91 protein-coding genes, 5 tRNA genes and 1 pseudogene (1 of these 97 running past the window's edge) are annotated in these 115,343 nt (G+C 71.8%); 49 read left to right on the top strand and 48 right to left on the bottom strand.

Annotation, left to right across the window (positions count from 1 at the left end):
* Positions 1-335, bottom strand: the 5' portion of a protein-coding gene (locus tag ACETWP_RS10345; RefSeq protein ID WP_373972160.1) for an NUDIX hydrolase family protein. 205 nt of this gene lie to the left of the window's left edge; the window shows 335 of its 540 coding nt (coding positions 1-335); its start codon is at positions 333-335; the stop codon falls past the left edge of the window.
* A gap of 199 nt (positions 336-534) precedes the next feature.
* Here ACETWP_RS10345 and ACETWP_RS10340 point away from each other — a divergent pair, with 199 nt between their 5' ends.
* Positions 535-2,178 carry an MDR family MFS transporter gene (locus ACETWP_RS10340; RefSeq protein ID WP_373972159.1) on the top strand — a complete coding sequence of 548 codons (1,644 nt, stop codon included), beginning with the start codon at positions 535-537 and terminating at the stop codon, positions 2,176-2,178.
* A gap of 100 nt (positions 2,179-2,278) precedes the next feature.
* On the opposite strand, the gene ACETWP_RS10335 is transcribed toward ACETWP_RS10340, so the two are convergent.
* Entirely contained in the window at positions 2,279-3,394 is a 1,116-nt protein-coding gene (locus tag ACETWP_RS10335; protein WP_373972158.1) for an NADH:flavin oxidoreductase/NADH oxidase, read from the bottom strand.
* Positions 3,395-3,423: 29 nt separating this feature from the next.
* The gene (locus ACETWP_RS10330; RefSeq protein WP_373972157.1) at positions 3,424-4,116 is read right to left on the bottom strand and encodes a VOC family protein; all 693 of its coding nucleotides are present in this window, start codon (positions 4,114-4,116) and stop codon (positions 3,424-3,426) included.
* 119 nt (positions 4,117-4,235) lie between these two features.
* On the opposite strand from ACETWP_RS10330, the gene ACETWP_RS10325 reads away from it, so the two are divergent.
* The gene (locus ACETWP_RS10325) at positions 4,236-4,892 is read left to right on the top strand and encodes a YdeI/OmpD-associated family protein (protein ID WP_373972156.1); all 657 of its coding nucleotides are present in this window, start codon (positions 4,236-4,238) and stop codon (positions 4,890-4,892) included.
* A gap of 37 nt (positions 4,893-4,929) precedes the next feature.
* On the opposite strand, the gene ACETWP_RS10320 is transcribed toward ACETWP_RS10325, so the two are convergent.
* From ACETWP_RS10320 to ACETWP_RS10305, 4 genes are all read right to left on the bottom strand, one after another.
* The gene (locus ACETWP_RS10320; protein WP_373972155.1) at positions 4,930-5,685 is read right to left on the bottom strand and encodes a glutamine amidotransferase; all 756 of its coding nucleotides are present in this window, start codon (positions 5,683-5,685) and stop codon (positions 4,930-4,932) included.
* Between the two features lie 73 nt (positions 5,686-5,758).
* Positions 5,759-6,859, bottom strand: a complete 1,101-nt coding sequence (locus tag ACETWP_RS10315; RefSeq protein ID WP_373972154.1) for an ABC transporter ATP-binding protein — start codon at positions 6,857-6,859, stop codon at positions 5,759-5,761.
* Complete coding sequence (locus tag ACETWP_RS10310; RefSeq protein WP_373972153.1) at positions 6,856-8,325, bottom strand: ABC transporter permease; 1,470 nt, start codon at positions 8,323-8,325, stop codon at positions 6,856-6,858. The genes ACETWP_RS10315 and ACETWP_RS10310 overlap by 4 nt, the downstream gene beginning before the upstream one ends.
* A 146-nt stretch (positions 8,326-8,471) precedes the next feature.
* Positions 8,472-9,536, bottom strand: a complete 1,065-nt coding sequence (locus ACETWP_RS10305) for an extracellular solute-binding protein (protein ID WP_373972152.1) — start codon at positions 9,534-9,536, stop codon at positions 8,472-8,474.
* Positions 9,537-9,803: 267 nt separating this feature from the next.
* On the opposite strand from ACETWP_RS10305, the gene ACETWP_RS10300 reads away from it, so the two are divergent.
* Positions 9,804-10,583 (top strand): 3-hydroxyacyl-CoA dehydrogenase, encoded by a 780-nt coding sequence (locus tag ACETWP_RS10300; RefSeq protein WP_373972151.1) that lies wholly within the window; start codon positions 9,804-9,806, stop codon positions 10,581-10,583.
* A 7-nt stretch (positions 10,584-10,590) separates the two neighbouring features.
* Complete coding sequence (locus ACETWP_RS10295; RefSeq protein ID WP_373972150.1) at positions 10,591-11,769, top strand: acyl-CoA dehydrogenase family protein; 1,179 nt, start codon at positions 10,591-10,593, stop codon at positions 11,767-11,769.
* A 65-nt stretch (positions 11,770-11,834) separates the two neighbouring features.
* Here ACETWP_RS10295 and ACETWP_RS10290 read toward each other — a convergent pair whose 3' ends face one another.
* Positions 11,835-14,096: a cell wall-binding repeat-containing protein gene (locus tag ACETWP_RS10290; RefSeq protein WP_373972149.1), complete on the bottom strand. Its 2,262-nt coding sequence runs from the start codon at positions 14,094-14,096 to the stop codon at positions 11,835-11,837.
* Between the two features lie 230 nt (positions 14,097-14,326).
* Between ACETWP_RS10290 and ACETWP_RS10285 the strand changes: the two genes are divergently transcribed.
* Complete coding sequence (locus ACETWP_RS10285) at positions 14,327-14,632, top strand: hypothetical protein (RefSeq protein ID WP_373972148.1); 306 nt, start codon at positions 14,327-14,329, stop codon at positions 14,630-14,632.
* 80 nt (positions 14,633-14,712) lie between these two features.
* Here the strand turns inward: ACETWP_RS10285 and ACETWP_RS10280 are convergent, their stop codons facing one another.
* From ACETWP_RS10280 to rlmH, 9 genes are all read right to left on the bottom strand, one after another.
* Positions 14,713-16,560 (bottom strand): TspO-related membrane protein, encoded by a 1,848-nt coding sequence (locus ACETWP_RS10280; protein ID WP_373972147.1) that lies wholly within the window; start codon positions 16,558-16,560, stop codon positions 14,713-14,715.
* Positions 16,553-17,164 carry a DedA family protein gene (locus ACETWP_RS10275; protein ID WP_373972146.1) on the bottom strand — a complete coding sequence of 204 codons (612 nt, stop codon included), beginning with the start codon at positions 17,162-17,164 and terminating at the stop codon, positions 16,553-16,555. The genes ACETWP_RS10280 and ACETWP_RS10275 overlap by 8 nt, the downstream gene beginning before the upstream one ends.
* Complete coding sequence (locus ACETWP_RS10270) at positions 17,161-18,123, bottom strand: pseudouridine synthase (RefSeq protein WP_373972145.1); 963 nt, start codon at positions 18,121-18,123, stop codon at positions 17,161-17,163. Before ACETWP_RS10270 ends, ACETWP_RS10275 begins: the two co-directional genes overlap by 4 nt.
* A gap of 147 nt (positions 18,124-18,270) precedes the next feature.
* The gene (locus tag ACETWP_RS10265) at positions 18,271-18,480 is read right to left on the bottom strand and encodes a dodecin (protein WP_373972144.1); all 210 of its coding nucleotides are present in this window, start codon (positions 18,478-18,480) and stop codon (positions 18,271-18,273) included.
* A gap of 102 nt (positions 18,481-18,582) precedes the next feature.
* Positions 18,583-19,752, bottom strand: coding sequence for a glucose-1-phosphate adenylyltransferase family protein (locus ACETWP_RS10260; protein ID WP_373972143.1), 1,170 nt, complete (start codon positions 19,750-19,752; stop codon positions 18,583-18,585).
* Between the two features lie 40 nt (positions 19,753-19,792).
* On the bottom strand, positions 19,793-20,605 hold the full coding sequence (locus tag ACETWP_RS10255) for an Fpg/Nei family DNA glycosylase (protein WP_373972142.1): 813 nt from the start codon (positions 20,603-20,605) through the stop codon (positions 19,793-19,795).
* Positions 20,606-20,714: 109 nt separating this feature from the next.
* Positions 20,715-25,856 carry an Lhr family helicase gene (locus ACETWP_RS10250; RefSeq protein ID WP_373972141.1) on the bottom strand — a complete coding sequence of 1,714 codons (5,142 nt, stop codon included), beginning with the start codon at positions 25,854-25,856 and terminating at the stop codon, positions 20,715-20,717.
* 71 nt (positions 25,857-25,927) lie between these two features.
* A complete protein-coding gene (locus tag ACETWP_RS10245) occupies positions 25,928-26,737 on the bottom strand; it encodes a DUF4232 domain-containing protein (RefSeq protein WP_373972140.1) in 810 nt (269 codons plus the stop codon).
* Between the two features lie 65 nt (positions 26,738-26,802).
* Positions 26,803-27,261 carry a 23S rRNA (pseudouridine(1915)-N(3))-methyltransferase RlmH gene (rlmH, locus tag ACETWP_RS10240; protein ID WP_373972139.1) on the bottom strand — a complete coding sequence of 153 codons (459 nt, stop codon included), beginning with the start codon at positions 27,259-27,261 and terminating at the stop codon, positions 26,803-26,805.
* Between the two features lie 18 nt (positions 27,262-27,279).
* On the opposite strand from rlmH, the gene ACETWP_RS10235 reads away from it, so the two are divergent.
* The 6 genes and pseudogenes from ACETWP_RS10235 to ACETWP_RS10210 all read left to right on the top strand — a co-directional run bounded on the left by ACETWP_RS10235 (position 27,280) and on the right by ACETWP_RS10210 (position 32,955).
* Positions 27,280-28,056, top strand: coding sequence for a phosphatase PAP2 family protein (locus ACETWP_RS10235; protein ID WP_373972138.1), 777 nt, complete (start codon positions 27,280-27,282; stop codon positions 28,054-28,056).
* Complete coding sequence (locus ACETWP_RS10230; protein ID WP_373972137.1) at positions 28,049-28,477, top strand: GNAT family N-acetyltransferase; 429 nt, start codon at positions 28,049-28,051, stop codon at positions 28,475-28,477. Before ACETWP_RS10235 ends, ACETWP_RS10230 begins: the two co-directional genes overlap by 8 nt.
* Positions 28,478-28,571: 94 nt before the next feature.
* Positions 28,572-29,543 carry an IS481 family transposase gene (locus ACETWP_RS10225; RefSeq protein WP_373972136.1) on the top strand — a complete coding sequence of 324 codons (972 nt, stop codon included), beginning with the start codon at positions 28,572-28,574 and terminating at the stop codon, positions 29,541-29,543.
* Positions 29,544-30,167: 624 nt separating this feature from the next.
* Positions 30,168-32,471 (top strand): AAA family ATPase, encoded by a 2,304-nt coding sequence (locus ACETWP_RS10220; protein ID WP_373972135.1) that lies wholly within the window; start codon positions 30,168-30,170, stop codon positions 32,469-32,471.
* A 51-nt stretch (positions 32,472-32,522) separates the two neighbouring features.
* Positions 32,523-32,663 (top strand): annotated as a pseudogene (locus ACETWP_RS10215) (ATP-binding protein); the annotation flags it as partial.
* Positions 32,664-32,709: 46 nt separating this feature from the next.
* A complete protein-coding gene (locus tag ACETWP_RS10210) occupies positions 32,710-32,955 on the top strand; it encodes an ATP-binding protein (protein ID WP_373972133.1) in 246 nt (81 codons plus the stop codon).
* Between the two features lie 676 nt (positions 32,956-33,631).
* On the opposite strand, the gene ACETWP_RS10205 is transcribed toward ACETWP_RS10210, so the two are convergent.
* The 5 genes from ACETWP_RS10205 to ACETWP_RS10185 form a co-directional block, all read right to left on the bottom strand.
* Entirely contained in the window at positions 33,632-34,309 is a 678-nt protein-coding gene (locus ACETWP_RS10205) for a hypothetical protein (protein ID WP_373972132.1), read from the bottom strand.
* Between the two features lie 558 nt (positions 34,310-34,867).
* A complete protein-coding gene (locus ACETWP_RS10200; protein WP_373972131.1) occupies positions 34,868-35,842 on the bottom strand; it encodes a hypothetical protein in 975 nt (324 codons plus the stop codon).
* Between the two features lie 668 nt (positions 35,843-36,510).
* Positions 36,511-36,600: transfer RNA gene (locus ACETWP_RS10195), tRNA-Ser, on the bottom strand.
* A 120-nt stretch (positions 36,601-36,720) separates the two neighbouring features.
* Positions 36,721-38,208 (bottom strand): FAD-binding oxidoreductase, encoded by a 1,488-nt coding sequence (locus ACETWP_RS10190; protein WP_373972130.1) that lies wholly within the window; start codon positions 38,206-38,208, stop codon positions 36,721-36,723.
* Positions 38,209-38,480: 272 nt separating this feature from the next.
* Positions 38,481-38,963 carry a nucleoside deaminase gene (locus ACETWP_RS10185; RefSeq protein ID WP_373972129.1) on the bottom strand — a complete coding sequence of 161 codons (483 nt, stop codon included), beginning with the start codon at positions 38,961-38,963 and terminating at the stop codon, positions 38,481-38,483.
* Between the two features lie 46 nt (positions 38,964-39,009).
* On the opposite strand from ACETWP_RS10185, the gene upp reads away from it, so the two are divergent.
* Positions 39,010-39,648 carry a uracil phosphoribosyltransferase gene (gene upp, locus ACETWP_RS10180; RefSeq protein WP_373972128.1) on the top strand — a complete coding sequence of 213 codons (639 nt, stop codon included), beginning with the start codon at positions 39,010-39,012 and terminating at the stop codon, positions 39,646-39,648.
* Between the two features lie 24 nt (positions 39,649-39,672).
* On the opposite strand, the gene ACETWP_RS10175 is transcribed toward upp, so the two are convergent.
* Together ACETWP_RS10175 and ACETWP_RS10170 are read right to left on the bottom strand one after the other, a co-directional pair.
* Positions 39,673-41,394, bottom strand: a complete 1,722-nt coding sequence (locus ACETWP_RS10175; RefSeq protein ID WP_373972127.1) for a sensor histidine kinase — start codon at positions 41,392-41,394, stop codon at positions 39,673-39,675.
* The gene (locus tag ACETWP_RS10170) at positions 41,391-42,131 is read right to left on the bottom strand and encodes a response regulator transcription factor (RefSeq protein ID WP_373972126.1); all 741 of its coding nucleotides are present in this window, start codon (positions 42,129-42,131) and stop codon (positions 41,391-41,393) included. The genes ACETWP_RS10175 and ACETWP_RS10170 overlap by 4 nt, the downstream gene beginning before the upstream one ends.
* A gap of 603 nt (positions 42,132-42,734) precedes the next feature.
* Between ACETWP_RS10170 and ACETWP_RS10165 the strand changes: the two genes are divergently transcribed.
* Positions 42,735-43,550 carry a winged helix-turn-helix domain-containing protein gene (locus tag ACETWP_RS10165; protein ID WP_373972125.1) on the top strand — a complete coding sequence of 272 codons (816 nt, stop codon included), beginning with the start codon at positions 42,735-42,737 and terminating at the stop codon, positions 43,548-43,550.
* Positions 43,551-43,640: 90 nt separating this feature from the next.
* Entirely contained in the window at positions 43,641-44,174 is a 534-nt protein-coding gene (locus ACETWP_RS10160; protein WP_373972124.1) for a SixA phosphatase family protein, read from the top strand.
* A 25-nt stretch (positions 44,175-44,199) separates the two neighbouring features.
* On the opposite strand, the gene ACETWP_RS10155 is transcribed toward ACETWP_RS10160, so the two are convergent.
* Positions 44,200-45,363 carry an ROK family transcriptional regulator gene (locus tag ACETWP_RS10155; protein ID WP_373972123.1) on the bottom strand — a complete coding sequence of 388 codons (1,164 nt, stop codon included), beginning with the start codon at positions 45,361-45,363 and terminating at the stop codon, positions 44,200-44,202.
* 163 nt (positions 45,364-45,526) lie between these two features.
* Here ACETWP_RS10155 and ACETWP_RS10150 point away from each other — a divergent pair, with 163 nt between their 5' ends.
* From ACETWP_RS10150 to ACETWP_RS10120, 7 genes are read left to right on the top strand one after another with little or no spacing between them, the layout of a single operon-like run.
* Positions 45,527-47,035 (top strand): sugar ABC transporter ATP-binding protein, encoded by a 1,509-nt coding sequence (locus ACETWP_RS10150; RefSeq protein ID WP_373972122.1) that lies wholly within the window; start codon positions 45,527-45,529, stop codon positions 47,033-47,035.
* Positions 47,032-48,108, top strand: a complete 1,077-nt coding sequence (locus ACETWP_RS10145; RefSeq protein WP_373972121.1) for an ABC transporter permease — start codon at positions 47,032-47,034, stop codon at positions 48,106-48,108. Before ACETWP_RS10150 ends, ACETWP_RS10145 begins: the two co-directional genes overlap by 4 nt.
* A complete protein-coding gene (locus tag ACETWP_RS10140) occupies positions 48,105-49,202 on the top strand; it encodes an ABC transporter permease (RefSeq protein ID WP_373972120.1) in 1,098 nt (365 codons plus the stop codon). The genes ACETWP_RS10145 and ACETWP_RS10140 overlap by 4 nt, the downstream gene beginning before the upstream one ends.
* On the top strand, positions 49,202-50,431 hold the full coding sequence (locus ACETWP_RS10135) for a substrate-binding domain-containing protein (protein WP_373972246.1): 1,230 nt from the start codon (positions 49,202-49,204) through the stop codon (positions 50,429-50,431). Before ACETWP_RS10140 ends, ACETWP_RS10135 begins: the two co-directional genes overlap by 1 nt.
* A gap of 24 nt (positions 50,432-50,455) precedes the next feature.
* Complete coding sequence (locus tag ACETWP_RS10130) at positions 50,456-51,325, top strand: sugar phosphate isomerase/epimerase family protein (protein ID WP_373972119.1); 870 nt, start codon at positions 50,456-50,458, stop codon at positions 51,323-51,325.
* The gene (locus ACETWP_RS10125) at positions 51,322-52,485 is read left to right on the top strand and encodes a Gfo/Idh/MocA family protein (protein ID WP_373972118.1); all 1,164 of its coding nucleotides are present in this window, start codon (positions 51,322-51,324) and stop codon (positions 52,483-52,485) included. Before ACETWP_RS10130 ends, ACETWP_RS10125 begins: the two co-directional genes overlap by 4 nt.
* A 10-nt stretch (positions 52,486-52,495) precedes the next feature.
* Complete coding sequence (locus ACETWP_RS10120; protein WP_373972117.1) at positions 52,496-53,494, top strand: sugar phosphate isomerase/epimerase family protein; 999 nt, start codon at positions 52,496-52,498, stop codon at positions 53,492-53,494.
* A gap of 58 nt (positions 53,495-53,552) precedes the next feature.
* Here the strand turns inward: ACETWP_RS10120 and ACETWP_RS10115 are convergent.
* A tRNA-Arg gene (locus ACETWP_RS10115) sits at positions 53,553-53,629 on the bottom strand.
* Between the two features lie 309 nt (positions 53,630-53,938).
* Here ACETWP_RS10115 and ACETWP_RS10110 point away from each other — a divergent pair.
* From ACETWP_RS10110 to ACETWP_RS10095, 4 genes are all read left to right on the top strand, one after another.
* The gene (locus ACETWP_RS10110) at positions 53,939-55,783 is read left to right on the top strand and encodes a phosphoenolpyruvate carboxykinase (GTP) (protein WP_373972116.1); all 1,845 of its coding nucleotides are present in this window, start codon (positions 53,939-53,941) and stop codon (positions 55,781-55,783) included.
* Positions 55,784-55,867: 84 nt separating this feature from the next.
* Entirely contained in the window at positions 55,868-57,175 is a 1,308-nt protein-coding gene (locus ACETWP_RS10105; RefSeq protein WP_373972115.1) for a hemolysin family protein, read from the top strand.
* A 29-nt stretch (positions 57,176-57,204) separates the two neighbouring features.
* Complete coding sequence (locus tag ACETWP_RS10100; protein ID WP_373972114.1) at positions 57,205-57,732, top strand: PadR family transcriptional regulator; 528 nt, start codon at positions 57,205-57,207, stop codon at positions 57,730-57,732.
* Positions 57,729-58,562, top strand: coding sequence for an alpha/beta fold hydrolase (locus tag ACETWP_RS10095; RefSeq protein ID WP_373972113.1), 834 nt, complete (start codon positions 57,729-57,731; stop codon positions 58,560-58,562). The genes ACETWP_RS10100 and ACETWP_RS10095 overlap by 4 nt, the downstream gene beginning before the upstream one ends.
* Here the strand turns inward: ACETWP_RS10095 and ACETWP_RS10090 are convergent.
* The 4 genes from ACETWP_RS10090 to ACETWP_RS10075 all read right to left on the bottom strand — a co-directional run bounded on the left by ACETWP_RS10090 (position 58,559) and on the right by ACETWP_RS10075 (position 62,291).
* Positions 58,559-59,740: a globin domain-containing protein gene (locus tag ACETWP_RS10090; RefSeq protein ID WP_373972112.1), complete on the bottom strand. Its 1,182-nt coding sequence runs from the start codon at positions 59,738-59,740 to the stop codon at positions 58,559-58,561. The genes ACETWP_RS10095 and ACETWP_RS10090 overlap by 4 nt on opposite strands.
* A gap of 164 nt (positions 59,741-59,904) precedes the next feature.
* Positions 59,905-60,357 carry an RrF2 family transcriptional regulator gene (locus tag ACETWP_RS10085; protein WP_373972111.1) on the bottom strand — a complete coding sequence of 151 codons (453 nt, stop codon included), beginning with the start codon at positions 60,355-60,357 and terminating at the stop codon, positions 59,905-59,907.
* Positions 60,358-60,393: 36 nt separating this feature from the next.
* Positions 60,394-60,879, bottom strand: coding sequence for a hypothetical protein (locus ACETWP_RS10080; protein ID WP_373972110.1), 486 nt, complete (start codon positions 60,877-60,879; stop codon positions 60,394-60,396).
* Complete coding sequence (locus ACETWP_RS10075; RefSeq protein WP_373972109.1) at positions 60,876-62,291, bottom strand: phosphomannomutase/phosphoglucomutase; 1,416 nt, start codon at positions 62,289-62,291, stop codon at positions 60,876-60,878. The genes ACETWP_RS10080 and ACETWP_RS10075 overlap by 4 nt, the downstream gene beginning before the upstream one ends.
* Positions 62,292-62,385: 94 nt before the next feature.
* Between ACETWP_RS10075 and ACETWP_RS10070 the strand changes: the two genes are divergently transcribed.
* Both ACETWP_RS10070 and ACETWP_RS10065 read left to right on the top strand, forming a co-directional pair.
* A complete protein-coding gene (locus ACETWP_RS10070; protein ID WP_373972108.1) occupies positions 62,386-64,518 on the top strand; it encodes a RecQ family ATP-dependent DNA helicase in 2,133 nt (710 codons plus the stop codon).
* A gap of 50 nt (positions 64,519-64,568) precedes the next feature.
* Entirely contained in the window at positions 64,569-65,744 is a 1,176-nt protein-coding gene (locus ACETWP_RS10065) for a hypothetical protein (protein ID WP_373972107.1), read from the top strand.
* 11 nt (positions 65,745-65,755) lie between these two features.
* On the opposite strand, the gene ACETWP_RS10060 is transcribed toward ACETWP_RS10065, so the two are convergent.
* The 3 genes from ACETWP_RS10060 to ACETWP_RS10050 form a co-directional block, all read right to left on the bottom strand.
* Positions 65,756-66,193: a cell wall-binding repeat-containing protein gene (locus tag ACETWP_RS10060; RefSeq protein ID WP_373972106.1), complete on the bottom strand. Its 438-nt coding sequence runs from the start codon at positions 66,191-66,193 to the stop codon at positions 65,756-65,758.
* Positions 66,194-66,399: 206 nt separating this feature from the next.
* Positions 66,400-66,488, bottom strand: a tRNA-Ser gene (locus tag ACETWP_RS10055).
* A 59-nt stretch (positions 66,489-66,547) separates the two neighbouring features.
* On the bottom strand, positions 66,548-68,668 hold the full coding sequence (locus ACETWP_RS10050) for a prolyl oligopeptidase family serine peptidase (RefSeq protein WP_373972105.1): 2,121 nt from the start codon (positions 68,666-68,668) through the stop codon (positions 66,548-66,550).
* A gap of 34 nt (positions 68,669-68,702) precedes the next feature.
* Here ACETWP_RS10050 and ACETWP_RS10045 point away from each other — a divergent pair, with 34 nt between their 5' ends.
* A complete protein-coding gene (locus tag ACETWP_RS10045; protein WP_373972104.1) occupies positions 68,703-70,685 on the top strand; it encodes an FAD/NAD(P)-binding protein in 1,983 nt (660 codons plus the stop codon).
* An 18-nt stretch (positions 70,686-70,703) separates the two neighbouring features.
* Here ACETWP_RS10045 and ACETWP_RS10040 read toward each other — a convergent pair whose 3' ends face one another.
* The 6 genes from ACETWP_RS10040 to ACETWP_RS10015 form a co-directional block, all read right to left on the bottom strand.
* Positions 70,704-71,738 carry a permease prefix domain 1-containing protein gene (locus ACETWP_RS10040; RefSeq protein WP_373972103.1) on the bottom strand — a complete coding sequence of 345 codons (1,035 nt, stop codon included), beginning with the start codon at positions 71,736-71,738 and terminating at the stop codon, positions 70,704-70,706.
* 8 nt (positions 71,739-71,746) lie between these two features.
* A complete protein-coding gene (locus ACETWP_RS10035) occupies positions 71,747-72,133 on the bottom strand; it encodes a PadR family transcriptional regulator (RefSeq protein ID WP_373972102.1) in 387 nt (128 codons plus the stop codon).
* A gap of 136 nt (positions 72,134-72,269) precedes the next feature.
* A complete protein-coding gene (locus ACETWP_RS10030; RefSeq protein WP_373972101.1) occupies positions 72,270-74,819 on the bottom strand; it encodes an ExeM/NucH family extracellular endonuclease in 2,550 nt (849 codons plus the stop codon).
* A 46-nt stretch (positions 74,820-74,865) separates the two neighbouring features.
* Positions 74,866-77,028: a bifunctional metallophosphatase/5'-nucleotidase gene (locus tag ACETWP_RS10025; protein ID WP_373972100.1), complete on the bottom strand. Its 2,163-nt coding sequence runs from the start codon at positions 77,026-77,028 to the stop codon at positions 74,866-74,868.
* Between the two features lie 415 nt (positions 77,029-77,443).
* Positions 77,444-78,421 (bottom strand): SDR family oxidoreductase, encoded by a 978-nt coding sequence (locus tag ACETWP_RS10020; RefSeq protein ID WP_373972099.1) that lies wholly within the window; start codon positions 78,419-78,421, stop codon positions 77,444-77,446.
* Between the two features lie 226 nt (positions 78,422-78,647).
* Positions 78,648-78,735 (bottom strand) — tRNA-Ser (locus ACETWP_RS10015).
* A gap of 130 nt (positions 78,736-78,865) precedes the next feature.
* Here ACETWP_RS10015 and ACETWP_RS10010 point away from each other — a divergent pair.
* From ACETWP_RS10010 to ACETWP_RS09980, 7 genes are all read left to right on the top strand, one after another.
* Positions 78,866-79,843: an NAD(P)H-quinone oxidoreductase gene (locus ACETWP_RS10010; RefSeq protein WP_373972098.1), complete on the top strand. Its 978-nt coding sequence runs from the start codon at positions 78,866-78,868 to the stop codon at positions 79,841-79,843.
* 111 nt (positions 79,844-79,954) lie between these two features.
* Positions 79,955-82,198 (top strand): carbon starvation CstA family protein, encoded by a 2,244-nt coding sequence (locus ACETWP_RS10005; RefSeq protein WP_373972097.1) that lies wholly within the window; start codon positions 79,955-79,957, stop codon positions 82,196-82,198.
* A gap of 2 nt (positions 82,199-82,200) precedes the next feature.
* Complete coding sequence (locus tag ACETWP_RS10000; RefSeq protein ID WP_373972096.1) at positions 82,201-82,437, top strand: YbdD/YjiX family protein; 237 nt, start codon at positions 82,201-82,203, stop codon at positions 82,435-82,437.
* A gap of 154 nt (positions 82,438-82,591) precedes the next feature.
* The gene (locus tag ACETWP_RS09995; RefSeq protein WP_373972095.1) at positions 82,592-83,332 is read left to right on the top strand and encodes a bacterial proteasome activator family protein; all 741 of its coding nucleotides are present in this window, start codon (positions 82,592-82,594) and stop codon (positions 83,330-83,332) included.
* Positions 83,333-83,334: 2 nt separating this feature from the next.
* Positions 83,335-83,805: a hypothetical protein gene (locus tag ACETWP_RS09990; RefSeq protein ID WP_373972094.1), complete on the top strand. Its 471-nt coding sequence runs from the start codon at positions 83,335-83,337 to the stop codon at positions 83,803-83,805.
* A gap of 95 nt (positions 83,806-83,900) precedes the next feature.
* Complete coding sequence (locus ACETWP_RS09985) at positions 83,901-84,746, top strand: aldo/keto reductase (RefSeq protein WP_373972093.1); 846 nt, start codon at positions 83,901-83,903, stop codon at positions 84,744-84,746.
* Between the two features lie 222 nt (positions 84,747-84,968).
* Positions 84,969-85,328, top strand: coding sequence for a hypothetical protein (locus ACETWP_RS09980; RefSeq protein ID WP_373972092.1), 360 nt, complete (start codon positions 84,969-84,971; stop codon positions 85,326-85,328).
* Between the two features lie 110 nt (positions 85,329-85,438).
* On the opposite strand, the gene ACETWP_RS09975 is transcribed toward ACETWP_RS09980, so the two are convergent.
* The 5 genes from ACETWP_RS09975 to tmk all read right to left on the bottom strand — a co-directional run bounded on the left by ACETWP_RS09975 (position 85,439) and on the right by tmk (position 91,051).
* A complete protein-coding gene (locus ACETWP_RS09975; protein ID WP_373972091.1) occupies positions 85,439-86,926 on the bottom strand; it encodes an SH3 domain-containing protein in 1,488 nt (495 codons plus the stop codon).
* 557 nt (positions 86,927-87,483) lie between these two features.
* Positions 87,484-87,559, bottom strand: a tRNA-Thr gene (locus ACETWP_RS09970).
* An 84-nt stretch (positions 87,560-87,643) separates the two neighbouring features.
* Positions 87,644-89,212, bottom strand: coding sequence for an alpha/beta hydrolase (locus tag ACETWP_RS09965; RefSeq protein WP_373972090.1), 1,569 nt, complete (start codon positions 89,210-89,212; stop codon positions 87,644-87,646).
* Between the two features lie 49 nt (positions 89,213-89,261).
* On the bottom strand, positions 89,262-90,410 hold the full coding sequence (locus ACETWP_RS09960) for a DNA polymerase III subunit delta' (protein WP_373972089.1): 1,149 nt from the start codon (positions 90,408-90,410) through the stop codon (positions 89,262-89,264).
* Positions 90,407-91,051 carry a dTMP kinase gene (gene tmk, locus ACETWP_RS09955; protein WP_373972088.1) on the bottom strand — a complete coding sequence of 215 codons (645 nt, stop codon included), beginning with the start codon at positions 91,049-91,051 and terminating at the stop codon, positions 90,407-90,409. Before tmk ends, ACETWP_RS09960 begins: the two co-directional genes overlap by 4 nt.
* An 82-nt stretch (positions 91,052-91,133) precedes the next feature.
* Here tmk and ACETWP_RS09950 point away from each other — a divergent pair, with 82 nt between their 5' ends.
* A complete protein-coding gene (locus ACETWP_RS09950) occupies positions 91,134-92,306 on the top strand; it encodes a trans-sulfuration enzyme family protein (RefSeq protein WP_373972087.1) in 1,173 nt (390 codons plus the stop codon).
* 106 nt (positions 92,307-92,412) lie between these two features.
* Positions 92,413-92,715, top strand: coding sequence for a DUF2516 family protein (locus ACETWP_RS09945; protein ID WP_373972245.1), 303 nt, complete (start codon positions 92,413-92,415; stop codon positions 92,713-92,715).
* 62 nt (positions 92,716-92,777) lie between these two features.
* On the opposite strand, the gene ACETWP_RS09940 is transcribed toward ACETWP_RS09945, so the two are convergent.
* Complete coding sequence (locus ACETWP_RS09940; protein WP_373972086.1) at positions 92,778-93,617, bottom strand: class I SAM-dependent methyltransferase; 840 nt, start codon at positions 93,615-93,617, stop codon at positions 92,778-92,780.
* Positions 93,618-93,692: 75 nt separating this feature from the next.
* Here ACETWP_RS09940 and ACETWP_RS09935 point away from each other — a divergent pair, with 75 nt between their 5' ends.
* Positions 93,693-94,439: a phosphoglyceromutase gene (locus tag ACETWP_RS09935; protein ID WP_373972085.1), complete on the top strand. Its 747-nt coding sequence runs from the start codon at positions 93,693-93,695 to the stop codon at positions 94,437-94,439.
* A gap of 167 nt (positions 94,440-94,606) precedes the next feature.
* Here ACETWP_RS09935 and phoU read toward each other — a convergent pair whose 3' ends face one another.
* Complete coding sequence (gene phoU / locus ACETWP_RS09930) at positions 94,607-95,266, bottom strand: phosphate signaling complex protein PhoU (RefSeq protein WP_373972084.1); 660 nt, start codon at positions 95,264-95,266, stop codon at positions 94,607-94,609.
* Positions 95,267-95,445: 179 nt separating this feature from the next.
* Here phoU and ACETWP_RS09925 point away from each other — a divergent pair, with 179 nt between their 5' ends.
* Together ACETWP_RS09925 and ACETWP_RS09920 are read left to right on the top strand one after the other, a co-directional pair.
* On the top strand, positions 95,446-96,648 hold the full coding sequence (locus ACETWP_RS09925) for a sensor histidine kinase (RefSeq protein ID WP_373972083.1): 1,203 nt from the start codon (positions 95,446-95,448) through the stop codon (positions 96,646-96,648).
* Positions 96,645-97,325 (top strand): response regulator, encoded by a 681-nt coding sequence (locus ACETWP_RS09920; protein WP_373972082.1) that lies wholly within the window; start codon positions 96,645-96,647, stop codon positions 97,323-97,325. The genes ACETWP_RS09925 and ACETWP_RS09920 overlap by 4 nt, the downstream gene beginning before the upstream one ends.
* An 82-nt stretch (positions 97,326-97,407) precedes the next feature.
* Here the strand turns inward: ACETWP_RS09920 and ACETWP_RS09915 are convergent, their stop codons facing one another.
* Positions 97,408-97,941 (bottom strand): hypothetical protein, encoded by a 534-nt coding sequence (locus tag ACETWP_RS09915; RefSeq protein ID WP_373972081.1) that lies wholly within the window; start codon positions 97,939-97,941, stop codon positions 97,408-97,410.
* 246 nt (positions 97,942-98,187) lie between these two features.
* Between ACETWP_RS09915 and ACETWP_RS09910 the strand changes: the two genes are divergently transcribed.
* The 6 genes from ACETWP_RS09910 (at position 98,188) to glgX (ending at position 104,848) form a co-directional block, all read left to right on the top strand.
* Positions 98,188-98,670 carry a CarD family transcriptional regulator gene (locus tag ACETWP_RS09910; RefSeq protein ID WP_149956482.1) on the top strand — a complete coding sequence of 161 codons (483 nt, stop codon included), beginning with the start codon at positions 98,188-98,190 and terminating at the stop codon, positions 98,668-98,670.
* A gap of 97 nt (positions 98,671-98,767) precedes the next feature.
* On the top strand, positions 98,768-99,577 hold the full coding sequence (gene ispD / locus ACETWP_RS09905) for a 2-C-methyl-D-erythritol 4-phosphate cytidylyltransferase (protein ID WP_373972080.1): 810 nt from the start codon (positions 98,768-98,770) through the stop codon (positions 99,575-99,577).
* Complete coding sequence (gene ispF, locus ACETWP_RS09900; RefSeq protein ID WP_373972079.1) at positions 99,574-100,092, top strand: 2-C-methyl-D-erythritol 2,4-cyclodiphosphate synthase; 519 nt, start codon at positions 99,574-99,576, stop codon at positions 100,090-100,092. Before ispD ends, ispF begins: the two co-directional genes overlap by 4 nt.
* A gap of 58 nt (positions 100,093-100,150) precedes the next feature.
* Entirely contained in the window at positions 100,151-101,611 is a 1,461-nt protein-coding gene (cysS, locus tag ACETWP_RS09895; RefSeq protein WP_373972078.1) for a cysteine--tRNA ligase, read from the top strand.
* Positions 101,612-101,747: 136 nt separating this feature from the next.
* Entirely contained in the window at positions 101,748-102,737 is a 990-nt protein-coding gene (rlmB, locus tag ACETWP_RS09890; RefSeq protein ID WP_373972077.1) for a 23S rRNA (guanosine(2251)-2'-O)-methyltransferase RlmB, read from the top strand.
* A gap of 41 nt (positions 102,738-102,778) precedes the next feature.
* Complete coding sequence (gene glgX / locus ACETWP_RS09885; RefSeq protein ID WP_373972076.1) at positions 102,779-104,848, top strand: glycogen debranching protein GlgX; 2,070 nt, start codon at positions 102,779-102,781, stop codon at positions 104,846-104,848.
* Positions 104,849-104,942: 94 nt separating this feature from the next.
* On the opposite strand, the gene glgP is transcribed toward glgX, so the two are convergent.
* Positions 104,943-107,546 (bottom strand): alpha-glucan family phosphorylase, encoded by a 2,604-nt coding sequence (gene glgP, locus ACETWP_RS09880; protein ID WP_373972075.1) that lies wholly within the window; start codon positions 107,544-107,546, stop codon positions 104,943-104,945.
* Between the two features lie 111 nt (positions 107,547-107,657).
* On the opposite strand from glgP, the gene ACETWP_RS09875 reads away from it, so the two are divergent.
* The 3 genes from ACETWP_RS09875 to glgB form a co-directional block, all read left to right on the top strand.
* Positions 107,658-109,712, top strand: a complete 2,055-nt coding sequence (locus ACETWP_RS09875) for an alpha-1,4-glucan--maltose-1-phosphate maltosyltransferase (protein WP_373972074.1) — start codon at positions 107,658-107,660, stop codon at positions 109,710-109,712.
* On the top strand, positions 109,706-111,472 hold the full coding sequence (gene treS, locus ACETWP_RS09870; protein WP_373972073.1) for a maltose alpha-D-glucosyltransferase: 1,767 nt from the start codon (positions 109,706-109,708) through the stop codon (positions 111,470-111,472). The genes ACETWP_RS09875 and treS overlap by 7 nt, the downstream gene beginning before the upstream one ends.
* Positions 111,469-115,343 (top strand): 1,4-alpha-glucan branching protein GlgB (gene glgB, locus ACETWP_RS09865; protein WP_373972072.1); only part of this gene is annotated, 3,875 nt, incomplete at its 3' end. The genes treS and glgB, both read left to right, overlap by 4 nt.

Raw genomic sequence — 115,343 nt, 5'->3', positions numbered from 1 at the left:
GTCTCCGACGGCGACGGGAAGTACTCCGCGACCGTGAACGGCACCGGGCTGGCCGGAAGCTGCGGCATGGCCAGGGGGCCGAGATCCTTCTCCATGTGCCGGACCAGGGCGGCCCGGATCGTCTCGCGGTACATCACGCGGCCCGAGACGAAGGTCCGGGTGAACTGCGCGGTGGAGTCGGCCGTGTAGAGCAGGCCCACCTCGTTGACGTAGCCCAGCGGGTCCAGACGCACCGGGATCGCCTCCACGTACAGGATGGGAAGGCGCTGGCGGGCCTCGTAGAGGTCCTCGTCGGAAAGCCAGCCGGGGTAGGGATCGGGGGTGCGCACGTTCATACGTCATGTCTATCCCATCGGCGGCCCAAGGGCACGCCCACATACCGGCCGCCCCGGGATTGCCCCGACGGCGAACGGCCGCGGCCACCCCCGGCCACCCCCGGTCACCTGCGGACACCGGCGGACACCGGCGGACACCGGCGGGCCGCCGCGGGCGGGGCCGCGCGGAATAGTCGCGGGCCTCCCGTGGTTGGCACCCATGGCGGCGGTGAACCGGCCCGCGCGCCAGACCCGCACGCCGCCCGCCACCGCGGGCTCCGGATCGGCGCACGGGCAGAGGAACGACGAGGACATCCAGGTGCAGCCACCTTCGCAGACCGACGGGCCCACGCGCCCGACCACCCGCGCGCCCGCCAGCGGCGCGCCCGCCACGAACGCCCCCGACCGGCTGGATCCGGCGGCGCGCGCCACCATCGGCGTCCTGCTGGTCGCCTCGTTCGTGGTGATCCTCAACGAGACCATCATGAATGTCGCCCTGCCCCGGCTCATGGACACCTTCGGCGTGTCCGCGGACGCCGTCCAGTGGCTGGCGACCGCCTTTATGCTCACCATGGCCGTGGTCATCCCGACCACGGGCTACCTCCTGCGGCGCTTCTCCACGCGCACCGTGTTCCTGCTCGCCATGGGCCTGTTCTCCGCGGGCACGCTTCTGGCCGGGCTCGCACCCGGGTTCGGCGTCCTGCTCGCGGCCCGCGTGGTCCAGGCGAGCGGCACGGCCATCATGCTGCCGCTGCTGATGACCACCATCCTCAACCTCGTGCCGCCGGCCCGCCGGGGCACCATGATGGGCAACGTCAGCATCGTGATCTCCGTGGCGCCCGCCATCGGCCCGACGATCTCCGGACTGATCCTGCAGTTCCTTTCGTGGCGCTTCATGTTCCTGCTGGTCCTGCCGATCGCCCTCGCGGCCCTGCTGATCGGCGCCCCGCGGCTCGGCCGCAACGCGGAGGCCGGCGCGACGCCGCTCTCCGTCCCCTCCCTGCTGCTGGCGGTCCCGGGGTTCGGCGGCCTGGTCTACGGCCTGAGCAAGATCGGCGGCGGGCACGGCGCCGCCGAGGCCTCTGGGCCCGACGCCGGTGCCGTCCTGGCGCTCGTGGTCGCCGCGGCCTGCCTGGCCGCTTTCGCGGCGCTGCAGCTGCGGCTGCAGCGCACGGACCGCGCCCTGCTGGACCTGCGCCCGTTCACATACCGCCCGTTCACCGTCAGTCTGGCCATGATGGTGCTGGCGATGGTCGCGCTCTTCGGCGTCATCATCCTGCTGCCGATGTACCTGCAGAACGTGCGCGGCCTCGACACCCTCGGCACCGGTCTGATGCTCCTGCCCGGCGGGGTCCTGATGGGGGTGCTGGCGCCCTTCGTGGGACGCCTGTACGACAGGTTCGGCCCCCGGCCGCTCGTGGTCCCGGGCTCGGTGCTCCTGTCGGTGGTGCTGTTCGCCTACACGCGGCTGGGTCCCGACACCCCGATCGGGCTGCTCGTCGCCCTGCACCTGCTCATGTCGCTGAGCTTCGCGTTCATCTTCACGCCGGCCTTCACGACCGCGCTGAACCCTTTGCCGCACCACCTGCACTCGCACGGCTCGGCGGTGCTGAGCACGCTGCAGCAGCTCGGCGGCGCGGCGGGCACCGCGCTGCTGGTGGGCATCATGGCCGCGGGAACGGCGACCGCGGCGGCCGCCGGGGCCGACGCGGTCTCCGCCGACGTCGCCGGCTTCCGGCAGGGCTTCACCGCCGCGGCGGTCGCGAGCCTCGGTGTCGTGCTGTGCAGCCTGTTCCTGCGCAAGGCCCCGCGCGATGCGGCGCCCGAGGGGGCCGCGCGGCCGGTCGGCCCCGAGGTCGACTAGGCCGTCGGGGCTGCCTGGGCCGCCGGGCGGCCCCTCCCGAACGCCGGATGCCGGCCCGGCGGTCGCCGGGCCGGCATCCGCGGGCGTCACGGGGCGCCGTCTACCAGTCGGCGCGCCAGTACTGGGGCGCCCGCGGATTGTGGTCCCGGTCCACGCCGAGGGCCTTCGCGGCGATCGCGGCCCAGTGCGGCTCGACCAGCGCGGCGCGGGCGATGCTGACGCCGTCGGCCTGGCCCGTCACCAGCACCTGCTCGGCCTGCTGCGGCTCGGTGATCATCCCGACGGCCGTGACGAACGCGCCCGTCCCGGCCAGCGCCTCCTTGACGGCCGCCGCCAGCGGCACCTGGTAGCCCGGACCGCTGGGGCCGCGGAACGGGCCCAGCCCGCCGCTGGAGAGGTCGAAGACGGTGACCCCGAGCCCGCGCGCCTCGCGGGCGAAGCGCACGGTGTCCGCGAGGCGCCAGCCGCCCTCGACCCAGTCCTCGCCGGAGAGGCGCAGCGCCAGCGGCTTGTGCGCGGGCCAGGCGTCGCGCACGGCGGCGAGAACCTCGCGCGCGTAGCGCGTGCGGTTCTCGTAGCCGCCGCCGTATTCGTCGGTGCGCCCGTTGGCCAGCGGCGACAGGAACTGGTGGATGAGGTAGCCGTGGGCGCCGTGGATCTGGACGACGTCGAATCCCGCCGCATCCGCGCGCCGCGCCGCGTCGGCCCACGCGGCCACGGACTCCGCGATCTCCCCGCGCGTCATCTCCCGCGGGGACGCGAGCTTGTGGAGGTCGGTGGCCGACGGGCCCACGGTCTGCCAGCCGCCCTCCGCGACCGGAATCGAGCCGCGGGCGCCGCTGGCCGCGGCCTCCGGGAGCCAGGGGTGGGTCGAGGCCTTGCCTCCGGCATGGGCCAGCTGGATGCCCGCCGCCGCGCCCTGGCCGTGGATGAAGTCCACGATCGGCGCCCAGGCGGCCGCCTGCCCGTCGTTCCAGATCCCCGTGTCCTGGTCCGAGATCCGGCCCTCGGGCACGATCGACGTGGCCTCCGTGAAGACCAGGCCGAAACCGCCGGCGGCGCGCGCGCCGAGATGCACCAGATGCCAGTCGTGCGGGACGCCATCCTTGGCGGTGACCGAATACTGGCACATGGGCGCCAGGGCGGTGCGGTTCCGCACGGTCAGGCCGGAGCCGTCGGGGGTGGTCAGGGTCGCGGTTTCGAAGAGTCTGCTCACGTCCGGTGCCAACAGGGCGCCCGCCCGGGCTATTCCCCGTCCGCAGCCCCCACGCCGATCAGGACGTCGGCGCCGCCGTCCGGGTCGGAGACCGCGAGGGCGCGGCCCGACGCCCCGTCCGCCGGGCGCGCGGCCAACCCCGCGGACCGCATTCGGTCCAGGAGCGCCGCGGCGTCGCCGTCGTGGTGGAAGGACAGGTCCAGGCGCGTCGTCTGCGCCGCGCGCACCGCCACCCGGCCGCCGTTCTTGGCCTCCAGCAGCGTCCACCCCTCTCCCACGGCCCGGATCCTCGCGCCCATGTTCCGGAGCGTCAGCACCGCGCCGGCGACGTCGGGCGTGTTCCAGACCGGCATCACGTGCACGGCCGCATCCGCGCCGGCCGGCAGGTCCCGCTCCTTCTGCGCGTCGGCCATGATCTCCAGTCCGTCCGGGCCGCGGAGGACGGCCGTGGGACCGTACCCGGCGTCGCTGAGCACGACCTCGGTTCCCGCCTCGCGGGTGCGCCGCGCGAACTCGTCGAGGTCCCCGACCTCGAACGCGAGCCGCGTGGTGCCCGGCGCCGCGCCCGCGGCGGCGGCCCGGTGCAGGGCGACCCGGCCGTGCGGGGCGTCGAATTCGACCCAGTCCCCGAAGTCGAGGGCGCGCAGGAGGCCCAGCCCGCCGAGCAGGCCGGCCCAGGCGTCGGGGTGGTCGGTGGCGTGGATCGGGCGCAGTCGCAGCATGCCCCGATGCTAACAAGGGCCCCGGGGTCGGCCAAGGAAGTCCCCACACCGAACGGGCGGGCGGAACCCCGCCCGCTCCCGCTCTGGACCGGCGGCCCGCTCTCTGGTGGGCTGGGGCCATGGCCACCGAATTGCCCGAGCTCCTGGTTCCCGATGCCGCGTCCTGGCGCGCGTGGCTCGACGAGCACCACGCCGACAGCCCGGGCGTGCGCCTGGTCCTGCGCAAGAAGGGCGGCGACGTCGCGGCGCCGGACTACGGGGAGGCGGTCGACGAGGCCCTGTGTTTCGGCTGGATCGACGGACAGCTCGGCACCCGCGACGCCGGAAGCTACCGGCTGCGCTTCACGCCGCGCCGGGCCGCCAGCGCGTGGTCCGCGCGCAACGTCGAGCGCGTGGCCCGCCTGACGGAGGCCGGCCGGATGCGCGCCGCCGGCCTGGCCGCCGTCGATGCCGCGCGGGCCGACGGCCGGTGGGGTGCCGCCTACGCCGGTGCCGCGTCAGCCGAGCCGCCGCCGGCCTTCCTCGCCGCGCTCGAGGCCAGCCCGCCCGCGAAGGAGGCCTACGCGCGGCTCAACGCGGCCAACCGCTACGCCGTCTACTACCGGCTGCAGTCCGTGAGGCGCGAGGAGACCCGGGAGCGGAAGATCGTCGAGTTCGTCGCGATGCTGGCGCGCGGCGAGGCCCCGTACGCGCAGCCGGGATTCTCGGAGGCGCCGAAGCGCGGGTCACGGCGCGGCCCCGCGGCCGGAGGGGAGCCGGCGGGGTCCGGCGCATAGCCCCGCGCGTAGCCTCACGCAGTGCCGGCGCGGCCGGTCAGCCGCCGTAGCGCGCCACGAAGTTGCGCAGCACGAGTCCCGGCCACGGGACCTCGGCCGTGTGCGCCAGCCGCGTGAGCTCCTCGGCCTCCTCGGGAGGGAAGTAGCCCGCGTCCTTGTAGATGGCGATGCGCAGCGCCAGGCCGGCGCCGTCCAGCTCCGGGTGGAATTGGGTGGCGTAGAGGTTGCTCCCGAAACGGAACATCTGCACGGGGCAGGCGGCCGATCCCGCGAGCAGGACGGCGTGGCCGGGCAGCGTGGAAACCGCCTCCTTGTGCCCCACGAACGCGGTGAAGCGCCGCGGGAGCCCCTCGGTGAGCGGGTCCCCGATGCCGGCGGCCGTCAGCTCGACCTCGGTCGTACCCACCGGTTCGCCGTACGTCCGGTCCACCACGGCCCCCTGGTGCGTCCCCAGCGTCCCGACGCCGTAGCAGGCGCCCAGGAAGGGGAAGTCGCGCTCCACCACTGAGTCCAGCAGCCGCGACAGCGTGGCCTCCACCCGGCGCTGGGTCGCGGACTTCAGCCCGTCCGGGTCCGAGGAATTGAACGGGCTGCCGCCGACCATGATGCCCGCGTACTCCGCCAGGCCCGGGGCGTCGCCGGAGACGGCGTCCGGCAGGGGTTCGTGCCCGAGCCGCACTACGGCGAGCCGTCCCGGTTCGAGGCCGGACAGCTCGAGGAAGCCGCGCACCTCGTCGGCCGCGGCGTCGTCGTCCTCCCGCGTGGAGATCAGGAGGAAGGGCTTGGTGGTCATGGAGGATTCCCGTCGTTTCCACGATCATACGAAGGCCGGGTGCCCGCGGCGCAATCGGCGGCCCGCGTGCCCGTCAGGCCGGGTAGGCCACGCCCTCGCCGACGATGCGCAGGAAGACCTGCGCGCCGACCCGGGCCAGCCCGGCGTTCCAGTGGCGGATCGTGATGGACTGCGGGGCGCCGTCGTCGCCGGGCCGTCGGTCCAGGAGGATCCGCACGGTCACGTCGGGGCCGAAGAAGTCGGTCTCCGTGATGGTCCCGTGGATCCCGCCGCTGCCGGCGATCCGGACCTGCTCGGGGCGGAGCATGAGCTTCACGGCGCCCTGCGCCGGGGGCAGCCGGACGGGGATCTCGCCGAGCGCGCACGTGGCGAGCGAACCCTGCAGCACCGCGTCGAGGACCACCGCCTCGCCGAGGAACCGCGCCGTCTCCAGGTCCGCGGGCCGGGTGTACACCACGAAGGGCGCGCCGACCTGGGCCAGTGCGCCGTGGCGCATGATCGCCACCTGGTCGGCGAAGGACAGCGCCTCCGACTGGTCGTGGGTGACCAGGATCGTGGTCACGCCCTGGCTGGCCAACGTCTCGGCGACGGCCTTGCGCGTGGACAGGCGCAGGCCGGCGTCGAGCGCGGAGAACGGCTCGTCGAGGAGCATCAGCTCGGGGTCGCGGGCCAGTGCGCGTGCCAGCGCAACCCGCTGCTGCTGCCCGCCGGAGAGCTGGTCGGGCCGCCGCCGCGCGTGCTCGGCGGTCAGGGCGACCATCTCCAGCAGTTCCACGACCCGCCGGTCGGCCGCCGCGCCGCGGTAGCGGGTCCGGTCCAGCCCGAACGCCACGTTTCCGCCCACACTGAGGTGGGGGAACAGGGCGCCGTCCTGCGCGACGAAGCCGATGTTGCGCTTGTGCGCGGGCACCAGGCGCCGGCCGTCGGCGACGACCCGGCCGTTGAGCCGCACGGTGCCCTCGTCCGGCGCGTCGAAGCCGGCGATGATCCGCAGCAGCGTCGTCTTGCCGGAGCCGGACGGCCCGACGATCGCCGTCGTCGTGCCGCGCAGGACGCCGAGGTCGACGTCCCTCAGCGCGCGCACCTTGCCGAAGCTCTTGCCGACCCCCGAGACGGTGAGGTGCTCGTGGTCGTTCACGGCCGGCTGGGCGGCGGCCGCCAGGGCCTGCGTCATGGCTTCTCCTTGAAGACGCGCGCCACCAGGACCCATGCGGGGGCGATGGCGAGCAGGACGAGCAGCGCGGCGTAGGGCGCCGCGGCCGCGTACGAGTAGACGGAGGTGTGGGTCCAGAGCCGCGTGGCGAGCGTCTCCAGCCCGGTGGGCCGCAGGAGCAGCGTGGCGGGGAGCTCCTTGATGGCCGTGAGCATCACCATGAGCGCCCCGGAGGCGATGCCGGGCAGGGCCAGGGGGAGGGTGACGCGGAAGAAGACCGTCAGCGGCCCGGCGCCGAGGGACTCCGCGGCCTCCTCGGTCTGCGGCGGTGTCAGAGACGCGGCCCCGACGACGGGGCCGAGGGCCAGGGGCAGGAAGAGCGTGCAGTAGGCCAGCGTGAGCAGCCATTGCGTCTGGTACAGCGAGTAGAGCGCGTTGATGCCCAGGAAGACGACGGCCAGGCCGACGACGATGCCCGGCAGCGAGTGGGCGACGTAGACCGAGCGCTCCATCAGGCGCGACAGGCGGGATCCGGACTTCGCGATCGCCAGGCCCAGCGGAACGGCCAGCGCGGTCGTCAGCAGGGCCCCGCCGCCGGCCGCGGACAGCGAGCCCCAGAACGCCTCGGCCACCTCCAGCCCGGAACCGGGCCGGGAGGCGCCGCGCACGCTCCACAGGAGCATGGCGCCCAGGGGGCCGCCGACGGCGACGAGGACGAGCAGCCACGCGGCGGCCGCGGCGACGGCCCCGGAGCGGCCGAGGACGATCAGCGGGTGGGGTCGCCGGGCGCCGGCGCCGATGCGGGCGTAGCGGGTGCCCGTCCGCCGGAACCGCCCCTCGACGGCCAGCACCAGCACGGTGATGACCAGGAGGACCGAGGACAGGGAGACGGCGCCGAGGCGGTCGAAGCCCATGTTGAACGAGGTGAAGATGGCCCGCGTGAAGGTGTCCACGCGCAGGATGGAGACGCCCCCGAAGTCGGCCAGCACGTAGAGCGCGCAGAGCAGGCCGCCGGCCGCCATCGCCGGCATCACCAGGCGCAGCGTCACGCGCAGGAACGTGGCGGCGGGGGAGAGGCCCAGCGAGCGGGCGGCCTCCTCCTGCGCGGTGTCGACGGAAAGCAGGGAGGCGCTCACGGGGAGGTAGACGTAGGGGTAGGTGACGAGCGTGAGCACGAAGACCGCCGCCCAGAAGCCCTCGAACGTGGAGGCGGGGTTGATCAGGTCCGACAGCGACGCCCAGCCGAACGCGGCGACGTAGCTGGGCACCGCGAGCGGCAGCGCCGCGGCGACCGCCAGCGCCCTGCGCCCCGGGACGTTGGTCCGCGTGGCGAGCACCGCGAGTCCGACGCCGATCACCAGGCACAGCGTCGTGACGACGGCGACCAGCAGCAGCGACGTGGCGGTGAGGCGGGCGACGCGCTCGGTGAGGAGCTCCTCGAGCAGGGCCTCCGCCCCGTACTCGGCGGTGCGCACCACCAGGTACACGACGGGGATCAGGGCGACCGCCGTGGCCAGGGCGGCGCCGGCAGTCAGGACCGGGTGCCGGGCGATCCATCCCCGGCGCCATCCGCGCCGAAGGGCGGCCGCACCCTCCCGGTGCCGCCGCCCCTCGGTTGCAACTGGTTGTCCGCTCAGGCGAGGCCGGCTTCCGTGATCATCTGGATGGTGGTCTCGAGGTCGTCGAGATCGTTCAGGTCGACGTCCGGGACCTGCAGCTCGGCGAGTCCGGGGAGGCCGGCCGGCCCCGCCACGTCCTCGAGCATGGGGTACTCGTGAGTCTCTTCGGCGAAGTAGGTCTGGCCCTCGGTCGAGAGGAAGTACTCCAACAGCCGAGCGGCGTCGTCGTCGGCGGCGTGCTTGACCAGGCCGGCGCCGGAGATGTTCACGAGCGCGCCGATGTTGCCGTCGGGGAAGAGGTAGTTGGAGGCCGCGAGCTCCTCGGCCTCCACGCCCTTCTCCTTGGCGAGCTGGTACAGGTAGTAGTGGTTGACCAGACCCAGCGGGATCTTGCCGTCGTTGACGTCGGCGACGATCGCGCTGTTGCCGTCGCGGATGGCCGGCTCGTTGTTGGCGAGGTCCTCGAGGTACTTCTTCGCGGCGTCGTCGCCCTCGAGCTCGCGCATGGCGGTGATGAAGGACTGGAACGAGGCGTTGGACGGCGCGACGCCGACCTTGCCCGCGTACTCCGGGGCGTTGAGCTCCTGGACGGTGGCCGGCAGCTCGTCCTCGGGGACCATGTCCTTGTTGTGGATCAGCACGCGGGCGCGCGCGGTCACACCGGCCCACTCGCCGTCGGCATCGCGGTACTGCTCGGGCAGCGGCTCGAGGACGGACTCGGGCAGCTCCTCGAAGAGGTCCGCCTCCGCCACCGCGCCCAGGGCCCCGGCGTCCTGTGCCAGGAAGATGTCGGCCGGCGACTTCTCGCCCTCCTCGAGCAGCTGCGCCGCCATCGCCGCGGTGTTGCCGTAGCGCACGTCGACCTCGATGCCGGTCTCCTCCACGAACCGGTCGATCAGCGGCTGCACCAGCTCCTCGTTGCGGCCGCTGTAGAGCGTGATCTTGTTGTCGGACTGCGCCGAGGCCGATCCGTCGGCCGGGGTGCCGCCGCCCGACGGGGCCGAGCCGCCGCAGGCCGCCAGGCCGAGGACCGCTGCCGCGGCGAGGGACGCGATCGATGCGCGCTGGGTGAGTCTCATGGGGGTGCCTCTCGATGGGTGGCCCTCCGGGCCGGGGTCCGCGGGTAAGTGGGTCCGCCGGTAAGTGCGGCCTAAGTTCCCATCGATTGTGCACGAAACTTATGCGGTCCTACAAGAATTACGTCATACTCGTGTTCTCAAATCGACACTGACGCCGCCCGCAGGGGCCGTGCCGGGGGTGGAGTTCGCGGCCCCGGGCGACGTACAGTGTGAACAGTTAGCGGCTATTAACCGAAACCCCGCCGCGCGGGACACACTGGAGGATCGATGGAGATCGCCGAGGGCGTTGCCCTGATCACGGGAGGCGCGTCCGGCCTGGGTGCCGCGACCGCCCGCAGGCTGTACGACGCCGGGGCGCGCGTTGTGCTCCTGGACCTGCCGGCGTCGGACGGCGCCCGCGCCGCCGAGGAGCTGGGGGAGCGCGCCCGCTTCGCGCCCGCGGACGTGACGGACGAGTCCCAGGTGCGCGCCGCCGTCGAGCTGGCGTCCTCGCTGGGCCCGCTGCGCGTCCTGGTCAACTGCGCCGGCGTGGCGACTCCGGGCAAGGTCCTGGGGCGCGACGGGGTGCTGCCCCTGGAGTCCTTCGAACGCGTCGTGCGCATCAACCTCGTCGGCACGTTCAACGTCCTGCGGCTCGCCGCCGAGGCGATGGCGGCCACCGAGTCCGTGGTCGACCCGCGGACCGGCACCGGCGAGCGCGGCGTGATCGTCAACACCGCCTCGGTCGCCGCGTTCGACGGCCAGATCGGCCAGCCGGCCTACGCCGCCTCCAAGGGCGCCGTCGCGGCGATGACCCTGCCGATCGCGAGGGAGCTGGCGCGGAGCCTCATCCGCGTCGTCACGATCGCCCCCGGGATCTTCGAGACCCCGATGATGGCGGGGCTGCCGCCCGAGGCGCAGGAGTCCCTGGGTGCGCAGGTGCCGCACCCGTCGCGGCTCGGGCAGCCGGCCGAGTACGCCTCGCTGGTGGCCCACATCCTCGAGAACCAGATGCTCAACGGCGAGACCATTCGGCTCGACGGCGCCATCCGCATGGCGCCGAAGTAGGCGCGGCGTGACCGGAGACGGCACGGCCCCGGGGCTTCCGGCGGCCGACTTCCTGGCCGTGGAGTCCCTCCTGTCCTCCCGCGAGCGGCTCAAGCTGGCGGAGGTGCGCGAGTTCCTCGAGCGCGAGGTCCTGCCGCACGCGGCCGGGTGGTGGAACCGCGAGGAGTTCCCGCACCGGCTCCTCGGCCCCTTGGGCGAGCTGGGGATCAGCACGCCCACGCGGCACGGATACTCGCACCTGTTCCACGGCCTCGCGATCGCCGAGCTCGCCCGCGCCGACGCGTCGCTGGCCACGTTCTTCATGATCCACCACGACCTCTTCGTCGAGTCGCTGCACGACTTCGGGACGGACCGCCAGCGGGCGCTGTACCTGGAGGACGCCGCGGCGCTGCGCACCACCGGTGCGTTCGCCCTGACGGAACCGGAGCACGGCTCCGACGTGGCCCGCGGCATGGAGACGACGGCGCGGCGCGACGGCGGCGAGTGGGTGCTCAACGGCCGCAAGCGCTGGATCGGCAACGGGACGTTCTGCGACCACCTGCTGCTGTGGGCCCGGGACGCCGAGACCTCCGCGGTGCGCGGCTTCATCCTGGACACGACGCTGCCCGGGTTCACGGCCACGAGAATCGAGAACAAGATCGCGCTGCGCACGGTCCAGAACGCGGACATCGAGCTGCGCGACGTCAGGGTCTCCGAGCTCGACCGCTTCCCGGGCATCGACTCGTTCGCCGACACCAACCGGCTCCTGCGCTCGAGCCGGATCATGGTGGGGTGGGTCGGGGTGGGCCAGCAGCTCGCCGCGTTCGATGTGGCCCGCGCCCACGCCCTCGAGCGGAAGCAGTTCGGGCGGCCGCTCGCGTCCTTCCAGCTGGTGCAGCAGCAGCTGGCCCAGATGCTCGGCAACGCGACGGCGTCGCTGGCGCTGATGGCGCAGCTCGCGTCGCTGCAGGACGGGGGGCGCGAGGACATGCCCCAGGCCGCGCTGGCCAAGGCGTTCACGAGCGCCCGCATGCGCGAGACCGTGGCCATGGGGCGGGCCATGCTCGGTGGGAACGGGATCCTCACCGACCGGCGGATGGCGAAGATCTTCGCCGACGCCGAGGCGATCTACACCTACGAGGGGACCTACGAGATCAACTCGCTGATCGTCGGCCGGGCGGTCACCGGGATCTCCGCGTTCTCCTAGGCCTCGCGTTCCCGCGCCGGCGGTCCGCGGGGCGCGGAGCTACGGGCAGACCGCGTGGCGCGGAGCTACGGGCAGACCGCGGGCCGCCCGCCGGCGGCGTAGACGCCGGTCGAGGCGATCACGTCGGAGGAGCCCAGCAGCACGTTGGTCCAGCCGTCCAGACGCCCCAGGGCGGACGCGACCGGCGTCGGCATGCACTCCCGGCGGGTGAGCAGCAGCGGGGCGCCGTTGTAGGCGGCGGCCACGGCTCCGGTGAGCCCGTCCGGGAAGTTGCGGCCCGTGGCGAAGAGCTGGCGCTGGGAACCGTCCGGCCAGTAGGCGTCGGCGACCGCCGCGGACGTGCCGTAGCGGTCGCCGCCGGCCCGGCGGGAGACGCTCACGCCGGGGACGGCGGCGCGGATCTGCGCGACGACGGCGTCGGACACCACGGCGTCCGAGCCGGCCACCACCACGTAGCGGGGAGCCAGCCGCTTCAGCGCCGCGAGGGTCTCCCGCGGCACGGCGTCGTGGCGCGTCAGCAGGAGCGGCTGCCGCTTGCCCGCCGCGACCGCGGCCAGCGACAGCGCGTCCGGGTAGTCGGCCCCGGTGGCGATGAACGCCGAACCCGCCGCGTCCCATGATCCGGCGATCGCCGCGCTGGTTTCGTAGCGGTTCTTGCCCTGCAGGCGCGTGACCGGCGCCAGCGCCGCGAGTGCGGATTCGACGCCGGCGCCCAGGGCCCGGCGGCTGCCGAGGACGTAGATCCTCCGGGGCGCCAGGCGGGCGATCTCCGCGAGGACCTCCGGCGAGACGCCGTCGCGCCGGGTCAGGAGGAGCGGCCCCTCGGCCGCGACGGCGAGCGAGGAGCCGGAGAGGGCGTCGGGGAAGTCCTCCCCGGACGCGACGACGACGGCCGGGGCGGAGGAGCCGAACGTCGCCCGGGAGAGGGCGATGGCCGTGGCGTAGCGGTCGTCGCCGGCCCGGCGGACCGGCGCGAGCCGGGTGATCCAGTCCCCCGACAGGTTGGTGAATGCCCCCAGGTAGCTGGTGGTGAGGCGGTGCGCCGTGGACCGCTGGTTGGCGGCGAAGTCGCGCAGCGACTGCAGGTCCCCGTTCCACACGTTGCCGTCGACCTGCTGCGCGTCGCCGATGAAGTCGGCATAGGACGTGTACTGCCACACGTTGAACGTGGTCCACCCCTCCGGCAGCTCGCGCGGGTTCCTGGGGACGTTGGTGGCGGTCGGGTAGAGGGCGACGTGCAGCGCCCAGCCCTTGAAGGCGGACGAGTCGCCGGTGCATTCGTCCCACCACGCTTGCGCCGTGTAGATCATCGGGAGGCGCCCGGTGCGCTCCTTGACGGCGGCTCCGAAGTCCTTGATCCAGGCGACCGTCTGCGCGGGGGTCAGGCCGAAGCACATGTCGCCCTTGCCCTCCGGGTAGGTGGTGGCGGTGTAGGGGTTCCACTCGATGTCCAGCAGTGGCGGAAGGGTGTCGCCGTCGTTGGTCCAGCCGCCGCCGTTGTCCATGAACTCGATCGCCTGCGTGCGTCCCGAGGAGTGGGCCGGCATCGCGAAGTGGTAGGCGCCGCGCAACATGCCGCGGTCGCCGGCCCCGCCGTATTGCCGGGAGAACTCCGGGTTCCTATACAGGCCCGCGTAGGAGGTCGGCCACGACTGGGTCGCCTTGACGTACGCGAAGCGCACGCCCTCGTCCCACGCGTGGTTCCAGTCCACCACCCCCTGGTGGCTGGCCACGTCGACGCCGAGGACGCCGGGAGGGGTCCATGCACGGAGGGCCTCCTGCGGGTGGGCCGCCGGCAGCGCCGCCGCGCGCAGTGACGCCGTCCGGGCCGTCGCGCGCGGCGCCGGGGCGGCCGGGTCTGCGGTTTGTCCGGCGGCGGCCGAGGCCGCCGCCGCGAGCTCCTCCAGCTCGGCGACGGTGGGGGCCTGCGGGTCGCCGGTCTCTTCGATGCGCTTGAGGCCCTGGCCCATTTCCGCGTCCCCGGTGCCGCGCCCGAGGGCCTCGAAGGCCAGTTCCGCGAGCTCGATGCGCTCCCGGGGCGCGATGTCGCCCGGAGCGTCGAGCTCGGAGCGCAGCGCGTCGGCGGTGTCGGCGGCCAGCGACGCGTCGGACTCCGTGTGCGGGGAGGGTGGGGTCGTCCTCGTGGCGTCCCCGGTGGCGGGTGCGGTTCCCTGGGGTTCACCCGTGGCCGGTGCCGCGGGCTGCGGCGTGGCCGCCGCGGGAGGTGCCGCGGGAACCGTCAGGCCGATCGCGAGGGCGGCGGCGAGGAACAGGCTGGCGATCCCGCGGGCTGACCGGGTGCGGGGTGACTCGAGGCGTGATGGCATGCGGCGTCCTGAGGTCGCGGGCGAGGGTGACCGTGGAGGGCTGGGGCTCCAGTGATTGAAGTGTCTGATGCGGTGAATGTGACAGGAGTCTACCCGGCATATGCCGCTCGTCACCGTGACGCGCGGCGGTCGGACCACGGGCGCCAAGTTTTCGCCGCGCTCGCGGCCGGGACGTACGCTGGTCGCGACGGTGCCCGGCGCCGGACACCCCACCCCGATCGGAGTACGACGTGCCTTCCTTCCGCGCCCAACTGAACATCGTCGGGCTGCGCCCGGGGAATCCTCCGGAGGCCGTGATGGACGCGGCCGTCGCATCGGTCGAAGGGCACCACCACGTGGAGGCGCACCAGCTCGACATTGTGGGAGGGGTTCCGCGCATCACGCTGCGGTTCACGGTCGAGGAAGAGGAACACGACGCCGGGTTGCGGCGGGCTCGCCGCACCGCCGTCCTGATGCGCGAGAGGGTGGAGACCGTCGCCGTGACGGAGCGGCTCGTGGTCCTGCGACGGGACCGCGGACGGTGGGCGCCGCTCTAGGGACCGGTGGGTGGAACCCGGCGGCTAGAACCCGGTGTTGAGAACCCGGTGTCTAGAAGCCCATGGTGAGAATCCGGCGGCTAGAATTCGGTGCGCTGGCCGCGGGCCGCGCGGCGCTCGGCATGGCCGATCTGATAGCGGCGGTTTTCGGTGGCGAGGATGACGATGAACGCGCACACTCCCGCCAAGATGGCGACGAGCGCGGAGTCGTTGGGCCCGAGCAGGCGGGCCGTCATGGTCCAGAACAGCCCCCACCCGAATCCGAGCGCCACGATGATCCGGCCCCGTTCGGACATGGAGAAGCTGACGGCCGCCCACGTGGCCGCCACGACGCTCAACGCCGCCCACCAGGAGGCCGGAAGCACGACGTCGATGGAGCGGGACGTCAGCCATACGCCGACGCTCATGGGCAGCAGCGCGAGCATCCAGCCCAGGAACAACCCGATCGGCGCGTCCGTGAGGACGCGTTCCGTCGTGCTGCGGGCCGTCCGCCGGTTCAACTGGTGCAGGCAATACACCAGCACGGCCGTCAGGGCTGCGGCGATCCACAGGGCGGTTCCGGCGAGTCCGTTGCGTGCCGCGAGCAGCCACAGGGCCCCGAGCAGCGACGCTCCGGCGGTCGGATAGCCGAGCGACCGCTGGCGTCGCGAGGACCGCTGCGACGGGTGCCAGGAGTACACGGCCGACACCGCCAGCCCGATCAGGATGATGCCCCAGACCGCGAACGAGTCGACATCCATCGAGAGCAGCGAGAAGTCGGGATGGAAGGGGGAACCCGGCGTGGAGTGCGCCGTCTCCCCGCCGAAGACGCCGAGGCAGAGGAATCCGAGCAGCAGGGCGACGCCCGCGGCCACCGCCTGCGCGGTCCGGCGGTACAGATCCGCCTGGACCTCGGGCGGGTTCGGCTCCGTCGACGGCAGGTTGTAGGGGGGGACATAGATCGGTTCCGGTTCCGTGTCCTCGATCCAGACGGGGCCACGCGGCGGCAGGCCGCGCTCGGGTCCGTTGTGGATGCGCCCCTCGGGGTGTTCGCGGGCGGCCGCAATCGCCTCGCGTGCGTTCTCGATGAGGCCGGCGAGATCCGCCTCGGTGTCCGCGGACTCACTCGCGGTCAGGCCGGCCAACGTCGCAGACGATCCTCCGGCCGCCGGTCCCGGGTGCGCGGGCCGCCGTTCGCCGGGTCCGCCGTCGGAGCGTTCCCGCGCGGCGCGCTCGAGCTCGGCGCGTTCGAGTTCGGCGCGCTCGAGCTCGGCGCGCTGGAGCTCGGCGCGTTCGCGTTCGGCGCGTTCGAGTTCGGCCTGGTGCCGCCGCGCTTCTCGGGCGCGGGCCTCGCGGTGCCGGATCTCGCGGCGCTCGGCGCGGGCCGCGGAGCGCTCCGCGGCCAGCGACCGCTGCCGGGACCAGGCCAGCGCAAGGGTCTTGGCCAGGGCGTCCCAGTCGGGCGGCTCGAGGTGGTCGAGCCAGTCGCTCAGGGCCTTGCGCGAGGTCGTTCCGTCGTCGTTGACGCGGGTCTGGTGGCCGGCCATGTGGCGCGGGGTTTCGTATCCCGGTCGGCCGGGCAGCGGCGCACGCGGCGGCTGGGGCGGCAGGCCGGTCCGCGCGGCGATGCGGCCGGTTGGCTCGGCGATGCGCCCGGCCGACGGGGACGGACGTCCTGCGGGCTGGTTCGCGGGGCCGCCGGACTCCGCGGCCGGAGTGTGGTCGCCGGCTTTTCCGGCGCCCGGGGCGCGGGCGGGGGGCGGCGGGCGTCGGACGGCGGTGCGGGCGCGCGTTCCGCCGCCGGGAGCGGCGGGAGCGTCGGCGGCGTCGGGTGACGCGTCGGCGGCGTCGGGTGACGCGTTGGCGGGTGCGGATTCACGCGGCTGGCTGGCCCGGAGCCGCTCGAGCGCCGAGGACGCGGGAGAGGAGCCTTCGCGCGTCTCAGCCATTGCCCCGTATCCCTTTCCCTCGCGTGCGGAGGGCCAAGCCCGCCGCCAGAACCACACCCACAAGAGTACCCAATGCCATCCCCATCAACGCGGAAGCCCACGTGGGAAGGCCGGTCGCGCTCCCGGTCAGGTAGCCGAGCGAGACCATCCACAGGGCCCAGAGCACGGCACCCAGCCCCGCCAACCCGAGGAACGGACCCAGTGGGACCCCGGCGAGACCCGCCGCGGCAACGGAGGCCGTCCTCCCGCCGGAGAGGAACCTCACACCCACGAGTCCGGCGTAGGTGCCGTCCCGTCCCATCCGGTTCATCAGCGTCACGATGCCGCGGTGGGCCCGCCGACCCCACGCGAAGCGATCGAACCAGCTCGTCAGGCCGTGGCGGAAGACGAGGTAGAGCCCGACGTCGCCGATCCAGCATCCGGCCGCGGCGGCCAGCACAACCCCCGCGGGACTCAGCAGCCCGTCCGCGGCAAGCGGCCCCGCGCCCAGGACCAGGAGCTCGGACGGCAGCGGAGGGAACGGGGCGTCGAGGGCAACCAGCAGGATCGTCAGCGGGTAGTACCAGAGGCCCAGGTCGCCGGAGAGTGCGGCGTCGAGGTTCACTCCGGCCGTTCCAGCAGCTGCCGGGCGGAGCGGAACTGCACCTCACGCCCCGTCAGGGGGTCCGTGAACGCGATCGAGCGGGCGACGAGTTGCAGGGGGCGCGCATGGTCGTCCGGCGCCTTGTCCAGCAGGACGGGATAGAAGGGGTCGTTGAGGATGCCGAGTCCCAGCGCGGCCATGTGGACGCGCAGCTGGTGTGTCTTTCCGGTGTGCGGGCGCAGGCGGAACAGTCCGACGTCGGCGCCCGCGTGGGTGCCGCGGCTCCGGCCCGTGCGGATCAGGTCCACGCGGCTCTCGGCGTTCGGCTCGCCGTCCTCCACGGTCGAGAGCAGCGTTCCCTTCACCTTGGCCATCCGGTTCCGGTAGACCAGCGGAAACTCGTGCCCGGAGAGACCCGGCCCGTGCGGTCCGGTGCCTGCGCCGGGCGGCAGCGCGCTGACGCACTCGTATTCCTTCCGGATTTGGCGGCGCTCGAACAGGACCTGGTAGGCGCCCCGGGTGTCCGGGTTGGTCGAGAAGAGGATGACGCCCGCGGTGGCCCGGTCCAGCCGGTGCATCGGGATCAGGTCGGGGATGCCGAGGCGGTTGCGGAGCCGGACCAGCGCGGATTCCTGCACGAAGCGCCCGCCGGGCGTGGTCGGGAGGAAGTGCGGCTTGTCGACCACCAGGAGGTCGCCGTCGCGGTGGAGGATCGTCTCCGTGAAGGGGATGGGCTCCTCCGCGGGCAGGTTGCGGTAGTACCAGAGGAAGTCGTGCGCACCCAGCGGGGTCGCCTCGTCGAGAGCGACGCCGCCGACCCCCACGACTTCGCCGCCTCGGAAGCGCCCGACGATCCCGTCGGGATCCACGTGGCCGAACCGGTGCAGGACGTAGTCCATCACGGTCGCCCACTCGCCCTCCCGCGGCAGGCGCAGCCGGGTCGCGTTGACGCCGTCGCGCACGGGCAGGGGGGATCGCATGGCCATCGTCCCAGTTTCGCACGGCCGCGGCCGCGCGCCGTCGCGGCCGATGCCCGGGGCGGTCGCGGCCGATGCCCGGGGCGGTCGCGGCCGATGCCCGGGGCGGTCGCGGCGCGATGCCCTGGGCGGTCGCGGCGCGAGCGTGCGTCAGCTCTCCAGCCGGAACCCGAGCTTGATGCCCACCTGCCAGTCGGCGACCTTGCCGTCGGCGATGTGCCCGCGGACCTGGGTCACCTCGAACCAGTCGAGGTGACGCAGCGTCTTGTTCGCCTGCGCCACCGCGTTGTTCACGGCGTCCTCGATCCCCTCGGGGGAGCTGCCGACGATTTCCGAGACGCTGTAGACGTGGTTGGCCATGGTGTTCCTCCAGGTTCCGCGGCCCGGACCGGGATGCCCGGGCCCTGCGGCCAACCTACCGCCGCCCCCTTCGCGCGTCCATGCCCGCCGGGACGGCGCCGTTCAGGACGGCTCGACGACGGTGATGTTCCCGGGACCGGGCTTGGTGCGCCCGACGCGCGCACCGGCGTCGAACCGGGCGCCCACGTCGGCGACGACGGACTCCAGCCGCGCGCCGGCGGGGACGGTGGTGTCGCCGAGCAGCACGCTGCGCGAGACGACCGCCCCGGCCTCGACGACGACGTTCGGGCCGAGAACGCTGTGCTCGACTCTCCCGCCGACGTCGCAGCCCGGGGAGAGCAGGGAGGCGGCCACCGTCGCGGAGGCGCGCACGTGGGCCGGCGGGAGGAACGGGCTGTTGGTCAGCACCGGCCAGCCCGGGCGGGCGAGCTCCACGCCCCGGCCCTCGAGGAGCTCCATGTGGGCGCGGTAGAAGCTGTCCACTGTGCCGACGTCCCGCCAGTAGCCCTCGAGACGGTGTTCGACGGCGGTGCCGCGCTCGACAAAGGAGGGCACCAGGGACTCGCCGTAGTCCCCGAGCTCGGCGCCCGCGGCGTCCGCCTCGCCGTCGCCCTCCCGCTCGCGTTCGGCGAGCCGCTCCAGCGCCTCGATGAGCGGGCCCGCCGAATAGACGAAGATCTCCGTCGCCACCAGGTTCCCGCGGGGGGACGCGGGCTTGTAGTCGAAGCCCGTGACGCGCCCCGCCTCGGTCTGGACGACGGAGTAGCGGGAGGGATCCTCCTCGACCTCCGTCGTGACGATCGTCAGTTCCGCGCCGCTGTCGCGGTGCGTGTCGATCGCGTCCCGCAGGTCGAAGGTGCACAGGTGGTCGGCGCTCAGCACCACCACGATGCCCGCGCCCGACTCGCGGATCAGCGGTGCCTGCTGGTAGAGGGCGTGGGCGTTGCCCTCGGCGAAGCCGTCGCGTGCGCCGCCCTCGGCGGGCGGCAGGATCCGGAGCCCGTGCCGGGTCCCGTCGAGGTCCCAGGGCCGGCCCCCGGCCAGGTGCTGGTTGAGCGTGAACGGGCGGAACTGCTCCACCACCCAGACGTCGCGGATGCCGCTGTGGGCGATGTTGCTCAGCTGGAAGTCGATCAGGCGGTAGACGCCCCCGAACGGGGTCGCCGGCTTCGAGCGCCCGTCCGTGAGCGGTGCGAGGCGGCTGCCCCGGCCGCCCGCCAGCAGGACGGCGAGGACGTCCGGACGGCCCGTGGTGTGTCGCGCTGGTCGCATGGTGTCTCCCGGACTGGTTCGTCGGGGAGGCTCGCTCCCGCTAGGGCGTGTCGTGCAGGGGCTGGCACTTCGGGCAGAAATACAGGTCGCGCTCGTTGACCTCCGCGGTTCCCGGGCCCGGGGCCGCGTCCCCGATCTTCTCATGCACCACGGGCTCCCCGCAGCGCTGGCAGGGCCGGCCGCCGCGCCCGTACACCCAGTAGGGGTCGCGGTGCGTCGCCGGCGTCGTGGTCCGGCGCGTGCGGTCCTTGTTGGCGTGCAGCAGCTGGTGGGCGAGCTCGACGATCCGCCCCATGTCCTGGACCTCGCCCGCCGGCGTGCGCGGATTCGTGCGGGAGATGAACAGCAGTTCGGAGCGGTAGATGTTCCCGAGGCCGGCGATCAGCCGCTGGTCCAGCAACGAAAGGCCGATCGGCCGCTCCGGGTTCGCGCGGAGCCGCCGTTCGGCCTCGGCCGGGTCCCAGTAGTGTCCGAGGGGATCCGGCCCCAGGTGGCCCACGGCGTCCGGCTCGTCCGAGGTCCGGATCACGCGCAGGAAGCCGAGCTCGAAGCCGACCGCCTGGAAATCGGGGTTCTTCAGGATGCAGCGCGCCTTGAATCCGGGGGAGCGCCAGCGCTCGCCCGGGGCGTAGACGTCCCAGTGGCCTTCCATCATCAGATGGGAGTGGATGCTCAGGTCCCCCGCGCGAATCAGTAGGTGCTTGCCGCGCGAGACCACCGACGTCACCTTGGCCCCCGCCAGGTTCAGTGTGGCGTAGCGCGGGACCCGGAAGTCCGTGGCGTTCAGCACCCGTCCCGTGAGCGCGGCGTCCAGCATTCTCGCCGCGCGGTAAACAGTGTCTCCCTCAGGCAAAACCAGTCACATCCTTTATCCCCAAGCCGGTGTGTGTGGCTAGTTTGTCACGCGATTCGCCTTTTTGGGGCGATTGTCACGGATTAGTTACGCAACCCGTCGGCTGGGCTCAATTGCGGAACCGCACGCCGTTGGGCGCCGAGTAGAAACCGGCCTCGAGGAGGGCCGCGGACACCACCGTGTCCGGGATCGGCCTCCCGTTGACGCGCTCCATCGACATCTTTTCCACACGGGCCGTGCGCAGGGTCCCCACGAGCGAACGCGCGGCCGCGGCGAGGGCGTCCGGCTCCTCGGTGAAGGCCAGGAGGGTCTTGCCGCCGCGCTCCACGTACAGCGCCAGCGCGCCGTCGACCAGGACGACGACGGCGCCGGCCTTCCGGCCCGGCCGGTGGCCGGTCGCCGCGGGGGCGTCCGGCGCGGACTCGAGGACCGGCCACGGGAGGGCGGCGCCGTAGGGGTTGGCCGGGTCGGTGGCGGACAGCGCGACGGCCGCCGGGATGCGCGCGGGCGGCCCCCCGGCGGGACCCGCGGCCAAGCCGGCATGGGCCGAGCCGGCGTGGACGGCGTCGAGCTCGGTGTCCCGGGTGTGGCCGCGCAGCCGGTCCACGGTCGCCGGGACGGAGAACTGGGCCGCCCCGAGGTGCTCGATGAAGTAGCCGCGGCGCGTCCGGCCGGCCTCCTCGAGCCGGGTCAGCACGCGGTAGAGCAGACCGAAGCCGCCGGGCACCTCCTCGGCGACGACGGAACCCCGCGTGAGCACCCCGTAGCGGTCCAGCAGGTACTCGGCCCGGGCATGCGCCCGGACGGTGGGGTCCGGGTCCGGCGTCGGCAGCAGGGACCAGCGGCCGGCCGCGCTGGGCAACGAAGGGGTGGCGACGGCGGAGGACCCGGGCCGAAGCCCCGCCCCGGGGGCGCCGGCGTCCGCGTCGTACGCCGCGGCGCCGCCGGCGCGCAGACCGGCGTCGTGCAGGCCCGGTCCGCGCATCCCGCGGAGCCGGCCGATCCGCGCCGCCCGCGCGCGGGGCGTCCCCGCCCGCTGCTTGTGGGCCGTCCGCCCCGCGCCCAACAGCCCGCGGACGGGCGCGAACGTGTCGTTCCCGACGCGCCCGGCCCAGACCAGTTCCCACAGCGCCTCGAGGATCTCCGCGTCGCCGCGGCGAGGGCGCGCGACCCCGGGGCCGGCGTCCCGACCCGGCCCGGCGGCCGGCCCGCGCAGGGACTCGGACAGCTGGCGGAAGAAGTACGCGCCGCCCGTGCCGAGCACGCCGAGGAGTTCCTCGTGGAGCCCGCCGGGCTCGAAGTCGGGGCTCGGGTCCAGCGTCAGGGCGGCGTGCTCGGCCAGGTGCAGGCTGATCCAGCCGTCGTTCCCCGCGAGGGCGCCCGCGCCCTCCCACAGGACCTCCCCGGTGGCCATCAGCTCGTCCAGCATCGCCGGCCGGTAGTCCCGCACCCGCGCGGGCAACACGAACGCCTCCCACGCGCTCGCCGGCACGGGGACGCCCGAAAGCTGGTCGATCACCGTCGCGACCCCGTCGATCCCGCGGAGGTTCTCGCCCACGAACTGCCACGACGGCAGGAAGCGCCCGTAGGTGGGGCCGTCGACCGGTTCCACCTCCGCGCGCAGCGCCGCCAGCGAGCGGCGGCGGATGCGGCGCAGGACCTCCGCGTCGCACCACTCGCTCGGGGCCGGCTGTCCGGCGCCCTCGGGGGCGGAGGCCGTCGGCCGGAACTCGCCCTCCACGACCCGGCCCTCGGTGCCGAGCCGCTTCAGCACGGACAGCACGACGGCGGAGCCGAGGCCCAGGCGCGCGGCGGCCTCGGCCGCGGTGAACGGCCCGTGGGTGCGCGCGTAGCGGCCCACCAGGTCGCCGAGCGGGTCGGCCACCGGCTCGATGAACGCCAGGGGAACCCCCATGGGCAGCGGCACCCCCAGGGCGTCGCGCAGCCGCGCGGCGTCCTCGACCGCGGCGAACACCTCGCGGCCGGCGAGGTTGACCCGCAGCGCGCGGTGGGCGCGGACGAGTTCGGCGGCGTGGCGGCCGGCGCCGGTCCGGGCGATGGCTTCTTCCCCCGCGGCGGACTCGTCGCGCCCGGCAACCTCACCGGCAACCTCTCTGGGCGCCGCGGCGTCCGGCGTCCGCGTGCTCTCCGGCGTCGCCTCCGCTGCCGCCGAGTCCTGTGCCGGGGCCGTCTGGGTTTCCGCCGCGGAATCCTCGGGGAGCAGCCGGGCGGCGATCTCCTCCACGGTGAGCGGCCCCAGCAGCCGCAGCAGGTCCGCGGTGCCCTCGAGGCCCTTCAGCCGCCGGTCCTCCGCGAGGCGCTGGAGCTCGGCTTCGGTGCGCGCGATGACCTGCGGGTCGAGGAGCTCGCGGAGCTCGGCGCGCCCGAGGAGGTCGTTCAGCAGCCCGGAGTCCAGCGAGAGCGCGGCGGCCCGGCGCTCGGCCAGCGGCGAATCCCCCTCGTAGAGGAACTGGGCGACGTAGCCGAAGAGCAGGGACTGGGCGAACGGCGAGGGCTGGCGCGTCGTCGTCTCCACGATGCGCAGGTCGCGCCGGCCGATCGACGCGGCCAGCGAGCGCAGTGCGGGGAGGTCGTAGACGTCCTGCAGGCACTCGCGGACCGTCTCCAGGATGATCGGGAACGTCGGGTACTTCCGGGCCACGTCCAGCAGCTGGGCCGAGCGCTGCCGCTGCTGCCACAGCGGGGTGCGCTTCGCCGGATTCTGGCGTGGCAGCAGCAGTGCACGCGCGGCGCACTCGCGGAAGCGCGAGGCGAAGAGGGCGGAGCCGCCCACCTCGGCCGTGACGATCGCGTCCAGCTCCTCCTCGTCGAACAGGAAGAGCTCCGCCCCGGGCGGCTCGTCGTCCATCATCGGCACGCGCAACACGATCCCGTCGTCCGCCGCCATCGCCGAACCGTCGAGCCCGTAGCGCTGGTGCAGCCGCGCGCCGACCGCGAGGGCCCAGGGGGCGTGCACCGGCAGGCCGAACGGGGAGTGCAGCACCACGCGCCAGTCGCCCAGTTCGTCCTTGAACCTCTCGACGACGAGCGTGCGGTCGCTCGGGACCGTGGTGGTGGCCTCCTGCTGCTCGTGGAGGTACGCCAGCAGGTTCCCGGCCGCCCACTCGTCCAGGCCGACGGCGCGCAGCCGGGCCGCGGCGTCGTCCGGCGCCGCGGCGGACAGCTCGCGCTGGAACGCGCCCAGCGCCCGGCCGAGCTCGACGGGCCGGCCGAGGGAGTCGCCGGTCCAGAAGGGGAGCTTGCCGGGTTGGCCGAACGCGGGGGAGACCAGGACGCGGTCGTGCGTGATCTCCTCGATCTTCCAGCTGGTGGCCCCGAGCGCGAAGACGTCCCCGACGCGCGACTCGTAGACCATCTCCTCGTCGAGCTCGCCGACGCGCCGGCCGCCCTTCGCCGCGTCCTCCGAACCCACGAGGAACACGCCGAAGAGGCCGCGGTCCGGGATGGTGCCACCGCTGGTGACGGCCAGCCGCTGGGCGCCCGGGCGACCCACGATCGTGCCGGCGTCCCGGTCCCAGACGATGCGCGGGCGCAGCTCGGCGAACTCGTCGGACGGGTATTTCCCCGCGAGCAGGTCCAGGGTGGCCTCGAACGCGGACCGCGGCAGCGACGCGAACGGCGCGGATCGCCGCACGACGTCGAACCACTCCTCGACGTCCACCTCGCCGAGGGCCGCGGCGGCCACGGTCTGCTGCGCCAGGATGTCCAGCGGATTCGCCGGCACGGACAGCGGCTCGATGCCCCCAACGCGCATCCGCTCCACGGTGACGGTGGTGTTCACCAGGTCGCCACGGTGCTTCGGGAAGAACACGCCCTGGGAGACCTCGCCGACCTGGTGGCCCGCGCGGCCCACGCGCTGCAGGCCCGAGGCGACCGAATGGGGCGACTCCACCTGGACCACGAGGTCCACGAGGCCCATGTCGATGCCCAGCTCCAGCGACGACGTCGCCACGACGCAGCGCAGCCGCCCGGACTTCAGGTCGTCCTCGATCCCGGCGCGCTGGTCCTTCGACACGGACCCGTGGTGCGCGCGGGCGAGCAGCGGCTCGGCGCCCGCGGCCGAGCCGGCCTGCGCCATCATCTCCGCCGGCGTCCGGCGCGGCTCCCGCGGACCCGGCCCGGCGTCCGCGGCCGCCCCCGCGGTCGCCGGGCCGTTCGTCTCGGCGGCCGCCGCGGCCGCCAGGTGGCGCTGCTCGTGGATCTCGTTCAGGCGCGCGGTCAGGCGCTCGGAGAGGCGGCGGGAGTTGGCGAAGACAATCGTCGACCGGTTGGCCTCGATCAGGTCGACGATCTTCTCCTCGACGTGCGGCCAGATGCTGGCCTTGGGCTGGAGCCCCGTCACCGGGTCGAGGTTCCCCGCGTCGGCCGCCGCCGGCAGGTCCGTCATGTCCTCGACGGGCACGGTGACGGTGAGGTCCCACCGCTTCGTCGACGGCGGCGCGATCACCCGCACCGGCCGCGATCCGCCGAGGAAGCGCGCGACCTCCTCCCGCGGTTCGACGGTCGCCGAGAGGCCGATCCGCTGCGCCGGGCGCTGGAGCAGGGCGTCGAGGCGCTCCAGCGAGACGGCCAGGTGCGCCCCCCGCTTGGTCCCGGCGACGGCGTGCACCTCGTCGAGGATCACCGTGTCCACGGACGTGAGCGTCTCCCGGGCGCGCGAGGTCAGCATGAGGAAGAGCGATTCGGGCGTCGTGATGAGGATGTCCGGCGGGCTGGTCAGCAGCTTGCGCCGGTCCGACGCCGGGGTGTCGCCCGAACGGACGCCGACGGTGATGTCCGGCGCGGGCAGCCCCCTCCGCTTCGCCGTCTGCGTGATCCCGATCAGTGGGGCACGGAGGTTGCGTTCGACGTCGACGCCCAGCGCCTTCAGCGGCGAGATGTAGAGCACGCGGGTCTTGCGCTTCGGCGGACGCCCGGAAGCGCGGCTGCCGTTGGCCCGGGCCTTTGCCGCAGCGGGCGCCGAAGCCGAAGCCGCTTCGGCCGGTGCCCCGGACGGCGACGCGGGCCGGTCGCGGGCGTCGCGGATGAACGTGTCGAGGGCCCACAGGAAGGCGGAGAGCGTCTTGCCGGAGCCCGTCGGCGCCACGACGAGTGCGCTGGCCCCGGACGAGACCGCGTCCCAGGCGCCGAGCTGGGCGTCCGTCGGCGCGGCGAAGGCACCCGTGAACCACTCGCGGGTGGGCGGGGTGAAACGGTCCAGCACCGCGGCGGCGGCCAACTGTTTTGCCATCGGAACCAGCCTACGCCGGGCCGCCGACAGGTTGCGTCCGGGCGCCGCCGCCTGTCCGCGGGACGGTGGTGTCAGGAGTCGTAGGGGCCGGTCTGGAGCAGTTCGATCGCCGTCGAAGCGCACGCCGTGGCGGGGCGGTCGAGGTAGGCGGTCGCCCCGCCGTCGGCGAGCGCGACGGCGAGGAGCGGCACGTCGGTGGCCCGGCAGTCCGGCCCGTACTTGCCGGCCTGCTGCTCGCGCAGGGCGACGGTGGTCATCTGGCCCGACCCGAGGATGGTTGCCGGACCGGGCTCGCCGAAGTGTCCCGCGGGCGCCCCGACGATCTTCCCCGGGGCCGACTGGTAGGTGATGACCGGGAAGCCGGAGATTGTGCAGTCGGCGCCGGGGTTGGCGACGGTCAGCTGCCGGCTCACGCCGCCGGCGTCCGCCGAGCCGCCCGTGTCCACGACCGCGATCTCCAGGTCCGGCGCGCTGCAGGGCGCCGGTTCGCCCGCGGCCGGGACCGAGGCGGGCGGCACCGAGGCGGCCGGGGACGAAGGGGCAGGGGCCGAGAGGGACGGGGACGACGGCGTGCCGGCCGTTGCGGACGCGCGCCCCGAGGGCGCGGGGGAGACCGGGCCTGCCGACGTCGAACCCTGCGATCCCGCCCCGGTGGGCGGGGCCGCCGCGCTCGCCGGCGCGCCGGACACGGGGGCCGCCCCGTCCGGTGCCGCGCCCGCGCCGGGGGTGCCGGACGGCGTCGCACCGGAAGAGGACGAACCAGCCGGTGTCGAATCGGCGGCCGCCGGGTCGCCCGACCACCACGGGCCGCCACAACCCGTCAGGGCCAGCGCGGGCAGCAGCAGGGCGGTGGCCACGGCGGGACGGGTGCGGCGGTTCATGGGTGCTCCTCGGTCTGGAACGGGCTTTCTGCGCCCACCGTACGCCAGCGCGCGGCCCAACCCGGTCATTCGTGGTGGTAGGGGCGTCCCGCGGCGATTTCCTGGGCGCGGTACAGCTGCTCCGCCACGATCAGGCGGACGAGTTGGTGCGGGAAGACCAGCCGGGACAGGCTCCAGACGAAGTCGGCCCGCGCGTGGACGGACGCGTCCACGCCGTAGGCTCCGCCGATCACCAGGCTCACGCCGCGGGAGGTGTCCAGCGGGGCGCGCAGGGTGCGGGCGAGCGTGGGGGAGTCGATGTTGCTGCCCCGCTCGTCCAGGAGGACCAGATACTCCTGCGCGGGGACCTTGGACAGGATCCGCGCCGACTCCTCGGAGCGCGCCGCGTCGCCCTCGCGGGAGGAGTGGGGCAGCAGCTGCCACGACAGGTCGAAGGGCTTCTTCATGCGCTTCCCGTAGCGTCCGATCCCCTCGGCCACCCACGCCTCGTGCTTCTTTCCGATTGCCAGGATCCGCAGCGCCATGGGACTAGTCTTTCAGGAATGCGCAACTTTCCGGGGAAGGAAACCGTCCAACCGGCCGTCCAGCAGGTCGCCCGCCGGATGGGGCCCTACGCGGCCATGTGGATCGTCCTGGCGGCCGGGGGCCTGCTGGTCGTGGGGCTGGCCGCGCTCGCCGCCGAGATCTACGAGTCCGTCGTCGAGACGGACGGCATGGCCGGGGTCGACGGTCCACTGCTGGCGTGGGCCGTGGAGCAGCGCACGCCCGAACTCTCCGCGGGGGTCACCGCCTTCACCGATGTCGGCGGGACGATCGGGATGCCGGTCCTGGCCGTGCTGGTGATCGCGGTCCTGTCGCGGATCAGCAGGTCGTGGCGCCCGCTGATCCTCATCGGCGTCGCCGCGCTCGGGTCCCTCGCCATGACCGTCGTCGGCAAGAACGTCATCGGCCGCTCCCGCCCCGACCTGGCCGACGCGGTCCCGCCGTACGAGTCCTCGCCGTCGTTCCCCAGCGGCCACACCCTGAACGCGACCGCGATCGTCGCCGTGATCGCCTACCTGTGCTGCCTGGAGATCGACGCCCTGCTGGGGCGGATCGCCGTGATCGCGGCCTGCTCGCTGTTCGTGGTGCTGATGGGGCTGAGCCGCGTCTTCCTGGGGCACCACTGGTTCACCGACGTCGCCGCGGCCTGGGCGCTCGGACTCGCGTGGGCGGCGCTGGTCGTCCTGGCGCACCGGGTGTTCCACACGGTGCGGCGGGTGCGCCGGGATCAGCGCGCCGCGGTGGCCGGCGCGGAGGGGCCGGGCCGGGATGCCTAGCGCACCACCCGGCGCGCGGCGCGGCCCGGTCGAGTACAGCTTCGACGCCGCCGCGCTCGCCCCGGACGCGCTGGACGGCGGCTTCTTCGCGGGATGGCCGTCGCCGCCGTCGCCCGTCAAGCACCTAGCCGTGCTGCGCGGCAGCCACCGGGCCCTCGTCGCGCTCGACGCCGGACGGGTCGTGGGATTCGTGACCGCCATCTCCGACGGCGTGGCGACGGCGTTCCTCCCATGGCTGGAGGTGCTTCCGGACTACCGGGGCCGCGGGATCGGCCGGGAGCTGGTCGAGCGGATGACCGCCGAACTGGACGGGCTCTACTCGATCGACCTGGTCTGCGACGGAGACGTCGTGCCGTTCTACGAGCGCCTGGGCTGGTTCCGGGCCGACGCCATGCTCCGGCGGAACCCCTCCGCGCTCTAGCTGTACTGACCCGGATCGTTGTTGACTCAGGAGAGACCTCCGGGGTCGAGTTGGAGCTGTCTAGTTCTTCAGCTCGAACACACGGAGGTCTCTCATGTCCCACGGTAACGCCCGGTTGACTCCAGCGGGCAGGTTGACCCTGGTGCGGCGCATCGAATCCGGACGAGCGGTCGCGCACGTCGCGGCGGAGATGGGCATCTCGCGCACGACGGCTTGGCGGTGGTGGCGGCGGTTCCTCGAGTCCGGTGCGCCCGGGTTGCTGGACCGTCCCAGCGTGGCCCATTCTCATCCGCGGCGCACGGCACCGTGTGTGGAGGCCCGCGTGCGGATCACGCGGGAACTCACCCGCCGGGGACCGGTGTTCATCGCGCGGCGCCTGGGAATGCACGCCTCGACGGTCGGACGGATCCTGGCCCGCCACCGGGCGCCGCTGCTGCGCGAACTGGACCCGGTCACCGGACAGGTCATCCGGGCTGGCCGGCGGAGCGCGAACCGCTATGAACACGGGCATCCGGGGTCCCTGATCCACGTGGACGTGAAGAAGCTCGGACGGATCCCCGACGGAGGCGGCTGGCGCGCCCACGGGCGCAGCGAGAAGGTCCGCGGACGCGGGATCGGCTACGACTACGTCCACGCCGCGATAGATGACCACTCCCGGCTGGCCTACGCGGAAATCCACCCCGACGAGCGGGGAGAGACCTGCGCCGGGTTCCTGGAACGGGCGATCGCGTTCTACGCCTCCCTCGGCGTCCGCGTTGAACGGCTCATCACCGACAACGCGTTCGCCTACCGCCACTCCGGCGCGTTCCGCTCCGTTGCCGCCGCCCACGGCGTGAAGCAGCGGTTCATCCGCCCGCACTGCCCCTGGACGAACGGGAAAGTCGAGCGCCTCAACCACACCCTCGCCATCGAGTGGGCCTACGCCCGTCCCTATGCCTCCAACGAAGACCGCGCCAAGGCCTTGCCCGTCTGGCTCGAGTACTACAACCTAGACAGGGCCCACCTCGGCATCGGAGGCAAAACCCCTATCGACCGAATCAACAACGGTCGAGGTCAATACATCTAGCCGGCGTCGGGGCCACACGGAAAAGGCGCCCGCCTCGCTGGTGTTCCAACGAAACGGACGCCCTGTCCACTGGCGGTGACGGTGGGATTTGAACCCATTGCGAAGGGCAAGGAGGGTTGGGGGACCCTATCTAAAGCGCCGTAAATTCAGCGATTATGGTCACTTTACTCACAGGTATACACGGATGCTCACAGGTACTCCTGCACCAAAATGCACCATGGGCAGTCGTTCGCGGGCGGGAAAAAAGGCGGACCGGGAGGAGTCCTGAAAGGCAACTTCCGGCTGATTCGTTTCTTGCCGAGTAGGAAGTGGTTCTGACCAGATTTTGGGCGCTCCCGACGCTCCCACAGGATTCGTAGTCTGGTCCAACACGACATTCTGGGTAGGGTCGTGCGGCCCCCACGGCGAGTAGTCAGAATTTAACGTTTCCGATACGCGGCATTGCCGGGTCAAAGATACAAGGGCACCTAGAATAATCAGGCACTCTCGCTAGAACGCTTTTAGCGCGAAGCAGGCCGGGTATGGCAGCCGGTCGCTATCGCGCTGACTCGACTTCGGCGAGGAAACGGCCCCGGCGGGAAGTGCATGTCGACGACGACCTGGCTGGAAATATGATGGGGGAAAATGAGCCTGACCGAAATTAGGGTTACTGCGGAGTACTGCTTTGGCAGCAACCCGATGGTGCTCGCCAGCCTTGCAAAGGTCAATTTCATGCACGCGCCCAACGGCTCAGGCAAGACGACGATCTCGAACGCGCTGTCCCGGCAGCCGCGCGATCAAGACGCACGTTTGCACTGGCCGGTTGCGGCAACTGCGACGTCCATTCGCGTGTTCAACGAGGCGTACCGGTCGACGGTGCTAAACGAGCACGTAAACGGTATCTTCACAATTGGTTCAGAATCGGGTGACGTGAATTCCAGAATCACCCTTTTGGATCAGGAGCGTGTCGTTCGTCGCACCGAACGAAATGGGTGGATTAAGGACATCGGATCTGACGATGCTCTCCTCGACCCGAGTGGATTGCTGGGCGAGATTGAGACCGAGCGTCTTGCCGCCAGCCATGCCGTCTTCGAGAGACACAAGGACGTGCCAGAGGCAGTCCGGGAGACCGTCTTCAAGGGCTTCAGGCGAAGCAGGGAGAAGTTCTTCAAGGAGGCCCAATCTCGATATAAGCCAGAGCTAGTCGCCGAGAAGGATCTGACATGGGACACACTCGAGGCTCGCAACTCTTCGCTGACCGGCGAGCTTTATCGGCGTTCCCCGCTACACGGCACCTCTGTGAATTTCCTCATCTCAAAGGAGCAGATCGCGCAACTCCGCATGGATGACGTGACAACGGGAGCCGGGGACCTCGCCGCTCTGATCCAACACCTCGGGAATGGGGACTGGGTCAGTCAAGGTCGCCAGCATCTTCAGAACACCAATAACAAATGCCCGTTTTGCCAGGAAGATCTTCCAGAAGGATTTGGAGCCAGGCTCACTGCTTACTTCGCGGCGGGGTACGATGCGGCACTCTCCCTAGCAACGAGCATCACAACACAGGTGGAGGAGCGCTCAAGGACCCTTCGCGAGGAGCTCGCCAGCCTCAAAGCAGCCGTCGACGCTGACTCGGCGATCGATGCAGAGCGCCTAATTGATGCGATCGATGCTATTCAAACCGCCGCCGAACTCATCTTGTCCAAAGTGAACGATAAGCGTCGTCACCCCACAAACCGAATAGATGTTGTCGACATCGCACCACTGGTTAGTCATTTGGACGAATTAATCAAGGATGCTAACGCGGACATCACTCGACACAATAAACTGATCGATGACTCGCGCGCGGAGTTGCAGAACCTAGTCAATGACGGCTGGGCGCTGTTTCTCACAGATGCAGGAACGTCGAGCCACATGAAGCGCTACAACGGAATCCACGCCAAAAAACTGGCGAAGATCGAAGAACTGCGTTCCAACATCACGGCAAGTTTGCAAGCTGATGAGGGCGCCAGGGAAGAGATTGAGGCGCTCCGCAACTCGATCTCGAATACCGCAGATGTCGCTGAGCGTATTAACGAGCTTCTTAAGGCTCTGGGGTTCCATCGGTTCCATCTGGCAATCACAGACGCAGTCGCGGGTGGTTACCGGATCATACGCGACGATGGCTCGCCGGCATTCGAATCACTATCCGAAGGTGAGAAGTCCTTCCTCTGCTTCGCCTACTTTGTGGAGTCCTTGACCGGAAGCGCAGTGTCAGGTGGCACTGTCGAGCCCGTCATTGCGGTCATCGACGATCCAATCTCGAGCCTCGACAGCGACACTCTCTTCATCGTCGCAGCGTACATTCGCGATATCGCTAAGCAGGTCATTGACGGACAGACGAACATCGAGCAACTTATCGTGCTGACGCACAACACCCAGTTCCACCACGAAGCGGCGTACGCGACGGACACGGGAAAGACCGGCGACCGCCGTCACTATCGACTGCGAAAGGGCCTCGACAAAATCACGTCAGTGCAGGACGACGGTCGGCGCAGCAAGATCCGCGGCAGTTATGAGCTGCTCTGGCAGTCGGTCGTTGATATCGCCGACGGCGATGAGGACTCGCCGATCGCCCAAGTTGGTGTGTTCAACATCGTGAGACGAATCATCGAAGGCTATTTTAAGACGGTGGGTTCGACGCAGAGTCACGAGCGGCAGCAACCACTCTCCGTTGCGGACGAGCGGCTAATGTCGATGTTCATCACCTGGGCGAACTCGGGATCACACACGATCATCGATGATTTTGCGCAGTCTCACTACATCGGGGACGCCAAAGATTTCCTACAGCTCCTTCAACTGTTCTTCGAGCAGCAGGGACACAGCGCGCACTTCGACATGATGGTCCGAGCCTGCGGTGGCGAGTCACTATTGCAAACAGGCTCAGTCTTCGCCAGAGATGTGGCGGCGTAGGGCAAAAGCTGCCCGCCGGCAGTAGCTGAAGATCAACCCCGATGGAATTTCGCCGCAGCAATGCTCGACCGGCTCCTGCACCGCTCCGTCGTGCTCAACCTCGACGGAAACTCATACCGGCTCCGCGCCCACCACGACGCCGCCGGACAGCTCAGGCGTGCCACGACCGGCACCCCGCGACTGCTAACCTAACCGTCGCAGGTGAGGAACTTCGCCGAGCACAGACTGGGGAACTTCGATGGGCGCCATCAAGGCGGCCGCCGATCTGTTCACGATCCTCGCGAACCGCGAACACCGGTCAGCTACCGTCATCGCCTCACAATCCGGACCCGACTACTGGGTCTATGTCCTCCCCGACAAAGTCGCCGCGGACTCGATCGTGAACCGGCTGGTCAACCACGCGAAGAGGATCGTCCTAGGAGAGGTGGACATGCGCCGAGAGCTCGGCGAACTGGCCCGCAGCAGCGCTGGCTACTGGGAGTAAGGGCACCGCACCACCGGTGACCGGGCCGCACCACACACCACCGCTTCCCGGTCACCGGAACCGCGCTTTCCGATGCGTGGACTACCGCTTTCCGAAAGGGCGACTCGCCAGTTGAACCCGCGAAACCCTTGGTCCAGACACTGGTGTGCCTCCGTCGTTCAGCACACGTCGCGAATCCGAGGCGAATGTCTTCCACCTCGTCGTAGCTCGGGCGGAGCTGTCCGTGGCGACCCGGACCGCGGTCTCAGGGAGTGGGCCAGACCGTCCGCTGCCCTCTTGCAGGCCCTCGAAACGGCCGGATGGCTCGAGCAAGATGTCATTGTCAAGTGCCCCTCGCAGGAGGCGATTCCCTCCTCCCGCGGCATCTGCGGGCAGACCGTGTCGGCGCGGTGCCAGTCCCAAGGTCCGGAGACCGGAGGGTCGTGGCGAAGATACCGACTGGGCTGCTGGCGACATGCCCCCTGAGTACGTAGTCAATCCACAACATAATGCCTGTTATGGTGCGGGATTGAAATGGCTCGACCCCATGCTTGCTCGGACCGTGGGTTTCCGAGCTGCCAATACCGACCTCGCTTCCTACGAGCCCCCCCAAGTGTGCGAATCCTAAGGAGTAACAAACTATGGCTGGAGAGCCACGGGCGTAGGTAAGAGGTAACTAGCGCAGCCGCCGACGCGCCTAGCGAAGGTGGGACTCAGGGCGCGGGCATGAGTTCGTGTCGCTGGCCTTGAACGTGATGAGGACCGAACCCTTGTGTTTTTCCTCGATGACATCGCCTGCGGCGTCACGGTCGCTCTGCCATTGAAACTTGCCATCGCCGAGGGAGTAGGTCTTGAAGATGGATTTGGCTTCGCGCCCATGCTGGGCGAAATCGCGGGTCCACCACTCATCCGTAGTCCCATCCAGCACATAAGTATTCGCGCCATGGTGGATGCACTTTGTGGGTACTCGCACCGGCATCCGCGGTCGCCCCGGCTCCGCTTCGACCTGGGGGTGGCTCATCAGGCCGGCCCCGACGCCCATGATGTGAGGGAGGCTATCGAGCAGCCAACGCAGGGCGTCATCCGCTGTGGTAACGCCTGCCCGGTGGAGGTCTCGCTCTCCGTGCCGGCGTGTGAATTCGGCTACCACAGACTCGTGTACGTCCGACCCGAGCACAATCAATTCGAAGGGGTTGTTGGCTTTCACCTTGCCCGCCACAATCCCGCGATTGGCGGCGGTGACAATGTGTACTTGCGGATTTACCCCCAGCAGACGGGCGGCCCGCTCTATGTCCGCTTCGAGTGTGGCGCTCATAGCTGCGAGGTTCGGGTCCACAAGAATCTCGATGCGACGATTGAGGTTCGGGGTCTCCACGCGAAGACCCTCAACTCTTCCAAGTGAGTGCAACATTGAAGTGGTGGAGTGTACCCACTCAATCCGAAGCCAGGCATCGTCGTACTGCTTAGAATTTCTCGCATTCGGTAGCACGGCGAGCACTCCGACGCCAGCGAAGCGCGGGGATGAAAAGATGTCTTTTTCGAACCGCTCTTCACCATCTCGGAACACCCCTGCCAAGAGGACCGAACGAGATCGGGCACGCTCGGCGTCGTCGAGGATAGTGCCATCGGGTCCGATGCGAACCCGACCCGCCTCGGTGTGCACGGAAAACGCGCTAGTTAGAAGCTTCACATAGGCTTCATGTGAACGTTGCGCGCCCATGCCGGAGATTGGTTCCTGCAAAGATAACTTCAACCGCTGAAGCCCTTTTCCCCCACCAGGAAGCCAAATTGGTGAAGCGCTCGGAGATGCGAACTTTAGGTCGCGACGTATTCCCTCGTGTAGCCAGTGAGAGTCTTTGGGCTTGTCAAATCTGCCCGTCAATGCGATTGGTTTCCTGACCAGCGCACGAAGGTCGATCGCGGGCACCGCCGGCTACCGGTTCAGGGAATGCTCAAGCGGAATCGGCAAGCGAAGCAGCTCATGCAGGGGCATGGAATCCAGGATGCTCAGGATACGACGGCGAAGGTCCACGTCCACTGGGGGTGTCGGCGACACAGCAACGGACGGAGACGCGTAAAGACCGGTGGGCGCGACAGCGGAAGAAGACGTGGGGGCAGGGATCGACGTAAATATATCCCTTCGGGGTATAGCATTCCGAGTGGACCATGCCACTGCCGTGTCCAAGATGCCGGACCGAAGCCGGCGGTTCCATCGGCGCTTGACGCTGGAGTCTCCGCGTATAACTCCGTGGAAGGCTGATACCGGGTCGTCTTCCCGCAGAGCCTCCGCGAGCTGGGTATTGAGCTCACCAAGCGGGCGCGACGCGAATTGGTTCATCCACTCAATGAGGGTCGCCTTGTCCACCGACGGCACTTCCACGGACCCGGAGGGGACGCCGCCAACAAATTGTTCCGTGGTTTTGGTAGTGCGATCAAACGCGTACCTCACGCCATCAGTCCAGTCCTGAATGGCACGCCACAGGTCCGGCCGCAGATTGACGCCGCGCATGTCTTCAACTGAGACGAGTTTGAGGACGTAATCGCTCGAGGTGCGATTTGCCTCTATGAGGGCTGCGCCCTCCGCAGCTTTAGTGATTCCCCGAAATGTGGAGAACTCGGTCCTGTCAATCGAGAAGTCTGGTTCGATGACACGCATCCGGGCGGAGACTCCCGCCGCAGTCGGCGTTTTTCCGGTGGATTCGAACTCACCGATCGCCTTGACCAAGAGAGTGAAGACGTCCGTCGCGGTGAACTGCCGGGGCGCACTCTGTAGTGCAGCCCCGGCAGTTCCGCTAAACGTCTTAGCGATTGGAGCTTGGGTCCCAGTTTCCGGAGAAGGTGCGACGGGGGCCTCTTGGGCCCCAGGGCCGCATTCGCGGTTGTCGTTTTCTCTCGACGGATTGGTCATTCCAAGCTCCTCGCGTGTGGTTACTAAGCCCCGAACACTAGTCCGGAGCTACGCGAGAAACAGTTGACGAAACTTCTTCAGACACCATGAACTTCCGTTCACCTCAGGGGTCTCACACCTCTGCCCAGTGACCCAGTCAATAAGTCACAGGCTTTGTGTTCGTGCGGCTGAAGTTGAGGCCTTGCTAGCAAGGCTTCTATCTCTCTCTGCTCACACTACCCGTGTAAGCGGCCGTGTTGCAAGAATCGTAGATCGCCCAGTACAAGTCCACTGGTGCGCCAGTTAACGTTGCAAGACTGATTACCCTCTTCTGAGGCGACCAAAGCGGCGGTCTCAAGGAGCCGTGACGTGAATCAAGGACTAAGTGTGGAGACTCCTGCCTCCCGGAACTAGATGCCGCAGTGCCACGACCCGTCTAAAAGGCTGTGTCCGTGTTCGTAGGCGAGTCTCACGGGAGGCAACCGAGCGGGTGTAGCCCTGAGCTAGCGGCCGGGGGTTCGCGCAGCTTGCCTGCCGGCAGAGGCGTCTTGTAAAGAGGGCCGATTCTGAGCACCCTGGATGCATCGAGCAGGAGAGTTTTGCCAATTCCTTGCCAAGCGACGCGCCGGGGGCAAAGCAAAGACCCCTGGTTCCCTTGTAAAACAAAGGGAGCCAGGGGCCTCGCTACGTGGCGGTGACGGTGGGATTTGAACCCACGTTGGCTTTGACACCAAACAACATTTCGAGTGTTGCACCTTCGGCCGCTCGGACACGTCACCAGACTGGACCACTGTACCGGAGCGTTCGATTCTGCCCAAAACGGGCTCGCGGTCGCGGCGTTCCGCGTCTCCGCTCGTGCCTCCGTTCGTGCCTCCGGCTGGCGCCGCCGGTCCGCGGCGCTAACCGGACGGATCGCGCGGCGGCACGTTGTGGTTGAGCCGGAACAGGTTCTCCGGGTCGTACCGGCGTTTGAGTTCCGACAGCCGCGCGAGCTTGTCCGGTCCGTAGACGGCCAGGGCCAGGTCCCAGGCCGCGCGCTCGGCCGCGGCCCCGTCGTCGTCCCCGCCGCGGGCGCCTGGGCCGGCGCCGGGCCCCGCGGCCTCGGGTCCGCCGAGGTCCTCGGTCCCGAGGAAGTTCACGTATTGGCCGCCCGTGGAGTGGCGCTCCATGTCGGCGGCGAAGCCGCGCACGAACGCGATGTTGCGTTCGTCGTCGGCCGCGTCCTGCCAGAAGCCGTAGATGTTGATCCAGAAACGGGATCCGCGGTCCGGGAAGGCGGTCGCGTCCGCGGGGACCCGCCCGACGGCGCCGCCCATGTGGTGGATGTCGAAGGCCGTGCCGCGCCAGGTCTGCTCGGCGGCGCGCCGGACCAGCACGTCGATGACCTCGTCGTCGAACCGGTCGAAGGACGTGTTCTTCCAGTACGCGCGACGGCCGCGCGGGAAGGCCGCGTCCATGGCGGCCTGCCATTCGGTCCACGGGGACGGCCCGACGAGCTGCTCGTCCGGCGGCGCCGCGGCCAGCAGCGGTTCCGCGCAGCGCCGCCCCGCGCCGTGGTCCTCGCCCGCCCATGCGAAGCCGCACACCAGCAGCGGCTCCGCACCCATCTCCAGCTCCTCGGGCGGGGTCAGCACGGTGAGCATGCTGGTCATCTCCTCCGGGAGGTCCCGGGTCCAGCGTTCGTAGGCGGCCAGGGCCGATGCCCAGTTCGGCTGCCGGTAGATGAGGTTCCCGGCGAACACGGGTTGCGGCAGCGGGTGCGCGTCGAACGTGAACGACGTCACGACGCCGAAGTTCCCCCCGCCGCCCCTCAGCCCCCAGAGCAGTTCGGGGTTCTCGGAGGCGTCCGCGTGGACGGTCTCGCCCGCGGCGGTCACGAGGTCGGCGGCCCGGAGGTTGTCCACGGTCAGTCCGTGCTTGCGGGTCAGCCAGCCGAACCCGCCGCCGAGGGTCAGGCCCGCGACGCCGGTGCCCGAGACCACGCCCACCGGGACGGCGAGGCCGTGCGGCGTGGTGGCCGCGTCGAGCTCCGCCAGCGTGGCGCCCGCCTCCACGGTCGCCGTGCGCGCGACCGGGTCGACCTCGACCCGGTTGCAGTCGCGCAGATCCAGCACGACGCCGGCCTCGACGGTTCCGTTCCCGGCGACGTTGTGCCCGCCGCCGCGGACGGCCAGCGGGAGGGAATGCCGCCGTGCGAACTCGATGACGGGCGCGACGTCGCCGATGTCCGCGGCCCGGGCGACGACCAGCGGGCGGCGGTCGATCATGCCGTTCCACACGGAGCGGGCCTCGTCGAAATCGTCGTCGCCGGGAACCACGACGTCGCCGTCGATCAGCCGCCCGAGCTCTTCGATGTCGGCTGGGCTGGGAGTGGCTTGGTGGTGCATGGGAACCGCCCGGAGTCAGGGGTCGGGCTCGGATAGTCCGGCACTGCGCCCATTGTCCGTCGGCCCGAAACGGGGGTCAACGCCTGGCGGGTCCCGGATGCTCCCGGGGTTGTGCAGGGTTTGGGTCGTCGATGGGGTGCTTGAGCCGGGGAGCGTCGTTGGGTCCCGGATGCTCCCGGGGTTGTGCAGGATTTGGGTCGTCGATGGGGTGCTGGAGCCGGGGAGCGTCGTTGGGTCCCGGATGCTCCCGGGGTTGTGCAGGGTTTGGGTCGTCAGCGCATGTCGCGGAAGAACCCGCGGAGCAGCTCGCCGCACTCTTCCTCGCGGACGCCCGGGAAGACCTCGGTCCAGTGGTTGAGGCGCGGTTCGCGGAGGATGTCGAACACGGAGCCGGAGGCGCCGGCCTTGGGGTCCCAGGCGCCGAAGACGACGCGCGGGATGCGGGCCAGCACCACGGCGCCGGCGCACATCGCGCAGGGTTCGAGCGTGACCACCAGGGTGCAGTCCTCCAGCCGCCAGCCGTCGTCGCGCGCGGAGCCGCGCAGCGCGGCCGCCGCGGCACGGATCGCGACGATCTCGGCGTGCGCCGTCGGATCGCCCGTGGCTTCCCGGGCGTTGCCCCCGGCGCCGAGCACGGCGCCGTCCGGACCCACGACGACGGCGCCGATCGGCACGTCGTCGGTCCGCAGGGCGCCGCGCGCTTGCTCGAGGGCCAGGCCCATCCATTCGCGGTGGTGCGCGTCGTCCCGGATCATGGGCCGAGCTTAGTGGGGCCGTTGTCGGGGCTGGTAGTTTTGGACCATGCGCGTACAGGTAGTCGACCACCCATTGGTGGCCCACAAGGTCTCGGTCCTGCGGGACAAGAACACGACGTCGCCGGTCTTCCGGCAGCTGACGGAGGAGCTCGTCACGCTGTTGGCGTACGAGGCCACGCGCGAGGTGCGCACGGTGGACGTCGAGGTGGAAACCCCGGTGGCCCTGACGACCGGCACCGCCTTCGCCAAGCCCACCCCGCTGGTCGTGCCGATCATGCGCGCCGGGCTCGGCATGCTGGAGGGCATGACCCGCCTGGTCCCGACGGCCGAGGTCGGCTTCCTGGGCATGGCGCGCAACGAGGAGACCCTCGACATCATCACCTACGCCGAGCGCCTGCCCGCGGACCTCACGGGCCGCCAGGTGTTTGTGCTGGATCCGATGCTCGCCACGGGCGGCACCCTGGTCGAGGCGATCAAGTTCCTCTTCGACCGCGGCGCCGACGACGTCACGTGCATCTGCCTGATCGCGGCCCCGGAAGGCATCGCGCGCCTGGAGTCCGAGCACGGCGCGGACGACCGCGTCCACCTGGTCCTCGCCTCCCTCGACGAGCGGCTCGACGAGAAGTCCTACATCGTCCCCGGCTTGGGCGACGCCGGCGACCGCCTCTACGGTCTCGCCCACTGATTTCGGGCGGCACACGCCACGCCGTCAGGCTCCCGGGCGGCGTGCCGGGGCAGCCGCGGGATCCCGCGCCGGGTCCGGCGCCGAGCGCGGAGGCTGTGCCGGCCTCGGCGGGGCGGGGATGGCCAGGGGAAGGCTGATCGAGAACACGGTGCGCCCCGGCCGGCTGGTCACGGAGATCTCGCCGCCGTGCGACTCGACGATCGCCTTGACGATCGGCAGCCCCAAACCCGTGGTCCCGTCCGTCCCGGAGCGCGCGCGGTCGGCACGGGTGAAGCGCTCGAAGACGGCGGGCAGGAATCCGGGATCGATGCCCTCGCCGTCGTCGGCGACGGCGAGCAGGGCCCGCCGGCCGTCGGGGGAGACGTCCAGGGATGCCTCCACCACGGTGCCCTCGGGGGTGTGCTTGCGGGCGTTGGACAGCAGGTTCGCCAGCGCCCGGGACAGCTGGTCCGCATCGCCGCGGACCGGCACGGGCACGGAGGGCAGACGCAGCCGCCATTCGTGGTCGGGGGCGGCGACGCGGACGTCGCGGGCCGCCTCGGCCACCAGCAGGGTCAGGTCGACGTCGGCGAACTCGGCGCGCTTGCCCTCGTCCAGCCGGGCGAGCAGCAGCAGGTTGTCCACCAGCGCGCCCATCCGCAGGCTCTGCTCGATCACGCGGTCCAAGGACTGCCGTCCGTCGTCGCTCAGGTGCTCCGTGGCCGAGACGAGCTCGGAGTAGCCCCGGATGGAGGAGAGTGGCGTCCGCAGCTCGTGGGAGGCATCCGCCACGAACCGGCGCATCTTCTCCTCCGACCCTTGCCGGACCGCCAGCGCGGACTCGACATTGTCCAGCAGGGCGTTGAGGGCGTGCCCGACGTCGCCCGCCTCCGTCCCGGGAACGGAGTCCTCGGGCGGGACGCGCTGGGCCAGCCGGACCTCGCCGGCGTCCAGCGGAAGGGCGGCGACGGAACCGGCGACGCCGGCGACCCGCTCCAGCGGGCGCAGGGCCCGGCGGATGATCACGGATCCGATGAGGCCCGTCGCGGCGAGGCCCGCCGCGGACACCAGCAGCATGGTCCAGGACAGCGACGTCAGCGTCTGGTGCATCGCGTTCAGCGGCAGTCCCGTGATCAGGGTTCCCTGGGAGGCGTCCTGGACCTGCACGGCGACCAGCCGGTACGGGCCGACGGACAGGTCCGCGTCCACGGGGCCGGCGCCCGGCACGACGGAGGCGATGGCCTCGAAATCGGCTTGCTCCAGGCCGCGGCGCTCGCCGGTCTCGTGGTCCAGGACGCCGCTGTTGAGGATGACGTTGCCGATCAGGCGGGCGTTGAGCGTGCCCGACGCCTGGCCGGGCGCGTTGAGGGGGTCCTGGCCCCGCGAGGGCTGGCCGCCGAACGCGGCGGCGCGTTCGGACGCGAACGCCAGTTGCTCGTCGAGCTGCGCGTAGAGCGAGGAGCGCATGGCCGTGTGCGTGGCGGTCCCGATCAGTAGGCAAATGAGCGCCAGGAGGGAGACCAGGGCCGTGAGCATGCGCCGGCTGAGGGACACGGCGCGGCGGCCGTCGGCCGGCCGCGACTCCGGGCCGCCGGCCGCGCCCTGGCCCGGACCGCCCGTCGGGCCACCCGGAAAACGCTCCGCGGCGACGTCGGCCCGCGGGTCCGGCGCCGCGGCGGGGGCCGCGCGCCGCGGACGACGCCGGGGCTCCGGGGGCACCTGCGCGCCCGCGCTGCCGGGGCGGCGGCCGGGGCGGGTGGTCCTCACGGGGCCGGCTTGAGGACGTAGCCCGCACCGCGGACGGTGTGGATCATCGGTTCGCGGCCCGCGTCGATCTTCTTGCGCAGATAGGAGACGTAGAGCTCCACGATGTTGGCGTGTCCGCCGAAGTCGTACTGCCAGACGCTGTCGAGGATCTGGTTCTTGGACATGACGCGGCGGGCGTTCTCCATGAGGTAGCGCAGCAGGTCGAACTCCGTGGCCGTCAGCGCCACGGCCTCGCCCGCCCGGCGGACCTCGCGCATGTCGAGGTCCATCACCAGGTCTCCGACGACCAGCTCCGCGGAGTTGGCCGCCGTCGCCCCGGAGCGTTCGACGAGTCGGTGCAGGCGCAGGAGGACCTCCTCGAGGCTGAAGGGCTTCGTGACGTAGTCGTCCCCGCCGAGGCTCAATCCTTCGATGCGGTCCTCGACGGCGTCCTTCGCCGTGAGGAACAGCGCCGGAACCCCCGGCTGGAAGGCCCGCACCTTGCGCAGGACCTCGGTGCCCTCGAAGCCGGGAAGCATCCAGTCCAGGACGAGGACGTCGGGCGAGAAGGAACGGGCCTCCTGCACCGCGGCGGGGCCGTCGTGCGCCACGCGGACGTCCCACCCCAGCATGCGCGCGCCCATGCTCACCAGCTCGGCCAACGATGGCTCGTCGTCGACCACGAGGGCCCGGATGGACGTCCCGTCGGGGTGTTCCAGACGTGGAAGCTGGCTGGGCGTGAAACGCGAGTTGCTCATGGGTCCACTCTCTGGCGTCCGAGTTGGTCGAACCTATGGGAATCCTGTGCGCGGACTGTGAGGCCCGTGGAGCACACCCTATCCGGTGCCCCGCCGGTGCGCGCCGCCGCGAACCCCACCCGTGCCGCAGAGTCAAGGGCATGACGCCGTCAATCACTGTGATGCATACTTATGCAGCCACGCGCAGGACGCCTCCTAGGGGTTTCCGGACCGCGCAAATCGGCCACTGCCGGGCGCCTCGGATGGTCATACCGCGCATTGTCAAGGATTTATTTCAGAGATGTGCGCAGGGTGAGCCTTGTCACATCCGGTGTCGCGCGTCTCACTATGTGGAACAAGTGCATGAATATTACTTGCGGGTTCTATTTATTACGCGCAGACTGGTTTTTGTGAACAACGACGCAACATCGACTGCAGCAGCAGAACCCGCGTGGGGCCATGGAGTTGGCCGGGCGCGGAGTTGTTGCCGAATGCGGGCCTGACGCTCCGCACCCAGGACCAGCACGCCATCGCCTGCCCCCCGGCCGCCACCGCGGCCGGACGGACACGAACCACGCATTCCGCCGCTCACACAGGCTCTTCGCACAGTTACGAGGTATCAAGATGTCCGTCACTTCAGGCTACGTCCACATCTCCATCCGCAACGCCCAGAACCGCGCCGCCGCCGCCCAGCGCCAGCCCGGGGGCCGCGGTGGCTACGCCGCCCCGCAGGGATTCCGCCAGCTCCACGCCGTCCCGGGCGTCCAGGACCCGCAGCCGATGACGGCCCCGACGCCGGTCGTCGCCCCGAACGGGGCAGGCGGCCCGCAGGCCGTCAGCGCCGACACCGAGGCCCGCGGCTTCGTGCTCTACGTGGGCCTCGACGAGGCCGCGGCCCAGGCCCAGGGGACCTCGCTCGGCAAGCTCGCCACGCAGGTGCGTGCGTTCCTCCAGACGCTCGCCCCCGAGGCGCAGACACACGCCGCCGTCGCCCTGGCCCCCGCGGCCGCCACGGGTGACAACATCGAGGTCGTGCGCCAGGCGCTGGGCGACCCCACCGTGTCCCGCCGCCCGCGGGCCGAGGCGCCGGCCCGCAGCCAGCAGGCGTCCCAGCGCCCGTCCGGCGTGCTGATCGACCTCTCCCGGCGCGAGGTCCACCTCGACGGCGAAACGCTGAACCTCACGTTCAAGGAATTCGAGCTGCTGAACTACCTCGTCGAGAACGGCACCCGCACCGTGGGACGCGACGAGCTGCTGTCCAACCTCTGGCGCAACGCGGAGGAAGTCCCGAACGAGCGGACCATCGACGTGCACATCCGCCGGCTCCGCTCCAAGCTGGGCCGCCTCGCCAACACGGTCCGGACCGTCCGCGGCCAGGGCTACCGCTTCTACGAGCACCCCGAGGTCGTCGTCTGGGCGGCCCCGGAGTACAGCATCTAGCGGCGGCACACCGAACGACGCCGGCGCCCGCCCCACGGCGGGCGCCGGCTGTGCTTAAGCATGGGCACCCGCGGTGCCTAAGCTAAGGGCATGAGCGACCACCACATCAAGCGCCTCCTCGTGCTGCGCCACGCCAAGTCCGACTACCCGCTCGGCGTGGTCGACCACGAGCGTCCGCTCGCGGGCCGGGGCGAGCGGGAGGCCCCGCTGGCCGGACGGTGGATGGTGGAGCACGGGCTGGTCCCGGACTACATCCTCTGCTCCGACGCCCTGCGCACGCGCGCGACGTGCGCGTGGGTGGGCAGCGAGCTGGGGGAGAAGGGCCCGACGCCGTACCTGGACAGCCGCATCTACGGCGCGGGACCCTCGCGGCTGCTGTCGATCATCAACGAGACCCCCGAGAGCGTCGGCACGCTGCTGGTCATCGGGCACATGCCCACCGTGCAGGAGCTCTCCATGCGGCTGGCCTCGGTCGACTCGTCGGAGGACGCCGTGATGGACATGGCCACGCGGTACCCCACCCTCGGGCTGACCGTCATGGAGATCGACAAGCCGTGGGCGGAGCTCGACGGGCGCGACGCGCGCATCACGCACTTCGAGGTGCCCCGGCCCGGCCGCGGCTGACCGCGCCGGGCCCGGACGCGCCGCCCTAGGGTGCGCTCGCCGCCGCGATGGATTCCGGGGACAGCACGTGGTCGATGGCCATGACGGCGGCGCCCCGCACCCCGGCCCGGGCTCCCGCGACGGAGGGGACCACGCGCAGGTGTTCCGTCGCCAGCGGCAGCGAGCGGCGGTAGATCACCTCGCGGATCCCCGCCAGGAGGTGTTCCCCGGCCTGCGCCAGGCTGCCGCCGATCACGATCACCGAGGGGTTGATCAGGTTGACGCAGGCGGCCAGGACGTCGCCGATGTCCCGGCCCGCCTGGCGGATCGCCTGGATCGCGGTGCCGTCCCCGGAGCGGACCAGGTCGATCACCTCCTGGCTGGTGGCGAGCGATCCCCCCGCGTGCTCGTTCAGGGCGCGGGCGAGGGCCGGGCCGCCGGCGAGGGCCTCGAGGCAGCCGGTGTTGCCGCACCGGCAGACGACGCCGCCCCCGCGGGGCACCCGCACGTGGCCGAGGTCCCCCGCCGTGCCCTGTGCCCCGCGCTGGAGGGCGCCGCCGGAGATGATGCCGGCCCCGATGCCCGTGGCCACCTTGACGAACATGAAGTCCGACGTGTCCGGCCAGAAGGCGCTCTGTTCGCCCAAGGCCATGATGTTGACGTCGTTGTCCACCAGGACGGGGACGTCGAAGGCCCGCTGCACGCGCCCCGGCACGTCGTACCGGTCCCAGCCGGGCATGATGGGCGGGTTCATGGGGCGTCCGGTCTGGTGCTCGACGGGACCCGGCAGACCGATGCCGATGGCGGCGAGTTCCGCGGGCGCGCGCCCGGCGCGTCCGAGCAGGGCGCGGATGGTGTCGATGAGCCACCCCAGGACGGCCTCCGGGCCGTCGGCGATGTTGATCCGCGCCTCGTCGCTGGCCAGCTCGGCGCCCGACAGGTCGCTCACCACCACGAGCGCGTGCGTCGCGCCGACGTCGGCCCCGATGACCACGCGGGCGCCGGGATTCAGGGCGAAGAGGGAGGGCGGGCGCCCGCCGGTGGAGGCGGCGCCGCCGTAGGGGGCGACGAGCCCGAGCCGCATCAGGGTGTCCACGCGCGAGGCGACGGTCGAACGGGCGAGCCCGGTCAGCTGCGCGAGCTCGGCCCGGGTCCGCGGCTGGCCGTCGCGCAGCAGCTGGAAGACCTCGCTGGCCCCGGGTGCGGGCACGTGGGACGCCCGGGATGCCGGCGGCGGCGGAGGCTGGATCTTGAGCACGCTTCGAGTAAACCACGCTGGCTTTCTTCCGTCACGCGCGCGGCAATCACCTCGGGTGCCAACAACTTTTGAATGTCTATCGACAAAAGAATGTGTCGCGTGTCACGCTGGGCCCATGACGCGAGATGCTCCAGCGACCGTGCTCCGGGTGACCGGGCTCACCAAGGGCTTCTTCGGCGTGCCGGTGCTCCAGGACGTGGCGCTGGAGCTGCGCGCCGGGGAGGTCCACGGGCTGGTCGGCGAGAACGGTGCCGGCAAGTCCACCCTGATGAAGCTCCTGGCCGGCGTGCACCAGCGCGACGCGGGCACGGTGGAGCTCGACGGACGGCCCGTCGAGTTCTCCCACCCCACGCAGGCGCACGTCGCCGGGTTGTCCACCGTGTTCCAGGAGTTCAACCTCCTCCCGGAACGGACGGTCGCCGAGAACGTCTACCTGGGCCGGGAGCCGCGCCGCGGCCCGCTCGTGGACCGGAGGGCGATGAACGCGCAGACCACGGAGCTGCTGGCCCAGCTGGGCATCGACAGCATCCGCGCGACGGCCGCGGTCGGCACGCTCTCCGTGGCGCAGCAGCAGATCGTCGAGATCGCCAAGGCCATCAGCTACGACGCGCGGATCATCTCCATGGACGAGCCCACGGCCGCCCTGGCCGGGGCGGAGGTCGAGCTCCTGTACGGGATCGTCCGGCGGCTCAAGGAGCGCGGGACCGCCATCCTCTACGTCTCCCACCGCCTCAAGGAGATCTTCGACCTCTGCGACACCATCACCGTCCTGAAGGACGGCCGGGTCGTCGACACCCGTCCGTCCCGGGAGCTCGACGACGCGGCCCTGGTCCGGCTGATGGTCGGCCGCCCGATCTCGGCCTACTTCCCGGACGAGCTGCCGGGGACGGCGCCGGGGGAGGACCTGCTGGAGATCAGCGGGGCGGGCAACGAGCAGCTGGACTCCATCACGCTGACCCTCCGCGGCGGCGAGATCGTGGGGCTCGCCGGGCTGCAGGGCTCCGGCCGCACCGAGCTCGTGGAGGCCGTTTTCGGGGCGCAGCCGTTCACCCGCGGCCGGATGCGGCTGGACGGCACCGCCTACGCCCCCACGTCGCCGCGGCAGGCCGTGAAGCGGCGCGTGGCGCTGATCACCGAGGACCGCAAGGCGCAGGGGCTCAGCCTGAACCAGTCGATCCTCGACAACGCGCTGGGCGTGATCCGCTCCGTTTTCCCGGGGCGGACGGCGGCCGCGCGCGCCGCGACCCCCGGGGCGCTGGCCTCGCTGGAGGTGGCGGCCCGGGACCTGGACCAGGAGGTGCAGTACCTCTCCGGCGGCAACCAGCAGAAGGTGGTCCTGGCCAAGTGGCTGGCCATCGACCCGCGCGTGGTCCTGCTCGACGAGCCCACGCGCGGCATCGACGTCGGCGCGAAGGTGGCGGTCTACCGGCTCATGCGCCAGCTCGCCGCCGAGGGCAAGGCCATCCTCATGGTGTCCAGCGAACTGCCGGAGGTCCTGGGCATGTCGGGGCGCGTCCTGGTCATGCGGGACGGGCGGATCGCGGGGGAGCTCCCCGCGGGCGCCACCGAGGAACAGGTGCTGCAGCTCGCCACCGGCGCGCGCACCGGAGAGGCCGCATCATGAGCCGGAGAAGCGGCTACCTGCACCGGATGACCTCCACTCATATCGTGTACGCGGTGGCGCTCCTGACCATGGTCGTGGGGGCGGTCTTGGTCGCCACGGTCGGGCGCAACTTCTTCAGCGCCGGGAACATCTCGGCCATCCTGACCGGAACCAGCGTGCTCGGCTTCATCGCGATCGGACAGACCCTGGTCATCCTGGCCGGCAGCCTCGACCTCTCCGTGCCGTACGTCGTGAGCCTCTCCAGCCTGATCGCCGCGGGGATCATGGCGAACCAGGCGTCCAACATCGCCGCCGGCGTGTTCGCCGCGCTCGCCGTCTCCGCGGCGATCGGGCTGGCCAACGGCCTCATCGTCGCCGGCCTGAAGGTCCACGGGTTCATCGCCACCCTCGGCGTGGGGCTGATCGTCGGCGGCTATCTGGCCACCAACTACAAGGGCAGCTCCGGACAGGTCCCCTTCTCCTTCCGGCTGGTCGGCGCCACGGGCATCGGCCCGGTCCCGATCTCCACACTCATCATGCTCGCCTGCGCCGCCGTCGTGGCGCTGATGCTGGCCAGGACGCGGCTGGGGCTCCACATCTACGCCGTGGGCGGCGACGCCGGCGTGGCCCGGATGTCCGGCATCCGCACCGGCGTTCCGCTGGTCGCGGCGCACGTGATGTGCTCGCTGCTGGCGGGGGTCGCGGGCCTGCTGCTGGCGGCCCGGCTCGGGGTCGGCAGCCCAACGATCGGGGCCCAGGGCGGCTACGACCTGCTCTCCATCGCGGCCGTGGTGCTCGGGGGCACGCTGCTCGCCGGCGGGAAGGGATCCGTCGTCGGGACCCTCGGCGGCGTCCTGATCTTCGCGATGCTGGACAACATCATGGGCGTCATGCAGGTCAACCCGTTCCTCAAGGACGTCGTCCGGGGCATCGTCATCGTCGCCGCCGTCGCGGTCTACTCGCGGCGCGCCATCGCGTCCCGTCCGGCGCGGTTCGACGCCGGCGAGCAGGACGGGCCGCGCCCGGAGGCGGATGCCGGGCGGAAGACGCCGACCGGGCGAACGCCACGGACCGAGCGGACGGCCCGGGCATGAGCGCCGCGACCACGGACCGCGCCGCCGTCCTGCGGCAGAACCGCTCGGGAAGGACCGAGCGCCTGCTCCGCGCCCTGCGCAGCCCCGGCGGGGCCGTCTTCGTCCTGCTGCTGCTCCTCTTCGCCGCCGTCGTCGCCGTGAATCCCTCGTTCGGCGAGCCCGGGTCGCTGATCCGCTTCGTGGGGCGCACGGCGCCGATCGCGATCGCGGCGATCGGGCAGTACTTCGTCATCGTCTCCGGCGAATTCGACCTCTCCATGGGATCCGTGGTGACCGCGCAGGTCATCATCGCCGGGAACCTCATCGGCCAGGACGATGCGCGCGTGCTCCCCGTCCTGCTCCTCATGGTCGTCTTCGGCGCGGCGGTCGGGCTGGTCAACGGCCTGATCACGACGCTCCTGAAGGTGCCGAGCTTCATCGTCACGCTCGGCATGATGCTCGCCCTGCTCGGCCTCGTGCTCTTCTGGACCGGCGGCGCCGCGACCGGCAACCCCGCGGACTCCTTCCGCCAGATCGGCCGCGGCGGCATCCGTGACGTCCCGGTGCTGGAGATCATCCCGTACCCGGTGCTGATCCTGCTGGCGGCGGCCGCCGCGGCCGCGCTGCTGATGCGCCGGCCCTACGGCCGCACGCTGATCGCCGTGGGAGACAACGAGCGGGCCGCGGCGCTGACGGGAGCGCGGGTCTGGTGGGTGCGCACGCGCGCCTTCATGATCTCCTCGCTCTCCGCAACCGTCGCCGGCATCATCCTCGTCGGCTACGCGGGGGTGCACCCCTCCGTCGGGCGGGGCTACGAGTTCACGGCGATCACCGCCGTCGTGCTGGGCGGGGTGGTGCTCGGCGGCGGACGCGGCTGGGTGCTCTCGGCCGCGGCCGGCGCCTTCGCCCTGGAAATGCTCTTCACGCTATTGAACTTCGTGGGCGTCCAGTCCACATGGCGGGACACCGTGCAGGGCGTCATCATCATCCTGGCCGTGGCGGCCGGGGCGCAGACGTGGCAGCGGCGCCGGCGCGGCGCCACGAAGGCGAGCCACGAAGAGCAACACACCATCGCAGCACCGCCCCGCGTGGGCACCAACGAGGAAGGAACATGATGCGACGAGGCATCCACTCCCAGGCCACCGTGGTGGCGGCCGTCGCGCTGCTCGCGCTGACGGCCTGCAGCACCGACTCATCCATCGAGGAATCCCCGGGCGCCGGGGGCGAGAGCCCCGCGGCCTCGGAATCGTCCTCCGCCCCCAGCACCGAGTGGTTCGACCAGGCGGTGTACGACACGCAGTCCGAGCAGCGCTCGGCGACGTTCGAGGGCGACCCGGCCCAGCCGTGGCTGCAATACATCGACGGCGAGATGACGGACACCGCGGACCTGGCGGCGGACGGCGCCCAGAAGGTCTGCTTCTCCAACGCCTCCATCTCCAACCCCTGGCGGCAGACGGGTTGGATCACCATGAACGAGCAGCTCAAGGAGCTGCAGGACTCCGGCGTCGTCTCCGAGATGGAGACCCGCGACGCCCAGGACGACGACAACACCCAGATCGCCGACATCGACTACTTCATCGCCGAGGGCGGCTGCGACGCCTTCATCATCTCGCCGAACTCGACGGCCGCCATGACGCCCGCCGTCGAGCGCGCCTGCGAGACCGGCAAGCCCGTGGTGGTCTTCGACCGCGGCGTGGAGACCGACTGCGCGACGACGTTCATCCACCCCATCGGCGGCTTCGCCTGGGGCATCGACACGGCGGAGTTCCTCTCCGAGAACCTCGAGCAGGGCAACAAGGTCGTCGCCCTGCGCATCCTCCCCGGCGTCGACGTCCTCGAGCAGCGGTGGGCCGCCGCCGAGAAGATCTTCGGTGAGAACGGGATCGAGGCGGTGGACTACTTCACCGGAGCCGACCCGACAGAGATCAAGAAGATCATCTCCGACGAGCTCGCCAAGGGCGACGTGCACGGCGTCTGGATGGACGCCGGAGACGGTGCCGTCGCCGCCATCGAGGCGTTCGAGGACGCCGGGGCCGACCTTCCGGTGATGACCGGCGAGGACGAGATGAGCTTCCTGCGCAAGTGGGAGGAGACTGGACTGACCGGGCTGGCGCCCGTCTACTCCAACTTCCAGTGGCGCACGCCGCTGCTGGCCCTGGAGAAGGTCTTCGCCGGCGAGGAGATCCCGACCGAGTGGGTGCTGCCGCAGGTGCCGATCACCGAGGCCGAGCGGGCGGACTTCATCGCCGAGAACGAGGGCATGCCCGATGGCCACTACGCCAAGTTCGGCGGCAACGACCTTCCGGGCTATCCGCAGGTGTGGCAGGAACGGACGATCCCGTAGGGATCCGGCGGCGGGGAGGACGGCATGCGACGGCCGATCGGCGTCAACACGTGGGTGTGGCAGTCCCCGCTCACCGACGCGAGCCTGCCCTCCCTGCTGCCCCGGATCGCGGCCATGGGGTTCGACGCCGTCGAACTCCCCCTGGAGAACGCCGGGGACCTCACGGCCGCCGGTGTCCGCGCGTCGCTCGGGGGACTCCGTCCCTACGTCGTGGGCGCCATGGCGCCCGGCCGCGAACTGGTCCTCGCCGACGATTCCACGGTCGCGGCGACGCAGGACTACCTGCGCGCGTGCATTGACCTGGCCCGCGACGTCGGGGCGCCCAGCGTGTGCGGGCCGTTCTACTCCCACACGGGCCGCGTGTGGCGGACCGGCGAGGCCGGCCGCGCCGCGGCCTACGCGCAGCTCCGCCGCAACCTGGAGCCCGTGGCGGCGCACGCGCGGGATTCCGGCGTCGTGCTGGGCATCGAGCCGCTGAACCGCTACGAGACGTCGCTGATCAACACGGTCGGGCAGGCGCTGGAGGCGCTCGGCCCGCTGTTGGGCCGCGGCGTCGGGCTGGCGCTGGACACCTACCACCTCGGCATCGAGGAGCGCTCCTCCGCCGACGCGGTCCGCGCGGCGGGGGAGCACCTGGTCCACCTGCAGGTCTGCGGCAACGACCGCGGCGCGCCCGGCGGGGACCAGACCGACTGGACGGGCATCTTCGCCGCGCTGGACGAGATCGGCTACGCGGGCCCGCTCAACATCGAGAGCTTCACGGCGCTCAACGCCAGCATCGCGACGGCGGCCTCCATCTGGCGGCCGCTCGCGGCCTCGCAGGACGACCTGGCGCGCGACGGCCTCGCGTTCCTGCGCTCGAGACACGACACATCCCAAGGAGAGCATCCATGACCGTCCCCGTTTCCCCGTCCGGCGCCGAGCCCCCGGGCCCGGCCCTGGGCGTCGCCGTGCTGGGCTACTCGTTCATGGGCAAGGCCCACTCGAACGCGTGGCGCAACGTCAACGCCTTCTACCCGTCCCCGCGCGTCGCGCAGCGCGTCCTCGCCGGGCGCGGCGCCGGCGAGGTGGCGGAGGCGGCGCGGCGCTTCGGCTGGGAGGAGAGCACCACCGACTGGCGCACCGTCCTGGAGCGTGAGGACATCCACATCGTGGACATCTGCACCCCCGGGCACCTCCACGCCGAACAGGCCATCGCGGCGCTCGAGGCCGGCAAGCACGTCCTCGTCGAGAAGCCGCTGGCGAACTCGGTCGAGGAGGCCGAGCTGATGGCCGCCGCGGCGGCCGCGGCCCGGTCCCGGGGCGTGCAGTCGATGGTCGCCTTCAACTACCGGCGGCTGCCGGCCCTCGCGCTGGCGCGGAGGTTCATCGCGGCCGGCCGGCTCGGCGACATCCGGCAGGTCCGCGTCAGCTACCTCCAGGACTGGCTCGCCGACGCCGGCGCGCCCATGACGTGGCGGCTGCGCCGGGAGGCGGCGGGCTCGGGGGCCATCGGCGACCTGGCGTCGCACGCCATCGACCAGGTGCGCTTCCTCCTGGACGCGCGGATCGCCTCCGTCTCGGGGACGGTCAACACCTTCGTGACGCGGCGCGAGGGCGAGCGCGGGCCGGAGGACGTCACGGTCGACGATGCCGCCTGGGCCACGCTCCGCCTGGCGTCGGGCGCCGTGGCCAGCCTGGAGGTCACGCGCTGCGCCACGGGGCGCAAGAACTCGCTGCAGATCGACGTGTTCGGCTCGCGCGGCGGCCTGCGGTTCGACTTGGAGCACCTCAACGAGCTCCAGTTCTTCGACGCCACGGCCCCGGCGGAGACGCAGGGCTACACGCGGATCCTGGTCACCGAGCCGGAGCACCCCTACGTCGGCGCCTGGTGGCCGCCGGGCCACACGCTGGGCTGGGACCACACGTTCACCACCCAGGCCGCCGACTTCCTGCGGGCCCTCGACGAGGGCGCCGTGCCGTCGCCGTCGTTCGAGGACGGGTTGGAGACGCAGCGCGCGCTGGCCGCCCTGGAGGCGAGCGCCGCGCGGGCCAGCGCCGCCGTCGAGCCGTGAGGAGAGGCTGATGGGACGGAACTACACGCTGTTCACGGGGCAGTGGGCGGACCTGCCGCTGGAGGAGGTGGCCCGGCTCGCCGCGGGCTGGGGCTACGACGGCCTGGAGATCGCCGTCTCCGGCGAGCACCTGGACGCCTGGCGCTGGGACGACGACGACTACATCCGCGGGCGCCAGGACATCCTGGAGCGCCACGGGCTGAAGGTCTGGGCGATCTCCAACCACCTGAAGGGGCAGGCGGTCTGCGACGATCCGATCGACTTCCGCCACCGCGACATCGTGGGGGCCCGCGTGTGGGGCGACGGCGACCCGGACGGCGTGCGCGCCCGCGCCGCGGAGGAGATGAAGCTGACGGCGCGACTTGCCCGCCGTCTGGGGGTGGACACCGTCGTCGGCTTCACCGGATCGTCGATCTGGCAGTACGTGGCCATGTTCCCGCCCGTGCCGGCCGAGGTGATCGACGCCGGCTACCGGGACTTCGCCGCGCGTTGGAATCCCATCCTGGACGTCTTCGACGAATGCGGGGTGCGTTTCGCGCACGAGGTCCATCCGTCGGAAATCGCCTACGACTACTGGTCGACCCACCGGGCGCTGGAGGCCATCGGGCACCGCGAGGCCTTCGGGCTGAACTGGGACCCGAGCCACTTCCTGTGGCAGCAGATCGACCCGGTGGCCTTCATCTCCGACTTCGCGGACCGGATCTACCACGTCGACTGCAAGGACACGAAGATGCGGATGGGCGGCGGACGCAACGGCATCCTGTCCTCGCACCTGCCGTGGGGCGACCCGCGCCGCGGCTGGGACTTCGTCTCCGCCGGACGGGGGGACGTCCCGTGGGAGGACAGCTTCCGCGCGCTGGCCGCGGTCGGCTACGCGGGCCCCATCTCCGTGGAGTGGGAGGACGCCGGCATGGACCGCCTGCGGGGCGCGCCGGAGGCGTTGGCTTTCCTGCGGGGCTTCGACTTCGGGCCCTCCGGCACCGCCTTCGACGCGGCCTTCAGGCAGTAGCGGCTCCGGCCGGCCGCACCCAACGAAGAAGGCCCCCGCCGCGGCGGGGGCCTTCATGTGGTGCGCCCAAAGGGATTCGAACCCCTGACCTTCTGTTCCGTAGACAGACGCTCTATCCAGCTGAGCTATGGGCGCTTGGTCTGTGAACTCGTCGGCGACCTCGAACAACTATACAGACTCCCCGGGGCGGTGCAAAATTGCCCCTAACCGGCGGCGCCGGCCGCGGGCACCGCGGCGGGATGTCGTGAACTGTTACTAGACCGGTCTACGTGACCTTCGTCACAATCGACCCGTGGAAACTCGTGGAAACCCGCGGAAATCCGCGGTTCACCGTTCCCTGCGCGGCGGGGTGGGGGAACGGAGGCGAGGTGCGTCACGTTCGGTCCGCGACGGTCAGCCATAGCATCAATAGCAACCAGTAGCAGCCCAATGGAGGGAATGGATATGAGCGAGAGCTCCGACCAGCAGGTCCTTGACGCGCAGCGCGGGACCGCGCCCACGACCCACGCACAGCTTGCCGCGTGGGTCGAGGAAGTTGCCGCACTCACCCAGCCGCAGAGCGTCTACTGGGTCGACGGCAGCCAGGGGGAGTACGACCGCCTGACCTCCGAGCTGGTGGATTCCGGGACGTTCGTGCGTCTCAACGACGACAGGTTCCCGAACTCGTTCGCGGCCTTCTCCGATCCGAAGGACGTCGCCCGCGTGGAGGAGCAGACCTACATCTGCTCCGAGAACAGGCACGACGCCGGCTTCACGAACAACTGGATGGAGCCGGCCGAAATGAAGGCCAAGCTCCGTACCCTGTTCGAGGGATCCATGCGCGGACGCACCATGTACGTCATCCCGTTCGTCATGGGCCCCCTGGACGCCGAGGAGCCGAAGTACGGCGTCGAGATCACCGACTCCGCCTACGTGGTGGCCTCGATGCGCATCATGGCCCGCATCGGCACCGACGTCCTGCGCCGGATGGAACTGACGGACGCGTTCTACGTGCCCGCGCTGCACTCCCTCGGCGCGCCGCTGGCGGCCGGCGAGGAGGACGTCGCCTGGCCGTGCAACGAAGAGAAGTGGATCGTGCACTTCCCGGAGGAGCGCTCCATCTGGTCCTACGGCTCCGGCTACGGTGGCAACGCGCTGCTCGGCAAGAAGTGCTACGCCCTGCGCATCGCCTCCGTCATGGCCCGCGACGAGGGCTGGCTGGCCGAGCACATGCTCATCATCAAGCTGACCAGCCCCGAGGGGAAGGCCTACAACATCGCGGCCGCGTTCCCGTCGGCCTGCGGCAAGACGAACCTGGCGCTGCTGGATCCGACGATCGAGGGTTGGAAGGCCGAGACGCTCGGCGACGACATCAACTGGATGCGCATCGGCAAGGAGGGCGAACTGCGCGGGCTCAACCCCGAGTACGGCCTCTTCGGCGTCGCGCCGGGCACCGGCTGGGGCACGAACCCGAACGCCATGCGCGCCATCACCAAGGGCAACTCCATCTTCACGAACGTCGCCCTCACGGACGACGGCGGCGTGTGGTGGGAAGGCATGACCGAGGAGACCCCGGCGCACCTGACCGACTGGCAGGGCAACGAGTGGACCCCCGAGGCCGACCGTCCGGCCGCGCACCCGAACTCCCGCTTCTGCACGCCGATCGACCAGATCGACATGCTCGCGCAGGACTACTACAGCCCCGACGGCGTCGAGATCCACGCGATCCTCTTCGGCGGCCGCCGCAAGACCACGGTGCCCCTGGTGACCCAGGCCCGCACGTGGAGCAACGGCGTCTTCATGGGCTCCACGCTCTCCTCGGAGACGACCGCGGCCGCCGCCGGACAGGTCGGCGTCGTCCGCCGCGACCCGATGGCGATGCTGCCGTTCATCGGGTACGACGCGGGGGACTACCTGAACCACTGGGACAGCATCACCGCCAAGGCCGACCCGGACCGGTTGCCGCACATCTTCCTGGTGAACTGGTTCCGGCGCACCCCGGAGGGTGGCTTCGCCTGGCCCGGTTTCGGCGACAACTCGCGCGTCCTGAAGTGGGCGATCGAGCGCATCGAGGGCAAGGCCGACGCGCGGGAGACCCCGATCGGCTTCGTGCCGACCGGCGACTCCCTCGACCTGACGGGGCTGGAGGGCTTCACGCCGGCCGACGTCGAGGTCGCGGTGAACGTCGATCCCGAGGAGTGGAAGACCGAGTTGGCCAGCATCGAGGAATGGTACGGCAACTTCGGCGATTCCCTGCCGCAGTCGCTGCGGGACGAGCTCGCCGGGCTGCAGGAGCGCCTCCGCGCCTAGCGCCTGGCGCCTCGCGCCGCCGGTCGACGGAGGGTCCGCCCCGCAGGGGGTGGGCCCTCCGTCGTGTCCGGCCTAGGGTGGGGCATGGACAACTACACCCTCCTGAACGTCGGTCTGGTCCTGCTCTTCGTGCTCATCGGCGGGATCTTTGCGGGGACGGAGATGGCCCTCGTCAGCCTGCGCGAGGGGCAGATCCGGCGGATCGAGGCGACCGGGCGCCGTGGACTGAGGACGGCCGCGCTGGTCCGCAACCCGAACAGGTTCCTGTCCTCGGTGCAGATCGGCGTGACGGTGGCCGGCTTCTTCTCCTCGGCGTACGGGGCATCGACGATCGCGCCCGACCTCGTGCCCGTGCTGGCCGGCTGGGGCGTGCCGGGCGCGGCCGCGCCCGCGGTGGCGCTCGTCGGGATGACTCTCAGCATCGCCTACCTGTCCCTCGTGCTCGGCGAGCTGGTGCCCAAGCGGATCGCCATGCAGCGGGCCGAAGCCGTCACGCGTCTCGCCGCGCCTCCGTTGGGGGTCTTCGCCCGCGCGATGACGCCCGTGATCTGGCTGCTCTCGGTCTCGACGAACGCCGTCGTCAGCCTGCTCGGGGGCGACCCGCAGGCCCGCACCGCGGCCGTGTCGGCGGAGGAGGTGCGGGCCATGGTCGCCGGGAGCGAGGATCTGTCCGAGCACCACCGCAAGATCCTGGGCGACGTCTTCGACGCGGCCGACCGGACGGTCGCGGAGGTGATGCGGCCGCGGGGGCAGGTGGACTTCCTGGCGGCGGACACGCCGGCCGCCGAGGCCCTGGCCGCGGCGGCGCGCCTGACGCACAGCCGGTACCCCGTCTTCCGCGCCGACCGCGACGACGTCGTGGGCTTCGTGCACCTGCGCGACCTCCTCCGCGCGCGCGACGGTGCCAGCGTCGGCTCTCTGGCGCGCCCCCTGATCGCCTTTCCGGGAAGCGTCACGGTGCTGGCCGCCCTGGCGAGGCTGCGCGGGGAGGCCCAGCAGCTCGGACTCGTCGTGGACGAGTACGGCGGCACCGACGGCATCGTGGCCCTCGAGGACCTGCTGGAGGAGATCGTCGGGGAGATCTACGACGAGTACGACCTCGGCGTCCCGCCCGCGGGCAGGATCGTCGACGCGAGCGGAGCGGTCCTGGTCGACGGCAGCCTGATCGTCCAGGAGCTGCCGGAGGTCGCGGGGATCGAGGTGCCGGACGACGGCAGCTACGAGACGGTCGGCGGGTACATCCTGGCGGCGCTCGGCAGGATCGCCGCGCCCGGGGACACCGTCGACGGGCCGGGCTACCGGATCGAGGTCACGGCGGTCGACGGGCTGCGGATCGCCCGCGTGCGGATCGTTACCGAGCCGTTCCCCGACGCGGGGCAGCCTGGGCGATAACTCGACTAGGTGGCTGGCATCATGGGCTCATGATCCTCGCGCGCCTGATCCTGGGCCTCCTCAGCCTGGCCCCGATGACGGGCTACGACCTCAAGAAGCACTTCGACTCGAGCATCAACCACTTCTGGAACGCCGACAAGGCCCAGATCTACCGGACGCTGTCGCAACTGGTCGGGGACGGCCTCGCCACCGTCCGGACCGTCCCGCAGGAGAACTACCCCGCGCGGCAGGAGCACCACATCACCGACGCGGGACGCCGGGCGCTGCTGGGCTGGCTGTCGGGCCCCCTCGACCCGCCGGCCGGGCGCGAGCCCTTCCTCGGCCGCGTCTTCTTCGCCGGGGAGCTGGACCGCGACTCCGTGCTGGGGCTCCTCGCCGAGCGGCGCCAGCAGTCCCTCGCAACGCTCGCGGAGTACCGCGAGCAGCGCGCGGAGATCGGTCCCGGCGTCGCGGCGGACCGGCGCGCGTTCCTCATGGCCTCCACCCTCGACAACGGCATCGGCCACCTCGAGGCGGAGCTCGAGTGGCTCGACTCCGTCGAGGGGCGGCTGCCGTGACCCGGTCCGCCGTGCGGGCCGCCGCGGCGGACCGTCCCGACCCCGGTTCCTACCCGGAGATCCACCCGCCCGTCCGCCGGCGCCCCGACGGCGCGCCGGCCCGGACCCTGCTGTTCCTGCACGGCGGGAACGTGGCGAACTGGATGTGGGACCCGCAGGTCAAGGGGTTCCCCGACTACCGCGTCTTCACACCACACCTCCCCGGGTTCGGAGCCCGCGCCGCCGAGGACTGGGCCGGCCTGGAGAGCGCCGCGGACGACGTCGCGGCCTTCGTCGCCGACCAGGTCGAGGAGGGTGGCGTGCATGTCGTCGGCCTCTCGCTCGGCGGCGTCGTCGCGCTGCGCCTCATGGCCCGGCACCCCGAGCTCGTGGACAGCGCGCTGGTCTCCGGCGTCCCGGCCCGCGGGATCGACGCCGCCGCGCGGCAGCTGGCCCGGCTCCAGGTGCGGCTCTGGGGCCGGGAGTGGTTCTGGCGGTTCCAGGCCGGGGCCTTCGGCATCCCGCCGGACGACCGCCGGCTGTTCGCGGACCACGGGATCACCATCCGGGCCGAAAACGCGCGCAGGATGATGGCCGAGGTCTACGCCGGCGGGCTGCCCGCGGGCCTGGGGTCCTACGCGGGCCCGGTGCTGGCCGTCGCCGGATCCCGGGAACCGCCCGTGGTGCGGCGTTCGTTCCCCGACATCCGCGCCGCCCTGCCGCAGGCCGACTTCCGCCTGGCGCCCGCGATGCACCACCAGTGGAGCATCGAGGACCCGCTGTTGTTCAACTCCATGGTGCGGATGTGGGTCGAGCGCGGACGGGCGCACCCCCGGCTGCTGCCGGCCTAGCCGACCAGCCAGAGGTCCGGGCCGAAGACCTCGTAGTGGATGTTCGTCGCGGGGATGCCCGCGTCGATCGCCTGGGACCTGACGGCGCGCATGAACGGCAGCGGCCCGCAGAGGTAGACCTTGGCGTCCAGCGGCAGGTCCAACGGCGCGAGGTCCATCAGCCCCTCGGTCGCCTCGGTGCCCGCGAAGCGCGAGCCCGCGTCCTCGAGCCAGAGCAACAGCTCGGCGTTGGGCAGCCGGTCCACGGCCCCGAGCATCTGGTCCCGCAGCGCCCAGTTGGCCTCCGTCTGCTCGGCGTGGAGCACCAGGACACGGCGCGGCGAACCCTCGGCGGCCAGCGACTGCAGGACGGAGGCGCTGGGCGTGCAGCCGATGCCGGCCGTGGCGAGGACGATCGGGGCGTCGGAGCCGTCCACCTCGATGTCGCCGTAGGGGTTGGAAAGCTCGACGACGTCGCCCACGGCGACGCCGTGGTGCAGGACCGGGGACACCTCGCCGCCCCCGTCCAGCTTGGCGGTGAACACCCGCGACGTGGTGGAGGCCGCGTCGCCGCTCAACGTGTACTGGCGCGCCTGGCGCAGGCCGTCGTCCAGGACCACGCGCACCGACACGTACTGCCCGGGGGTTGCGGCGGTGACGGGGGTGTCGTCGGCGGGCTCGAACCGGAACGTCATGGACCCGACGCCGGCCGGCTCCCTGGCCACGAGCCGCCAGGGGCTCCATGCCTTGTCGTTGGCCTGCCGGGCATAGAGCCCCTTCTCGATCTTCACCAGCGCGTCGGCCATGAGCCAGTAGACCTCGGACCACGCCGCGGCGACCTCCGCCGTCACGGCGTCGCCGAGGTCGTCGGCGATGGCGGCGAAGAGGTGCTCGTACACGATCGGGTACTGGTCCTCGCGGATGCCCAGCGAGGCGTGCTTGTGCGCGATCCGGGACAGCACGGCCTCGGGCAGCGTCCCCGGGTTCCGGAGCAGGTGCGTGGCGAACGCCGCGATGCTTCCCGCCAGCGCCTGCTGCTGGGTGCCGTTGCGCTGGTTGGCGCGGCTGAACGTCCCGTCGAGCAGCTCGGGCCGCGCGGCGAACAGGCCCGTGTAGAACTTCTTGGTGATCTCGCCGATGCGTCCTCCGACGATGGGCAGGGTGGCTTCGATGACCGGGCGGGACTTGTCGGACAGCATGGGCGGACTCCTTGGGGATATAACTTGCATTTGGTATGCAAGTTTATATTCAAGTTCTACACTCCGTAGAATTTTGAGGCAAATCCGGGACGCGCCCGACGACACCCGAAGGCGGGAACCGGCGACCGTCGATGGGCGGGCGCGGGCAGGGACGGCCCCGGAGCCTAGGGGAGGCCCGTGGGGGCGGTGCCGGGAAAGGGGAGCCGGGCCAGCGCCGGCGAGCGGGTGAGCTCGGCGACGGTGAGGGCGTCGAGCTCCGCGTAGAAGGCGTCGCGTGCGCGGCGGAGGGCGGACCGCAGCCGGCAGCCGGCGAGCAGGGGGCACTCGCCGCCGCTGGCCGTCACGCAGTCGACGACGTCGCGGTGGCCGTCCAGGAGCCGCAGGAGTCCGCCGACCGAGGCCTCCCGGCCGGCGTTGTTGATCCGCACGCCGCCGTTGCGGCCGCGGGCGACGTCAATGAGTCCGAGGCGGCGCAGCTCCAGCACGGCCTTGCTGACATGGTGATACGGGATGCCGATGCCCTCGGCGACGGCGCGCGTGGTCAGTTGCCGCTCGGCGCCGGCGCCCAGCACCATGAGGGTGCGCAGGCAGACGTCGGCGAACGCGTTGAGTTTCACCGTCCCATTCTCGCACCGCCGGGGCGGCCCGGGCGGCTACCGCCAGACGAGCAGTTCGCCCGGCTCCGCGGTGGGCTCGTCGAACGTCCACGCGCCGGCGTCGTCCGCGGGCGCGGTGTAGGGCTGGACGACGGCGACGGCGCCACCCAGGCTGTGCTCCGCGTTGGCGTGCACGGCGTCGCGGCCCTCCTCGACCAGCGTGACGTCGGAGACCAGTGCGACGGCGGCGAACGCCTCGCGCTGCTGGGAGAGCAGCGTGACGAGGTCGATCATCATCGACTCGGCGTCGATGTCGGCCTCCGGGTCGTTCTCGTCCTCCGGCGGCTGGACGGCCAGCAGGCGCAGCTCGCCCTCGGCCCCGTCGGTCGCGGCTTCGAGGGCGATCCCGAAGGGCAGGAAGACGCCGTTGGCCTCGAGCTGCTCGCGGGCCACCCCCAGCGCCGTCCCGAGGATCCGGTTCAGCTGCTCGTGGGCCTCGTCGCCCAGCTCGGCGAGGCGGTTTTCGGCGGTGTTCTCGCTCATGCGTTGCTCCTGACGATCTTGAGTACCTGGTCGCGGACGCGTTCCATGGTTTCGGGGTCCCTGGCCTCGCCGTTGTAGCGCAGGAAGGGCTCGGTGTTGGAGGGGCGAAGGTTGAACCAGAACGACCCGTCGACCGCGGCGACCGTGGTCCCGTCCATCGACTCCACGGTCACGTCCTGGCCCAGGCACGCGTCCAGGACGTGGGCGACGGCCGCGTCCTTGTCGCGCACCTCCGAGTTGATCTCGCCCGAGGAGAAGTACGGCTCGTACTCCGCCGCGAGGTCCCCCAGCGCGCGGTCCTGGCCGCCGAGCGCGGCCAGGACGTGCATCGCGGCCAGCATGCCGGTGTCGGCGTTGAAGAAGTCGCGGAAGTAGTAGTGCGCGGAGTGCTCGCCGCCGAACACGGCGCCCTCGGCGGCCATCACGGCCTTGATGAAGGAGTGGCCCACCCGGGTGACCACGGGGCGGCCGCCCTCGCGCAGCACCAGCTCGGGGACCGCGCGGGAGGTGATGAGGTTGTGGATGACCACCGGCGTCTCCTCCCCGGCCGCGCGCGCCCGGGCGATCTCGCGGCGGGCCACGAGGGCGGTCACCGCGGACGGGGAGACGGGCTCGCCCCGCTCGTCGATGACGAAGCAGCGGTCCGCGTCGCCGTCGAACGCCAGCCCGATGTCCGCGCCGTGCGCCAGGACCGCGGCCTGGAGGTCGCGCAGGTTCTCCGGCTCCAGCGGGTTCGCGGGGTGGTTCGGGAACGTGCCGTCGAGCTCGAAGTAGAGCGGGACGATCTCCAGCGGCAGCGCCGGGAGCAGCGTGTCCCCGAGCACCGCGGGGGTGGTCAGCCCGGCCATGCCGTTGCCGGCGTCGACGACGACCTTCAGCGGGCGGATCCCGCCCAGGTCCACCAGCGAGCGCAGGTACGCGGCGTAGTCCGCGAGCACGTCGGTGGAGTCCACGGTCCCCGCCGGGGCGTCCCCGGACACGGGCAGCCCCTCGTCGAGGTAGGTCTGGGCCAGGTCGCGGATCTCGTAGAGGCCGGTGTCCGAGGACACCGGGACGGCCCCGGCCAGGGACATCTTCATGCCGTTGTAGGCCGCGGGGTTGTGCGAGGCGGTGAACACGACGCCGGCCGCGCGCAGGGTGCCGCACGCGAAGTACAGCTCGTCGGTGGAGACCAGACCGAGCATGCGCACGTTGGCGCCGCGGTAGGTCGCGCCGCGCGCGAAGGCGTCGGCGAATTCCGGGGAGGAGGGGCGCATGTCGCCGCCGACGAGCACCGTGGCCCCGGCCAGGCCCAGCACGTCCACGAAGGCGGCGCCGACGGCCTCGACGGATTCGGCGGTGATGGACTCGCCGACGATGCCGCGCACGTCGTAGGCCTTGAAGGACTGGGAAAGTTCGATCTCGCTGGTCACGGCTACGAGCTTAGCCGGTGGGAGCGGCGCCCGACGTTTTCCACATGCCGGGGCGCGGGGCCAAGCCGTCGGTGGAGACTGGGATACTGGGTGGATGGTTGAGACGGCGACGGCGGAATTGCGGGACAGTGCGACGGCGGTGCTCCGCCGGTTGGTGGGGCGAGAGGACGCGGTCTTCCACGACGGGCAGTACGAGGCCATCGAGGCCCTGGTCGACGGCGGCCGCCGCGCGCTGGTGGTCCAGCGCACGGGCTGGGGGAAGTCGGCCGTGTACTTCGTCGCGAGCCTGCTGCTGCGCGCCCGGGGCGCGGGACCCACGCTCATCGTGAGCCCGCTGTTGGCGCTGATGCGCGACCAGGTGGAGGCCGCGGCCCGCGCCGGGGTGCGGGCGGAGGCGATCAACTCCGCCAACGCGCTGGACTGGGGACAGGTCACCGCGCGCCTCGACGCCGACGAGGTCGATGTGTTGCTGGTGTCCCCGGAGCGCCTGAACAACCCGGTCTTCCGCGAGCAGCAGCTCCCGGAACTCGTCCGCCGGATGGGTCTGCTGGTGATCGACGAGGCGCACTGCATCTCCGACTGGGGCCACGACTTCCGGCCCGACTACCGGCGCATCAAGGACCTCATCACCTCGTTGCCGGCCGAGGTCCCCGTGCTGGCCACGACGGCGACGGCCAACGAGCGCGTGGTCCACGACGTGCAGGAGCAGTTGGCGGTCGGCGGGGCCGACGTCTTCACGCTGCGGGGCCCCCTCGCCCGCAAGTCCCTGCGGCTGGGTGTGCTCCGGCTGCCCAGCCCGCGCTCGCAGCTGGCGTGGCTGCTCACGCACCTCGGGGACCTCCCCGGCAGCGGGATCATCTACACACTGACCGTCTCGGCGGCCGAGGACATCACCCGGCTGCTGCGCGAGGCGGGACACGACGTCCGCGCCTACACCGGCAGGACGGACTCGGAGGAGCGCGCCGCCTCGGAGCAGGCGCTCAAGAACAACGAGGTCAAGGCCCTGGTGGCCACGAGCGCACTGGGCATGGGTTTCGACAAGCCGGACCTCGGCTTCGTCGTGCACGTCGGCGCCCCGAGCTCCCCGGTGGCCTACTACCAGCAGGTCGGGCGCGCCGGCCGCGGGACGGACAACGCCGACGTCCTGCTGCTGCCCGGGACCGAGGACCGCGAGATCTGGCGCTACTTCGCCACCGCCTCCATGCCGGACGAGCAGCGCGCGCAGGCGGTGCTCTCGGAGCTCGAGGCCGCCGGTGGCGCCGTATCCGCGCCGGCGCTCGAGGCGCGCGTCAACATCCGCCGCACGCCCCTGGAGCTCCTGCTCAAGGTGCTCGCCGTCGACGGTGCGGTGGAGCGCGTCCAGGGCGGATGGGCCCGCACCCGCCAGCCGTGGTCCTACGACGCCGAACGGTACGGCCGCGTCGCCGCGGCCCGCGTCGCGGAGCAGAACGCGATGCTGGCCTATGAGAACTCGACCGGCTGCCGCATGGAGTTCCTCGCCCACGCGCTGGACGACCCGGCGGCGGCCCCCTGCGGCCGCTGCGACAACTGCGCCGGGCCGTGGTTCGCCGACTCCATCGGCGAGGACGCGCGGGACAGCGCCCAGGCGGCGCTGGGCCGCGTGGGCGTGGAGCTCGAACCGCGGCTCATGTGGCCCGGGGGCATGGACCGCCTCGGCGTCCCGCTCAAGGGGAAGATCAAGCCGGAGGAGCAGGCGGCGTCCGGCAGGGCCCTCGCCCGCCTCACGGACCTGGGCTGGGGCGGCCGCCTCCGCACCCTGTTCTCGACGGCGGAAGGGGGCCAGGAGGACCTCCCCATCGACGACGCCATGCTGCGGGCGTGCGTGCAGGTGCTGGCGCAGTGGGGCTGGCGCGAACGTCCCGTGGCCGTCGTCAGCGTCCCGTCCCGCTCGCGCCCGGCGCTCGTAGGGTCCTTCGCGGAGGGGATCGCCCGGATCGGGCGCCTGCCCTACCTCGGCCAGCTGCACCACCCGCACGGCGGCCCGCGCGGCGATTCCGGCGGCAACAGCGCGTTCCGGCTGGCCTCCGTCTGGGACCAGTTCGCGGCGTCGCCGGAGCTGGCCGCGTCCATCGCAGAGGCCTCCGGGCCCGTGCTGTTGATCGACGACTACGTGGACAGCCGCTGGACCATCACCGAGGCCTCGCGTGTGCTCCGGCAGGCCGGGGCGACGCAGGTCCTGCCCTTCGTGCTCGCGATCTCGGCCTAGCCCGCCCCGCGGGGGTCCGCCGGAGGCCCCGGGGCCCTAAAATCGAACCCATGGAGACTCTGATGTGGGTGCTGGTGCCGTTGCTGATCCTCGGGATCGGATGGTGGTGGCTCGCCCGCGCCCGCAAGAGGACGTCCGCGGAGGTGGGCGCGGCGGTCGGCCCCGCGGCGGCCGCCGACGCGTCCTCCCGTCTGGGAGCCGAAGCGCACCGCTCCGTCTATCGGAAGCTGGGCCGCGGGGACTTCATGGGCGCCGTCCAGGAATACCGGGCCGCCACCGGGCAAGGAGTCAGGCAGTGCATCGTCGCGGTGCGGAGCCTGGAGGCCCATCCGCAGGTCTACCGCGCACCGGGGGCAGGGCAGCGCGGCACGAACGGCGTCGCCGGGCGGGTCGCCGGGCGCGGCGCCGGCGAGGGCGCCGGAGCCGGACCCGCAACGGGTTCCGAGCGCGCGCCCGGCTCCGAACAGGCGCCCGAGGCCCCCCGAGCCTCCGGCTTCGGGCGGGCCGCCGGGGAATCGCCGGTCTCCGGGCGTTACCGCGCGGCCGGGGAGGATGCCGGCGGGGCGTCCGGGCCGGAGGGGAAGCGCGCAGGGGACGCGGCGCCCCCGCAGAGCCCAAACTCGCAGGCCCCAAACTCGCAGACCCCGGACTCGCAGATCCCGGCCCAGCAGATCCCCGCGTCGCCGACTCCCGCCGCGACCCCACCGCGCGACCCCGAACCAGCCCCCGACGACGAGCTGGTCATCCCGGACGACTGGTCCCGGCAGTTCGGCAGCGCCGCGAGCCGGACGACGTCCAGCTTCAGGATCAGCGCCGAGACGGACGGCGCCACGCGCGAATTCAGCACCGACGAGTTGCCGCCGGCGGAGTACGACCAGTTCCAGTCCCTGATCCGGGACCACGACTTCGACCGCGCGGCATCGCTGCTGGCACGCCATTCGGGGCTGGACGAGCAGTCGATCCGCCAGCTGCTGGAGTCCGCGCCCGTGGAGGGGCCGGCCAGCGCGGCGGCCGGGAACGTCTCGGACTTCAGTTTCGAGGGCGACGGCCCCGACGGGCGCGTCCGCTTCAGCGCGTCCGACCTCCCGGAGGCGGATCGCCGGCTGTTCCTGGCGCACGTGAGCGCCGGGAGGAGGCGGGAGGCCGCCGAGCTGGTCCACGAACACACCGGGCTGCCGGTCGGCGTGGTCCTTCAGCTGCTGTCCGCGTTCGGGGACGGGGTCTAGCCCCGCCGCCGCTATCTGGCGGCGGCGATGGCCTGGGCCAGCATGTCCTCGCTCACGGCGACCGCGCTGCCCAGCACGGTGATGGATCCCGGGTCCAGCCGGGCCAGCTCGGCCGCGGTCCCCGCCGGCAGGGAGCCGGTGGGCGGGACCAGCAGGACGGGCCCGTCGGCCACCGGGCCGATGGCGAGGGCGTCCACGGTGTTCTCGCCGTTGGCCAGGTAGACGACGTCGACCCCCGGCTGGAAGTGCGCCGCGCTGATGGCTGCCGCCGTGTCGTAGCGCGTCTTGCCGGCCAGCCGCTGGACCGGGATGTCGGTGGGCGCCGCGCAGGGCCCGGTGAGCCAGCCGCCACCGGACCAGACCTGGCATCCGGTGTTGGCCTGCGCGACCCCGGCGACCGCGAGCGGCGCTGCGAGGACAAGAACGAGTATCGCGGGGACTTTACGCATAAAGTTGCTCCTGTGGTTTATGTGGCGAGAGCGATTGGAGGGGCTCAAGTAAAGCGAGCGTAGCCACCAGTGCCCCCATGCGCCAGAGGGCGGCCGCCGTGCGTTCCGCCGCCGGCCGCGCGCCGGGTCGCCGCGCGTTCCGGCGCAGGCCGGGAAGCGCGCCTTAAACAAAGCGACTCCCCCGGAATACCGGGGGAGTCGATCCGCGGAGACGGGGGGATTTGAACCCCCGGTCGAGTTTAACCCCGACCCTTCATTAGCAGTGAAGTCCATTCGGCCGCTCTGGCACGTCTCCTCGCGCTGGATCACCAGCCCCCCAAGACTACCCAACTGAGGGGCGCCATTCAAAAACGCCTAGCCGGACACGCGCCGCCAGAGGAACTCGTAGCTCGTCGCCAGCATGGCCGCGGACTGGCGGTTGTCCGACGCGCCGGCGTGTCCGCCGTCGAGGGACTCGTGGTACCAGACCTCGGCCGCGCCGCGTTCGCGCATCTTCGCCGCCATCTTGCGCGCCTGCACGGGTCCCACGCGATCGTCGCTCGTGGCGGTCCAGATCAGGGACGGCGGGTAGTCGACGCCCTCCGGCAGGTCGTCGTCGAGGCGGTGGTACGGCGAGAACGTCCGCACGAACTCCCAATCCCCGGGCACGTCGGGGTCCCCGTACTCGGCGATCCAGGAGTGCCCGGCGGACAGCCGGGTGTAGCGGCGCATGTCCAGCAGCGGGACGCCGCAGGAGATCGCGCCGAAGAGCTCGGGGTAGCCCGTCATCATGTTCCCCATCAGGAGCCCGCCGTTGCTGCGTCCGGTGGCGGCGAGCCGGCCCGGGACCGTCACGCCGCGGGCCACGAGGTCGCGGGCGATCGCCGCGAAGTCCTCGTAGGCGCGGTGGCGGTTCTCGCGCAGCGCGGCGCGGTGCCAGCGGGGCCCATACTCCCCTCCGCCGCGGATGTTCGCGAGGACGTAGACCCCGCGGCGCCCCGCCGCGGTGCGGCGCTCGAGCCAGGCGCGGCCGACCACCCCCGAGTACGACGGCGTCAGGCTGGTCTGGAACCCGCCGTAGCCGTTCATCAGCACGGGGTTCGCGCCGTCCAGCGGCAGGTCGCGGACGGAGACCTGGAAGTAGGGCACGCGCGTGCCGTCGTCGCTGCGGGCGAAGAACTGCTCGACGACGTGGTCCTCGGCGGCGAAGTGGGCCCCGGCCCGCTTGACGACGGCGGGCGGGGACGGCGGCTCGCCCTCGGCGGCCACGGTGCCGCGTGCCAGGGTCGTCGGGGTGAGGAAGCCCGTGGTCGTCAGCCAATACTCGTTGGCGGTGGCCGGGTCCTCGTCGTCGACGGCGGCGATGCCGAAGGAATGCAGGGGCGCCCCGACGTCGAGCGCCCGCGTCGCCCATCCGCGGGCAGGGTCCGCGACGAGGACCTCGGAGCTGACGTCGCGCAGGACGTTCAGCAGCAGGTGGTCCCGGGTGAAGTCGTAGGACTCCAGGGACGCGGACTCGTCGGGCACGAACACGTCGGTCACGGCGCGGTCCCCGGCGAGGAACGCGTCGAGGTCCGCGACGGCCAGCGTCCCCGGGGCGAGCGTGCGCCCCCCGACGTCCCACGGCGTCTGCGGGCTGAACAGGACCCACCCGCGGTGCAGGTGCACGCGCACGTCGGTGGGCACCTCGACGGCCCGCCACGCGTCCCCGTCCAGGACGGACGTCCGCGAGTTGTAGAAGTCGATCACGTCCACCGCGACCGTGCGCTCGTGGCCGGGGGTGTCGTCGTGGGCCACCATCGCGAGGACGTGGGTCTCGTCGACGGAGAAGACCTCGGGGGAGTCCGCGGGCTCCGTGCCGCGGCGGACACGGCGGACCGTGCGCGCGTACGAGGAGCGGGTGAGCGTCCCCTCGCCGAAGTCCGAGGCCACGTACAGGGCGTCCGGCCCGTCCCATGAGACGTTGGTCTTCGCCGCCGGGAGGCGGAAGCCGTCCTCGACCCAGTCCAGCTCCTCGAGGTCGAACTCGCGCACCTCCACGGCGTCCCCGCCGTCGGGGGAGAGGCGCACGAGCGCCCGGCGGTGGGGCTCGCCGTCGGCCGGGCGGAGCATGCGGGTGCCCGAGAAGACCCAGTCCGTGCCCTCGCGCGCCGCGAGCTCGTCGACGTCCAGGAGAACCTCCCACGCGGTGTCCGCGGACGCGTAGTTCTCCCAGTCGGTCCGCCGCCACAGGCCCCGGGGATGCTCGGCGTCGCGCCAGAAGTTGTAGTAGTGGGAGCCGCGCTTGGTGACTGAGGGGATGCGGTCCTCCGCGTCCAGCACCTCGAGCAGCGCGTCCTCGACCGCGCGGTAGCCATCGTCGAAGAGCATCGCCTCCGTTTCGGCGTTCCGGGCGCGCACCCAGTCCAGCGCGCTTCCGCCGTGGATGTCCTCGAGCCACAGGAAGTCGTCGTCGGCGTCGTGGAGGGGCATCGGGGGAGCTGCGCTGGAGTCCATCCGACGAGTCTATGGCAGGGCCTAGGCTGGAGGCATGGCACATAGCGAAGCGCATCGGGTGGTCGTCGTCGGTGCCGGGCCCCGCGGGACCTCGGTCCTGGAGCGCCTGCTGGCGCGGCTCGAGAACGGCGATGCCCCCGGGGACCGGCCGCTGCGTCCGCTCGAGGTGACCGTGGTGGACCCGCGCCGTCCGGGGCCCGGCCACGTGTGGGACACCGGACAGTCGAGGCTGTACCTCATGAACACCCCGGCCCTCTTCCCGACCGTCGCCCCGCCGCGCGGCGGTGGCGACGCGGCGGGCCTGACCTTCGACGAGTGGCGGATCGGCGGGGGCGACGGCGCGGAGCTGAGCCCGGTCGAACGGACCGAGCTGGCGGCGCTGGGCGCCGGATCCTTCCCGCAGCGGGCGCTCTACGGCCGCTACCTGCGCCACGTCCACGAGCGCGTCGTGGGCCGCCTCGAGGCCCTGCCGTCCGTCGCGTCGGTCCGGCACCTCCGCGCGGAGGCCGTGTCGCTGCGCCGGGAGGATTCCTCCTACGTCCTCGAGGTGCGCGACGCCGGAGGCGCCGTGGGCCACCTGGGGGCCGACGCCGTCGTGCTGGCGGTCGGGCACGTCCCGGCCCGGCCGAACCCGCGGCAGGAGGCGGCGGGCGCCCTCGCCAAGTCGGTCGGGCTGCACTACCAGCCCCCGAACATCCCGGCGGACGTGGACTGGGGCGTCTACCCGCCCGGGGAGCCGGTGCTGGTCCGCGGCCTGGGCCTGAACTTCTTCGACGTGATGATCCAGCTGAGCGTCGGGCGCGGGGGCGAGTTCGTGGAGACCGGCGAGGGGCCGGGCCGCGCGCTGGCCTACCGCGCCAGCGGGCGCGAGCCCGTCCTGTTCGCCGCGTCGCGGCGCGGCAGCCCGTACCGGGCCAAGGCGTGCGTCGACGCGTTCATCCCGCCGTCGGTCGAGCTCGTGCACCTGAGCTTCGAGGCCGTGCACGCCCTGGCCGCCGAGGGCGCGCCGGGCGAGCCGGCCGGCAAGGTGGCCTTCGGCGCCCACATCTGGCCCTTGCTGCACCGCGACGTGCTGCGGACCTTCTACGCCACGGCGGCCCGGGTCACTCCGGAGCTGTTCCCGGCGGGCGCCGGGGCGTTCATGGCAAGGCTGGACGAGATCCTGGACGCCCCGCACGCCTATGGCCAGGAGGTATGGCGCACCCTCGCGCGCGACCTCGTCGAGGAGCTGGCGCCGGAGGCGGGCTGGCTGGACGTGCCGGCGCTCGGGCATCCCTTCGCCGAACGTGGCTTCGCGAGCGCCGGGGAATTCCGGGAGGCGGTGCTCGGGTATCTCGAGGAGGACGCCAGGTCGTCCGCGCGCGGCGAGGACGACCCCGTGAAGATGGCCATCGGCGCGCTGAACGCGGGGCGGATGGTGGTCAAGCGGATGGCGGCCGAGGGGCTGGTCGACGGACCCAGCTGGCTCGAGGACCTGCAACGCTGGTTCGAGCCCCTGGTGGAGGGCCTCGCGAGCGGGCCGCCGCTCCAGCGGATCGAGGAGCTCGCCGCGCTGGTGCGCGCCGGGCTCGTCGACTTCGTCGGCGCCGATCCGGTCTTCGCGCTCGACGAGGAGGCCGGGCACTTCACGGCCTCCTCGCCCTGGGTCGCCGCGCCTCCGGTCGAGTCGCGCCACATGCTGGAGGCGATGATGCCCGCGAACCGCGTGGCGCAGAGCCTCTCGCCGCTGCTGGTGCAGCTGCAGGAGGAGGGACTGGCCCGGCCGCGCCCGACGCGGACCGCGGACGGGGACGATGTCCCCGGGGCGGGGTTCGACGTCGTGGGCGAGCCGTACCGGCTCGTGGACGCCGCCGGGGTGCCGCACCGGGCCGTCTTCGTCCTCGGCCTGCAGCTGTCCTCCGTGCAGTGGGGGACGGCCATCGCCGCGGAGGCCGGGGGCGGGTGGCAGGACGGCGCCCGGACGATCGCCGACGCCGACGCCGTGGCCGGCGAGCTATTGCGGCTGGCGGGGACGTAGCCCGGCCCGGAACAGGGGCTAGGGGCGCCGGCCGCGGTCCGGCTGCGCCGCCCGCGGCTCATCCGCCGCATTCCCCGCGCGGGCCGCGCGCGCCGCGGCGAGGGCGCGCTGGTCGCGGGGCGTCTTCAGGGCGGTGTCCACCAGGTCCCAGGCGGTCACCGCGGCCACGGCGACCGCCGAGACGGCCGTGACGCTGTCGCCCGCCGTCGGCCACCACGCGAGGAGCTCGGTGAACGCGGGATTGAGGAGGGCGCCGGAAAGCAGCAACCAGACCGCCGGGACGGCGAAGGCGATGTCCAGGACGGCGTTCACGGCGAACAGCGGCCAGCTCCACCCCCCGGCGCGGTAGCGGATGACCTCGAGCGCGATGCCCGCCAGCAGCACGGCCACGAAGTAGGGCAGCCAGAAGGACCACAGCGCCGGGTCGAATAGCGCGACCGGACTGCCGTCCGCGTCGGTGAAGGGCGAGCGGAACTGCTGCCAGATGATGAATCCGGCCATGCCGGCGCCGAGCAGGATCGACACGATCGTGTCCCCGAGCCTCGCGGGGCCCGACGGCGGAGCCTCGGGGAGGCGGTCGGGGTTCCACGGAGCCGGCGGACGCGCCGCTCCACCGGCTCCCCGCTCGATGAGCGCGAAGGACACGGTCGTCCAGAAGAAGATCTGGCCGGCCGTGTTCAGGCCGGTGAGCACGGTGTTTGAGGCCGTCTCGCCGGCATCGCCTCCGGCTGCCAGCGTGCCGAGCGCGACCGCCACCATCACGAGGGGCAGCACGATCGAGAAGAGGAGCCGGAGCAGCCGGAGGTAGTCGGGGTAGAACGCGGGGCCGATCAGGTGCAGGGGACGGCCCGCGTAGTCCGCGGCGAGGCGCATCGGGTCGCCGAACTCGCTGAGGGCGGACCGCTCGGCGCGGACGGGTTCCTCGCCGGCTTCGACGCGCGAATCGACGATGTCGGCGATGGCAGCCGCGAGTTCGCGCTCGACGTCGGCGCGCTGGGCCTCGGGCACGCCGCGGGAAACGACGGCGATGTAGCGCTCGGTGAGAGTGGCCATGGTGCTTCCTAGGTATCCGTGGCGGCGGTGCCGCCGGGGGTGTCGTGGTCGCCGGGTGGGCGGGGAACGCCGCGCAGGGCGGTGAGGGAGCCGTGGAGTGACTCCCAGGCGGAGAGCAGGCCGTCCAGGACCTCGGCGCCGGCCGGGCTGGTCCGGTAGAACTTGCGCGGCCGGGACTCCTCCGTGTCCCAGCGCGCGTCGAGCAGCCCCTGCCGCTCCAGCCGGCGCAGCAGGGGATACAGGGTGTTCGCGTCCACGGAGAGCCCGGCCCGCTCCAGCGTGCCGAGCAGCGAGTAGCCGTAGCCGGGTGTGGAGAGGGTGGCCAGGCAGGCGACGACGATCGTTCCGCGCCGCAGTTCCTGGAGGTGCCCCGCGAGGATCTCGTCATCGACCATGTGACACACGATACTGTGTCTCACACAATATCGGCAATGGACATCTACTGCGCGGTCGGGCGGCGGGGTTGGGGGACGCATGGCAAGGGCCGGCGCCCGGGACCGCGAGGTCCCGGACACCGGCCCGGAGAACCGATCAGGGTCGGGCGCCGCGGCCCTTGCCCGGGGGGTGCTTGTCCAGCTGGAGCCCCACGATGACCGGATCGTGGTCCGACGCGCGGTAGGGCGAGGCCTCGTACAGGTCGACGACGTTGTAGTTGAAGCGGCTGTACTCGAGGGCGATGGGCTCGACCGCGTTGATGTTCCAGACGTCCCGCCCGGTCACGACCGCGTCGGCGGCGGGGGAGGCGAGGATGTGGTCCAGCGACCCGACGAGCCCGCCGAACAGGTAGGAGTGCTTGCCCGTCTTCGCTCCCTGGTTCACGTAGCCCGCCGCGTAGAGCACCCGCATCGGATCCTCCGCGGAGTAGGAGTTGAAGTCGCCGGTGAGGAACACCTTGTCGGTGTTGCCGTAGTCCTTCATCTCCTCGGCGAAGGCCACGAGCGCCTCGGCCTGGTCCACGCGTGCCGCGTTCCACGCGCCCTGGCCGTCGCCGAGGTCGTCGTTGCCGGAGCCGTCGCGCGGGGGAGAGCCCTTCGACTTGAAGTGGTTGACGATGGCCACGAACTTGGTGGCGTTGTTGCCCCCGACGCGCATGAAGGTCTGGGCGAGGGGCTGACGGGCGTTGGAGAACGCCGGGTCGTCCAGGATGACCGACTCGTCGATCGGGCGGACGGCGTCCGAGCGGTAGATGAAGGCCGTGCGGATGACGTCCTCGTCGGCGGGCACCGCCCGCGGGCTGCGCACGTAGTCCCAGGTCCCGGGCGACCGCTCGTTCAGGGCGGCGGTGAGCGTGGCCAGCGCCGCGTCGCGGTCTTGGCCGAACGCCGCGGAGTTCTCGATCTCCTCGAGCGTGACGACGTCGGCTCCCAGCCCGTCGATGGCCGCGACGATCTTGGCCTCCTGCCGTTCGAGGTTCTCGGCGTCGGCGGCGCCGCGGGCGGCGCAGCCGCCGCGGACGGTCACGGGCTCGCCGTCGCGGTCGGTGTAGTACGTGCAGCCCGCCAGCTGCTCCCCGGTGGTCGGGAAGTAGTTCAGCACGTTGAAGGAGGCGAGCTTGACGTTGCCGCCGACGTCCGACGGGGCCGGGGTGCGGGTGTCCTCGAAGGCGGCCGGCTGGTCGGCCGCCGCGTTCGCGCCCGTGAGCCGCGCGAGCGGCTGGAAGCGCCACGCGCCGAACCGGTAGTCCAGGACCACGTTGCCGATGAAGTCGGCGGAGGCGCCGACGCGCACGGGGGAACCGGGCGCGACGTAGGGCAGGGGGACGTCCTTGTTCGCGTCGCTGCCCAGGTAGTCCACGGACGAGCCGTCGTCCAGCACCACCCGGCGCTCGCCGTTCTCCGCCGCGACGGCGGCGGCCCGGGACGAGCCGGCCGGGGCGACGTCGGTGGGCTGGAGCAGCGCGGTCTGGCCCTCCACGAGCGAGCTCTCGCCGTAGGCGAGCCCGAGCTCCCCGTAGTTGTTGAGCGCGTAGTTGTCCGCGACGGTCCAGGAGCCCTGTGGGTCCCACAGCATCCCCTCGAACCGCTCGCGTCCGGCGTCGTCGACGGGCCAGTCGACGGCCAGCGGCTTCACCGCCTCGGCGGGCTCCGTGAGCACGGAGGCGCCGCCGGCGGGGACGGAGAGCTGGGTCAGCCCGTAGTACTCGCCGGCGGTGCCGGTCACCTCGACGTGGTCGCCCACGCGGACGTCGCCGACGGTGGCCGGCGAGTGGACGAAGACGCCGTGCGAGGCGGCGGGCGCCTCGTCGCCGCCGGTGCCGGGCGTCTGCAGGTAGTACCCGTCGTAGCCGCCGGTCGGGTACGCGGCGGTGACGACGCCTCGCGTGGTGATGCGCTGCCCCGCCAGGGGCGTGGAGCCGCCGTCGCCCTGGATCTCGGCGATGGACCTCTCGACCGCGGGCTCCGGCTCGGGTTCCGGCCCGGGATCGGGATCGGGACCGGCGCCGGTGCCCCCGGCGGCCGTTGGCGTGACGGAGCCGCTCAGGGTGAAGTCGGCCCGGTTGTTGTCCGTGTCCACGGCTCCGGTGCGGTTGAAGGACCGGGGATCCGCATTGCCCGCGGGGGAAAGCGCCGCGGTGCCCTCGTAGGTGTTGGAGCTGCCGTAGCCGAGCAGGTCGACGACCTCCGCCGCGCCGGCCACGGAGCCCGTGGGCAGCGTCAGCCGGGTCCCGGTGTCCGCCAGGTAGAGCGTCCCGCTGGTTCCGCCCGGATTGAACGAGGTGGCCAGGTCCGCCGGCGGGAGCGGGCTTCCGTTGTCGCCGTTGGATCCGCCGGAGACCAGGAAGTACCCGTTCGCGGGGACGGTGCCCCGGAGCTCGACGGCGGCGCTGGCGGCCGCCGTTCCACCGGCGGAGCGGTACTGGAGGCTCCACCCGTCCAGGCTCACGGGAGCGTCGGTCGGGTTGTAGAGCTCGATGAACTTGTTCGTGAAGACGGCGTTGGCGCTGCCGCCGCTGAGGTAGGCCTCGTTGATGACCAGGCCGGAGCCGTCCGGCGCGGCCATGGCCGGCGCGGCGCCCAGGCCCGCGGCCAGTGAGGCGGTCGCGGCCAGGGCGAGTCCGGTCCTGAAGTGGTGACGCTGCACGATGGTGCCTTTCGAAGGTGGCGGTGCGAGGTGGGGGCGCGCGGGTCTAGCGGCCCGCGGGCTGCGCGGGGCGCTGGTCGCCGCGGCAGCCGGCGTGGGCGTGGCCGTGGGCGTTGCCATGGCCCTTCTCGATGCCCGTGGCCTTGCCGCGGCCCGGGCGCTCCCCGCAGGTCCGTTCGGCCGCGACCTCGGACGGAACGACGGCCTCGGTCCCCGAGGCCTCGCTGCCCACGAGCAGCTGGCCGCCGCGGAGCTTGCGGGGGGCCGTGAACTCCACGCTCGCCGCCCCGTCGGTCACCGTGAACGTCTCGAGCGTGCGCTGGTGCTTGCCGTCCGGGGCGTAGTCCAGGTACAGCTCGGTCGTCGCGGGGGCGCCGTCGGAGCCCAGGTCGATCCCGCGCACCTCGAATGCGTACGTCTCGCCGGCCTCGACGCGTTCCGGGGCGCCGACGATCTCGACGCCGCGGCGGGTGAAGTCGGGGCTCAGCGGGGAGGCGGCCTCGACGTGGTTCACCAGCGCCTCGAGGTCCGAGTAGCCGGTGTCCACCCCGGCTGCCCCGCCGAGGAATGCGCTGAAGTCGTCGCCGCCCTGCGCCAGGAAGCTCAGGGTCGCGACGGAGTACGTGCCGGCGGGGTCCAGCGGCTCGCCCTCGAACCAGACGCCCGTGACGCGCTCGCCCAGGGGCAGCGTCGAATCGAACGTGTAGTCCAGGTTCTCGGTGAGGCCGAGCGCCAGCTTGGTCTCGACGCCGTCGACCACGCGCCACTGCTGTTCGAGCAGCTCCCTGACCTGGGCGCCCGTGAGCTCGACGCCGTAGAGCGTGTTGCCGAACGGGAAGACGTTCGCGAGTTCCTGGAACGTCACGTCGCCCTCGGTGCCCGCGGCGGTCTTGTCGTCGGTCGTCGCGCTGCGGCCGGTCTTGGTGAAGAAGAGCTCATCGCGGACGCCTCCGGCGTTCATGACGCCGATCTGCACCTCGGCGGCCGAGATCGAGCTCAGCTCGCTGCGCAGCGCCTCCGCGAGGAGGTTGTTGAGCGAGGATTCCTTGGACCGGTCCCCGCCGGCGCTGCCGACCTTGTCGGGGGTGTAGTCGGTGGTGATCGACGCGGTGATTTCGCCGACCTTCTCGCGCCCCAGGACCGCGGCGTCGGCCACGGCGGCCTCCTCGAGGGCCTTGACCTCGGCGACCACCGGGAAGCGCGCGGCCAGCGCGGCCGGGTCGGCGGACTCGTCGACGGGCACGGCCTCGCTGGAGACGAAGGCGACCTCGCGGGTGTCCGGGTCGACCCGGAAGTCGGCGACCGCGAGGTGCGAGGCCGAGGAGCCGGCCTGCATCACGGGACGTGTCGCGTCCCCGTTGGGGGCGACGAAGTTGTACTCGACGTGGCTGTGGGCGTTGAAGATGGCGTCGACCTCGGGCGAGGTCTCGCCGACGATGCGGTCGAAGACGCCGCTGGCCGCGCGCGCCTCGTCCAGGTTGGTGTCCGGCTGGTCGGTCGGTTCGGCCGGCGTCCCGGAGACCGTCCCGCCCTCGTGGTAGCTGGCGACCACGATGTCGACGTCGTCCGGGAGGGCGGCGACGGCGTCGTTCAGGGCCTCGACGGGGTCCGTGACCGTGAGGCCGGCCAGACCCGCGGGGGAGACGAGGGTCGGCAGGTCGCCGGTGACGGCCCCGACGACGGCGACGCGCACCCCGTTGACGGTGAACGTCTGCGACGCGGGTAACACCGGGGTCCCGGAGGAGTCGACGACGTTCGCCGCCAGGTAGGGGAAGTCCGCCAGCGGGTCGACACGGTCCCGCAGGTCCGGCCAGCCCTTGTCGAACTCGTGGTTGCCGGCGCTGGACGCATCCAGCCCGAGCGCGTTGAGGATCTCCAGCGTCGGCTCGTCCTGCTGGATCATCGAGGCGAACTTCGTCCCGCCGATGCTGTCGCCTGCGCTCGTGAGCAGCGTCGTGGCCGCGCCGCGGTCGGCGCGCCACTCCTCGACGGCGCCGGCGAACAGCGTCGCGGGATAGCCCGCGGCCAGCTCGCCGTGGAAGTCGTTGAAGCTCGCGACGGAGACCGCGAGGTCGTCCTCCGCGCCGGCGGCCATCGGGACCGCGGCTGCGGGCGGGGCGGCCAGGGCGGGTAGCGCGGCGAAGGGCGCGGCGATCAGGCCGATCGACAGCGCGCCTCCGAGCAGTGTCTGGTGGGGCAGCGATCTCATGGACGGTCTCCTTGTTTCCCAGCGGGGGTGGTGTGGGTTGTTGTGCCGCGGCCGCTCCGCGTCGGCGTGGCGCCGGGCGGGCCGCGTGTGCCGAGCCAACCATCCGGGGGTGAACGGCGGATGGACCGGTGGTGGACGGCCGCCGCGGGTGGCGCAGCATCGGCCGTGACACTGGGTTTTTCACTACGACATGCCTTGTCAAGGGGCGTAACAAGGAGCCTACACAATGCGGCGGCGGCCGGGAAGCCCCCTGCGGGCCGGTCCCGGACTCCGGCCGCGGGCACTCGGGAAGACCGCGGCGCCGCGTCGGCCGCCACCATGGCCGATCCCCCGGAGACACCCCAGGCATCGGCCGGGGCGCCTCCCAACGCCGGAACGTTGCCCGACGCCGGGGCGCCGCTCGACGCCGGGGCGTCTAGCGCGCGTCGGTTGCCGGGGCCGTCGCCGGGGCGGGGTGGCCCGTGGCCGTGCGCGGGGTCAGCGGCGGCAGGCGCGTGCCCGTCAGGTCCTCCGCGACCGCCCAGAGGGACCCGGCGAGCGTGGCGCCGCGTGCGGACCTCGGCAGGTCCGTCTGCCGCGTGGGACCGGCGATCCCCAGCGGGCCGCTCGGCCCGTAGTAGGCGCCTTGGGCCGCGCCCGGGTCGGCCGCGGCAAACAGCAGCGGCTCGGCCCCGGTCTCCACGTTCTGGGCGCGGAGTCCTCCCCATTCGACGGGCAGCGACCTGCGCGGGCGGTCGCGGCCGAGGGACGCGCCCGCCGTCTGGAGGTTCGTCCGCGTGTACCCCGGGTGGGCGAGGGTGCTCATCAGCGGGGATCCCTGGGCCGCGGCGGCCTCGGCGAGGCGCACCGCCATCAGCAGGTTGCCGAGCTTGGACTGGGCGTAGGCGAGCATGGGGCGGTAGCCGCGCTCCCAATGGAGGTCGCCGAACCTGACCTTGCCGATGTGGGACACGGCGCTGGACATCGTGGCCACGCGTGGCGAGGGGCTCTCCAGAAGCAGGGGGATCAGCAGGTTCGTCAGCGCGAACGGCCCCAGGAAGTTGGTGCCGAACTGCAGCTCGAAACCGTCCGCGGTCTCCATCCGCCGCGGCGGGGCCATGACGCCGGCGTTGTTGACCAGCGTGTCGACGGGGCGGCCGTCGGCCACCAGTCCGGCGGCGAACGCCGCCACCGAGGACAGGTCCGCCAGATCGATCCGCCGCACCTCCAGGTCCGCCCCCGGGACCTCGCGCAGGATCGAGGCACGCGCGGACTCGCCCTTTTCCGGGCTCCTGACGCCCAGCACGACGCTTGCCCCGGCGCGCGCCAGCCGCAGCGCGGTTTCCCGGCCCGTGCCGCTGTTGGCTCCGGTGACCACGAAACGGCGGCCGGCTTGTTGGGGTACTTCGTACATGGGGACGCTCCGTGTCGCTCGGTGGCCCGTGGGGCCCGATGCTCCGACACTAGCGGAGGCGGCGCGCGGAGACGTCCGCGGCTGATCCGCGGTCGATCCCCGCGGGCGCCGACGCGGCACACGGCGATGCCCCGGTCCGCGGCGCACGGCGATGCCCCGGTCCGCGGACCGGGGCATCGGGGATCCGCGGGGACGGCCGCCGAGCCGTCCCCGCGGGATCCGGGAGCGGAAGGTAAGGGATTTGAACCCTTGGTGCGGGGTCGCCGCACACTGGTTTTCAAGACCAGCTCCATAGGCCGCTCGGACAACCTTCCAGTCCCCAGCACTATACGGCAGGGCCTGTCGGCCACGGAAAGCGGGCGGATCGCCCGCCGGCGTCCCCTCTAGGCTGGGGCGCGGGAAGTGTCGGCCGGTTGGAGGATGGAGCGCGTCATGGAGCAAACGATGAGGGCAGTGGAATACGCGGGGTCCGGAGGGCCCGAGGTGGCGCGGGTGGTCGAGCGGCCGGTCCCGCCGGTGCGCCCGGGCGAGGTCCTGGTCCGGGTGGCGGCCGCCGGACTGAACCGGGCCGACGTCCAGCAGCGCAAGGGCGTCTACCCGCCGCCTCCCGGCGCGTCCGACATCCCGGGGCTGGAGGTCTCGGGCACGGTGGCGGCCACGGGGGCGGGGGTCGAGGGATTCGACGCCGGGGCCGAAGTCTGCGCGCTGCTCGCCGGCGGCGGCTACGCCGAGTACGTGGCGGTTCCGGCCGGGCAGGTTCTCCCGGTGCCCGCGGGGACGGTGCTGCGCGACGCCGCGGCGCTGCCCGAGGTGGCCGCGACGGTCTGGTCGAACCTCTTCATGGGAGCGGCCGTCCGGCAGGGGGACTGGGTGCTGGTGCACGGCGGTTCCGGCGGGATCGGCACCATGGCCACCCAGCTGCTGGCCGCCGTGGGGGCCCATGCGGTGGTGACCGCGGGCGGCCCGGAGAAGATCGAGTATTGCCGGGGGTTCGGCGCGGAGGCGGGGATCGACTACCGCGGGGAGGATTTCGTGGGGCGCATGCTCGAGATCTCCGGGGGCCACGGCGCGGACGTGATCCTGGACGTGGTGGGCGCCAAGTACCTGGAGCGGAACCTGCGGACCCTGGCCGTCGGGGGTCGACTCGTGGTGATCGGCCTGCAGGGCGGAGCGACGGCCGAGCTGGATCTCGGACTGCTGATGACGCGCCGAGCCAGCGTCGCGGGGACCACCCTGCGCTCCCGCCCGGCCGCGGAGAAGGCGGAGATCGTCGCCGGCGTCCGCGAGCACGTGTGGCCGCTCGTCGAGTCCGGGCGCGTCCGCACGGCCGTCGGCGCCACCTACCCGCTGGAGCGCGTGTCCGAGGCCCACGAATTCTTCGATTCCGGACGCCACACGGGTAAAGTTCTGCTCACCATGTGACCCTTGGCACGGGTCGGGGTAACCTCCAGTTGGCGGTAGCCGAAGTTCGGAACGGGACCGGCGATCCGCCGTCGCATCGACCCTATCCCTCGAGAACCAGAGGCTGTCACCATGAGTACACGCTCCACTCCCTCCCGGGAGCTACCGCCGAACGCGGTCGACCCGGCGCTCGCCGAGGCCGAAGAACGCAGATGGACCCCGGCCAAGATCGTCCTGTGGGCGGCCATCGCGATCGTCGGCGGCGTCGCGTGGTCGGTGCTGGCCATCTCCCGCGGGGAGACGATCAACGCCATCTGGTTCGTCTTCGCGGCCGTCTCCACCTACCTGGTGGCCTACCGGTTCTATTCGAAGTTCATCGAGCGCAAAATCACCCGCCCGGACGACACCCGCGCGACGCCGGCCGAGTACAACGCCAACGGCAAGGACTTCATGCCGACGGACCGGCGCGTGCTCTTCGGCCACCACTTCGCCGCCATCGCCGGCGCCGGTCCGCTGGTCGGCCCCGTGCTCGCCGCGCAGATGGGCTATCTGCCCGGCACCATCTGGATCATCGTCGGCGTCGTGCTTGCCGGCGCCGTCCAGGACTACCTGGTGCTGTTCTTCTCCATGCGCCGCGGGGGCCGTTCCCTGGGTCAAATGGCCCGCGAGGAGCTCGGCCTGATCGGAGGCACCGCCGCCCTGATCGCGACGCTCGCCATCATGGTGATCATCGTGGCCATCCTGGCCCTCGTAGTGGTCAACGCCCTCGGGGAGTCCCCGTGGGGCGTCTACTCGGTCGCCCTGACCATCCCGATCGCCCTCTTCATGGGCGTCTACCTGCGGTACATCCGCCCGGGCAAGGTCCTGGAGGTCTCCATCATCGGCTTCGTGCTGCTGATGTTCGCGATCATCTCCGGCCGCTGGGTCGCCGAGTCCGAGCTCGGAGCGGCGCTGTTCACCCTCGACCGTCCGGTCATCGCGTGGTCGATCATCGTCTACGGCTTCGTCGCCGCCGTCCTGCCCGTGTGGCTGCTGCTGGCGCCGCGCGACTACCTCTCGACGTTCATGAAGATCGGCGTCATCTTCCTGCTCGCCGCCGCCATCCTCGTCGTGCGGCCCGAGATCTCCGTGCCGGCGATCTCCGAATTCGCCAGCCGGGACAACGGCCCGGTCGTCGCCGGATCGCTGTTCCCGTTCCTCTTTGTCACCATCGCCTGCGGCGCGCTGTCCGGGTTCCACGCGCTGATCGCCTCCGGAACCACCCCGAAGATGGTCGAGAAGGAGCGGCAGACGCGCTTCCTCGGCTACGGCGGCATGCTCATGGAGTCCTTCGTCGCGATCATGGCGCTGGTCGCCGCGATCTCGATCGACCGCGGCATCTACTTCGCGATGAACTCCTCGGCCGCGGCCACCGGCGGCACCGTCGAGGGGGCCGTGGCGTTCGTCAACAGCCTCGGCCTGGCCGGCGTGAACCTCACCCCCGACATGCTCACGCAGCTGGCGTCCGACGTCGGCGAGGAGAGCATCGTCTCGCGCACCGGCGGCGCGCCGACGCTCGCCGTGGGCATCGCCCACATCCTGGGCCAGTGGTTCGGCGGGCCCGGCATGATGGGCTTCTGGTACCACTTCGCCATCATGTTCGAGGCGCTCTTCATCCTCACCGCCGTCGACGCCGGCACCCGCGTGGCGCGCTTCATGCTGCAGGACACGATCGGCAACTTCATCCCGAAGTTCAAGGACACGTCCTGGAGGACCGGCGCCTGGATCTGCACGGCCATCATGGTGGCGGCCTGGGGGTACATCCTGATCCTGGGGGTCACCGACCCCCTGGGCGGCATCAACACGTTCTTCCCGCTCTTCGGCATCGCCAACCAGCTGCTCGCCGCCATCGCGCTCGCGGTGGTGATGGCGATCGTCGCCAAGGGCGGCAACTTCCGGTACCTCTGGGTGGTCGCCCTGCCGCTGGCGTTCGCCACCGTCGTGACGGTCACCGCGTCGCTGTACAAGATCTTCTCCCCGGTCCCCGCGGTCGGCTACTGGGCGCAAAACAGCGCGTTCCGCGCAGCGCTGGCGGAGGGCAAGCAGGAGTTCGGCACGGCGACGAGCGTCGAGGCCATGGAGGCGGTGGTGCGCAACACCACCGTCCAGGGGACGCTCTCGATCGTGTTCGTGACGCTCGCGATCATCGTGATCGTCGCAGCCGTCCTCGCGGCCATCCGGTCCTACCCGAACGGCCGACCGTCGGACGCCGAGGACCCGCGGGTCGAGTCGGAGATCTACGCCCCCGCCGGGCTGATCTCCAGCAAGGCGGAGAAGGAGTTGGAGGCGCAGTGGAAGGCAGTGCCCACGGCGCCGCGCTCCCGAGGCGGCCACTAGCCGTGGCCGCCGAATCGGGTGCCGGTCCGGCCCGCCCCGCGGGGCTGGTCGCCGCCGCGGTGTCCGTGTGGGGCAAGGTCGTCTGGTACTTCGAGGGCATGCTCGGCGCCGACGCGTACCGTAAGTACCTCGAGCACCACGAACGCACCCACCCGGGCCACGCGCCCCTGACGGAGCGGCAGTTCTGGCGCGAGAAGATGGACTGGGAGGACAAGAACCCCCAGGGTCGCTGCTGCTAGGCGACCCACCGGGGCACGCGCGAGGGGGGCCGCGAACCGCACGGTTCGCGGCCCCCTTCTTTCGTCTTCCGACGCAACCGCTGTGGCCGCGGACGGTGTCTCCGCGTTGCGTGCACCCGGGGCGCGTGCGGCGGTGCCGTGGCAAGATGGATCCATGAGCGATCAGCAGTCCTCCGACCCCCGTCGCGCCGACGATCCCGCCGCGGCCACGGGCCGGCGGCTCGCCGACGAGGCGCAGGCGTGGGGCGGGACGAGGTTCGCGGGGCCGGGCGCGGAACCAGGGGACGGGCCCTTCGGAGCGGCGGGCCCGCTGGCGGGACCGGACGGGCCCCGTCCGCCGGAGCGGCTGTCCGCGGACCGACAGCCCGCGGGGCAGCGGGACGGCCGGGCCACGGAGTCCTTCCGGGTGACCGGGCTGGTCGACGAACCGGCCAAGGTCCTGCGCATCGGCGGGATGATCAAACAGCTGCTCGCGGAGGTCAAGTCCGCCCCGCTGGACGAACTGGCGAGGACGCACCTGGCGGACATCCACGAGCGTTCCGTGCGGGAACTCGAGGACGGCCTCTCGCCGGAGCTGGTCGAGGAACTGCACCGGATCCGCCTGCCCTTCGGGGAGGGCGAGACGCCCTCGGAAGCCGAACTCCGCATCGCCCAGGCCCAATTGGTGGGCTGGCTCGAGGGCGTCTTCCACGGCATCCAGACCGCGCTGGCGGCCCAGCAGATCGCGAGCCAGCAGCTGGCGCAGCGCATCAAGCTCAGGGAACTTCCCCCGGGGACGGAGGTGGCGCCCGGCATCGTCATCAACGACGCGGGGGAGCCCGTACGGGCGGGACCGCCGCGCCCGGGTGACGCGGCGGCGCCCGGGCTCGACGGCGGCCCCGGACAGTACCTGTAGGCGTGGGCATTTTCGGAGCCGCCCGCGGCGCGCGGCGCGAGGAGAAGGAATTGGGAACGGGCGTCTGGCGCCGGGCGCACGACCGCTACGGACGCGGGCTGGACCGGTTCCACCAGGTGCTGGAGGGCATCGAGGACGACGACCTTTACAACGCGCTGGTGATGATCGCCGACCATCTGGCCGACCTCCAGAGCCGGGTCCGCGCCGTCTGTGTCGCGGCGCAGGCCCTGAGCCCCAGCGCCACCGAGGACATCCCGTTCCGGCTGAATCCGGTGCACCGGGCCCTGTCCAAGGCGGCCAACGACCTCGCCATGGCGGCGCAGTCCGCCGCCATCGCCCGGCTCGACGGCGAGCGGTGGGGCTACGCCTCGGCCGGCCTGGAGAACGTCGCGCGCCGCGCCGACGTGGTCGCGGGCGGCATCGAGGAGGCCGAACGGCAGCTGGCCGCGGCCACCTCCGCCGAAGCGCCCTAGCTTTCCGGCGCCCCCGCCGCGCCCCGGTTTCGCCCTGCGCTGATCCGGCGGCCCCCAAGTGGTTGCCAAAGGTCAACCGGTGGCAGGATGGGGCGATGACGACTTTCGAATCCCCGCAACTGACGTTCAACGACGGCAACACCATCCCCCAGCTTGGCTACGGCGTGTGGAAGGTCGAAGACGACGTCGCCGAGAAGGTGGTGCTTCAGGCCTTCGAGGCCGGCTACCGCCACATCGACACGGCCCGCATCTACGGCAACGAGGCGGGTGTCGGACGCGCGATCGCCGGTTCCGGCCTCGACCCCCGGGATCTCTTCATCACCACCAAGGTCTGGAACGCGGACCAGGGCTACGAGGAGACGCTGGCCGCGTTCGACGCCTCGATGGAGCGGCTCGGCCTGGAGACCCTGGACCTCTACCTCATCCACTGGCTGCAGCCCAAGCAGGGAAAGCACGTCGAGACGTGGAAGGCCCTGATCGAGCTGCAGAAGTCCGGCCGCGTGCGCTCCATCGGCGTCTGCAACTTCACGGTCGAGGCACTGGCCGAGCTGGAGGAGGCCACCGGCGTCGTGCCCGCGATCCACCAGGTGGAGACCCACCCGTACTTCCCGCAGACCGAGCTGCGCGACTACGCCGCGTCGCGCGGCATCGCGCACCAGTCGTGGTCCCCGCTGGGCCAGGGGTCGGAACTGCTCTCCGAGCCGGCGCTGGCCTCCATCGCCGAGAAGCACGGGGCGACCCCGGCGCAGGTGGTCATCGCCTGGCACCTCGCGCTCGGCAACGTCGTCATCCCCAAGTCGGTCACGCCCTCGCGGATCGTGGAGAACTGGGAGGCGACCGGCGTGACGCTGGACGCCGAGGACATCGCGGCCATCAACGCCCTCGACAAGGGCGACGCGGGCCGCATCGGCGCCGACCCGGCGGTCAGCGACTTCGCCTAGGCACCAACCGCCTCCGCCGTCCGGCGCGAAGCAGAGCGAGAGCCCGCCACGTCCCGTGGCGGGTTCTCGCCGTCGGGCGCGCGCCCCGTCCGTCCCGGGACCGCACCGCCGGACGGACACGTGTCTCGGGTCACATGCGCCGGTCAAGTCTCGTCCCCGCGTCTGCGGGGGCCTACCTTATGAGCAGGGGATACGCAGCGCACACTTGGGGACGGGAACGGCATGGATAGGGCGACGGGGAACGGACCGGCCGGGATGGCCCTGCGCGCCGCGGGCGTCTTGGGCCACGCGTTGGCCGCAGAGATGGTCGGCGTGCCCGTGCACCGGCTCGCCGCGTGGGCCCGGGGGCAGGAAACGCCCGACCCCGAGGAGTTGGCGCGGCTCGCCGACCTGGTCTCGCTGCTGGAGCCCCTGCTCCGCGCCTTCGCCCCCGATCGTGCGGCAGCATGGCTGGGCTCGCACGAACCGGCCCTGCGCGCCCGCCCGGTGGATGCCTTCCGCCGTGGCGGATCCGGCCCGCTGCGCCAGGCCCTGCGGGCGCGGCACCGCGGAGGCGCCGGCCCCGGGCCGGTTCCGGGCTGAGCGGGACCGGCCCAGGACCCGACGGCGGAAGGGGACGCCGGCCGCGACCGGCGGACGCCCCCTTCCACGCGCGGGACGCCCGCCGCGAACGGAGGGGCCCCGGCTCGGGCCTAGCGCAGGTACTTCGCGCTCATCCAGCCCGACTTCGTGCCGTACTTGACCTGCACCCACGTGCCGGACTTTCCGCCGGTGAGCGTGACGCGTTGCCCCTTGCGGACCGTGGCGACCACGGTGTGCCGCGTGCTGGCGCCCTTGCGCAGGTTCACCGCCGTCGTGGCCGTCTTGACGACCGGCTTCGGCGCGGACTTCTTCAGGTGGGCGGCGGAGGCCCAGCCCGTCATGGAGCCGTGCTTGATCTGGACCCAGCCGCCGTTGAGCGTGGCCTTGCCGGTGCCCACGGCCTTCGTGCCCTTGGACATCATCTTCATCGTGGCGCCCGTGACCGCGGCCTTGCGCAGGAACAGGTTCGTCTGGATCGTGTAGGTCTGGCCGCGGAGCGAGGCGACGGTCTTGACGGCCGCCGGCGCGGCGACGATCCGCTTCAGGTACTTCGTGGAGGCCCACGCCGTCGTCGAACCGGAGCGGACCTTCATCCACGCGAGATCCCGCGTCGCCGCCCCCACCCCGACCACGGTCGCGGCCTTCGGGACGGTCTTCAGGACGGTCCCCGTCTGCGGGCGGCTGCGCAGGTTCAGCGCGGCCGTGGTCCTGAAGCCCACGCCCTGGGACGCCTTGTGGGTGATCGTCGGGATGATCACGGAGGAGACGGGGGCAACCGTCCCGAGCCGGCGCGGGCTCACCGCGTAGCGCTCGACCCAGCCCGTCACGCCGCCCGATGTGACCGGGACGTAGCCGTTGGTCAGGGTTCCGGGCTTGGACACCAGGACGGCGTTGGCCGACAGGGTGCGCAGCGTCGATGCGGTCGACGACGGCGTGGACTTCAGCGCCGTGGCCTTCGCCGCGTAGTAGGTGCAGAGCGTCGGGGTGTAGTCGGGGTACACCAGCGAGGCGTCGCCCTTCATGTCCACCCCCTTGCGCTTCAGCCACGAGACCGGTTCGACGGCGGCGCCGCCGTACCAGGCGCCGTCCCACACCTCGAAGTGCAGGTGCGGGGCAGTGGACGGCCCAGAATTGCCGACCCTGCCGATCTGCTGTCCGGCCTTCACCGTCTGGCCGAGCTTCACGTGGGTGAACGCGGACCACATGTGGTAGTACGCGGTCTGGATCTTCCGCCCGTTGTCGTTGTGGTCGATCACGATGTAGCCGGAGAGGTTGCTCGTGCCGCTGCGGAGCTTCGAGACCTTGCCGCTGGCCGCGGCGTAGATGGGGGCGTTGTTGGCGGCCCCGAGATCCTGGCCGAGGTGGAACGTGGAACCGCCGATCACGGGAATGCAGCGCGGGCCGTGGGTGGACGAGAAGCGGTAGGTGTCGGCCTTCAGCGGGTTGACCCACTTGAGGGCCTTGGCCAGCGAACTGTCGGCCGCGGCCGTGGGTAGGGGGATGGCCGCCGTGGCTGGCGGGCCTGCGACGAGGGCGCCGAGCGCCAGGGTCATGACCGCGGCCGCGGACATGATGGTGCGAGTGGGATGGAACTTCAAGGTGGTTCTCCTTGATGGAAAAAGTGGCAACACCACATCATTTCGGTTGCTTCCCGCAACGAGTCGATGCCCCGAATAGACGCAAGTCAGGACAGCGTGTCGAACAACACTAGTAACAGGAAGCACAGTGGTCCCATGAGTATCACCCATGAAAGGCCGTTGCGCACCCGGTCCGAGGGTCGGCGCGGACCGGCAACGGGCGCGGTTCCCGCCGGGCGAGGAGTGCTGGCCGAGGGCGTCGGGCGGGGTCTCCTGGCCCGCGGCGCGGGGTCCTGCTCCGTGTTTGTCCTAGTGGCGGGGCTTATGCGACGCCCGCGGTGGGAGGTTCGGCCCGGTCGGTGCGCGCGGACCCTCCGTGGCGCGGCAGGCGGCGAAGGCCCGGCAAAAAAAATCCCGCCGAACGTGGTCTCCGGTGTCCGCCTACGGTCGCGCGCGGGCTGTGGATCATTCCCGCATAGGCGAGTTGTCGCCTAGTGGATATCGCCGCATTCGGGCCTTCCGGGGCGAAGCGGCGCGCAAAGAAGGCCGCCTCCCCGGTGGGGAAACGGCCTTCTGGATGGAGCCTCCTGCCAGAATCGAACTGGCGACCTTTTCATTACGAGTGAAACGCTCTACCAACTGAGCTAAGGAGGCAACCGCGGCCATCGGGCCGCAGTCACCTACTTTATAGGAGCGGTTCGGGAGTGGTCAAAACGGCGGCCGGGGGCCGTGTCCCGATCAGCAGGTGAGCCCGTCCTCCGGGACGGTCCCGTCGAGCAGGTAGGCGTCCACGGCGTTGGTGATGCACTCCCCGCCGCGGCCGTAGGCGGTGTGCCCGTGGCTCTTGTAGGTGACCAGGACGGAGGACTCCAGCTGCTCGCGCAGGGCCTCGGCCCAGGCGTACGGGGTCGCCGGATCGCCGGTGGTGCCGATCACCACGATCGGCGCCGCGCCCGGTGCGGAGACGGGCTCCGGCGTGCCGGTCGGGGGGAAGGGCCACGGCTCGCACTGCGTGCCCCCGTAGGCCAGGTACCGGCCAATGGTGGGGGAGGCCCGCTCCAGCCGCCGGGCGTCGGCCTCCTGCTCGTCCAGGTCGGTGGTCATGGGGTAGTCGAGGCAGTTGATGGCCGCGAAGGCGTCGTTGAGGTTCCCGGTGTAGCTGCCGTCGGCCTCGCGGCCCGCGCCGGCATCGGCCAGGGCGAGCATCTCCGTCGGGTCCCCGGCCAGGGCGCCGGCGAGGGCCATCGACAGTCGTGGCCACAGGGCGTCCTCGTAGAACGGCACGATGAAGCCGCCGACGAAGTCCCCGATCGGCACCACGCGGCCGTCGGCGGCCGTCAGCGGGTTTTCCTCGATGTCGGCGAACAGCCGGTGCAGCTGCTCGAGCGCGTCGTCGACGTCGCCGTCGAAGGGGCACCCGGGCGCGCTGAGGCAGTCCGCCAGGTAGGCGCGGATCTCCGACTCGAACGCCGTCGCCTGGCCGAGGGTGATCTCCTCGTTGCTCAGCGCCGGGTCCAGGGCTCCATCCAGCACCATGCGGCCGACGTTGTCCGGGAAGAGCGAGGCGTAGGTCGCCCCGAGCTTCGTCCCGTAGGAGTAGCCGAGGTAGTTCAGGCTGGCGTCGCCGTTCACGGCGCGCAGGATGTCCAGATCCCGCGCGGCGCTCACGGTGTCCACGAACGCCAGGGACACCCCCGTCTTGGACTCGCAGGCCTGGGCGTAGTCGGCCGCGGCGCGCCGGACCTCTTCCAGGCCCTCCGGGGTGGACGTGTCCGGCTGGCTGGCGCGGCGGGCGTCCCGCTCGGCGTCCGTGAGGCAGGTGACGGGCGCGGAGCGGCTGACGCCGCGGGGATCGAAGCCGACGACGTCGTAGCCGCTGCGCAGCTCCGTGGAGAACGTGTTGGCGACGGAGGCCCGGACCAGGTCGACGCCGGAGGCGCCGGGCCCGCCCGGGTTGACCAGCAGTGTGCCGCGCGGATCGGTGCCGCGCTTGCGGATGAGGGACAGGCGGATGGTTTCCGCCTCGGGGCGGGAGTAGTCCAGGGGCACCTCGACCTCGGCGCAGTCGAAGGTGTCCTCGCAGGTGGTCCACTCGGGCTGCTGCGAGTAGAACCGTTCGAGTCCGGCCGGGGCCGGCGGCATCGTCGTCGGGTCGCCGGGGGACGCGGGGGCGGCGGTGCCCCCCGGCGCGCCGTCGGGCGCACCATCGGGCGCCGGTTCGGTCGGGCCGCCGGGCACGCAGGCCGCGAGGAGCAGCAGGGTCACCGCGGCGGCGGCGGCCCTCAGGGACGGGCGATGGAAGGTCAACGGTGCTCCTGGGTGCTGGTGGTCGGTGGCGGCCGGGGCGGTGGTCGTGCTAGCGGGCGGGTAGGAGGCCCGCCATCATGGCCTCCATGGCCAGCAGCGGTTGGACGTTCGCGGCGATCCGTTCGCGCGCCTCGGCGATGTAGTCGATGCGGGCCAACGTCTGCTCTGCGGTGGAACGGCCGGCGTAGGCGCGGAGTTCCCGCGCGAGGTAGTCGTTGACCAGTTCGGTCCCCGTCCCGAGCTGCACCGCGAGGACGTCGCGGAAGAAGGTCGTGAGGTCGATCAGCGCGCGGTCCAGCGAGTCGTTCGCGCCGCGCCGCGCCCGGCGCTTGTTGAGCTCCTCGAGCTGCTTGAACTGGCTGCGAAGCTGCGGCGGGACCGCGGCGTCCGGGGCCAGGCCGAGCGTCTCGCGCAGCTGCCGGGCGTCCGCGGCGCCGCGTTCCTCCGCCGAGGCCGTGGCCTCCGCCGTCGCGAGCTCCACGAGCTCCGCGGCGGCGAGCACGGCGTCGGAGACGCCGCGCAGGCCCAGCGGCAGGCGGACGGTCCGGTCCCGGCGCAGGCGGGCGCCCTCGTCGCGGGCCAGCCGGCGCGCGATTCCGATGTGCCCCTGGGAGACGCGCGCGGCGAACTCCGCCTGGTCGGCCGTCAACCCGTCGCGGCGCACCAGCAGCTCGGCCACGGCGTCCCGGGACGGCACGCGGAGGCCGACGCTGCGGCAACGCGAGCGGACCGTGACGAGGACGTCGGCGGGGCTGGGCGCGCAGAGGATCCACACGGTGTGCGGGGGCGGCTCCTCGATGGACTTGAGCAGCACGTTGGTGGTCCGCTCGGTCATGCGGTCCGCGTCCTCCATGATGATCACGCGCCACTTGCCGCCGGAGGGCCGGTCCTGCGCCCGCCCGATCAGCTCGCGGACGTCGGCGATCGCGTAGGTGACGTTCTCCGTGGCGACGAGCGAGACGTCGGGATGCGTCCCGGCCATGACCGTGCGGCACGCCTGGCACTCGCCGCAGCCCCGGTCCCCCGGCGTGGGCGCGGCGCACTGGAGGGCGGCGGCGAAGGAGCGGGCGGCGTTGGAGCGCCCGGAGCCGGGCGGACCGGTGAACAGCCAGGCGTGGGTCGGCGTTCCGTCGGCGGCGGCGCGGCGCAGTTGCCCGACGGCGGCTTCCTGGCCCGGCAGGTCGTCCCAGACGCTCACAGCGCGTCCACCCGCGCGGCGACGGCCGCCGCGAGTTCGTCCACCGGGGCGGCGGCGTCCAGCACGAGGTAGCGGGCCGGGTCGGCCGCGGCGAGATCCAGGAACGCGCCGCGGATGCGCGCGTGGAAGTCGTCGGGTTCGGACTCGAGCCGGTCCTCGGGGGCCTGCCCGGCCGTGCGGCGCAGGCGCCCGGCCGCGGGATCCACGTCCAGCAGCACCGTCAGGTGGGGCAGCAGGCCGCCGGTGGCCCAGCGGTTGACGCGCAGGACGTCGTCGGTGCCCAGGCCCCGGCCGACGCCCTGGTAGGCGACGGACGAGTCGATGTAGCGGTCGCAGACGACGACGGACCCGGCGTCCAGCGCCGGGAGGATGAGCTGCTCGACGTGCGCGGCCCGCGAGGCGGCGAACATCAGCGCCTCGGTGCGCGCGTCGACGGGGCCGTGGCCGTGGTCCAGGACGAGGGCGCGCAGCCGTTCGCCGATGGGCGTCCCGCCGGGCTCGCGGGTGCGCACCACGGTGCGGCCGGCGGCCGTCAACCGTTCCGCCAGCAGCGAGGCCTGGGTCGACTTGCCCGCGCCGTCGCCGCCCTCGAAGACGATGAGCAGGCCGGCCGGCCCGGTGCTTCTCTGCTGCGCATTCACCCGCCCAGCCTATCCGGAACCTTCGCGGTCACACGTCGCCGCGGCTTGCCCTGGGGAGATCGCCGCGGGCTAGGCTCGTCCCATGCAGCCGAACGCCGACCACTCCCATCCGGGGGACATCGCCCCCGACACCCTCGTCGTCTCCGCGGGCCGCCCGCCCCGCGTCACGGACCAGCCGGTGAACCACCCCATCGTCCTGACCTCCACCTATTTCGGCGCCGTGGCGCCGGAGGAGGGGGAGCGCGTCTACGGGCGCTACTCCAACCCCACCTGGGACCCCCTGGAGGAGGCCCTGGGGCAGCTCGAGCGCGCCGCCCTGCCGGGGCTCGTCTACGCGTCGGGCATGGCGGCGGTGGCGTCGGCGATGTCCCTGGCCCCGGCCGGGGCCGTCCTGGTCATCCCGCGCCACAGCTACAACGGAAGCCTCAGCCTGGTGCAGGACCTGATCGTGCGGACGGGGCTGGAGGTCCGCCTGGCGGACATCGAGGACACGGAGGCCACGCTGTCCCTGCTCGACGGGGCGGACATGCTCTGGCTCGAGAGCCCGACGAACCCCATGCTCGAGGTGGCCGACCTGCGCGCGCTGGCGGCGGGCGCCCGCGCCGCCGGGGCGCTCACCGTCGTGGACAACACGTTCTCCACCCCGCTGCTCCAGCGGCCGCTGGAACTGGGCGCCGACGTCGTCGTGCATTCGGCGACCAAGTACATCGGCGGGCACTCCGACGTCGTGCTGGGGGCCGTCGTGACGTCGGATCCGCAGCTGCGCGCGAGCCTGCAGCGGCACCGGACCCTGCACGGGGCCATCGCCGGGCCGTTCGAGGCGTGGCTGACGCTGCGCGGGCTGCGGACCATGGCGCTGCGCATCGACCGCTCCTCGGCCAGCGCCGCCGAGCTGGCGCGCCGCCTGGCGGACCACCCGGCGATCGAGTCCGTGCGGTATCCGGGGCTTCCCGGGGATCCCGGGCACGCGCGGGCGGCCGCGCAAATGGACGGATTCGGCTCGATTCTGGCCGTGTGCGTGGCCGGGGGCGCCGAGGCGGCGGAGCGGATGCTGACCGCGCTCCGTCTCTGGACGCCCGCCACCAGCCTCGGCGGTGTCGAGTCGCTCGCCGAGCGTCGGCGGCGCCACGCGTCGGAGCCCGAGTCCGTCCCGGAGAACCTGGTCCGGCTGAGCGTCGGCATCGAGAACGTCGAGGACCTCTGGAACGACCTGCGGCGGGCCCTCGACGCCCTGGCTCCCGGCCCGGCGGCCTAGCCAGGCAAGGGCCGGCCGGCCGTCGCGGGAGCGCGCGGCGCGAAGCACGCCGTGCCGCGCCTCGCTGTCCCGCGGGCCGTCGCCGTCTACACTGGGCCTCGTGGCTATGGCATTGATCTTCGAGTACTACCTGTTCCAGGCGCTGAGTCTTGTTGCCTTGGTGCTGGCCGTCTGGGCCTTCGTGGACAGCCTGCGGCACCCGGCCAACAACTACCTGCGCGAAGGCAAGCGCACCAAGGGGTTCTGGATGGGGCTCGCCGGCGCGTCCGCCGCGGTCTGCGTCTTCAGCTTCTTCTTCGGCAGCGGCGGCGGCTTCCTGCAGCTGATCGCCGCGTGCATCGCGGCGGTCTACCTGGCCGACGTGCGCCCGAACGTCTCGGGCAAGGGCACCGGCTACTACAACTACTAGACGCCGCGAACCGCGCCGAGGCCGGCGCCGTTCGGGACGGCGCGACCCCGAGCGGCCGGTGCTCACGGCAGCGCGAGGCCTCCGGAGCGGGGCGCCACGCAATCCCAGGCGACGGTGAGCTCGCCCAGCCGCCAGCGTGCGACGCTGTCGCGCACGGGCCACCCGGCGGCGCGGAGCGTCCGGCACATGGCAATCCAGCGCTGCCGGTTGCCGAAGGACGCCAGCGGCGCCGCCCCCAGCCACGCGGCGTCGGCGGCGCGCAGGAAGTCGTGGACCCGCTCGCCGGGGACGTTGCGGTGGATGAGGGCCTTCGGCAGCCGTTCCGCGGCGTCGGACGGCAGCGCGAAAGCACCGAAGCGCAGCGAGAGGCTCAGCGTCGCGGGTCCGCCGGCCTCCACGCCCACCCACACTGCCCGCCGCCCGATCTCGTCGCAGGTGCCCTCGACAAGCAGCCCCCCGGGCGCCAGCCGCGACGCCAGCGCGGCCCAGATCGCCGGGACGTCGGCCTCGTCGTACTGGCGCAGCACGTTGAAGGCCCTGATGAAGACGGGATCGGGGCGCACCGGCACCTCGAACCCGCCGACGCGGAACTCCAGCCCGGCCCGCTCGAGGGGGCGCGCGGCGGCGACCCGCGCCGGGTCGATCTCCAGGCCCACCAGCCGCGTGTCGCCGCGCACCGCGCGCAGGCGCTCGAAGAGTTCGACGGCGGTCGTCGCGGACGCCCCGTAGCCCAGGTCCACGGCGACCGGGGTCTGCGCGGCCCGCCACCGCCACGCCTCGGGCCCGGTCATCCACCGGTCCACGCGTCGCATCCGGTGGGGATGGGTGGTTCCGCGGGTCGCGTTGCCCACCGGACGCGCGGGGCCGTGCCCCGCGCCGAGTCGTTCCGCCTTCCGCACCACCGCACCATCGTAGGCGGGCGACATCGCGCGCGTCATGCTGGCCGACATCGCCCCGGCCAAAGTTAGGATGGTGCCATGACCTACACCCTGATCCTGCTCCGCCACGGGCAGAGCGACTGGAACCAGAAGAACCTGTTCACCGGCTGGTACGACGTCACGCTCACCGAGCAGGGGCGCCGGGAGGCCATCCGCGGCGGCGAGCTGCTCGCCGAGGCCGGACTGCTGCCCGACGTCCTCCACACCTCGGTGCTCAAGCGCGCGACCATCACCGCCAACCTGGCGCTCGAGGCGGCCGACCGCACCTGGATCCCGGTCAGCCGCAGCTGGCGCCTGAACGAACGCCACTATGGAGCGCTGCAGGGCAAGGACAAGGCGCAGACGCTCGCCGAGTACGGCGAGGAGCAGTTCATGCAGTGGCGCCGGTCCTACGACACCCCGCCGCCGCCGCTGGACGACGACTCGGAGTTCTCCCAGGCCCACGATCCCCGCTACGCGGAGCTGGGTGCCGACGCCCCGCGCACCGAGTGCCTCAAAGACGTCCTCGAGCGCATGCTCCCGTACTGGGAGGACGAGATCAAGCCGGATCTGGCCGCGGGGAAGACGGTGCTCGTCGCCGCCCACGGCAATTCGCTGCGCGCGCTGGTCAAGCACCTCGACGGCATCAGCGACGAGGACATCGCCGGGCTGAACATCCCCACCGGCATCCCGTTGGTCTACGAGCTGGACGAGGACTTCAGGCCCGTCGCCCGCGGCGGGCGCTACCTGGACCCCTCCGCGGCCGAGGAGTCCATCAAGGCCGTCGCCAGCCAGGGGCGCCACTAGCCCGGACGCAACCCAAGCCGACACGGCAATGGCGCCCACCGCGTGGTGGGCGCCATTGTCGTGTCTGGCCCTGCTGTGTATGACTCTGCCGTGCCTGGTCCTGCCGTCTGGCGCTGCACGTAGCAGGCCCGGCCGCGGAGCGCGTCCGCGGGGACCGGGTTTGCGGTCTAGAGCTCGGTGGCGGCCGGGTCCCACTCGCCGGTGACGAGGTAGTTGACCTTGCGCGCCACGGAGACGCCGTGGTCGCCGTAGCGTTCCAGGTAGCGGCTGGTCAGGGTGACGTCCGCCGTCGTCGGCGCGTTCTCGGTCCACGACGGATCCGCGACCGCCTTGAACACGGCCGCATGCAGCTCGTCGATCTTGGCGTTGAGGGCGATGATCTCGCGCGCGAACTGGAGGTCCCGCGTCTCCAGCAGCTCGCCGAGCTTCCGGGCGATCTGCACGTCCAGCCCGGCCATCTCGCGGAACACGGGTGCGATGCCCTCCGGCACCACGGGCTGCGGGTAGCGCAGGCGGGCCAGCTGGGCGATGTGCCGGGCCAGGTCGCCCATCCGCTCAAGCGAGGCGCTCATCCGCAGCGAGCCCACGATCATCCGCAGGTCCGACGCCACGGGTCCCTGTAGGGCGAGGACGTCGATGGCGCGCTCGTCCAGCTGGTTCTGCAGGAAGTCGATCTTGGCGTCGCCGGCGATGACCTCCTGGGCGAGCTCGGTGTCCGCCGTGTCGAAGGACTCGTAGGCCCGCTCCATGGCCTCGGCCACGAGCTCGGACATGTGGATGAGTTCCTCACCAATGGACTGGAGCTCGGCATGGAAAACCTTGCGCACTGACGCGTCCTTTCATAGCCTGCGGACCGCATCCCCGACGGGGGACGGTCCAGTTCAACGCTTACAGTGACAGTACTAGATGAACCGTCGCGCCCGGCAAGGTGAACGTTGCGTGAACGCCCCGGCGCCCTCCCGCAGCGGATCGCGCCGGGCGGTTTCGCGGGGGCTACGCTGGTCGGGTGAATGATGCGCTGATCGTCGTGGTGTCCGGCCTGGTGGGCCTCGCCCTCGGCGTCGGCGGGCTCCTGGCCTACTGGTCCAGCCAGCGCCGCCGCACCATGCTGGCCGACGTCGGGGAGCCGAGCCTTCCCGAGGGCTCCGCGGAGATCCTGTCCGTGGTGGGCCGCGCGTACGTCGTGGTCGACGACGTCGACGGCGTGGTCCGCGCGAACCCGGCCGCCTACGCCTTCGGGCTGGTGCGGGGGCACACGATCGTGCACAAGGAGCTGCTCGCCATCGCGCGGCGCGTCCGCGCCGACGGCGTGATCGAGGAGCGCCAGTTCGAGCTGCCGCGCGGCCCCCTCGGCCAGGGCGCCATCGTCGTCAACGTGCGGGTCGCGCCGCTGGGCGACGAGTACATCCTGCTGCTCGCGGACGACCGCACGGAGATCACCCGCACGGAGGCGATGCGCAACGACTTCGTCGTCAACGTGTCCCACGAGCTGAAGACCCCGGTCGGCGCCATCTCCCTGCTCGCCGAGGCCATCGACGGCGCGGCCGGCGACGAGGTGGCCATCCGCCGCTTCGCCTCCCGGCTCCATAAGGAGGCGGGGCGCCTGTCCGCGCTGGTGCAGGACATCATCGAGCTCTCCCGGCTGCAGGGGACCGACGTCGTGCTCCAGGGGCGCGTCGTGGACGTCAACGCGGTGCTGGGCGAGGCGGTGGACCGCAACAAGCTCCCCGCCGAGTCCAAGCGGATCACCATCTCCGTCGGGGGGCGGTCCGACGCCCGGGTCTTCGGCGACCCGGACCTGCTGATGATCGCGTTCCGCAACCTCATCGACAACGCCATCCGGTACTCGCCCGAGGGGACGACGGTCGGCGTCGGCATCCGGTCGCGCGACGGGCTGGTGCAGATCTCGGTGACCGACCAGGGGCCCGGCATCCCGCAGGACGAGCAGGACCGCATCTTCGAACGCTTCTACCGGGTCGACGCCGCCCGGTCGCGCCAGACGGGCGGGACCGGCCTGGGCCTGAGCATCGTCAAGCACGTCATGTCCAACCACGGCGGCGAGGTGCGCGTCTGGTCCCAGCCGGGACAGGGGTCCACCTTCACCGTGCGACTGCCCATGTACGAAGAGGGCGCCGAGCCGGAGATCCTGCCGGCCGGCGCCGACACCGAGGGCGCACGGAGCGCCCCGCGAGAAGGAGGAAGCCGTTGACCCGCATTCTGGTGGTGGAGGACGAGGAGTCGTTGAGCGACCCGCTGTCCTACCTCCTGGAGAAGGAGGGCTTCGAGGTGCAGGTCGTCGACAACGGCATCGACGCCATCGCCGAGTTCGACCGCGCCGGGGCGGACCTGGTGCTGCTGGACCTGATGCTCCCCGGGCAGCCGGGGACCGAGGTGTGCCGGCAGTTGCGGCAGCGCTCGAGCGTGCCGGTCATCATGCTGACCGCCAAGGACTCGGAGATCGACAAGGTCGTCGGGCTGGAGCTCGGGGCCGACGACTACGTGACGAAGCCGTACTCCTCCCGGGAGCTGGTCGCGCGCGTCCGGGCGGTCCTGCGGCGGCAGGGCGAGCCCGAGGAGCTGCTCGCGGCGACGGTGCAGGCGGGCCCCGTCCGCATGGACGTCGAGCGGCACGTGGTGAGCGTTGGAGGGGAGCGCGTCCCGATGCCGCTCAAGGAATTCGAGCTGCTGGAGATGCTCCTGCGCAACGCTGGCCGCGTGCTCACCCGCGGCCAGCTGATCGACCGGGTCTGGGGCTCCGACTACGTCGGGGACACCAAGACCCTCGACGTCCACGTCAAGCGGCTCCGATCCAAGATCGAGCCCGACCCCTCGAATCCGGTGCACCTGGTGACGGTGCGGGGGCTCGGCTACAAGTTCGAGGCCTAGCGGGCGGCCGGCCCGCACGCGCAGGGCCCCGGACCGCCGATGCGGTCCGGGGCCCTGTTGGCTGCGCGGTGCGGCGGGAGCGCTAGTGGCCGCCCTCGGCGTCCTCCGCGTGCTGAAGGTGCTCGACGGTGCTCTCGTCGTAGCCGCCGGGCAGGTACGGGCGGTATTCGGCCAGCGCGCCGTTGACGACCGGCACGGCCTCCTCCGACGTGATGCCGTCGATGGCCGCGGTGACGTCGGCGTGCGCCCCCGGCTCCGCGCCGGCGGAGGGGAGGATGGTCTTGTTGGCGTCGTCCTCGAGCTTCTTGGTGGTCATGGCCGGCACGTCGATGGTGACGGAGCCACCGTCGACGCTGAGCGTGAGGGACTGCGCGTTCTCGGTGTTGTTCACCAGGCTGCCGAGGACGCGGGCCTCCTCCTCGGCGGAGTTCGTGACCAGCATGAGGTTGCGGGCCTGGACGTCGCCGACGTTGAGGGAGATGCCGTCCGACGGCGCGTAGTTCGCCGTGGTTGCCTGCGGATTGATGGCGCCGCAGCCTGTGGCGCCGAGGGCCATCACGGCCAGGGCGGCGGCCGCCACGGCGCGCCGTCCGCGGATCTTCTGTGCGGTGGTCACGGCACAAACTCCTCTATCACGTTCGAGTCCGGGTTGCCGCGGGCGGGCGCGGGGCCCGCCGGCGGCAGCATTCGCTCCTAGCCTAAACCGTTTCGCGCCGATTGTATGACTCGCGCGGCCGGCGTGACGCCACCGCGCGCGGTGAGGGCGGAATTATGGTCCCCGCCGGTCCGGATGTCCTAGCAACTCGCCGATATTTCCGCCACTTCCATGATAAACTTGTTGGCGGGAAAGGGGATTATCCACATGGTTTTTGAGGTTGGCGAAACGGTTGTTTACCCTCACCATGGTGCGGCGATGATCGAAGAGATCAAGATGCGCACCATCAAGGGCGAAGAAAAGATGTATCTCAAGCTCAAGGTGGCTCAGGGCGACCTGACGATTGAGGTCCCGGCGGAGAACGTCGATTTGGTCGGCGTGCGCGACGTCGTCGGCCAAGAGGGCCTGGAGCACGTGTTCGACGTCCTGCGAGCCGAGTTCACGGAGGAGCCGACCAACTGGTCCCGCCGCTACAAGGCGAACCTGGAGAAGCTGGCCTCCGGCGACGTGATCAAGGTCGCCGAGGTCGTGCGGGACCTCTGGCGCCGCGACCACGACCGCGGGCTCTCCGCCGGCGAGAAGCGGATGCTCTCCAAGGCGCGCCAGATCCTCATCAGCGAACTGGCCCTGGCCAAGAAGCTGGACGAGGAGAAGGCCGAGAGCGTGCTCGACGAGGTGCTCGCCTCCTAGGCGAAGCCCGTCCGGGGAATTGGGGCCCGTCCACCGTAGGGTGGGCGGGCCTTTCCCGTGCCCGCCGCGGGGCGCCGGCGGACAGTAGGCTGGGGTCGTGCCGACTCACCAGCAGCCCCGCCCGGACCCGCAGTCACGGGCCGCCGGTCCCGCCGCCGGCGGTCCCGCCGCGGCCGGCGGAACCGCCGTCGTCGTCGTGGCCGCCGGCTCCGGCACCCGGCTCGGGCTCGGGATCCCCAAGGCGCTCGTGCCGCTGGGCGGGCGTCCCCTCTTGGCGCACGCGCTGGACGGCGTCATCGCCTCGGGCGTCGCCACGCGCATTGTGGTGGTCCTGCCACCCGGCGACACCGAACTGGTCGGCGTGTGCGCGGGCTACGCCCCCGCGCACCCGATCCACACCGTCACCGGGGGTGCCAGCCGCACCGCCTCGGTGCGCGCCGGACTGGATGCCGCGGGCCCGGGCATCGACCACGTCCTGGTGCACGACGCGGCCCGGTGCCTGACGCCGGGCTGGGTCTTTTCCGGCGTCGTCGAGGCCCTGCGCGCCGGGGCCGACGCCGTGGTCCCCGCGGTGCCGGTGGTGGACACCATCAAGTCCGTCGTGGCCTCCGCCAGCCCCCGCATCGGACCCGAGATCGTGGCCGGCACCCACGAACGCTCGACGCTCCGCGCCGTGCAGACCCCGCAGGGCTTCCGCCTGGGGCGCCTGCTGGCGGCGCACGCCGAGGCGTCCACGTGGGAAGCGGACCGGGCGGTGTCCGTCACCGACGACGCGGCCCTGATGGAGGCCGTGGGCGAGACGGTGTACGTCGTCCCCGGCGCCCCGGAGTCGCTGAAGATCACCACCCGGATCGACCTGCTGCTGGCCGAGACGCTGGTCTCCAACGGATACGAGGAGCAATCATGAGCACGGACGCGCCGCGGCCCGCCACCGGCTTCGTCCCACCCCGCACGGGACTCGGCGTGGACGTCCACGCCTTCGACGACGGCGACGCGCCGCGCGAGCTCTGGCTGGCCGGCCTGCGCTGGCCCGGGGAACGGGGGCTGACGGGGCATTCCGACGGCGACGCCGTGGCCCACGCCGCCTGCGACGCGCTCTTCTCCGCGGCCGGCATCGGCGACCTCGGCACGCACTTCGGCACCGATCGGCCCGAATTCGCCGGCGCATCGGGCGCGCGGCTCCTCGCGGAGGCCGCCCGGCTGGTGCGGGCCGCCGGCTTCGAGATCGGGAACGTCGCCGTGCAGTTCGTGGCGAACCGCCCCAAGTTCGGCCCACGCCGGCGGGAGGCCGACGCGGCGCTCAGCGAGGCCGCGGGCGCGCCGGTGACCGTCACGGCCACCACGTCCGACGGGCTGGGCTACGAGGGATCCGGCGGCGGCATCACGGCCTACGCCACGGCGCTCGTCTACCGCGTCCCCTGAGGGCGCCCTTCCTCGCGCGGCGCGGGGAGCCCCGTGGGCCCTCGGCTAACCTAGTGCGGTGAGCATCCGTTTTTACGACACCAAGCAGGCGCAGGTGCGCGACTTCGTCCCGCTGGTCCCGGGGCGGGTGGGACTCTACTATTGCGGCGCCACCGTCCAGGGGATGCCGCACGTCGGGCATGTCCGCTCCGCGATCGCGTTCGACATCCTGGTCCGCTGGCTCGAACACCGGGGCCTCCGCGTCACCGTGGTGCGCAACGTGACGGACATCGACGACAAGATCCTTGAGAAGTCGGCGGCCTCGTTCGCCGGCAGCGGTGTCGAGGACCCCTACCTGCCCGAGGAGGAGTGGTTCGCGCTCGCCTACCGCTTCGAGGGGGAGTTCCAGCGCGCCTACGACGCGCTCGGCGTGCGCCGCCCCACCTACGAGCCCCGCGCCACCGGCCATGTCACGGAGATGCACGGCCTGATCGCGACGCTCGTCGAGCGCGGCCACGCCTACCCCGCGCCCGACGGTTCCGGAGACGTCTACTTCGATGTCCGTTCCTGGGCCGCCTACGGCGCCCTCACCCGGCAGGACGTCGACGACATGCAGGCCGCGCCCGACGCGGACCCGCGCGGCAAGCGGGACCCCCGCGACTTCGCCCTCTGGAAGGGCCACAAGCCGGGCGAGCCGGAGACCGCGTCCTGGCCCAGCCCGTGGGGCCGCGGCCGGCCCGGATGGCACCTGGAGTGCTCCGCGATGGCGGGCAAGTACCTCGGGACCGGCTTCGACATCCACGGCGGTGGCCTGGACCTGCGTTTCCCGCACCACGAGAACGAGCTCGCCCAGTCGGCCGCCGCGGGACACGACTTCGCGAACTTCTGGATGCACAACGGCATGGTGACGTACGAGGGCGAAAAGATGTCGAAGTCGATCGGCAACACGATCGCGCCCGAGGAGATGCTGGCCCTCGCCGGTCCGCGCGTCGTCCGCTACTTCCTGGGACAGGCCCACTACCGGTCGCCGCTGGACTACCGGCCGAGTTCGCTGCGGGAGGCCGGGGCCGCCGTCGAGCGCATCGACACCTTCCTCGCGAACGCCCTCCAGCGGATCCACGGCGTCGCGCCCGGGGCCGACGTCGATCTGGGCCGTGAGCGCTTCGAGGTCACGGACGCGTTCGCCGCCGCCATGGACGAGGACCTCAATGTGCCGCAGGCCCTGGCCGCGCTGCACGACGCCGTCCGCCGCGGCAACACCGCCCTCGCCGCGGGCGACCTGGACGACGCCGACACGGCGCTGCGGCAGGTTCTGGCCATGACGCACACCCTGGGCCTGGACGACGCGGGCGCCGGCAGCGGTGCGGACCCCGCGGAACACGCCGCCCTCGACGCGCTGATCCGCGCGCAGCTGCGCGAGCGCGCTGCGGCCCGCGGGGACCGCGACTGGGCGCGCGCGGACGCGATCCGCGACACCCTCGCCGGCGCCGGGATCGTCGTCGAGGACTCCGCGGACGGGGCGCGCTGGTCGCTGCGCTGAGCCGGCCGGGCCGCCGCGCGGGGCCGGCGCGGGACCCCCGGAACGCCGCCCGCGCCGCGGGGCTGTAAAATGGAGTCTCGGTAGGCATCGCAGCCACCGCGCGATCCCCCCGAAACCCATCCCAAGGATTCTCACCATGGCAACACCCAAGCGTCCCGGCGCCTTGCGCAAGACGAAGAAGGGCCCCACCGTCGGAACCGGCGGCCACGGCCGCAAGTCGCTGGAGGGCAAGGGCCCCACGCCCAAGGCCGAGGAGCGCACGTACCACAAGGCGTACCGCGCCAAGCAGCTGGGGGAGCGCGCCGCCGCGAAGACCGGTGGGCGCCCCGGCGGCCGACCGGCCCGCCAGGGCGGACGCGGCAAGGCCGCCGAGGAGATGGTCACCGGCCGCAACTCCGTCGTCGAGTCCCTGCGCGCGGGCATCCCGGCGAAGGTCCTCTACATGGCCACCCGCATCGACGTGGACGACCGCGTCCGCGAGTCGCTCAAGATCGCCGCGGAGCGCGGCATCGCCGTGATGGAGTCCAGCAAGGCGGAGCTGGACCGCATGACCGACGAGGCCGTGCACCAGGGACTCGCGCTGCAGATCCCGCCGTACGACTACCCGGACGCCGTGGAGCTGGTCGAGTCGACCGTCGAGAAGTACAAGAAGGGCCATGTCTCCAACGCGCCGCTGTTCGTCGCCCTGGACGGCATCACCGACCCGCGCAACCTCGGCGCGATCATCCGCTCCGTGTCCGCGTTCAGCGGCCACGCCGTGATCGTCCCCGAGCGGCGCTCGGTCGGCCTCACCGCCTCCGCGTGGAAGACCAGCGCCGGCGCCGCCGTGCGCGTTCCGGTCGCGCGGGCCACGAACCTCACGAGCGCGCTCAAGGCCATGAAGCAGTTGGGCGTCTACGTGGTTGGGCTCGACGGCGAGGGCGACGTCAGCCTGCCGGATCTCGCGCTCGCGACGGAGCCGCTGTGCATCGTGGTGGGGTCCGAGGGCAAGGGCCTCTCGCGCCTCGTCGGCGAGACCTGCGACCAGATCGTTTCGATCCCCATCGACTCCACCATGGAGTCCCTGAACGCGTCGATGGCCGTCGGCATCACGCTCTACGAGGTCTCGCGCCGCCGCGGCGCCTAGTTCGGAGAACCACCATGGCTCTACCCATCGAGGAAATTCCCATGCGTTTTCGCGACGTCGGGGGCCACGTTTCCCGCCCGTTCCCGCTCGGCGTGGCCGACACCGCGCCCGGCGTGCCCGACCTGCCGGACGCGGTGAACGTCGCCGTGTACGCCCCCGGGCTCGAGGCGGTCGACATCTGGTACTCGGACCCCGAGGGCCGGATGGCCAGCGCGCGCCTGTTCGAGACCACCGACGGCGTCCACCACGGGACCGTCGAGGGGTTGCGCCACGGCGCCCGCTACGCGTTCTGGGAGCGCGGCGCCCCGCTGCCCGCCGGCGGCCAGCTGCTCGTGGACCCGTATGCGCGCGCCGTCGTCACGGACGACGCCGGGGCCTACTGGGGCGCGCACGTCGCCCAGGGCTTCGACTGGGGCGAGGACGCGCGCCCGCATGTGCCGTGGCGGGACACCGTCGTCTACGAGGCCCACATCAAGGGCCAGACCATGCTCCACCCGGACATCCCGGAGGATCTGCGCGGAACCTACGCGGGATTCGCCCACCCGGTGATGATCGAGCACCTGCGTTCGCTCGGCGTCACGACGGTCGAGCTGCTGCCGATCCACTTCCACGTGGACGAGCCGCACCTGCAGGATCTGGGCCTGCCGAACTACTGGGGCTACAACACGCTCGGCTTCTTCGCACCGCATCCCGGCTACGCGACCGCGCGGGCCCGCGCCGCCGGTCCGCAGGCCGTGCAGGACGAGTTCAAGGGCATGGTCAAGCTGCTGCACGCCGCCGGGATCGAGGTGGTGCTGGACGTGGTCTACAACCACACCGCCGAGGGCGGCAAGGGCCAGCAGACCCTGTCCTGGCGCGGCCTGGGCGACGGCCACTACTACCGGCACGACGTCGAGGGGCGCTACCTCGACACCACCGGCTGCGGCAACACGCTGAACTTCAACGAGCCCGCCGTCGTGCGCATGACCCTGGATTCGCTGCGCCTGTGGGTCGAGGAATACCACATCGACGGCTTCCGGTTCGACCTCGCCGTCGCGCTGGCCCGGGACTCCCACAACCACTTCACACCCCAGCACCCGTTCCTCGTCGCGCTCGGCGCGGACAAGGCGCTGGCCGGCATCAAGATGATCTCCGAGCCGTGGGACGTCGGGATGGGCGGCTGGCAGACCGGGCACTTCCCGCGGGGCTTCGTGGACTGGAACGACCACTTCCGCGACACGGTCCGCGACTTCTGGGTCGCGGACCGGGGGATCCTCGCCGCCGGCGGGCAGGGCGGTTCCGTGGCGCGGCTGGCCGGCTGCCTGGCCGGCTCCCGCGAGTTGTTCGCCGGATCGGGCCGCGGACCCTTGGCGTCGCTGAACTTCGTCACGGCGCACGACGGTTTCACGCTGCGGGACCTGGTCAGCTACGAGCGCAAGCACAACGAGGCCAACGGCGAGGAGAACCGCGACGGCCACAACCACAACCGCAGCTACAACCACGGGGTCGAGGGGATGAGCGGCGACGGGCGGATCGTGGCCGACCGCGTCCGGACGGCGTCGAACGTCATGGCGACGCTGATGCTCTCGCTCGGTGTCCCGATGATCACCGCCGGCGACGAGATCGGGAAGACGCAGGAGGGCAACAACAACGCCTACTGCCAGGACAACGAGCTGACGTGGCTCGACTGGAGCCTGACCGAGGACCAGCGGGCCATGCTCGACGCGACGCGCGCGCTGGCCCGGATCCGGCGCGAGTTCCTCGCCGGCCAGCCGCACGCGTTCCCGGTCCGCGAGGACAACGCCTACATGCTGTGGTTCAACGCGGAGGGCGCCCCCATGGGCCAGGACGAGTGGACCGACCCCGAGACCCGGCTCGTGCAGATGCTGCTGGGCAGCCCGTCCGGCCGCCTGGACGGGCTCGTCGTGTTCAACGGCGGGCTGGCGGCGCGGCAGATCCGGATGCCCGGGCAGTCCTCGCTGATGGACTTCCCGCTTAAGGACCGGCGCGGTGCCAAGTTCGAGCTCCGCTACGGCACCTCGCCCGCGGCCCGCCGCCGCCGCGGCGCCGTCCTGAAGGCGGGCGAGACGGACCGCGTCGACGGGAACTCGATCACGATCTACCGCTCCTAGCGGACGGCCCGCGCCCGGCCGGGTGGCCGGACGCGGGCCGCTGGCCCGGCGCGGGCCCCTGGCCCGGCGCGGGCCCCTGGCGGGGCGCGGGCGCCTAGCCCGCGTTGGTCACCAGGCCCAGCTCGGCGTCGGACGCGAGCGACGCGTGGCGCGGAACCACGCGCACCCCGTAGCCGAAGGCCCCGGGCCGCTCCAGGTGGAGCTTGCCGCTGAAGAGGTAGCGCCCCTCGCCGAGGTTCTCCGCGAGCGAGAGGTCCGTGACGGACGTGCCGGTCAGTTCGTCGGACTCCGACACGGATCCATGGACGGCCTGCACGGCCACGTCGGACGGCTCGACGCCGCCGAGGCGGATGTAGGTGTTGACGCGGAACTCGTCGCCGATGCGCGGCTCCTCCGCGATGCCGACGGAATCCACGTGCTCCACGACGATGTCCGACCACGCCGAGCGCATGCGCCGCGTGAAGCCGGCGAGCTCGCGCGCGCCCGCGAAGTCGCCGCGGGTGGCGGCGCGGCCGGATCCCGCCGCGGGGACGTACAGCCCGTTGACGTAGTCCTGCACCATGCGTTCGGCCGACACCTTCGGGCCGAGCTCGGCCAGCGTGTGCTTGATCATCCGGACCCACTGGCGCGGCACGCCGTCGCCGGTCTCCTGGGACGGCCCGGCCGCGCCGGCCCCGGCGGTCTCCTCGTGTCCGTAGAACCGCGGGGCGACGCTGTTCTCGATGAGCGCGTAGAGCGCCGCCGCCTCGATGTCGTCGCGCTCCTCGGGCGACGCGGAGGCGGGGGCGGTCGGAATCGCCCAGCCGTTGTCGCCGTCGTACATCTCGTCCCACCAGCCGTCCATGACCGACAGGTTCAGGGCGCCGTTGATCGCCGCCTTCATGCCGGAGGTGCCGCAGGCCTCGAGGGGCCGCAGCGGGTTGTTGAGCCAGACGTCGCAGCCCGGGAAGAGCGTGCGCGCCATCCTCATGTCGTAGTTCGGCAGGAAGACGATCCGGTGCCTCACGGCGGGATCGTCGGTGAACCGCACCAGGTCCTGGATCATCTTCTTGCCCGCCTCGTCGGCGGGGTGGGACTTGCCGGCGATGACCAGCTGGATGGGCCGCTCCGGGTGCAACAGCAGCGCCTTGAGCCGGGCGGGATCCCGCAGCATCAGCGTCAGCCGCTTGTAGGTCGGGACACGCCGGGCGAAGCCGATGGTCAGCACGTCCGGGTCCAGGGCGCCGTTGGTCCACGCCAGCTCCGACTCGGCGGCGCCGCGCTTGAGCCACGACGAACGCAGGCGCTCGCGGACGTCGGCGATCAGCTGGCTGCGCAGGCGTCGGCGCAGCGCCCACACGTCCTCGTCCGGAAGCTCGTCGGCGCGGGACCAGTCGGGCTCCGCCGCGGCGGACGATCCGAGGCTCCCGCGGACGAACTCCGCCACCTGCGGATCGACCCACGTGGGCACGTGGACCCCGTTGGTGACCGAGCCGATCGGCACCTCCTCCGTGTCGAATCCGGCCCACAGGCCCGCGAACATGCCGCGGGAGACCCGGCCGTGGAGCTTCGCCACCCCGTTGGCGCGCTGGGCCAGGCGCAGGCCCATGACGGCCATGTTGAAGGTCGCGGGGTCGCCCCCGGCGTAGTCCTCGCGCCCGAGGGACAGGATGTCCTCGGTCGGCACGCCCGGCGCCAGCCCCGCCCGCAGGAAGTGCGCCACCTGCAGGGACTCGAAGCGGTCGATGCCCGCGGGCACCGGGGTATGGGTCGTGAAGACGGTCGACGAGCGGACCGCCGTCAGCGCCTCCGACCAGCCGAGGCCGGCGTCCATGAGTTCGCGGATCCGCTCCACGCCGAGGAAGCCCGCGTGGCCCTCGTTCGTGTGGAAGACCTCCGGAGCGGGGTTGCCCGTGATGCGGGAGTAGGCGCGCAGCGCCTTGACGCCGCCCATGCCCAGCAGGAGTTCCTGCTGCAGGCGGTGGTCCCCGCCGCCGCCGTAGAGCCGGTCGGTGATGGCGCGCGCGGCGTCGTCGTTGCCCGGCACGTCGGCGTCGAGGAGCAGCAGGGGCACGCGTCCGACGTCGGCGCGCCAGATGTGGGCGCGGAGGTGACGCCCGTCCGGCAGCGGGAGCGTGACCATGGCGGGGGCGCCGTCGTCCTCGCGGAGCATCGTCAGGGGCAGCCCGTGCGGGTCCAGGACGGGGTATGTCTCCTGCTGCCACGCGTCGCGCGACAGCGACTGCTTGAAGTAGCCGGCCTCGTACAGCAGTCCCACGCCGATGATCGGCACCCCGAGGTCGCTGGCGGCCTTCAGGTGGTCGCCCGCCAGGATCCCCAGGCCGCCGGAGTACTGGGGGAGGGCCGCCGTGATCCCGTATTCCGGGGAGAAGTACGCGATGGCCTGCGGGGCGGACCCGTCGAGCCCCTGGTACCACCGCGGCTCGGTCAGGTAGTCGCGGAGCTCGGCGGTCAGCCGCCCCACGCCTTCGACGACCCGTTCGTCGGCGGCCAGGGCGTCCAAGCGCGCGCGGTCGAAGGTGCCGAGGAGGGCCACGGGATCCTCCCGCACGGCGGCCCACGTCTCCGGATCCAGCTCGCGGAAGAACCGTGCGGTCGGTTCGTGCCACGACCAGCGGAGGTTCGCGGCGAGGGTGCCGAGACCCGAAATGGACTCGGGGAGGACGGTGCGGACGGTAAAACGTCGGATGGCCTTCACGGTAAGAACCGTAGCGCAGATCACACACCCATGGGTTTCATTCAGGTTAACCGCGGCCGCGCCTCCGAATTGTCTTGGTCTTTGGGACGGATTGTCGCTAGCGTCTACAACGTGAGTAAAGGACTAGAGGCCCGATTCGGCCGCATACCCGTGACCAACGTCCAACCCGTTGTCGAGTGTGGGCGATTCCCGGCGAAGGCCATCCCCGGCGAGGACGTGGTGGTCTCCGCCACCGCCTTCCGCGAGGGGCACGACGCGCTCGGCGTGACGGCGGTGCTGTACGCCCCGGACGGACGCGAGGTCCAGCGCGAGCGCATGGTGCCCGGGGCCCCCGGGACGGACTCGTGGCTGGCGCGGCTGCGCCCGCTCGAGGAGGGGGACTGGGAGTTCGAGGTCGAGGCCTGGGACGATCCCTACGGCACGTGGCACCACGCGGCGACCGTGAAGATCGCCGCCGGCGCCGACGTCGAACTCATGCTCGCCGAGGGCGCCAAACTGCTCCGCGAGGCCGCGGACGAGCTCGGGACCGCCGCCGGCGCCTCCGACGAATTCGACGCGGCGACCCTGCGCTCCGCGGCGGACACGCTGGCCGACCCCGTCCTGGAGACGTCCGAGCGGCTGGCCGGCGGGGAGTCGGCCGAGCTGCTGGAGCTCTTCTCCCGGCGCCCGCTGCGCCGGATGATCACCCGCGGCGGCCGCTTCGCGCTGCGCGTCGAGCGCGAGCGCGCGGGCCGCGGATCCTGGTACGAGTTCTTCCCGCGCTCCGAGGGCGCGGTCTACGACCCCGAGACCGGCGGGCACCGGTCCGGCACCTTCGCCACCGCCGCGCAGCGGCTCGAGGCCGTCGCCCGGATGGGGTTCGACGTCATCTACCTGCCGCCGATCCACCCCATCGGCCGCTCGCACCGCAAGGGCCCGAACAACACCCTGGTCGCCGGGCCCCACGATCCCGGCTCGCCGTGGGCGATCGGCGCGCCCGAGGGCGGGCACGACGCCATCCACCCCGACCTGGGGACCGAGGCCGACTTCGCGGCCTTCGTCGCGCGCGCCGGCGAGCTCGGCCTCGAGGTCGCCCTGGACCTGGCGCTGCAGGCCTCGCCGGACCACCCCTGGGTCACCGAGCACCCGCAGTGGTTCACCACGCGGGCCGACGGCAGCATCGCCTACGCCGAGAACCCGCCCAAGAAGTACCAGGACATCTTCCCGCTGAACTTCGACAACGACCCGGAGGGCATCTCCCGGGAGATCCTGCGGATCGTCCTGCTCTGGGTGGACCGCGGCGTGCGCATCTTCCGCGTGGACAACCCGCACACCAAGCCGGTCTGGTTCTGGGAGTGGCTGATCGCGCGCGTCGAGGAGGAGCGCCCCGGCGTCGTGTTCCTCGCCGAGGCCTTCACCCGCCCGGCGATGATGCATGCGCTCGGCCGCGCCGGGTTCCAGCAGTCGTACACCTACTTCACGTGGCGGAACACCAAGGAGGAGCTCGAGGAGTACTTCACCGAAGTCAGCCACGAGTCCCCGGCCTACTTCCGGCCGAACTTCTTCGTGAACACCCCGGACATCCTCACCGAGTACCTGCAGTTCGGCGGGCCGGCCGCCTTTAAGATCCGCGCGGTCCTGGCCAGCATGGCCAGCCCGCTGTGGGGCGTCTACGCGGGCTACGAGCTGTACGAGCACGTCGCCCGGCCCGGCGCCGAGGAGAACATCGACAACGAGAAGTTCCAGTACAAGACCCGGGACTTCGAGGCGGCCGAGGCCGAGGGCCGTTCGCTGGCGCCGTACCTCACGCGCCTGAACCACATCCGGCGCGCGCACCCGGCGCTCGGGGACCTGCAGAACCTGGTGCTGCACGCCTGCACCGACGACTCCACGCTGGTCTTCTCCAAGACCAAGGAGACCGTTCCGCCCGGCGCCGAGCACCCGGTCAAGGACACCGTCATCGTGGTCGTCAACGTCGACCCGCACGGCGCCCGCGAGGGCACGGTCACGCTGGACCTCGCGGAGCTGGACCTGCGGCCGGAGGACCTGGACGAGGAGGGCCGCTTCACGGTGGACGACCTGCTCAGCGGCGAGTCCTGGAAGTGGGGCGAGCACAACTACGTGCGCCTCGACCCGCACCACGAACCCGCCCACATCCTGCACCTCCGGAGGTCCGCATCGTGGTAAATCCCTATCAGCTGAACGCGCCCGGCCTGACCCACGACCCGCAGTGGCACCGCAAGGCCGTCTTCTACGAGGTCCTGGTCCGCGCCTTCGCGGACGGCAACGGCGACGGCAGCGGAGACATCAGCGGCCTGATCGACAAGCTGGACTACCTGCAGTGGCTCGGCGTCGACTGCCTCTGGGTGCCGCCGTTCTACAAGTCGCCGCTGCGCGACGGTGGCTACGACATCTCCGACTACTACGACGTGCTCGACGAGTTCGGGACGATCGGCGACTTCCGCCGGCTCGTCGCGGAGGCCCACGCCCGCGGGCTGCGCATCATCATCGACCTGCCGATGAACCACACGTCCGACGAGCACCCGTGGTTCCAGGCCTCCCGGAGCGATCCGGAGGGGGAGTACGGGGACTTCTACGTCTGGAGCGACACGGACGAGCTGTACGCGGACGCGCGCATCATCTTCGTGGACACGGAGGAGTCCAACTGGACCTTCGACCCGATCCGCCGCCAGTTCTTCTGGCACCGGTTCTTCGGCCACCAGCCGGACCTGAACTTCGAGAACCCCAAGGTCCACGAGGCGATGTTCGACATCGTCCGCTTCTGGCTCGACCTCGGCGTCGACGGGTTCCGCGCCGACGCCATCCCCTACCTCTTCGAGGAGGACGGGACCAACTGCGAGAACCTGCCGCCGACCCACGCGTTCCTGCGCGAGCTCCGCCGGATGGTGGACGACGAGTACCCCGGCCGCATCATCATCGCGGAGGCCAACCAGCCGCCGCACGAGGTCGTCGAATACTTCGGCACCGAGGAGGAGCCGGAGTGCCACATGGCCTTCCACTTCCCGATCATGCCGCGGCTCTACTACGCCCTGCGCGACCAGCTCGCGGCGCCGATCATCGACACGATGGACGAGACTCCGGAGATCCCGGCCGGCACCCAGTGGGGCACCTTCCTGCGGAACCACGACGAGCTGACCCTCGAGATGGTCACGTCCGAGGAGCGCGAGGCCATGCTCGGCTGGTACGCCCCCGACTCCCGCATGCGCGCCAACGTCGGCATCCGCCGGCGCCTGGCGCCGCTGCTGGACAACTCGCGGAGCGAGCTCGAGCTCATCCACGCCCTGCTGCTGGCGCTGCCCGGCAGCCCGTTCCTGTACTACGGGGACGAGATCGGCATGGGCGACAACATCTGGCTCGACGACCGCGACGCCTCCCGCACGCCGATGCAGTGGAACCCCGACCGCAACGCGGGGTTCTCCACCGCGGACCCGGGCAAGCTCTTCCTGCCCGTGGTGCAGTCGCTGGTCTTCAACTACACCAATGTGAACGTCGAGCAGCAGCTGGCGCACAGCGGCTCGATGCTGCACTGGCTCCGCCAGGTCCTGGGCGTCCGCCGCGAGCACCCGGTGTTCGGCACCGGGTCCTACCGCAACATCGAAGCGTCCTCGCCGAGCGTGCTCGCCTTCGTGCGCGAGCTGCCGGCGGACCCGGACCACGACGACGAGGGCGAGACCGTCCTGTGCGTCTACAACCTGTCCAAGCACCCCGTCGCGACGGAGCTGGACCTGGCCGTCTACGCCGGACGGGGCCTGCGCGACGTCTTCGGCGGCACCGTGTTCCCGGCCGTGGACGCCAACGGCAAGCTGTGGGTCACGCTCGGCTCGCAGGGCTTCTACTGGCTGCGCATGCGGTCGCCACGCTCGGACGTCTACTCACCCGCGACCCAATCGATGCCGTTGGTCGCCCAGAAGGGATCCACCTCATGACCACCCAGGACGCCGCGCTGCTGGACCTGCTCGCCGGATGGCTACGCGGACAGAGGTGGTTCCCCGCCCGCGGCGAGGAGTTCTCCCTGCGCCGCGTCGGATCCGTGGTCCTTCGAGATCCCCACGGCGGGGCGGAGCTGGAGTCGCTGCTGCTCGCCGTCGATCCGGCGCCCGCCCCGCCGGAGTCCGGCACGGCCGCCGCGCAGCCCGGCGGGCACGCCGTCTCCGCGGGCAGCGGCGGCACCGGACCCAACGGTGGCTCCGGGATGGGCCGCGCGTCGGAGGTGCCGCAGGCGGCGACCGGCCCGCGGCCGGTCCCGGTCGTCCACGTGCCGCTGTCGCTGCGGTTGGAGCCCCTCGCCGGCGCGGCGGCGGACCAGGCGGCCCGGGACGACGCCGAGTCGGCGCTGATCGGTTTGGTCGAGTCCCGCGACGGCGGCGACGGTCCCCGGTACGTCTACGACGGAACCCACGACCCCGCCTTCGTCGCGGCGTGGCTCGAACTCATGCGCGCCTCCGGCGCCGGCGACGGCTTCGCTGGCCACGCGTCCGCCGGCTTCGGGGGGCGCGCCCCGCTGGAGCCGCCGCTCGCCGCCTCGGTGCTCGGCGGGGAGCAGTCCAACACGTCGGTGGTGATCGCGTCCGTCGAGGGCGACCTGATCGCCAAGTTCTTCCGCGTCCCCGCGGCCGGCACCAACCCCGACGTCGAGCTCGGGACGCTGCTCACGGACGGCGGCTCCTTCGACGTGCCGCTGACCTTCGGGTCGGTCACCGCCGAGTGGGAGACCGCGGAGGGGCCCGTCACGGGCGCCCTCGGCGTGCTCCGCGAGTTCATCGGCGGCAGCGAGGACGCCTGGCGGACCGCGAGCGCCGCGGCCCTCGAGGGCCGCGGCTTCACGCGGGAGGCCGAGGAGATCGGCCGCGCGACGGCGCGCCTGCACGCCGACCTGCGCGACGTCGCCGGCACCTCGGAGGCCACCCCGGACGACGCCGCCGCGTACCTCCGCGGCCTGCGCGAGCGCATCGTCTGGGGCTGGCAGAAGGCCGGGTCCGCCGTCGGGCCGCTCGAGGGGGCGTTCCGCGCGGTCCTGACCCAGCTCGACGGCGTCGGCGGCCTCCCGCCGCTGCAGCGGATCCACGGCGACTACCACCTCGGGCAGATCCTCCACGCCCCGACCCGCGGCTGGGTGGTCCTCGACTTTGAGGGCGAGCCGCTGCGCAGCGCCGGGGAACGCACCGGCCGGGACGTGGCGCTGCGCGACGTCGTCGGGATGCTGCGCTCCTTCGACTACGCGGCCGGCGTCGCGATCCACAACGGCGACGGCACCCCGGAGGCGCTGAGCTCGGCCAGGGAGTGGGCCAAGCTGGCCCGCAAGGCCTTCCTCGCGGGCTACGAGGCAGAGTCCGGCGAGGTCGTCGACACCGATTCCGCGCTGTTCCTGGCGCTCTGGCTGGACAAGGCCCTGTACGAAGTCGTCTACGAACTACAGAACAGGCCGGCGTGGGTGCAGGTTCCCGCGTCCGCCGTTCAGGAGGTCCTTACGGGTATGACGCCCCACGAAACGAACGGTTCCGCCGCCCCCTCGGCCCCCGGCGAGGCATCCACGCCCGAGACATCCACGGCCGGGGCATCCACGCCCGGGGAAGCCGCGGTTTCCGGCGCCGGCGGGACCCCCGCGGGCCCGCTGCCCGTGGCCGCGGACGTGCTCAGCGCCGTCGCGCACGGCTCGTTCCACGCCCCGCACGCCGTCCTCGGCGCGCACCTGGACGACTACGGGCACGTCACCGTCCGCACGCTGCGCCGGCTGGCGCGCGAGGTCTGGGTCGTGACGTCCGCCGGGCGCCACCCGATGACCCACGAGCACGGCGGCATCTGGGTCGCGGTGCTTCCGGCGTCGGACCGCCCGGGCCACGTGCCCGACTACCGGCTCGAGGTGGCCTACGGCTCCGCCGACCCGGAGATCGCCGACGACCCCTACCGCTACCTGCCGACCCTCGGCGAGGTGGATCTCCACCTCATCGGCGAGGGCCGGCACGAGCGCCTGTGGTCCGCGCTCGGCGCCCACGTGCGCCGCTACCACTCGACGCTCGGCGACATCACCGGCACGAGCTTCGCGGTGTGGGCGCCGAACGCGCGCGCCGTGCGCGTGAAGGGCGACTTCAACGCCTGGGACGCGTCGCTGCACGCCATGCGCTCGCTGGGGCACTCCGGCGTGTGGGAGCTCTTCATTCCCGGGGTCGCCGCGGGGGCGATCTACAAGTTCGAGATCCTCGGCCAGGACTGGCAGTGGCGCGACAAGGCGGACCCGATGGCGCGCCACACGGAGGTCCCGCCGCTGACCGGGTCCGTGGTCACGGAGTCCTCCTACGGCTTCAAGGACGAGGAGTGGATGCGGGCCCGCGCCGAGCGCGACCCGCACAATTCGCCGATGAGCGTCTACGAGGTGCACCTCGGCTCCTGGCGCCCCGGCCTGTCCTACCGCGAGCTGGCGGAACAGCTGGCCGAGTACGTCGCCTGGCAGGGGTTCACGCACGTCGAGTTCATGCCCGTGGCCGAGCACCCGTTCGGAGGCTCGTGGGGGTACCAGGTGACGTCGTACTTCGCGCCGACGTCCCGTTTCGGTTCGCCCGACGACTTCCGCTACCTGGTCGACCGGCTGCACCAGGCCGGGATCGGCGTCATCCTGGACTGGGTCCCGGCGCACTTCCCCAAGGACGAGTGGGCGCTGGCCCGGTTCGACGGGCAGCCGCTCTACGAGCACGCCGACCCGCGTCTCGGGGAGCACCCGGACTGGGGCACGCTGATCTTCGACTTCGGCCGCAACGAGGTGCGCAACTTCCTGGTCGCCAACGCGCTGTACTGGCTCGAGGAGTTCCACATCGACGGCCTCCGCGTGGACGCCGTCGCCTCGATGCTCTACCTGGACTACTCGCGCAACGAGGGCGAGTGGGTGCCCAACGTGCACGGCGGCCGCGAGAACCTGGAGGCCATCCGCTTCCTGCAGGAGGCGACGGCCACCGCCTACCGCGTGTGCCCCGGCAGCGTCATGATCGCCGAGGAGTCCACGGCGTTCGACGGCGTCACCCGGGCGACGTCCTCGGGCGGCCTGGGCTTCGGCATCAAGTGGAACATGGGCTGGATGCACGATTCGCTCGAATACATGGCGCAGGACCCGGTCAACCGGGTCCACCACCACCACAAGATGACCTTCTCGCTGGTATACGCGTGGACCGAGAACTTCCTGCTGCCGATCAGCCACGACGAGGTCGTGCACGGCAAGGGTTCCCTGCTGCGCCGGATGCCGGGCGACCGTTGGCGGCAGCTTGCGCAGGTGCGGGCCTACCTGGCGTACCAGTGGGCGCACCCGGGCAAGCAGCTGATCTTCATGGGCACCGAGTTCGCCCAGGAGGCGGAGTGGAGCGAGCAGCACGGACTCGACTGGTGGGTCGCCGACACCCACCAGCACCGCGGGGTCCAGCTGGCCGTACGCCGGCTCAACGAGGTGTACCGCGACAGCCCGGCGCTGTGGGAGCGGGACAACGAACCGGCCGGCTTCGAGTGGATCGATTCGCACGACGCCGCGGGCAACACGCTGGCGTTCATCCGCCGCGACATCGCCGGGAACCCCCTGGTCTGCGTCGCCAACTTCTCCGGGGAGCCGCACGCCGGCTACCGGCTCGGCCTGCCGCACGCGGGGGAGTGGATCGAGGCACTGAACACCGACGCGGCCGAGTACGGCGGATCGGGCGTGGGCAACGCCGGCACCATCGTCGCCCGTGACGAGGCGGAGAAGGGGCAACCCGCCCACGCGATCGTCGACCTCCCGCCGCTGGGAGTGCTCTACCTCACGCCAGCGGTTTCCGCCCCGGC

Source organism: Arthrobacter halodurans, assembly GCF_041877255.1.
In the GTDB taxonomy this organism is placed as follows: Bacteria; Actinomycetota; Actinomycetes; order Actinomycetales; family Micrococcaceae; genus Arthrobacter_N; species Arthrobacter_N halodurans.
This window is presented reverse-complemented; position numbering and strand designations above follow the sequence as displayed.

Bases quoted from the DNA above. Each gene is read 5' to 3' on its own strand.
- ACETWP_RS10340 (WP_373972159.1), top strand. From the start codon at position 535: ATGGCGGCGGTGAACCGGCCCGCGCGCCAGACCCGCACGCCGCCCGCC.
- ACETWP_RS10330 (WP_373972157.1), bottom strand. From the start codon at position 4,116: ATGCTGCGACTGCGCCCGATCCACGCCACCGACCACCCCGACGCCTGG.
- ACETWP_RS10325 (WP_373972156.1), top strand. From the start codon at position 4,236: ATGGCCACCGAATTGCCCGAGCTCCTGGTTCCCGATGCCGCGTCCTGG.
- ACETWP_RS10320 (WP_373972155.1), bottom strand. From the start codon at position 5,685: ATGACCACCAAGCCCTTCCTCCTGATCTCCACGCGGGAGGACGACGAC.
- ACETWP_RS10315 (WP_373972154.1), bottom strand. From the start codon at position 6,859: ATGACGCAGGCCCTGGCGGCCGCCGCCCAGCCGGCCGTGAACGACCAC.
- ACETWP_RS10305 (WP_373972152.1), bottom strand. From the start codon at position 9,536: ATGAGACTCACCCAGCGCGCATCGATCGCGTCCCTCGCCGCGGCAGCG.
- ACETWP_RS10300 (WP_373972151.1), top strand. From the start codon at position 9,804: ATGGAGATCGCCGAGGGCGTTGCCCTGATCACGGGAGGCGCGTCCGGC.
- ACETWP_RS10290 (WP_373972149.1), bottom strand. From the start codon at position 14,096: ATGCCATCACGCCTCGAGTCACCCCGCACCCGGTCAGCCCGCGGGATC.
- ACETWP_RS10280 (WP_373972147.1), bottom strand. From the start codon at position 16,560: ATGGCTGAGACGCGCGAAGGCTCCTCTCCCGCGTCCTCGGCGCTCGAG.
- ACETWP_RS10270 (WP_373972145.1), bottom strand. From the start codon at position 18,123: ATGCGATCCCCCCTGCCCGTGCGCGACGGCGTCAACGCGACCCGGCTG.
- ACETWP_RS10265 (WP_373972144.1), bottom strand. From the start codon at position 18,480: ATGGCCAACCACGTCTACAGCGTCTCGGAAATCGTCGGCAGCTCCCCC.
- ACETWP_RS10260 (WP_373972143.1), bottom strand. From the start codon at position 19,752: ATGCGACCAGCGCGACACACCACGGGCCGTCCGGACGTCCTCGCCGTC.
- ACETWP_RS10250 (WP_373972141.1), bottom strand. From the start codon at position 25,856: ATGGCAAAACAGTTGGCCGCCGCCGCGGTGCTGGACCGTTTCACCCCG.
- ACETWP_RS10245 (WP_373972140.1), bottom strand. From the start codon at position 26,737: ATGAACCGCCGCACCCGTCCCGCCGTGGCCACCGCCCTGCTGCTGCCC.
- rlmH (WP_373972139.1), bottom strand. From the start codon at position 27,261: ATGGCGCTGCGGATCCTGGCAATCGGAAAGAAGCACGAGGCGTGGGTG.
- ACETWP_RS10235 (WP_373972138.1), top strand. From the start codon at position 27,280: ATGCGCAACTTTCCGGGGAAGGAAACCGTCCAACCGGCCGTCCAGCAG.
- ACETWP_RS10230 (WP_373972137.1), top strand. From the start codon at position 28,049: ATGCCTAGCGCACCACCCGGCGCGCGGCGCGGCCCGGTCGAGTACAGC.
- ACETWP_RS10225 (WP_373972136.1), top strand. From the start codon at position 28,572: ATGTCCCACGGTAACGCCCGGTTGACTCCAGCGGGCAGGTTGACCCTG.
- ACETWP_RS10220 (WP_373972135.1), top strand. From the start codon at position 30,168: ATGAGCCTGACCGAAATTAGGGTTACTGCGGAGTACTGCTTTGGCAGC.
- ACETWP_RS10210 (WP_373972133.1), top strand. From the start codon at position 32,710: ATGGGCGCCATCAAGGCGGCCGCCGATCTGTTCACGATCCTCGCGAAC.
- ACETWP_RS10200 (WP_373972131.1), bottom strand. From the start codon at position 35,842: ATGACCAATCCGTCGAGAGAAAACGACAACCGCGAATGCGGCCCTGGG.
- ACETWP_RS10190 (WP_373972130.1), bottom strand. From the start codon at position 38,208: ATGCACCACCAAGCCACTCCCAGCCCAGCCGACATCGAAGAGCTCGGG.
- ACETWP_RS10185 (WP_373972129.1), bottom strand. From the start codon at position 38,963: ATGATCCGGGACGACGCGCACCACCGCGAATGGATGGGCCTGGCCCTC.
- upp (WP_373972128.1), top strand. From the start codon at position 39,010: ATGCGCGTACAGGTAGTCGACCACCCATTGGTGGCCCACAAGGTCTCG.
- ACETWP_RS10170 (WP_373972126.1), bottom strand. From the start codon at position 42,131: ATGAGCAACTCGCGTTTCACGCCCAGCCAGCTTCCACGTCTGGAACAC.
- ACETWP_RS10165 (WP_373972125.1), top strand. From the start codon at position 42,735: ATGTCCGTCACTTCAGGCTACGTCCACATCTCCATCCGCAACGCCCAG.
- ACETWP_RS10160 (WP_373972124.1), top strand. From the start codon at position 43,641: ATGAGCGACCACCACATCAAGCGCCTCCTCGTGCTGCGCCACGCCAAG.
- ACETWP_RS10150 (WP_373972122.1), top strand. From the start codon at position 45,527: ATGACGCGAGATGCTCCAGCGACCGTGCTCCGGGTGACCGGGCTCACC.
- ACETWP_RS10145 (WP_373972121.1), top strand. From the start codon at position 47,032: ATGAGCCGGAGAAGCGGCTACCTGCACCGGATGACCTCCACTCATATC.
- ACETWP_RS10140 (WP_373972120.1), top strand. From the start codon at position 48,105: ATGAGCGCCGCGACCACGGACCGCGCCGCCGTCCTGCGGCAGAACCGC.
- ACETWP_RS10135 (WP_373972246.1), top strand. From the start codon at position 49,202: ATGCGACGAGGCATCCACTCCCAGGCCACCGTGGTGGCGGCCGTCGCG.
- ACETWP_RS10130 (WP_373972119.1), top strand. From the start codon at position 50,456: ATGCGACGGCCGATCGGCGTCAACACGTGGGTGTGGCAGTCCCCGCTC.
- ACETWP_RS10125 (WP_373972118.1), top strand. From the start codon at position 51,322: ATGACCGTCCCCGTTTCCCCGTCCGGCGCCGAGCCCCCGGGCCCGGCC.
- ACETWP_RS10120 (WP_373972117.1), top strand. From the start codon at position 52,496: ATGGGACGGAACTACACGCTGTTCACGGGGCAGTGGGCGGACCTGCCG.
- ACETWP_RS10110 (WP_373972116.1), top strand. From the start codon at position 53,939: ATGAGCGAGAGCTCCGACCAGCAGGTCCTTGACGCGCAGCGCGGGACC.
- ACETWP_RS10105 (WP_373972115.1), top strand. From the start codon at position 55,868: ATGGACAACTACACCCTCCTGAACGTCGGTCTGGTCCTGCTCTTCGTG.
- ACETWP_RS10100 (WP_373972114.1), top strand. From the start codon at position 57,205: ATGATCCTCGCGCGCCTGATCCTGGGCCTCCTCAGCCTGGCCCCGATG.
- ACETWP_RS10090 (WP_373972112.1), bottom strand. From the start codon at position 59,740: ATGCTGTCCGACAAGTCCCGCCCGGTCATCGAAGCCACCCTGCCCATC.
- ACETWP_RS10080 (WP_373972110.1), bottom strand. From the start codon at position 60,879: ATGAGCGAGAACACCGCCGAAAACCGCCTCGCCGAGCTGGGCGACGAG.
- ACETWP_RS10070 (WP_373972108.1), top strand. From the start codon at position 62,386: ATGGTTGAGACGGCGACGGCGGAATTGCGGGACAGTGCGACGGCGGTG.
- ACETWP_RS10065 (WP_373972107.1), top strand. From the start codon at position 64,569: ATGGAGACTCTGATGTGGGTGCTGGTGCCGTTGCTGATCCTCGGGATC.
- ACETWP_RS10060 (WP_373972106.1), bottom strand. From the start codon at position 66,193: ATGCGTAAAGTCCCCGCGATACTCGTTCTTGTCCTCGCAGCGCCGCTC.
- ACETWP_RS10050 (WP_373972105.1), bottom strand. From the start codon at position 68,668: ATGGACTCCAGCGCAGCTCCCCCGATGCCCCTCCACGACGCCGACGAC.
- ACETWP_RS10045 (WP_373972104.1), top strand. From the start codon at position 68,703: ATGGCACATAGCGAAGCGCATCGGGTGGTCGTCGTCGGTGCCGGGCCC.
- ACETWP_RS10040 (WP_373972103.1), bottom strand. From the start codon at position 71,738: ATGGCCACTCTCACCGAGCGCTACATCGCCGTCGTTTCCCGCGGCGTG.
- ACETWP_RS10035 (WP_373972102.1), bottom strand. From the start codon at position 72,133: ATGGTCGATGACGAGATCCTCGCGGGGCACCTCCAGGAACTGCGGCGC.
- ACETWP_RS10025 (WP_373972100.1), bottom strand. From the start codon at position 77,028: ATGAGATCGCTGCCCCACCAGACACTGCTCGGAGGCGCGCTGTCGATC.
- ACETWP_RS10020 (WP_373972099.1), bottom strand. From the start codon at position 78,421: ATGTACGAAGTACCCCAACAAGCCGGCCGCCGTTTCGTGGTCACCGGA.
- ACETWP_RS10010 (WP_373972098.1), top strand. From the start codon at position 78,866: ATGAGGGCAGTGGAATACGCGGGGTCCGGAGGGCCCGAGGTGGCGCGG.
- ACETWP_RS10005 (WP_373972097.1), top strand. From the start codon at position 79,955: ATGAGTACACGCTCCACTCCCTCCCGGGAGCTACCGCCGAACGCGGTC.
- ACETWP_RS09995 (WP_373972095.1), top strand. From the start codon at position 82,592: ATGAGCGATCAGCAGTCCTCCGACCCCCGTCGCGCCGACGATCCCGCC.
- ACETWP_RS09985 (WP_373972093.1), top strand. From the start codon at position 83,901: ATGACGACTTTCGAATCCCCGCAACTGACGTTCAACGACGGCAACACC.
- ACETWP_RS09980 (WP_373972092.1), top strand. From the start codon at position 84,969: ATGGATAGGGCGACGGGGAACGGACCGGCCGGGATGGCCCTGCGCGCC.
- ACETWP_RS09950 (WP_373972087.1), top strand. From the start codon at position 91,134: ATGCAGCCGAACGCCGACCACTCCCATCCGGGGGACATCGCCCCCGAC.
- ACETWP_RS09945 (WP_373972245.1), top strand. From the start codon at position 92,413: ATGGCATTGATCTTCGAGTACTACCTGTTCCAGGCGCTGAGTCTTGTT.
- ACETWP_RS09935 (WP_373972085.1), top strand. From the start codon at position 93,693: ATGACCTACACCCTGATCCTGCTCCGCCACGGGCAGAGCGACTGGAAC.
- ACETWP_RS09910 (WP_149956482.1), top strand. From the start codon at position 98,188: ATGGTTTTTGAGGTTGGCGAAACGGTTGTTTACCCTCACCATGGTGCG.
- ispF (WP_373972079.1), top strand. From the start codon at position 99,574: ATGAGCACGGACGCGCCGCGGCCCGCCACCGGCTTCGTCCCACCCCGC.
- rlmB (WP_373972077.1), top strand. From the start codon at position 101,748: ATGGCAACACCCAAGCGTCCCGGCGCCTTGCGCAAGACGAAGAAGGGC.
- glgX (WP_373972076.1), top strand. From the start codon at position 102,779: ATGCGTTTTCGCGACGTCGGGGGCCACGTTTCCCGCCCGTTCCCGCTC.